Genomic DNA, 110,652 nt, shown 5'->3' with positions numbered 1-110,652 from the left:
CTGAGCAGCCGATTACCACCTTGCCGGGAACTGCCGCGCTGCTAGGGTCGGCGGCTCCAGGGAGGAAAAACAACCATGCTCAAGAAGACTTTGCTCGCTCTGTCCTTCGCAGGCCTTGCCTTTGCGGCCTTTGCCCAGCAGCCCGGCATCAAGCGCACCCCGCTCCAGAAGGTGGAATTTCCAGACGGCTACAACACCATCACCGCGATCGCGGAAGTCCCGGCGGGCGGCGCGGCCGGACGCCATACCCATCCGGGGATCGAGACCGGCTACGTGCTCGAAGGCGAGTTGACCCTCCTCATCGATGGTCAGCCGGACAAGACCCTGAAAGCCGGCGATTCCTACCAGATCCCGGCAGGCGTCGTGCACGACGCCAAGGCTCATGGCGATAAGTCCATGAAAGTGCTTGGAGTTTACGTCGTCGACAAGACCAAGCCGTTGGCCTCGCCGGCGCCCTGATGCGGCGAACCGACTGCTCCCGAGCGGGTTGGTTCGTGCTAGAGCAGGCGGCGAGCGGGACCCCGCCCGCCGCCCAAATTTTCATCCACGGGAACCGAAAGAGCCGATGCGCGGGACGCCCAAGACCATTTCGCTGCGGCGCCGCCTGATTTGCGACCTCATGCACGCCTCGATGGACGTGCCGTTCGTCTCGCTCTCCCGTTCGCTCAATGTCCGCCCCCTGCTGGAGGCCCGCGCGGGGGCGATGGCGCCCGCCGGCTGGGCCGCGATGTTCGTGAAAGCCTTTGCCCTGGTCGCCAGGAACGAGCCGGTCCTGCGCACCGTCTATGCCAAATGGCCCCGGCCGACGCTCTACGAGCTCCCTCATAGCGTTGCGTCGGTGGCGATCGCCCGGGCCGATGACGGCGAGGAATGCGTGATGCCGCAGCGGATCGCGGCTCCCGAGGCCATGACGCTGGCGGCGGTCGATGCCGAGATCCGGCGCGCCAAGACGGCCCCGGTCGACGATGTTCCGATGTTCCGCAAGATCATGCGCGCCACCCGCCTACCGCTGCCATTGCGGCGGCTGTGCTGGGCCGTGGGCCTCAATTTCGGCCGGCAGCGCGGCAACTGGTTCGGCAGCTTCGCCGTGAGCTCGGTGGCCGCCTATGGCGGCGGCGAGCTCCACCCGATCACGCCCGGCCCCTTCATCGTCAGCTATGGGGTGGTCGAGGGCGACCAGACCATCCATGTCGTGATCCGCTGGGACCACCGGGTGACCGACGCGGCCCCCGTCGCCCGGGTCCTGACCCGGCTGGAACAGGTCCTAAACACTGAAATCGCTGCCGAATTACGGACGGCCGGGCCAAAGCCGATCCGGGCGGTCGGGACATAGGTACGTCGTTCCGGGGCGGCTCGCAGAGCCGAACTCGGAACCTCGAGATTCCCAGGTGCGCAATTGCGCACCATAGTTCGCTCTACGAGCGCCCCGGAATGACGGGCTAAAGAATTGACAGCGAACCCCGAACTCCCCTAAAAGCCGCCTGCTCGCGGGCCGATTTCGGCCCGCGAAGCGTTTCGCGACCCGTGGTCGGCTCCCTCTAGCTTTGGGGATCGGACCTGTCGGTGCCGGGATCATCCCGTCACACAGGAGGGCGCGTTTCCTCAAACCATGCAACCGAAGAGGACGCGATGACTAAGCGCAGTGAGGCGAAGTACAAGATCGATCGCCGTATGGGCCAGAACATCTGGGGCCGCCCGAAGAGCCCCGTTAACCGCCGCGAATACGGCCCCGGCCAGCACGGCCAGCGCCGCAAGGGCAAGCTCTCGGACTTCGGCGTGCAGCTGCGCGCCAAGCAGAAGCTGAAGGGCTACTACGCCAACATCAGCGAGCGCCAGTTCCACGGCATCTATGTCGAGGCGAGCCGCCTCAAGGGTGACACCGGCGAGAACCTGATCGGCCTCCTCGAGCGTCGTCTCGACGCGGTCGTGTACCGCGCCAAGTTCGTCTCCACGATCTTCGCCGCCCGCCAGTTCATCAACCACGGCCACGTCAAGGTGAACGGCCGCAAGGTCAACATCTCGAGCTACCAGCTCAAGGTCGGCGACGTGATCGAGGTCAAGGAAGCCTCCAAGCAGCTCACCCACGTGCTCGAAGCCAGCCAGCTGCCCGAGCGCGAGGTCCCCGACTATCTCGAAGTCGACCACGGCAAGATGACCGCCAAGTATGTGCGCATCCCCGGCCTCTCCGACGTGCCGTTCCCGGTGCAGATGGAGCCGCATCTGGTCGTCGAATTCTATTCGCGCTAAGATCTGAATATCGAAAGGCCCCGGTTCGCCGGGGCCTTTTTGCTTAAGAGCCACACTTCAGTGGCCGTTATGCCTTCAGGAGGCGTCGCATGGTCTACACCCCTCCCCCGATCGATCCCAAGGCGCCGCCGGTGCGCATCAATCTGCTCTCGGATACGCAGACCAAGCCGACGGCTGCGATGCGCGAGGCGATGGCGCGGGCGGAGGTCGGTGACGAGCAGGTCGGCGACGATCCGACCGTGAATGCGCTGTGCGAGCGCGTTGCGGATCTGCTCGGCAAGGAAGCGGCGGTCTACATGCCCTCGGGCACAATGTGCAACGTCACCGCGACGCTGGTGCATTGCCGTCCCGGCGACGAGATTCTGGCGCATGAGACCGCGCACATCATCGCCCGCGAAGGCGGCGCGCATGCCGCGATCGGCGGTTTTCAAGTGACGCAGCTCAAGGGGCCCGACGGCCAGTTCACGCCGGAGACCTTTCGCAAGGCGCTGCATCCGCGCACACGCTACCAGCCGCCACAGACCGTCGTCAGCGTCGAGCAGACCGCCAATATCGGCGGCGGCACGATCTGGAAGAAGGCCGCGCTCGACGAGATCGTCGCGATCGCGAAACAGCACGGCCTCGTCACCCACATGGACGGCGCGCGCCTCCTCAACGCCACCGTCGCGAGCGGCATCTCCCCACGCGACATGACCGCGGGCTGGGATTCGGCCTGGATCGATTTCTCCAAGGGCCTCGGTGCGCCGATCGGCGGCGTGCTCGCAGGCACGCGCGCCTTCATCGACGCGGTCTGGCAGTGGAAGCAGCGCCTCGGCGGCTCGATGCGGCAGGCCGGCGTTTGCGCCGCCGCCTGCATCTACGCGCTCGACCATCACGTCGACCGCCTCGCCGACGACCACGCCAATGCGCGCGCGCTTGCCCGCGGTCTGTCGCAGATATCAGGCATCGAGGTGCAGGAGCCCGAGACCAATCTCGTGTTCTTCAGGCCGGACGGCGCCGGCGTTGCCGGCGACAAGATGGTCGCGGCGCTGCGCCAGCGCGGCGTCACGCTCGCGATGATGGACGGCCGCATCCGCGCCTGCACCCATCTCGACGTCAATGCGAGCCAGGTCGAGGAGACGATCGGGTATGTGCGCGAGATCGTGCGCGGTGCATGAGTCCCGTAGCCCGGATGGAGCGCAGCGAAATCCGGGGCAGTCTTTCTGTCGGCGCTAATCCCGGATTACGCTTCGCTCTATCCGGGGCTACAAGGCAGCACCCTCGCGCTCACCGCCCCATCGCCTGATAGATCAGCGTCTTCAGCGCCAGCTGAATCCGGCCGCGCTGCGACGGCGTCTGCACCATGAAGATCCCGAACAGATCGTCCTCGGGATCGATGAAGAAGAACGTGCCGCCGACGCCGTCCCAGCGATATTCGCCGAGCGGCCATGAGGTGCCTGATGGCACCGAAGTACGGACGGCGAAGCCGAGGCCGAAGCCGCTCGTCCCGCCCGGATAATAGTTCTGGTCGTGCCCGATCCTGGTCTCGGGCCCGATATGGTCCGACGCCATCAGCGCGATGGTCTCGGGCTTGAGATAGCGGCGGCCGTCATACGTGCCGCCGTTCAGCAGCATCTGCGCGAAACGGGCGTAGTCGCCGATCGTGCCGACCATGCCGCCGCCGCCCGACTCCCATTTCAGCGGCAGCCTGATGTCGCGCACCTGCGTCGTCGGATTGATGTTGCGATCCGCTGGCATCGGCTCGGCAATACGCGCGAACTTTTTGGGATCGGCGACGAAGAACGCGGTCTCGCTCATGCCGAGCGGATCGAGCAGCCGCTCCTTCTCGAACTGCAGCAGCGTCTTCCCCGAGACCACCTCGACGACGCGGCCGAGCACGTCGGTGGAATAGCCGTAATCCCACATCGTGCCGGGCTGCTCGACCAGCGGCAGCGTGGCGATCTTCGCGGCGAACTCGGCATTGCTGAGATTGCTGTTGAAGAGATTGGCCTCGGCATAGAGCTCGCGCACCATGCCACCCCCGACATAGCCGTAAGGCAGCCCGGAGGTGTGGCGCATCAAATCCTTGATCGTGACCGGACGATTCACCGGCTCCTGCACCAGCGAAACCTTGCCGTCCTCGGCCTTCGTCTCGACGCCGACCTTCATCGTGCCAAAGGCCGGAATGTACTTGGCGACGGGATCGTCGAGCGAGAGCTTGCCCTCCTCGACCAGCATCATCGCCATCACGGATGTGATCGGCTTCGACATCGAATAGAGGCGGAAGATCGTGTCCGCGCTCATCGACAGCTCGGTCGCAACGTCGCGGACGCCGAAATTCTCGTAATAGACCGGCTTGCCATGCTGCTGGAGCAGCAGGATCGCGCCTGGAAACGTGCCGGCGGCGATCTCGCTCCGGATGTAATCCGAGACCTTTGCCAAACGTTCGGGCGACAGATTGTGTGCGCCACGCCCCTCCGAGCCCGCCTGCGCACCGACTGCACCCGACAAAAGAACGAGCGCCGCAATCAGCGTGCGGCGCCCGAACCTGTCAATTCTCCATGGCTTCATAGACCAACTGCTTCAATGTCCGCTGCACGCGCTGGCGCTCGGTGGGGGTCTGTTCGAGCAGGACGAAGAACATGTCCTGCTTGGGGTCGATCACGAAATAGCAGCCGGAGGCGCCGTCCCACTTCAATTCCCCGAGATCGCCGGGCGGCGGCGGCTTTGCGTTGCCGGGATCGGTGCGGACCGCGAGCCCAAGGCCGAAGCCGAAACCATCGCCGGGGAAGTAGAAATAGTCGCGATCGACGCCTGATTTCGGCCCGATCTGGTCGGTCACCATCAGCTTGAACGTCTCGGGCTTGAGGATGGTCTTGCCGTCCAGACTGCCGCCGTTGAGCAGCATCCGCGCAAAGCGCTCATAATCGGCCATGGTCGTGACCATGCCGCCGCTGGCGAACAGGATCTTCTTGACGACGGTCGGATCGTTGATCCGGCCAACCCGGAAATCACTGTCGTTCGGCACCGGCTGCGCCAGTAGCTTCTGCTTGTCGGGGTCGGTGACGAAGAAGCCGGTATCGACCATGCCGAGCGGACCGAGCAGCGTTTCCTGCTCGATATCGAGCAGCGGCTTGCCTGCCGCGACTTCCATCACGCGCGCCAGAATGTCGGTGGAATGGCCGTATTGCCAGAGCGCGCCCGGCTGATTGTGCAGCGGCAGCTTGGCGATGCGCTCGGCGAACTCGGCGAGGTCGAAATCGCCGTCATAGATCTTGGCGTCGCGATAGGCCTTGCGGACCAGGCTGTCGCCATAGAAGCCGTAGGTGACGCCCGAAGTATGCGTCATCAGATCCTTCACCGTCATGGGGCGGTTCGGTGGCACCAGCTCGAGCGACTTGGTACCGTCGTCAGCCTTCTTCTCGACGCCGACCTTCACATTGGCGAAGGACGGGATGTACTTGGAGACGGGATCGTCAAGCTTGATCTTGCCGTCCTCGAGCATTTTCATCGCGACCACCGAAGTGATCGCCTTGCTCATCGAGAACAGGCGGAAGATCGTCTTGTCGGTGATCGGCGCTTTGCTGACCACATCCTTCACGCCGAAGGCTTCGTGATAGACCGGCTTGCCGTGCTGCTTGATCAGCACGGTTGCGCCGGCGATCTTGCCGGTCGCAACTTCGTTCTTGAAGAAGTCGCTGATCTTGCCGAGCTTCTCCTGGTTGAAGTGCGCGCCGGCCGGAATCTCGTAAGTGCCCTCGGCGCGCGCGAACGACGTCGCACTCAACGACACCAGCGCGCTGCAAACCAGCGCACGCAATCCAGATTTTGAAATCATATCCCCTCCCCGGAACATGGCCAGCCGGAGTGTACCGGCCGCGCCATCAGGCACAAGGGCTGGCGTAGCGCGCCAAAACGTCCGTATGGAGGGCGGCGCTCGCCTCCGAGAAACAGCAGAATATGACGCGGCCGACCAGCGGCGCGGCCGGCAGGGCGTCAATGGTCGTATGGACCGCGATCTTCGCGGCCCGGTCGGCCGGAAAGCGGTAAATACCAGTCGAAATCGCGGGGAATGCCACCGAGGTCAGCTCGTGCTTGCCGCACAGCTCCATCGAACGGCGATAGCAGGAGGCGAGCAAATCATCCTCGCCGATTGTGCCGCCATTCCAGACCGGCCCGACGGTGTGGATCACATGCGCGGCCTTGAGGCGGTAGCCCTTGGTGATCTTGGCATCGCCGGTCTTGCAGCCGTGGAGCATGCGGCATTCGGCGACGAGCTCGGGCCCGGCCGCCCGATGGATCGCACCATCGACGCCGCCCCCGCCAAGGAGCGACGAATTTGCGGCGTTGATGATGGCGTCAACGCCGAGTGTGGTGATGTCGGCAACGATGACCTCGAGCTCCGCGCCGCCAATCCGGCGCGTCAGCGCGGTCACGCCTCAGGCCGCGACAGCGACGCCCTTCTCGGTGAAGAGCTGCTGCAATTCGCCGGCCTGGAACATCTCGCGGACGATGTCGCAGCCGCCGATGAACTCGCCCTTCACATAGAGCTGCGGGATGGTCGGCCAGTTCGAATATTCCTTAATGCCGTTGCGCAGCTCGGCGGATTCGAGAACGTTGAGGCCCTTATAGCCGACGCCGATGTGGTCGAGGATCTGGACGACCTGGCCGGAGAAACCGCACTGCGGAAATTGCGGCGTGCCCTTCATGAACAGAACCACGTCGTTCGACTTCACTTCGTTGGCGATGAATTCCTCGATGCTCATATCCGTGTCCTTCTGGGGCGGAGCCCTCAACGATTCCCTCGGGCCGGCTCAGCCGATCTAACCCGATCCTTGCCTATATATGTAGCCCAAACCGTTGTGCATCCAAAGTAAAATGGCGGCGACGGCCGGCCGGGACCGCCCCGGGCCGATGGGCTGATGACACTAATATTAACGGCGGGGAGGACTTTTATCCCGTAACGGAGGCCCCATCTAGGACGAACCTCGGTTTTGGAACCGGGCAACGCCAACAACGTTCTCTTGTTCTGTCTGGAGAAAAACGTGACGAAAACAGCCTCCGCCACGGCCACCGCCCCGCTTTCGTCACTGTCCTCCGCCCCCGGCAACCTCGCCCAGCGGCTCCAGGACGCGTATCTTGCCGTCCGCAACGAGACTGAGCGCCGGGCTGCCCCGCTGTCGCCCGAGGACCAGCAGATCCAGTCCATGCCGGATGCGAGCCCGGCGAAATGGCACCGGGCTCATACCACCTGGTTCTGGGAGCAGTTTCTGCTCGGCGAGCACGCCGCCGGCTACCGGCCCTTCCACCCCGACTTCGCCTTCCTGTTCAATTCCTATTACGTCAGCGCCGGGCCGCGTCATGCCCGCAATCATCGCGGCGACATCACACGTCCCAGCGCGGACGAGGTCGGCGCCTATCGCCGCCATGTCGATGCGGCGGTCGTCAAATTCTTCCGCGAGGCCGCTGAGGACAAGCTTCGCTCCGTCGCGCCGCTGGTCGAGGTCGGGCTCAACCACGAGCAGCAGCATCAGGAATTGATGTTCACCGACATCCTGCATGCGTTTGCGCAGAACCCGGTCTATCCGGCCTACGATGCGGACTGGCGCTTCCCGTCCGCGACCGGCAGCAGCGAGGACTGGCTGACGCTGAACGAAGGCATCCACACCGTCGGCCACGTCGACGACAGTTTTCATTTCGACAACGAGAAGCCGGCGCATCGGGCCCTCGTCGGACCGGTCAGGATCGCCCGCAATCTCGTCACCAATGCCGAATGGCTCGCCTTCATGCGCGACGGCGGCTACGCGAAAGCAACGCTGTGGCTCATGGACGGCTTTGCCGCGGCCAGCAAGGAAGACTGGCAGGCGCCCGGCCATTGGCGCGAGGTCGATGGCGGATGGCAGGTGATGACGCTCGCTGGCCTCAAGCCGGTCGATCCGGACGCGCCGGTCTGCCACATCAGCTACTACGAAGCCGATGCCTTCGCGCGCTGGGCCGGCAAGCACGTGCCGACCGAGATGGAATGGGAAGTCGCGGCTCGCACGGGCCAGCTCAACGATGCCTTCGGCATCGTCTGGCAGTGGACGCGTTCTTCGTACTCGCCCTATCCCGGCTATCGCGCCGTCGAAGGCGCGCTTGGGGAATATAACGGCAAGTTCATGGTCAATCAGCTGGTGCTGCGCGGCTCCTCGCTTGCGACTCCCGAGGGCCACCGCCGTATCACCTATCGCAACTTCTTCTATCCGCACCACCGCTGGCAGTTCACGGGCCTGCGGCTCGCCCAGTACGACTAGTTCTTATCCGACGACAATGCGCGCCGGACAGCGCGTTCAGGAGAGTATCATGAATGTGCACGCCAGCGCTTTGGCTGAAGCCCATCTGCCCGACGAACAGACCACCGCTTTCGCTCGCGAGGCCATCGAGGACCTCTCGCAGCAGCCGAAAAAGCTGTCGCCGAAATATTTCTACGACGCGACCGGCTCGGAGCTGTTCGAGGCGATCACGAAGCTTCCGGAATATTACCCGACCCGCACCGAGCTATCGATCCTGAGGGAGCGCGGCAGCGAGATCGCAAAGATCATTCCGGAGCACGCGGCGCTGGTCGAGTTCGGCGCCGGCGCGACCACGAAGGTGCGCCTGCTGCTCAACCATTGCAAGTTCTCAGCCTATGTCCCCGTCGACATCTCCGGCGACTTCCTGACGGCGCAGGCCAACGGCTTGAAGCGGGATTTTCCGGCGCTCGGCATCTATCCCGTCGCGGCCGACTTCACCACGCCGTTCGAACTGCCCAAGGCTGTCGCGTCGATGCCCAAGGTCGGCTTCTTCCCGGGCTCGACCATCGGCAATTTCGAGCCGCAAGAGGCGCAGGCCTTCCTGAAGAGTGCCCGCCAGATCCTGGGCAAGGGTGCGCAGATGATCATCGGCGCCGATCTCGAGAAGGACGAGCGCGTGCTCTTCGATGCCTATAATGACGCCGCTGGTGTCACCGCGCGTTTCAACCTCAATGTGCTCGTGCGCATCAACCGCGAGCTCGGCGGCAATTTCGATCTCTCCGCCTTCACCCACCGCGCGATCTACAATCGCGAGCGGCACCGCATCGAGATGCACCTGATCAGCAAGAAGAGCCAGACCGTGCGCCTGCTCGGCACCAGCTTCTCCTTCCGCCCGGGCGAGAGCATCCACACCGAGAACAGTTATAAATACAGCATCGAGCGCTTCGCGGCGCTGGCGCACGGCGCCGGCTGGCGCGTGCGCGAGAGCTGGACCGATGCGGCCAAGATGTTCTCGGTGCACGCGCTCGAGGTCGCGGAGTAAACGCTTCGGCCGTCACTTGCGGCGCATCCTTCGAGACGCCCGCCTTCGGCGGGCTCCTCAGGATGAGGACGGAGTGCGGGGCAGCAGGTTCAACGGGTACCTATGCTGATTAGCCTCGTCCTGAGGAGACCACGCAGCGGTCGTCTCGAAGGACGAGGCGTGCACTCCGGCCGCCCGCGCTCTAACGCTCCTCAGCCTCCTCCGCCGTCGACCCCAGCGACACCGACTCCCAAACCGCGACCACGATCATGATCACGCTGGTCGCGACCGACAGCCAGAGCGGCGAGAGGTCGGCGGCGAACCACCATAGCGCCAGCAGCAGGATGATGCCGATGCCGTGCGAGAGCTGGAGGAAGCCGCGGATCGAGTGCTTGAACAGGATGGTGCCGATCAGGAACAGCAGGGGACCGCCGATCGTGCTCATGATGGTGCGCAGATCGGAATGGCCGGTCGGATGCTTCAGCACCAGCTCGTCCGAGACCGCGGTCAGGATGATGCCGGCGACGATCGGCATGTGCAGATAGGTATAGGCGAGCCGCGCCAGGCGGCCGGATTCGGCGGATTTCGAGATGCGCTCGGAGCCGGCTTCGGCGCCCTTGTGGAAATAGACCCACCACATCGCGATGCTGCCGACCAGCGCCGCAACGAAGGCCAGGATATTGTCCGCGGTCCACTCCAGCTCGGCAAAGGTCGCGCCGTTGACGACGATGGCTTCACCGAGCGCGATGATGATGAAGCCGGCGCAGCGTTCGGCCATGTGGCCGCCCTCGACGGCCCAGGCCTCGACCGACGAGAAGCCCAGCTTCGGCACCCAGAAGCGGACCGCCGGCGAGACGTACTCGATCGTGAGCGCCACGATCCAGAACCACAGCCGCTGCTCCCCATGCGCGAGGCCACCGAGGATCCAGAATACCGCGGAGCCGCAGAGCCAGACCAGGATCCGGATCGCATTGTGCCGCACCGCAGTGCGGTGGCGCGGGGTTGCGAACATCCAGAACGCGGTGCGTCCAACCTGCATGGTCGCGTAGGCGATCGCGAACCACAGGCCCCGCCCCTCGAAGGCGGTCGGGATCGTCGTCGACAGCACGAGCCCGCCAAGCATCATCAAAAAGAGCAGGATGCGGACCGGCGTCAGCTCGGGATTGAGCCAGTTGGTGACCCAGGCGGTGTAGACCCACACCCACCACACCGCGAGGAACAGCAGCGTGACCTCGACCGCGCCGAGCGGCGTGAAATGGTGCAGCAGCGTGTGCGACACCTGCGTGATCGCAAACACGAAGACGAGGTCGAAGAACAGCTCGGCATTGGTGACGCGGCTGTGCTGGTTCGGCACGATGACGCGAAACATCGCGCCGCGCGGATTGTCCGCAGCCATCGTCGTCCCCCGTCGCGCTGGTCAGATCAGGTGCTCGTCAATCAGGCCCAGTCGGGTCAAGTCCCCGGCACCCCGGTCTGCAGCGCCAGCGCATGCAGCACGCCGCCCATCTGGCCGCGCAGGGACTGATAGACGATCTGGTGCTGCTGGACGCGGGACTTGCCGCGGAAAGATTCCGAGATCACGGTCGCGGCGTAGTGGTCGCCATCGCCGGCGAGGTCTCGGATGGTCACCTCGGCATCGGGGATTGCTGCCTTGATCATCGCCTCGATATCGTGGGCGTCCATGGGCATTCGGGTCTAGCTCCTTAATCTCGGCTTGGATCAAGCCTCACCGTCGAATCGCTGCCGGGGTCCCCTCGCCGGCAGGGACAAACTTAGCGTGAACGGGCTTCTGCGTCACGCTTTCCGGCACTATATCCCTCATCCCATCAGGATAAAGGCACGACAAAGTGCCGCGCGCGGCAGATTGATCGAAAAGGCGTGAAATCATGAAGCTTCCAGGGCCCGACCACCCCATCACCATCACCCAAAACCCCCGGCGCGTCCGCGTCACGGCGGGCGACATCGTGATCGCCGAGACCAGCAGGGCGCTGACCCTGAAGGAGGCCAAATATCCGGCAGTGCAATATGTGCCGCGGGAGGACGCCAACATGGCGCTCCTGGAGCGCACTAACCGCGTCACGCACTGTCCCTACAAGGGCGATGCGAGCTATTACAGCGTCAAGGCCAACGGCGAGACGCTGGACAACGCGATCTGGACCTATGAGACGCCCTACCCCGCGATGACCGAGATTTCCGGCCATCTCGCCTTCTATCCGGACAAGGTGAAGATCGAGGAAGTGGGGTAAGCTCATAGGTGCTGTGACCCCGGGGACGACACGGATCGCCTCCCCGCGTCAACTCAAGGCACGCGATGCCGCGCAAGGCCGCAAGACTGATTGGGGTCTCGTTGCTGGGATTGGCCGGCGTCCTCGTTATCGTGGCCGCTGCCGGGCTGGGTGTTCGTGCCTATCGTCAGCATCTTGCTGCCGAAACTCTCGCGATCCGCTCGCCGAACGGCGTGCAGGAGGGTGCATACGTCGACATCGGCGGCATCAAGCAATGGATCCAGATCCGCGGCGAGGATCGGGACAACCCGGTTCTCCTGTTCGTCCACGGCGGGCCTGGAGGCTCCACCTTGCCGATCTCGTCGGGGTGGCGCCCCTGGGAAAAGCATTTCACCGTTGTCCAATGGGACCAGCGCGGCGCCGGCCGCACCTATGGCGCCGCTGGAGAAGATGCGCTTGCGCCAACCATGACGTTGGAGCGAATGACGCAGGACGGCATCGAGCTGGTCGAGTATCTGCGAAACCATCTACACAAGGACAAGATTGTCCTGGTCGGGCATTCCTGGGGCTCGTTCCTGGGCATTCACATCGTCAAGCAGCGCCCGGATCTGTTTTATGCCTATGTCGGCACGGGACAGGTGGTCGGCAGGGTGACATTCGAGAAGTCATTCGAACTTGCGATCACGCATCTGCAAGAGTTGGCGCAGTCCGCAAGCAACAGCGAGGCCCTGGCGGAGTTGGCGCCAATCGTTGCGCGACCTCAGATTACGCCACAGAACCGACTGGTTGCAGACAAATGGAGCAAGTCACTGGGGCTGCCCTCGATCGAGAGCTTCCAGTTGGCGGGCCCCGTCCCACCCACATTTATGCCGGATTTCTCGCTGCTCGACTGGTACAACTGGCGCAAAGGCATGACCTTCTCCGCAAAATATCTGCGCGGACGAGAAGGCCCCATGTTCAAGCGCGACGTCGCCGCACTGGGGCTCGCATTTCCGATCCCGGTGGTCTTCATTGAGGGCGATGCGGACTACAACACGCCGAGCGGGCCGGCCGAACAGCTCTTCAATCAGATCATCGCTCCGCATAAGGAATTCGTCCGGGTACGCGGCGGGGGTCATTTCATTCCATTCGATCGTCCCGACGAGTTCTTGGCGGAACTGGTCGCCTACGTCAGACCTCTCGTGCCAAATTGAACGGCCGGCCTGAGGGCCGGCACGTCCTGTCAGGTGTCGCGTCAGCCCGGCTACGCCCTGAAGATCGTGAGCCCGAGGATCAGCAGCACCAGGAAGATCACGACGAAGATATAGAACAGGAAGCGGGCGATATCGGCGGAGGCGGCCGAGATGCCGGTGAAGCCGAGCACGCCGGCTACGATCGAGACAAGTAAGAAGATCAGCGCCCATTTCAGGATCGTCATCGGCAGCTCCAACTCTGGTGCCGTTTGCTCGCGGCCCTCAACGCTTCCGGCAACCCTAACTTCGCTGTGCGGAACTGGTTCCTGACGGCTTGGCACTGCCGCGGCCCGGCACAAACGGCGCTTGCTGAATCGGGTTCCCGGCGGCACAGTCGTCGGGGGGTAGGAACGCAGGGCGGCCATGATCACGATGTCACATTCCGCGACGATCGGCGCAGAGGCGCATGCCGCGCCGAAGGCCAAGGTGCGCAACCTGTCGCTCGACCGCGCCCGCACCTTCCTGACGCTGGTGGTGCTGCTGCACCACGCCGTCATTCCCTACACCCATTTTGGTCACACCGATCCGGCGTCCTGGATCGGTTTCGACGTCGTCGTGCTCGCCACCGACAGCTTCTTCATGGCGATGTTCTTCTTCCTGTCCGGCCTGTTCACCTGGCCGGGCATTGCGCGCAAGGCGCCGTCGGTCTTCCTGCGCGACCGCCTGCTGCGGCTCGGGCTGCCGTTCGTGATCGCGGCTCTCACCGTCATCCCGCTCGCCTATTACGCGATCGCGCTGCGGCAGGATCCGGAGCTGAGCTTCGCTTCGTTCTGGTGGAAGACGGTCACGGTGGGTCCGTGGCCGAGCGGCCCGATCTGGTTCGTGTGGGTGCTGCTGGCGTTCGACCTGACCGCGAGCCTGCTCTACCGGGTCTCGGCGCATCTGGTCGATCCCGGCAACCGCGTCTCGCTGCGCGGATTTGAGCAGCCCGCCGTGTTCTGGCTGATGCTCGCCGCCGTGAGCGTCATCGTCTATCTGCCCGCGCTGGTCTATTTCGGTACCAACAAATGGTTCGAGTTCGGGCCGTTCTCGGTGCAGGCGAGCCGCATCCTGCTCTACTTCGCCTATTTCTTCATCGGCGCCAGCGTCGGCGCGGCGAATTTCGATCGCGGCATCCTGAGCGCCGAGGGGCAACTGCCGAAGAGCCGCTGGCTATGGGTGATCATTACGCTGATCCCCTACTGCCTGATGTGGTGCATGATCTACATCAAGCGGGAGATCCTCGGTAATCCCGGTCACCTGCCGCACTGGTACCATGTGTTCTACGGCACGTTCTTCGTATTGTTCTCGGCCTCGATCCTGCTCGCGATCCTCGCCTTCTTCCTGCATTCGAAGGCGCCGGGCCCGACCCTGCTCGACCGCATGCAGGCGGATGCCTACGGCATGTTCCTGGTGCACTACCCGATCGCGCTGTGGATCCAGTACGCGCTGTACGACTACGGGCTGCCCGCGATCGTCAAGGCCGCGATCGGCTTCGTGCTCACGGTGATCCTGAGCTGGGGCCTGACGGCGGGATTACGGAAGATTCCAGGCGCCTCGCACGTGTTGTGAGGCACGGCGTCTCCACTCGTCATTGCGAGCGCAGCGAAGCAATCCAGAGTCCTCCGCCGAGACAGTCTGGATTGCTTCGTCGCTTTGCTCCTCGCAATGACGGAGTGTGTGGCGGCCGCCTTACGCCGCCTTGCCGCCCATATACTCCGGCAGCCAGCGCTCGAATGACTTCCGCAGCGCCTCGATCGTAACCGGCGCCTCGCCCGCGATCGCGATGGCGTCGCCGCCGGTGGTGCCGATGCGTACGCAGGGCACCTCGCAGCCGCGCATCTTGGCAAGCACGCGGCCGGCTTCGGTTTCCGGCACGGTGACGAGATAGCGCGCCTGGTCCTCACCGAACCAATAGGCCTGCGAGACCAGCGAAGTCGGCGCCGCCAGCAGCTTTGCGCCGATGCCGCCCGCCATCGCCATCTCGGCGAGTGCGATCAGAAGACCGCCGTCGGAGAGGTCGTGCACCGCGGTCGCCGTGCCCGCATGGATCATGCCGCGCACGCAATCGCCATTGCGCTTCTCGGCGGCGAGATCGACCGGCGGCGGCGCGCCTTCCTCACGACCGCAGATGTCGCGCAGATAGACGGACTGGCCGAGCCAGCCGTGCGTTTCGCCGATCAAGAGGATCGCCTCGCCTTCGGCCTTGAATGCGAGCGAGGCCGACTTGGTGAAGTCGTCGAGCAGGCCGACGCCGCCGATCGACGGTGTCGGCAGGATGGCGCGGCCATTGGTCTCGTTGTAGAGCGAGACGTTGCCGGAGACGACCGGGAAGTCGAGCGTGCGGCAGGCTTCCGAGATGCCCTTCAGGCAGCCGACGAACTGGCCCATGATCTCGGGCCGCTCAGGATTGCCGAAGTTGAGGTTGTCAGTGATCGCGAGCGGCTTGCCGCCGACCGCGGTGATGTTGCGCCAGGCTTCCGCCACCGCCTGCTTGCCGCCCTCGAACGGGTCCGCCTCGCAATAGCGCGGCGTGACGTCGACGGTGAGCGCCAACCCTTTCGGCCCGTCCTGCACGCGCACCACGGCGGCATCGCCGCCCGGGCGCTGCATGGTGTTGCCGAGGATGACGTGGTCGTACTGCTCCCAGACCCAGCGCTTAGAGCACATATCCGGCGTGCCGATCAGCTTCTCCAGGGCAGCGCCGACGGCCATCGGCGCCGGCACGTCGCGCGCATGCACGATCGGCAGCGCGGCTGATGGGATGTGCGGGCGGTCATAGACCGGCGCCTCGTCGCCGAGCTCCTTGATCGGAAGGTCGGCCATGACGTCGCCGCCATGCTTGACGACGAAGCGCTTGCTCGGCGTCGTGTAGCCGACGATCGCAAAATCGAGCCCCCACTTCGTGAAGATCTCCTCGGCTTCCTTTTCCTTCTCGGGCTTGAGCACCATGAGCATGCGCTCCTGGCTCTCCGAGAGCATCATCTCGTAGGCGCTCATGCCGGTCTCGCGGGTCGGCACCGCGTCGAGATCGAGATCGACGCCGAGGTCGCCCTTGGCACCCATCTCGACCGCCGAGCAGGTCAGGCCGGCCGCACCCATGTCCTGGATCGCGATGACGCAGCCCTTCTCCATGATCTCGAGGCAGGCTTCGAGCAGCAGCTTCTCGGCGAAGGGATCGCCGACCTGCACGGTCGGGCGCTTCTCCTCGGACTTGTCGTCGAACTCGGCCGAGGCCATCGAGGCGCCGTGGATGCCGTCGCGCCCCGTTTTGGAGCCGAGATAGACGATCGGCATGTTCACGCCGGAGGCGGCCGCATAGAAGATCTTGTCGGCATCGGCGAGGCCCACCGCCATCGCGTTGACGAGGATGTTGCCGTCATAGCGGGTGTGGAAGCGCACCTGGCCGCCCACCGTCGGCACGCCGAAGGAATTGCCGTAGCCGCCGACACCGGCGACGACGCCGGAGACCAGATGGCGCGTCTTGGCATGCTCGGGCGCACCGAAGCTCAGCGCGTTGAGGCAGGCGATCGGGCGCGCGCCCATGGTGAAGACGTCGCGCAAAATGCCGCCGACGCCGGTGGTCGCGCCCTGATAGGGCTCGATGTAGCTCGGGTGGTTGTGGCTCTCCATCTTGAAGACCACGGCCTGGCCGTCACCGATGTCGATCACGCCGGCATTCTCGCCGGGGCCCTGGATCACCCAGGGCGCCTTGGTCGGCAGGCCGCGCAGATGGATGCGCGAGGATTTGTACGAGCAGTGCTCGTTCCACATCGCCGAGAAGATGCCGAGCTCGGTGAAGGTCGGCTCCCGCCCGATCAGCTTCAGGATGCGCTCATATTCGTCGGGCTTGAGCCCGTGGGCGGCAACCAGTTCAGGGGTGATCTTGGGTTCGTTCTTCATGGATTCGGGGCTTTCCGGCGGCGGTTTGGCCGTTCTTAGGAACATCGGATGGCTTCGAAAAGCCCTTTATGACGCATTTTCCCGCTGTCCCACGTTTTGCGGCCGGTGGCCTTGCGGGAACAGGAATTGCACTGCGGGATCGGATCGGATTTAAGGGCTAAAGACCCGTAATTGAAGGCCCATTTCCTTGCACGAATTGACCAAAACGGCCGCTTCCCCCCGCCCCGACCTGCATGTCGCCACGGAAGGGGAATTTGCGGGCTGGCAAACCTGGATCCGCGACAGCTTTGAGACCCATGTCGGCCCCTTCTGGCACCGCCTGGAGGCGGACGGCAGCGTCCGCTGCGCCTTCCGGGTCGAAAAGAAGCACCTGAACGGCTCCGGCAACGTCCATGGCGGCTGCTTCATGGCCTTCGCCGACTATTGCCTGTTCGCGATCGGCCGCCACGCCCTGAACGGCAAAGGCGTGACCGTCAATTTCGGCTGTGAATTCCTCGATGCGGGCCACGAGGGCGAGCTGATCGAGTGCACCGGCGAGGTCACCCGCGCCGGCAATTCGCTGATCTTCCTGCGCGGGCAGATGCGGAGCGGCGAGCGCCTCCTGTTCACCTTCTCCGGCACGATCAAGCGGGCGAAGTGGAAGTCGGCACCTCCGCCAAACGCATAGCTCACGCCTTCCCTTCCGGCGCCCCCTCGCCCAGACTTCGGCTCGCGCGGTCGCGCCGGGGAGCCAGAACAAGGTGCCGCAGAGCACATCGCCGACGGGGCGCGCAGCGGCCTCGGTATTGCCGTCCAAGCCCGCCGCCGGCGCGCGCAGCTGGCGCGACTACGCGCTGCTGCTCGCGCCGGCCTGCTGCTGGAGCTCGACCTATCCGCTGGCCAAGCTGGCGCTTCCCACCATCCCGCCCATCACCTTCATCTCGGCACGCTCGCTGATCGCGGCCGCGTTCCTGTTCGCGATCCTGTGGATGCGCGGCACCAGGATTCCCACCGACGCAAAAGCCTGGAAGCTGTTCGCGACCCAGCAGCTGATCAATTCGACCTTCCCGTTTCTGATCATCACCTGGGCGCAGCAATATGTGCCGGCCTCGAACACGGTGGTGCTGGCCTCGACCACGCCGATCTTCGCTTTCCTGATCACCTCGCTGATCACACGCCACGAGCCGGCGACGCTGCTCAAGCTCGCGGGCGCGATTTTGGGACTCGCCGGCACAATCGCCATCATTGGGCTCGACGCGCTCCGCGGCTTTGGAAGTGACATCATCGCCGAGATCGGGATCCTGCTCGCCACCATCTCCTTTGCCTGCGCCACGATCTTCGGCCTGCGGCTGTCCGAATACGACCCGATGGTGGTGGCCGCCGGCTCGCTCTTGTTCGGCGGTCTCGTGCTGTTGCCGCCCGCGGTGATCATCGATCAGCCCTGGACGCTGCATCCGACGCCGACCGCGATCGTGGCCACCATCGTCATGGGGCTCGTCTCCAGCGCGCTCGGATTGATGCTGTTCTACGTCTGCCTCGGCCGGCTCGGCACGCTGACGACAAACGCGCAAGGCTATTTGCGCATCCCGATCGGCGTCGGACTTTCCGTTCTGCTGCTCGGCGAGAGCGTGCCGTCGAACCTGGCGCTGGGGCTATTGCTGGTGATGGCCGGCGTCGCCGCGATGACGGTGCCGGCGGAGCGGCTGAAGGGGCGGTAGCGTAAAAGGCCGTGCCTGGCTTCACCCGCCTGCATGGCGCGGGCCGAGGCCGCGCCACTGTCCATGACATGGGCGCAGTCCCGGTCGCCGCCGGTTTCCTTCGGGTCAGATACGCCTATCAAGCAGCCATGTTCGGTTGCCGGAACGCCGCTTCCATCTCGCGGCGCACCCGCACGGCAAGACTGTCGGGATCGTACTCCACGTCCTCCCATTTCAGGCGCTGACCTTGCTCGATATCGGTCTTGAGCTTGACATGGTGGGCGAGGCCGAGCGGCAAGTAACCCTGCTTCAGCGAAGCGTCGGCAGGGGTCTGCTTGCCCCAGACGCAGAAGCCGCCCTCGCCATCGAGCATCTCGCCGGCCTTCAGCTTGCGCTTGGCGGTCGCGACGACGTCCGAATTGAATACGATCGGCGCACCCGTCGGCTCCTTGCGCAACGCCGCGGAGGCGACGGAGATTCCGAGCTCCAGCCCGATCATGTGAATCGGGCGGTACAGCGAGGCATATTTGCCGGTCTTGTCCGGCAGCATGCTGTATTCGCGGAAGCATTCCTCGGAATAGGCGCTGTCGGTCTCGAATACGACATAGGTCCCCATCACGAGGCTCTGCGGCACGTCGGAGCCGTCACGATAGACCGAGGACGTGACCTCGGTGACGCCCGACTTCTCCAGCATGCCGCCGTCGGCTTTCGGCTTGCAGATCTCGGCGTGCTCGAACCGTGTCGCCGGCGGGAACGACAGGCCCTCGCTCTGCGCATGCAGCCCGGTCGCATTACACACGGCCGTCATCTCGATGCCCGACTTGGTGCCGTCGACGAAGGAGTTGAACATCTTCGGGTTGATCGAGTTGCGATCCTTGATCTTCATGTATTTGTCGAGGATGTCCCAGACCGTATCCGGCGTCGACTGGTGATAGGTCGGGTGGTAGCGCGTGCCCTTGCCGGCCGCGACGACCTTGAAGCCGGCCGCGCGCGCCCAATCGACATGATCTGCGATTAGCGCCGGCTGATCGCCCCAGGCGAGTGAATAGACGACGCCGGCCCGCTTTGCCTTGCGCGCCAGAATGGGGCCCGCGACCGCGTCCGCCTCGACATTGACCATCACGATGTGCTTGCCGTTCTCGATCGCCTTCATCGCGAAGCGGATGCCGGCACCAGGATCGCCGGTCGCCTCGATGATCACCTCAATCGCCGGATGGGTGATCAGCGCGTCGGCGTTGTCGGTGACGACGGTGCCACCGTGCTTGAGCGCGTCGTCGATGGAGGTTGCCGCGTATTGCTCTTCCGGCCAGCAACCGAGCTTGAGCTGAGCGCGGGCGCGGGCAGTGTTCAAATCGGCGACACCGACGAGATGCATGCCGTCAGTCTGGCGCACCTGCGACAGGAACATCAGCCCGAATTTTCCGGCTCCGATCAGGCCAATGGTGACAGGCTTGCCGGCTGCCTTGCGTTCCAGCAGCATGCGATGGAGATTCATCTGGATTTCCTTGAAATGTTTCCTCGGGTGACGGCGTTGTTGCAGCCGTGACGTCCGGCCGCGCTCGCCTTGTACGGAAACGTTAGGCAGCGGCGAATCCGAGGGCAATTCAGATTATCTGCGGCGACGATGTAGGCACGCTAAACAATCGACGTGCCCTGCTGCGCGCTCCAGGCGTCGCGTTCCCCGCGCAGCCAGTCGAGGAAGGTCCGGGTCTTGCGGTGGCGCAGATGACCGTGCGGGCAGACGATCCACTGCGTGGTCAGCGCGACCTCCGGCGGATTCTTCACGGGGCAGACCAGCCGCCCGTCGCGTAATTCGCGCCAGGCCAGCAGCTCGCTTTCCAGCCCGATGCCGAGGCCGTCGACGGCGGCGTCGATCGCCATGTGGCTGCGGTCGAACAGCACGCGCTTCCAGCGTTCCGCAGGCTCGATGCCGGCCTCCGTGAACCAGCGGGGCCATTGCATCTGCGATTTCACCGAATGGATCAGCCGGTGCTCGAGCAGGTCCCGGGCTGCGAGGCTGCCCGCCGCGAAGAACGAGGGTGCGCACAACGGAAAGAAGCGCTCCTTGCCGAGGCTTTCGACGAACAGGCCGGGCCAGCCGCCTTCGCCGTGGCGGATCTCCAGGTCGACATTCTCCTTGCGAAAATCGGTCGGCTCGTTGGTGCCGTCGAGTCGCAATTCGATGTCCGGATTGGCGTCGACGAAGCTGGCAAGCCGCGGCAGCAGCCATTTACTCGATACACTCGGCGCTGCGCGCACCGTCAGCGTGGTGGCGGAGCGGATGCCACGGACATGCCGTGTCACGTCGGTGACGTGCTCGATCTCGCGGCTGATCATCTCGAAATAGCGCTCGCCGGCCTCGGTCAGCGTGATGTTGCGCCCGACGCGCGAAGTCAGCGCCGTGCCGAGATGCAGCTCCAGCGCCTGGATCTGCTGGCTGACGGCCGACGGCGTCACCCGCAATTCGTCCGCCGCACGGGAAATGCTGCCCGCGCGCGCCACCGCGTGGAAGACGATGATGGCGCGGAACGGTATCTGCATCAGAAAACCTTTTAGGCCAGCTAAAGTGACGGCGAATATAATTCAATTGTCGCCCATGGCCAGCGATCTAGGCTTGGCTCAAGGCAATCCGCGACAGACGGGTGCCATCGAGGAAACAGGACGGCGCCGAGCGCCGGCTCGCCCCGGGGGAAGGAACGCAAGACCAGCCCTTTCACCAGACAAGCGATTTTGACGACACCGGCGCAGCCAGGCCTGCGCGCGGCAACGAGCACGTGCGCCGGCAAAGGCGCCACACGAGACCATCAGGGAGGACCAACGATGTCGGGCAAGCGCCACAGGATCTCACGCCGCAACTTCATGGTGGCGGCTGCCGCCGTTCCACTGGTCGCCATTCGCACCAGGCCGGCGCAGGCCGCGGAGTTCGAATACAAGCTCGCCACCGGCCAGTCGCTGACACAGCCGATCAACACCCGCCTCGATCAGGCCGCAAAGCGGATCAGGGAGGCGAGTGGCGGCCGGCTGGAGATCAAATTCTTTCCGGCCTCGCAGCTCGGCTCGGACACCGACCTGTTGACCCAGATCCGCAGCGGCGGCGTCGATTTCCTCAACATCGCCGGCTCCGTGCTGTCGACGGTGGCGCCGATCGCCGGCATCGCCAATGTCGGCTTCGCATTCTCGGACTACGGTCAGGTCTGGAATGCGATGGACGGCGACCTCGGCAAGCTGATCGCAAGCCAGATCGAGAAAACCGGCGCGCTGGTGATGGCCAAGCCCGCCGACAACACGTTCCGGCAGATTTCCTCGTTCACCAAGCCGATCAAGACGCCGGCCGATCTCGCCGGCTACCGCATCCGCGTGCCGGTATCGCCGATCTTCACCTCGCTGTTCAAATCGCTGGGCGCCAACCCGACCTCGATCAACTTCAACGAATTGTACACGGCACTTCAAACCCATCTCGTGGACGGCCAGGAGAACGGCCTCGTTACCATCGAGGCCGGCAAGATCTACGAGGTGCAGAAATACATCTCCGAGACCAACCACATCTGGGATCCCTTCTTCATCCTCGGCAACCGCCGCTCGGTGAAGGCGCTGCCCGACGAGTTGCAGGGGATCGTCCGGCGTGAATTCGACCAGGCCGCGATGGAGCAGCGCGCCGACACCGCCAAGCTCAATATGACACTGAAGGACCAGCTGGTCGCCAAGGGCATCACCTTCGAGGCCTCCGACAAGGAGGCGTTCCGCAAGGGGCTGTCGACGGCCGGCTTCTACAAGGAATGGCGCGGCAAGTTCGGCGAGGACAATTGGAAGACGCTGGAGGCCGCGGCCGGAGCACTGGCATGAGCGCCGTGATCGACATGCAGGAAACGGCGAGGCTCGGTAAAGCACAGCCGTTGCCCGGACGCTGGCTGGAGCAGTCGCTGCGCTGGCTGGTGGAGGTTCCGGCCGCGATCGCCGTCGTCGCCGAGGTCATCATCCTGTTCGCCGGCATCGTCGCGCGCGGAGTCTTCCACCGGCCGATCATCTGGTCGGACGAGCTCGCCTCCATCCTGTTCCTGTGGCTGGCGATGCTGGGCAGCGCGATCGCGGTGCAGCGCTCGGCGCACATGCGCCTGACCTTCTTCACCTCGTACCTGTCGCCGCGCGCCGAGGCCTGGGCCTCGACGCTCGCGGCCGGCGGGGTAGCGCTGTTTCTCGCGATCATCCTGCATCCCGCGCTGGACTATGTGGAGGACCAGGCCTTCGTCGAGACGCCGGCGCTCGGCTGGTCAGGCATGGTCCGCGCTGCGGCCATCCCGGCCGGCTGCATCATCGCGCTCGCCAGCATCTGCCTCACCCTGGTCAAGCGGTCGGCGAAGGACCTGCTCGGCGTCGCCGTCCTGTTCGCGGCGATGGCCGGCGTGCTCTATCTCGCAGGTCCCTCGCTGAAGTCACTCGGCAACTGGAATTTGCTGATCTTCTTCGTCGGCCTGCTCGGATGCGCCGTGATGGCGGGCGTGCCGATCGCGTTTTCCTTCTGTCTTGCGACCGTCGCCTTCCTGCTGACCACGACACGGACGCCGCTCCTGGTCGTCGTCGGACGGATCGACGAGGGCATGAGCTCATTGATCCTGCTCGCGGTGCCGCTGTTCGTGCTGCTGGGACAGCTGGTCGAGCAGACCGGCATGGCGCGCGTCATGGTCGCGTTCCTCGCCTCCGTGCTCGGCCATGTCCGCGGCGGACTGTCCTACGTGATGCTCGGTGCCATGCTGCTGGTCTCGGGCATCTCCGGCTCCAAGACCGCCGACATGGCTGCGATCGCGCCGGTGCTGTTTCCCGAGATGCGCAAGCGAGGCATGAAGGATGGAGAGCTGGTCTCGCTGCTTGCGGCGTCGGGCGCGATGAGCGAGACCATTCCGCCGTCGATCGTGCTAATCGCGATCGCCTCCGTCACCGGCGTGTCGATCGCGGCGCTGTTCACCGCTGGCATCCTGCCGGGGATCGTGCTGGCGATCGTGCTCGGCTTCGTCGCGCGCTATCGGGCGGGCGCGGAGGAGAATGCAGCGATCAGGGTCGCGCGGGCACCCATGTCGGTCGTGGCAAAGACGTTGTGGGCCGCGCTCCCGGCCCTGGCCTTGCCGTTCCTGATCCGCAGCGCGGTGGTGGAGGGCTATGCGACCGCTACCGAAGTTTCGACCATCGGCATCGCCTATTGCCTCGTGCTCGGCCTGATCGTCTATCGCGGCAGCCTGACCTGGAAGAATGTGCTGCCGATGCTGGTGCAGACCGCCTCGCTGTCCGGCTCGATCCTGTTCATCGTGGGGGCTGCGAGCGCGATGGCCTGGGCGCTGGCGCAATCCGGCTTCTCGCATGATCTGGCCGCGCGCATGGCCGGCGTGCCCGGCGGCGCCTGGGGCTTCCTGCTGATCTCGGTGGTGGCCTTCATCGTGCTCGGCAGCGTGCTGGAGGGCATCCCGGCGATCGTGCTGTTCGGCCCGCTGCTGTTTCCGGTGGCTGCGCAGTTCGGCATCCACGAGGTGCATTATGCCATGGTGGTGATTTTGGCGATGGGCCTCGGCCTGTTCGCACCGCCATTCGGCCTTTGCTACTACGCCGCCTGCATCATCGGCAACGTTCCGCCTGACGCAGGCATGCGCAGGATCTGGATCTATCTCGCCTGGCTGTTCCTCGGCCTGCTGCTGATCACCTTCGTGCCCTGGATATCGCTGGTGTTTCTATGAGGCTCGCAAGTGAGGCCGTTCCGCGCGGCACCTTCCGTCAAGCCGAAATCTGCTTCTCTGCGATGTTCAGCCATTCGGCCTGCGCGTCGCGCAGATATTTTGGCGCGCGGCGCATCTGGATCAGGAGCTCGTTGAAGACGACGCGCGCCTCCTGGGTGCGGCCGACCATCTGCAGCAGCATGCCGTAGCGCACCCGCGCTTCGGCGCCGGGGAAATAGCCGGCGACGGCGTGATATTCCTCCAGCGCCTCGTCGAGCCGGCCGACCTCCGCAAGCGCGCGGGCATAGAGCAGATGCGCGTCGGCGGAGTCGAAATCAGGCCATTGCTTCTGCAGATCGTCCAGCGTCGCCAGCGCATCGGCCGGGCGCTTGGCTGAAAACTCGGCCTGCGCCTTGCCGAGCGCATAGGCGGGATCGTGGCCCATCGGCAGCGCCAGGATGTGATCGTAGTGCTGCTCGGCTTCACCATAGCGGCCGATCTTCACACATTCCTCGGCGAGCGCCGCACGGTTGGCGATGGTATCGGTGACGGCGAGCCGGTCAGAGAGCTCGCGATAACGCTTCTCCGGATCGAGCCGGTTGGCGACGCGCTGGCGCGCCTGCCGTGCGCCGGGGCTCGAAAACCATTCCGGGATGAGCTCGACCGCGATATAGGCGAGCGCGCCCATCATCGGCACCAGCAGGATGATGAAAGCCCAGGGCCGCAACCGCCCGGTACGCGAGGCGTGATAGATCAACGTGAGATCGAGCAGCAGAACGATCAAAGCGACGGGCATGTGACATCCACGAGCACAACGACAGCGCAGGCCTCCTGATATCGCAACCGCCGCGTTGAGACAACTTTGAGTTGCTGCCCTGTGCTGAAATCCGCGACACCCGATGCATGCGCCTTGATGGCGACGAGGACTCAGTCGTCCTGAACGCGATGGAGGTTCACGAGGGAATCGGCATCATGCGCGGCAAACTGCATCGAGCAGCAATCCGCTCGCCAATTGTCGAAACGCGTCCACGGCCTTGTTCAGCACGGTTCTCGGATCGTCGGCTGCGGCGACCCATAAAGCGGCACTGAGCGCGGCGCCGTTCAGCAATCGCCCCGCCGCTTCAACATCCACGGGCTTCACCACCTTCTCCTCGATCAGTGACCGGATCGTTCGCATGGTGATATCCAGACAGGCATTCTCGCCGGGCCACTTGGATGGATCGCCGAGTACGGCAGGCCCATCCAGAAGCATGATGCGCTGAATTTCAGGATCGAGCGCCATTTCGATATAGGCACTGCCCTCTGCGAGCAGGCCTTGCCACAAGGTGGGCGCTTGCTCGCGGATCGCCCGCAGCCGTTCCGCCATTTCGCCATCGATCTGCTCGACCACGGCCCAGAGCAGCCCCTTCTTGTCTTCGAAATTGTGATAGAGCGCGCCCCGCGTCAGCCCGACCGAGGCCGTCAGCTCATCCATCGACGCGTCTGCATAACCCTGCGTGGCGAACGCCCTGCGCGCGGCGCGGATGAGCTTGGCCCGATTTTCCGCCATGGCTGCGGCCCGCTTTCCCTCGACCATGCTCGCTCCGTTTTCCTATTGACATACGTCGCGTATGTGAGAAAGAAGCTCACATACGAAGCGTATATGAACGATGTCGCGGCCGGCACCGCAAGGCAATTCGGCCTCCTGCCCTCTATTCTTTCGAAAGGCTCAAAACATGCTCCAACGCGAGGCAATCTTCCCCGCCAACCGCCATGCGCTTTACCAAGCGCATCGGTATTCCCCAGCGATCCGCTCCGGCGACCTGCTCTTCGTTTCGGGGCAGGTCGGCAGTCGTGACGACGGCTCACCCGAGCCGGTGTTCGAGGACCAGATCCGGCGTGCCTTTGCCAATTTGCGCGCCGTGCTCGCAGCTGCAGGATGCACCCTGGACGATGTGGTGGATGTCACCACGTTTCACACCGACCCTGAAAAGCAGATCGAGACCGTGATGGCCGTCCGCAGCGCGGAAATCGGTGATGCCCCGTATCCGAACTGGACAGCTGTTGGCGTGAATTGGCTTGCCGGGTTCGACTTCGAGATCAAGGTCGTCGCCCGGATTCCTTCAGCCGCGTAAAGCCGTCTCCCGCCTATGCGGGAGCCGCCTACGGCTTGGCGTCATCAGCCAGCATCTTGCGATACTTCTCGACGTCGCGCGTCACGAGCTTTTGCAACACCTCGGGCGTCTGCTCATCGGGATCGGGCGCAACCGTCGACAGGTCCGCGAAACGCTTCTTCACCGCCTCGGTCTCGACGGCGGTGCGCGCGGCAGCATTCAGCTTGGCGATGATGGCCGGCGGCGTGCCCTTGGGCGCGAACAGGCCGTTCCAGCCCTGCGCCTCGAACTCGGGCAGGCCGGCTTCGGCCGACGTCGGCAGGTCCGGCACCAGCTTCTCGTTGATCGACTGCGAGACGGAAGCCGCGGCATCGCAGACGCCGTCGATCTGGCTGCCGACCGCATCGGTCAGCGCGGGCGCGGCGCCGCGATAGCCGACCAGTGTCGCGTCGATTCCCGCCGCGGTGACGAAGCTCTTGCAGATCAGGTAATTCGAGGAGCCGACGCCGGCATGGCCGAGATTGATCTTGCCCGGATTGGCCTTGGCGTAAGCGATGAACTCGTTCAAATTCTTCGCCGGAAAATCCTTGCGCAGCGCGATGATGCCAAACGTCTTCGCCACCATGGCGATCGGCACGAAGGAGTCGGGCGTGAACGGCAGTTTCGGATAGATCGTGTAGGTCGCGGCATTGGTGCCGGCATTGCCGATCGCGATGGTGTAGCCATCAGGCTCGGCGCGGGAGGCGCGAGCCAGCGCGGTCGAGCCGCCGGCGCCCGCAACGTTCTCGATCACGATGGTCTGGCCGAGCGCGATGCCCATCTGCTCGGCGACCGTGCGCGCGATCACGTCCGAGGTGTCGCCGGCCGCGAACGGCACGATCATGGTGATGGGACGCTTGGGGAAATCCTGCGCGAATGCGGCCGTTGCAAACGCAACGACGGCAATGGCGGCCGACAGCCGCTTCACCACGAACGAGATCACGCGGCCTTTTCCAGATGCGCGGTGAGGCCGGCGAACAGGCCGCGGCCGTCGGTGCAGCCCATGATGTCTTCGACGTGGTTTTCCGGATGCGGCATCATGCCGAGCACGTTGCCCCTGTCGTTGACGATCCCGGCGATCGACTGCGCGGCGCCGTTGATGTTGCTGATGTCGTCGATGCTGCCGTCAGCCGCGCAGTAGCGATAGAGCACCCGGCCCTCGCCTTCGAGCCGCCTGATGGTCTCTTCGTCCGCCGCGTAATTGCCCTCGCCATGGGCGACGGGCACACGGATCACCTGACCGGCATTGTAGCCGCGCGTGAACGGCGTGTCGGAGCGCTCGACGCGCAGATGCACGTCCTTGCAGATGAATTTCAGCCGCGCATTGCGCATCAGGATGCCCGGCAGCAGGCCGGACTCGCAGAGGATCTGGAAGCCGTTGCAGACGCCGAGCACGAGGCCGCCCTTGGCCGCATAGTCGCGCACCGCATCCATCACCGGCGAGCGCGCCGCGATCGCCCCGCAGCGAAGATAGTCGCCGTAGGAGAAGCCGCCCGGCACGACGACGAGGTCGGTGCCCGATGGCAGCGACGTCTCTGCGTGCCAGACCATCGCCGGCTCATGGCCCGAGATCAGCCTCAGCGCGCGCGCCATGTCGCGCTCGCGGTTGATTCCGGGAAAGACGAGGATGGCGGCTTTCATGTTCGGGTTCCGGCGGTGCTGGGAATCGGGCTGGCCGAAGGGCCAATTCGCGAAGAGACATAGCCATTTGACGGGGATTTTACCAGTGCTAGCCTTGCCGGGCGGCCTTGTACACAGGCCATAGCCACGGCACTTTGCCCGACGATCTTGCCCGGGATTGAAGCCATGAACGTCCCGTCGCGGCCCGCATCCCCCTCCGAGCCGGTGTCCACCGAAGGCGTCGTCGCTGCCGGCGCCTATGTCGACGGAAGGCGCGTTGCCAACATCGCCATCAGCGAAGCGTCGAGCTGGCGGGCCAAGCCCGGCCACGTGGTCTGGATCGGCCTGCATGAGCCCGACATGGCGCTGCTCGGCGCGGTACAGAAGCAGTTCGACCTGCACGAGCTCGCGATCGAGGACGCCAACCACGCCCATCAGCGGCCCAAGATCGAGCAATATGGCGAGGACCTGTTCATCGTGGCGCGCACCGCGCAACTGATCGAAGGCCGCATCGCCTTCGGCGAGACCCACATCTTCGTCGGCGACGGCTATCTGGTCTCGGTGCGCCACGGCGCCTCGACGTCCTACACGCCGGTGCGCGAACGCTGCGAGAGCTGCCCGCGGGCGCTCGCCCGCGGCGAGGACTACATCCTCTATGCCATTCTCGATTTCATCGTCGATAATTACTCGCCCGTGCTGGAGAGCATTCACGAAGAGGTCGAGGGCATCGAGGACGACGTGCTCGCCCACGCGATCACCAATGCGCAGATCGAGCGGCTCTACATGCTGCGCCGTGACCTGCTACGGCTCCGCAACGCGATCGGACCGCTGGTGGAGGTCTGCCGCCGGCTCGAGCACGACGAGCTGTCGATGGTGCGCGCGACGATGCAGCCCCTGTTCCGCGACGTTACCGACCACGTCAGGAACATCCAGGAGCGCATCGATTCCATGCGCGAGGTGCTGGCCTTCGCCTTCGAGGCGAGCCTCCTGGTCGGCCAGGCGCAGGAGACGGCGGTCTCGAAGAGGCTCGCCTCTTGGCTCGCGATCCTTGCCGTCCCGACCGCCGTCGCCGGCATCTATGGGATGAACTTCAAATACATCCCCGAGCTGCAGTGGGAATACAGCTACTTTGTCGTCATGGGGCTGATGGCGCTCGCCTGCGTCGGCCTGTACTGGCGCTTCCGCCGCGTCGGCTGGCTGTGAGGCGGGACCGCCTGGTCGACATCGCGACCAGGCTCCTCGGTAGACTTATACGATCTCGACCCGATAATTCTCGATCACGGTGTTCGCCAAGAGCTTGTCGGCGGCGTCCTTCAGCACCGCTTCCGCCTTGGCCTTGTCGGCGCCGGCGAGCTCGATGTCGAACACCTTGCCCTGGCGGACGCTGGCGACGCCATCGACGCCGAGCGACTTCAGCGCGCCTTCGATGGCCTTGCCTTGCGGGTCGAGGATGCCCGTCTTCAGGGTAACGGTAACACGTGCCTTCACGTCAAAATCCTCTTCAGCTCTTCACCAGCACGGGACCCGTGCCCTGCGGACGCTCGTTCTCCATGAGGATGCCGAGGCGCTTGGCGACTTCCGTGTAGGCCTCGAGCAGGCCACCGAGGTCGCGGCGGAAACGGTCCTTGTCGAGCTTCTCGTTCGACTTGATGTCCCACAGACGGCAGCTGTCCGGCGAGATCTCGTCGGCGACGATGATGCGCATCATCTCGTTCTCGAACAGCCGGCCGCACTCCATCTTGAAGTCGACGAGGCGGATGCCGATGCCGAGGAAGAGGCCGGTGAGGAAGTCGTTGACGCGAATGGCGAGCGCCATGATGTCGTCGATCTCCTGCGGCGTCGCCCAGCCGAACGCGGTGATGTGCTCTTCCGACACCATGGGGTCGTTGAGCTGGTCGTTCTTGTAATAGAACTCGATGATCGAGCGCGGCAGCTGCGTGCCCTCCTCGATGCCGAGGCGCTGCGACAGCGAGCCGGCGGCGACGTTCCGCACCACCACCTCCAGCGGCACGATCTCGACCTCGCGAATCAGCTGCTCGCGCATGTTGAGGCGGCGGATGAAATGGGTCGGCACCCCGATGTCGTTGAGGTGCTGAAACAGGTACTCCGAGATCCGGTTGTTGAGGACACCCTTGCCCTCGATCACCTGGTGCTTCTTGGCATTGAACGCGGTGGCGTCGTCCTTGAAGTGCTGGATCAGGGTGCCGGGCTCGGGACCTTCATAGAGTACCTTTGCCTTGCCTTCATAAATGCGACGCCGACGGCTCATGGGGATGTACCGTGTTTTGTTGAAATCCATGTATTTGGTGTGCTCCGGTTACCAGGTTACGACCCACAGCGGAGCTGCCGTGAACGGCCCGGAACCCATCTGAAACCCAAGGAAAACCTGAGGAAACAGAACGGGAACTAAGCCTTCAGGCAACCTATCCGATTGGCTGTCGCAGCACAATCGATCCGGCTTGTCCGAGGCTGACTTATACCGCCTTGCCTGCGGCTTAACGGCTCGTTGTTTTGCCGATTCCTGCCCTCTATCTAGGCATGCGCATGGGCCCCCGCAACGAGGCTGACCGGGCCCGGAAAGCTAAGGAATTGGAAGAGGCATGAGCGAAATCAACAAGCGCCAGGAAGGCTTTGAGAAGAAGTTCGCCCTCGACGAGGAGCAGAAATTCAAGGCGGAAGCCCGCCGCAACCGGCTGCTCGGGCTGTGGGCGGCCGAAAAGCTCGGAATCACCGGCGAGGCCGCCACCGCCTATGCCAAGGAGGTCGTCGCGGCCGATTTCGAGGAGGCCGGCGATGGCGACGTCCTGCGCAAGGTCATGGGCGATTTCGCCGCCAAGAACGTCGCCGTCACCGAGCAGGCGATTCGGACCAAGATGAGCGAGCTGCTCGCGGTCGCGGCCGCCGAGGTGAAAGCCGGGACATAGCTCCCGAAAGCATGATCCGGAAAAGTGCGTAGCGGTTTTCCCTCGCGACAAACGCGTTACGCGTTTGCGCGGAGATCATGCGCAAACCACAAGCTAAAGCGCGATGACGATTCATCCTGATCGCGTCGCGCTTGAGATCGACCAACGACGCGTGGCGAAGACAGCAGCTCTCTTCGCTACCTCGCCACGCGCTTGCTCGAAAACTCCCGCCGGATGATCTCCAGCAGACGCCGCGAGGCGGCACTGAGGAAACCGCCGCGCCTGACAACCGCGACGACGTCATGACTTGCGGTGAGATTGCCGACGCGAATCGTCGCGATCGCGCCCGAGCCCAATTCTTCCGCCGCGTTGCTCTGTGACAGCAACGCGATCCCGAACCCGGCTTCGACCAGGCGCTTCTGCGCGGTGAGGCTGTCGACAGCGGTCCATTCGATCTCGCCGAGCCCTGCGCTCTGGAACAGCGCAAAGACGTGCGAGGCCGTGATCTCACGGCGGCCCGGCACTTCCGGAAAGGCGATCCATTTCTCGTCGCCGAGATCGGCGAGCTTCGCCACCCGCTTGCCCGCCAGCGGATGATCCGGCGCGCACACCACCTGCAGCGGCTCGGCAAACAGCAACTCGCAATCAAGATCGGCCGAGCGGTCGCGGTCGTAGCGCAGGCCGATGGTCGCCTCCCCGCGCCGGATCAGATCAGAGACCTCGGCGCTGGTCGCCGTGCGCAGCGTCAGCGCCACATCCGGATGCCGGGCGACGAAGCGCTTGAGCACCCGGGAGAGCCTGCCGCCCGCGAGCGTACCGGTCACCGCCAGCGACACCGGCCCGGCACTGTCGCGCAGCAGCGCACGTACCGCGTTCTCGGCGTCCTGCGCCGCTGCCACCGCCCGTTCGGCATAGGGCACCATGACGCGACCGGCATCGCTGAGCCGCGTCTTGCCCGCGACCCGCTCGAACAGCGGCACGCCGAGCTCCTGCTCGAGAAGCGCGATACGCCGCGAGATCGCCGGCTGCGAGCGATGCAGCGCCTTTGCAGCGTTCGAGATGCCGCCGCGCCGGTGCACCACCAGGAACGTGTTCAGCGCGTCGCTGTCCATGCCGGACCTCATGCAAAAAGCTGATGATATCGAGAGGAATAACAAATTTGGCTGATGGACGAAACCGTCCTATCGCTGCTGTGCGACACGAGACCGACAGGAGCCCCCATGCGCACCCAGGCCGACAAGGCAGCACGATTTCGCGAATTGCATCAGCGCCCCGGCGCCTTCGTCATCCCGAACCCCTGGGATGCCGGCACCGCAAAACTGCTGGCGTCGATGGGGTTCGAGGCGCTGGCGACGACGAGCCTTGGCCTTGCCAATACCCTCGGCAGCACGACCGTCAGCCTCGACGCCATCCTTGAAAACTGCCGGATCATCGCCGAGGCGACCGATCTTCCCGTCAACGCCGACCTCGAAAACTGTGGCGCCGACGATCCGAAGACCGCGGCAAAGGCCATCACGCGCGCGGCGGAGGCCGGGTGCGTCGGCGGCTCGATCGAGGATTTTACCGGCGATCCGCGCAAGCCGATCTACGATTTCCACCTCGCGGTCGAACGCGTGCAGGCCGCCGTCGAGGCGGCGCGCGCGCTCCCCTTCCCATTCACGCTGACGGCCCGCGCCGAGAACCTGCTGAAGGGCAGCAGCGATCTCGACGACACGATCCGGCGGCTACAGGCCTTCGAGGCCGCCGGTGCCGACGTGCTGTATTCGCCGGGGGTCCACGACATCGAGACCATCCGCACCGTGGCCTCGTCGGTCAAAAAGCCCTTCAACCTGGTGATGGGCTTTGCCGATCCCACGCTGACCGTCGAGCAGATTGCCGCCGCCGGCGTCAAGCGCATCAGCGTGGGCGGCGCCATGGCCCGCGTTGCGCTGGCAGCGTTTCTCAATTGCGCCCACGAAATGAAGGATCGGGGCGCGTTTACCTATGTCCGCGAAATGGCCCCGATGAAGGAGGTGCGGGCTGCATTTGGCTGACCGCCCCCGGCCGGCGCGGAACAGCCGCGTCGCCTCGGTCCGGCGGGGAATGTGGATGGATGTGCCATGCTGGCGCCCCGGGGCCGGCTCGCGACTTGCAGTCGGCCCCCGGCAATGCCAAATGAGCGGCATGCCTCAGGATCAAATCTCGAACGTCTCGCCGAACGCTATGCCTCGCACGCCATGCGCGCCATCTGGAGCGGCGAAGGCAAGGTTCGCCTCGAACGCGACTATTGGATCGCCGTGCTGAAGGGTCAGCGCGATCTCGGCATCCCGGTGCCGGACGGCGTGATCGAAGCCTACGAGCGCGTCAAGGACCAGGTCGACCTCGCCTCCATCATGCGCCGCGAGCGCATCACCCGCCACGACGTCAAGGCGCGCATCGAGGAGTTCTGCGATCTCGCCGGTCACGAGCACCTGCACAAGGGCATGACCAGCCGCGACCTCACCGAGAACGTCGAGCAGCTCCAGGTCTATCGCGGGCTCCAGCTGATCGAGACCAAGAGCATCGCCGCCCTCATTCGCTTTGCGAGACACGCAAAGCAGTTGCGCGACATGCCGTTCACGGCACGCACGCACAACGTCGCCGCGCAGGTCACGACGCTCGGCAAGCGCATCGCGATGTTCGGCGAGGAGATGCTGCTGGCGCATCAGAGCCTGGTCAATGTGCTCAACACCTATCCCGCGCGTGGCCTGAAGGGCGCGGTGGGCACGCGGCTCGACCAGATCACTTTGTTCAACGGCGATGCCGGCAAGGCCCGCGCGCTCGAGCAGCAGATCCTCAAGCATCTCGGACTGCCCAAGAGCTTTGATGCCGTCGGCCAGGTCTATCCGCGCAGCCTCGACTTCCGGGCGGTCAGCGTGCTGGTCGATCTCGCCAGCGGTCCGGGCAGCTTCGCCAAGACGCTGCGCCTGATGGCCGGCCACGAGCTCGCCAGCGAAGGGTTTGCCAAGGGCCAGGTCGGCTCCTCCGCGATGCCGCACAAGATGAACAGCCGCTCCTGCGAGCGCATCAACGGCCTGCACGTGGTGCTGAAGGGCTATCTCGCGATGGCCGCAGGCCTTTCCGGCGACCAGTGGAACGAGGGCGACGTCTCCTGCTCCGTGGTCCGCCGCGTCATGCTGCCCGATGCATTCCTCGCGATGGACGGCCTGCTCGAGACCCTGCTCTCGGTGCTCGACCAGATGGAGATCTTCGACGCTGTCGTCGCGACCGAGCTCAACCGTTATCTGCCCTTCCTGCTGACCACCACGGTGATGATGGAAGCGGTGAAGAAGGGCGCGGGGCGCGAAGGCGCGCACGAAGCGATCAAGGAGCACGCGGTCGCGGCCATCCGCGACTTGCGCACCGGCAAGATCGTGCAGAACGACCTCTTGCAGCGTCTCGCTGCCGACCAACGTCTTGGCCTGAGCGAAGCCGAGCTGCAGCGCGTGCTCGATCACGGCCGTGCCAATTCCGGCGATGCCGGCGCGCAGGTCGATCACTTCGCCGAGCAGGTCGACGCACTGGCGAAGGCGAAGCCTGAAGCGGCGAGCTACGCGCCGGGCGCGATTTTGTAGGCGAATGGTGAGTAGCGAGTAGCGAATGGAGAAGAAGGTCCATTCGCTACTCGCGATTCGCTATTCGCCCTCTTTAAATCCGTATTCCGGCACGTTGCCGCTGGCGCCGTAATATTTGTACGGCAGGAATTTGCCTGACATCGTGATCTTGACGCGGTCGCCCTTGGGATTGGCGACGCGCTCCATGGCCATGTCGAAGTCGATCGCCGACATGATGCCGTCGCCGAATTCTTCCTCGATCAGCGCCTTCCAGGCCGGGCCGTTCACCATCACCATCTCGTAGAAGCGGTAGATCAAGGGATCGGTCGGCGGCATCGGCGTGCCGGTGCCGCGCATCGGCACCTCGTTGAGCATCGCAACTTCCGCCTTCGACAGTCCGAACAGCTCACCGGCATTCGCCGCCTGCGGCTTTGTCAGTTTCATCTGGCCGAGGATCGCGCCAACGATCAGAACTTCGGAGTAGCCGCCGATCTTCTCGCAGATGTGTTTCCAGCTCCAGCCCTTCTCGCGCTTGATGTCGAGCAGCTTTTCGGTGAGGTCTTCGCGTTTCATGTCAGGGTCCCCTGGCCAGGCACTGTGCCGCCTGCCGCCTTCGGAGGCACGAAACGTGCCAATAAATCAGGCTAGCGCCTCCCACCGGCGCCCTCGCCTCGCTTCGCCAAATCCTCCGTAAACCGCCCGATCGCCGCGAGCACCGGCCGCTGATCGCCGGCAAAGAACCAGTGATCGCTTCCCTCGAGCTCGACGAATTGCGCGCTCTTGATCCGGCTCGCGATATCGCGCCCGGCAGCGATCCGCACGGCCTTGTCGTCCCGCCGATGCAGCACCAATGTCGGCACGGCAATTTGCGCCAGAAGATGCCGCACATCGGCGTCGCGAAACGCATCCAGCACCGCCGAGATGCCGCCGGGGCTGGAGGCGCGCGCAGCAGCCCGACAATCGCCGCGGCGGCTTCATGCACTGATCGCGATCAGCGCAACAGCAGAAGGGCAGAGCGGCGACGCTCTGCCCTTGTCGTGTCGGGGAACACGGGCTTGCTCCGAGGCATCATACTGGCTGGCGCGGAGCGCGTGCGGATAGTCCTGTGACCAGCAGCCCTTGGCCAGCGCGCCGAACAGGATGAGGCCGGCCACGAGCCGCGGTTCATCGACCGCGAATTTGATGCAGGCCGGCCCGCATTCGGATGCGCCAAACAGCACCACGCGACGCGAGTCCGCCGCCCGCAGCACGGTGCCGATATCCTCCGCCGTGACGTCGATGCCGGGGGCCGATCCGACCCGGTCGGACAGTCCGATGCCGCGACGATCGAGAATGATGAGCCGCCCGAGCCTCATCAATGATGCCAGAAACGCCCGGCTCGCGGGATGCTCCCAGACGCGCTCCACATGCGACACGAAGCCGGGCATGACCAGGATATCGAGCGGACCGCTTCCGTAGGTCTGATACGCCAGATGCACGCCGGCGCCCTTGACATAGCGTGTCGTCGGAACGGCATGCGGCGCCGTAGCCGGGCTGAGAAGCGCCTCGGTCTCTGCTTCCGGTGCGACCCCGAGTTCGTCGTGCAGCCGCTGTATCAGCGCCGCATGATGCCGTTCCGCGGCGCTGCGGTCACCGGCCAGCAGCAGGCTGCGGATCAGATGCCGACCGTAGACTTCGCTGAGCGGATCAAGCTCGACCAGGCGTCCTGCAAACGCCGTCGCGGCAGAATGGTCGCCGCCGGCATTCTTGTCCTGCACCAGGCGCTCCAGCGCATGCACCAGCCGTCCTCGCAGCGCCTCCCGGCGATAGAAAGCCCAATCGTCGAATTCAGGCGAATCGTCCGGAGAGAAACCTGCGAGGAAATCGCCGCGATAAATCCGGCACGCCTCTTCGAAGTCACCGCGGTCGCAGGCGCTTTCGAACAATTGCGAATCCAGCTCGAGCTCGACGTCTGGGGACAAACGCACGCTGGTGCGGTCGGTCTCGAACACCGGTTGGCCAAGTGTGAGCTCGATGCGGTGAAGCAGGCGCCGCAATCGCGCAAGGCCTGTCTCACGGGGCGTCTCCGGCCACAGCAGCGTCGCCACGACGTCGCGCGCGACGGCGCCCTTGGCCTCGGCGAGAAAGACCAGCAGCGCAAGCCCCTTGCGCAAGGCGAGCTTGATCGGGCGACCATCGGCGTGAACCCCAGGGAACCCGAACGTCCCCAGCGAGAAGGCCGTCATTGGAAAACCTCTTTCCCCGGCCGGCGTCCCCGGGGGACGCGCAGGGGACGGTCCGGCGATAGCAGTCAGGACAGATCGAGCCTGACCGCCCGCGAGTGGTTCAGGCTCCTGCATGCGGCAGCGCTGCCATCGGCACAACAGGAAAAACCATGTTCGCACGCCTCGCAATCCTGCTCTACGCCATCGTGAGCTATGGAATATTCACGGTTTCATTTCTCTACGCCCCCGGTTTCGTCGGCAATTATGTCGTGCCCAAATCGATCGACGAGCCAATCGACGTCGGCAGCCCCATCCATCTGAGCGAAGCCATCGTCGTCAATCTGCTGCTGATGAGCCTGTTTGCGATCCAGCACAGCGTCATGGCGCGGCCGGCCTTCAAGCGATGGTTGGTCAAATTCCTTCCCGCGGCCTGCCAGCGCAGCACCTATGTGCTGCTCTCGAGCCTGATCCTGCTGCTGCTGTTCTGGCAGTGGCGCCCGATCCCGGCACCGGTCTGGCAGGCCAGCGGAGTTGCAGCCTGGCTGCTGACCGGCGTGCATTGGCTCGGCTGGCTGATCGTGTTCGCCTCGAGCTACATGATCGATCATTTCGATCTGTTCGGCCTGCGTCAGGCTTTCTCCGCACTAAAGGGCTCCGAGATATCGGGTCAAACCTTCAAGACGCCCCTGCTCTACAAGATCGTCCGGCATCCGCTGATGCTCGGCTTCCTGCTCGCGTTCTGGGCCACGCCCGCGATGACCGCAGGCCATCTGCTGTTCGCGATCGCCAACACCGTCTACATCCTGGTCGCACTGCAGTTCGAGGAGCGGGACCTGATCGCTGAGTTCCGAGAGACCTATCAGCAATATCGCCGGCGCGTTCCCATGCTGGTGCCGCGCCTGTTCGCGCGCCGCCGGACCGACGATCGCCAGTCATCCTGGCCTGTCGGAGCACCGCAATGAAAGCCGTTCTCTGCAGCTCCTTCACCGGCCCGCAGGATTTGCGCGTCGGTGAGATCGACGAGCCGAAGCCGGCCGGCGACGAGGTCCTGATCGACGTCCACGCCGCCTCCGTCAGCTTCATGGACCAGTTGATGGTCTCAGGCCTTTACCAGATGCGGCCACCAACGCCGTTCGTGCCGGGCACGGAGGCATCCGGTGTCGTCGTCGCAGTCGGCGCCAAGGTCACGACATTCGCACCGGGCGATCGCGTGGCGTGCAGTAGCTGGACCGGCGGCTACGCCGAACGGATGACAGCGAAGGAATCGAAGACGGTGCGCTTGCCCGATGGCGTCGCGTTCGAAACCGCGGCGACGGTGCTGCACAATTACGGCACGGCCTATTATGCGCTGGTCGAGCGCGCGCAGGCACGGCGCGGCGAAACCGTTTTCGTTACCGGCGCGGCCGGCGGGGTCGGACTTGCCGCCGTCGACCTCGCTCGCCATCTGGGGCTGCGCGTCATCGCCGGTGTCGGCTCCGATGACAAGGCGGCCCTGGTGCGGAGTTACGGTGCCGGCGATGTGATCAACTATCGCAGCGAGGATCTGCGCGACCGGCTCAAGTCGATCACATCAGGAGACGGCATTGATGTCGGCTTCGACAATGTCGGCGGTGCAATCTTCGAGCAGATGGCCCGCCTGATGAAATGGGGCGGCCGGCTGATGCCGATCGGCTTCACCGGCGGGGTGATACCACAGGTCCCGATGAACCTGCCGCTGCTGAAGAACTATTCCATCATCGGCGTTTTCGCCGGCGCCTGGGCCGAGAAATTCCCCCATGAGGCCGCGCGCGCGAACGACACGCTGATGCAATTGCTGGCCGACGGACAAATCCGCCCGCACATCGATCACGTCCTTCCTTTGGAGGAGGCCGGCAATGCCATGCGCGCCGTGGCCAACCGGACGGTTCAGGGAAGAATTGTGCTCAAGATCAGGTAGAATGCGCGGGGAACGGCAACAGAGGAGGGCAAGACGTGACCGAGATCATCATCGCCAAGCGCTTCTGCGGCCCCCCAAACTCCGGCAATGGCGGCTATGTCTGCGGCCGGCTCGCCCGGCACATTCCCGGCGGCGCCGAGGTGACGCTGCGCGCGCCGCCTCCCCTGGACACGCCGCTCGATGCGGTCGCCGCCGAGGATGGCGCTTGGGAGCTTCGCGATGGCGCCAAGGTCGTTGCAACCGGGCGCGCGGCGAGCGTCGAGCTCGCGCAGCTCGAGACGGCCAGCTTGCAGGAAGCACGCGCCGCCGAATTGCTGACGCTGTTCGAGCCGCACGAGCATCCGCTGCCGAACTGTTTCGTCTGCGGTCCCGCGCGAGCGCAGGGCGATGGCCTGCGCATCTTCACCGGACCGCTCAAGCGTCGTGCGCAGAACGCCGTTCTCGCCGCAACCTGGACGCCCGATCCGAACCTCGCCGCCGAGGGCGGCCTGGTCGCGCCGGAATTTGTCTGGTCGGCGCTCGATTGTCCCACCGGCTTTGCCAGCAATTGCAATCCGCAGAGCGGCAGCTACGACAAGACGCCGCTCCTGCTCGGACGGATGTCGGCGCGGATCGAGGCCCGCCCCGCGTCCCCGGCGCCCCCCTGCATCATCACCGCCTGGCCAACCGGCCGCGACGGCCGCAAGCGCACGGCGGAGGCCGCGCTCCATGATGAAGCCGGGACGCTGCTGGCCGTGGCGAAGACGACATGGATAGCGGTGGAGCGCGACGTGCTGCTCGGGCGCGGGTGACACAAACTCGATCTCGTAGGTGGGCAAAGGCGCGCGGCGTCGTGTCCACCATTCTGTCTCAGCTTGCAGATCGATGGTTGGCACGCTCCGCTTTGCCACCCTACAGGGCGGCCCTTCAGGGATTGACGTCTAGCATTTTGAGTTCAGCCTCGGCCGCCTGTGTTTCCACGAAGGTCGGCGGGCAGTCGGCAAGCGCGAGACCAAAAAGCCGCCGAGCCTCCTCCTTCGCGCCGCGTTGCAAATTCAGTTCGGCCCCGTAGAAATTCGCCTCGCACACCTGGCCCTTCTTCTTCCGCGGATCGGGATCGTCGGCTGCCCGCAGCAATTCGTCAGCCGTCATCCTCCCCAACAAGAACTTGATGACGGGCGCAGGCCATTTGGTCATGTCGAGCTTGGCAATCGCATCCGATAAGGTACTCGGCGTATTGCTGCGCCAGCCCGCGATCTCTCGCCACATCGCACTGTAGGAATCCTTGGGATCAAGCTCCTTCAACCGATCGAGATAAGTGATCGCTTGTGCGGGCGAGCCAGCCTGGAGATGTGCCATGACGCACGGGCGGTAGGAGGCGGCCACTTTCGGGTTGATCTTGATGGCACGGTCGCAAGCCACGGCGGCTTGCTGCGGATCGCCCATCGCAAGAAAGATTATGCCGCGACACATGAGGGCAAGTTCGTCCTTGGGTTCGAGCAAAGCCGCGCGGTCGCAATCGGCCATCGCCCGCGTGAAATCACGCTTGGCCCTGTATTCAGCCGCACGGTAGAGGAAGGCAGTCCGATAGGTCGGATCGATCTGTATCGCCTGCTCATAATCCGAAATTGCGCTATCGGTGTTGCCCTTCCTGCTCTGCGCTTCTCCGCGCGCCACATAAGCGGCTTTGTACGTCGGATTGAGCTGAACCGTCTGATTCGACGAGGCGGAGGCCAACTCGCCGCTGGGGTGAGTTTCTGTGCTGCGCGCCCGCTGGGACGGATCGGAATTGAACTCGATCGCCTTGGTATAGTCGGCAATCGCGCGATCGAGATCGCCTTTTTTTACGTACGTAACCCCGCGGCTGTAGTATGCGCGCTGATCCCTTGGTGCCAGCCGAATGATCTCGTCATAATCGGCAATAGCGCGGTCGAACTCGCCCAGATGAAAAAAGGATTCGGCGCGAAGATAATAGAAAGAGTCGTTCCTTGGCTTGTTCTGGATGGTTTGTTCGAGTTCGGCCAATGCCCGCTCTCTGTTCCCTCTCGCGAAGTAAACCCGGCTGCGGCACAGCTGGCCACCGCCGTCTTGCGGGCTGATCCCGACCACACGATCACAGTCAACCATGGCACGGTCCAAATCCCCATTGCGGAGGTGAGCAAGACCTCGCTCGACACGCCCTTGGATATTATCCGGATGGATCAGAAGGGCCTGATCGTAGTTGGCGATGGCGCGGATGGAGTCGCGTCTCTCTCCGTAGATTCGGGCGCGCCCTAGATATGCCTGGACATTTTTGGGATCGAACACGATCGCCTTGTCGTAATCCGACAGAGCAGCGTCGGGCTCCCGCTTTTGCAGATGCGCAGAAGCCCTCTCGAGTCGGGCGCTCAGATTGTCCGGGTAATGCTCGACGATCTGGTTGTAATCCGCGATCGCAAGGTCGATCTCACCCTTCTGGCGGTAGAACATGGCGCGGCGAAAGCGCGCCATGATCACACCTTGCTGCATGCCCGGCGCCGCCGCCTGAATCATGGCGGTGCAGCCGGCGATCCTGTCATCGATGCTGAAATTGCCGGCCGCGTTACACTTGGAAGCCGACGGCATTTCCGCGCGAGCGCCTGATGTTTCGGGCAAGGCCGTCAGCGCCAAAACACCGAAGCCTGCTGCCGCACGTATGAGTGCGCGGCCCACCATTCCAAACATGCAGTCCCCATTTCAATTCCCGGGATTTCATAGCAACCGATTGCGCCTCTGCACAGCCCTTGGTTGCGGCGCGAGGTGCAAACTCGGGCGAGGATGACAGTTTTCGTAGGGGCAAAGCGACTTGTCCGCCGTAGCTCGAAGAGCGGAGGCAGAAGCGTGCCCACCATCGCGTCCGGAGACAAAATGGTGGGCACGGCGCGATGCGCCTTTGCCCACCCTACGGGACCTGTGCGCGACGAGCCCTACGCGCCCTGCTCCACCATCCCCTGCAGCCGCACCAGCTCCGCCTCAAGATCGCGCTCCACATCCGCCGCGCGAATGTCGAGCACCCGATAGTCCCGCGCCTCCAGCCATGCCCGCCGCGACGCGCGGTCGGCGGCGATGGCCTCGCCCTCGCCCGGGTTCACCAGCTCGATCGCGATCCGGTGCGGGAAGGAAACGAAATCCGGGATGTGGCGGCCGACCGGGGTCTGGCGCTTGAACCCACCTGCGAAGCGGCGGTCGCGGGTCAGGGCCAGCCAGAGCAGGCGCTCGGCATCGGTGGGGTTGCGGCGGAGCAGGCGCGCGAGACCGCGCACGGTCGAGCCGCTGTCGGGCGCGCCACCCGCCTGCCCATGCTCGGCCAGGCGCGTCGCCTGCTCGCCGTCGAGCACGCCGCCCTTGGCCGGGCCCTTGCGTCCCTCGGCGATCGCCATGACGACCCCATGAAGGGTGTGCATGTCCTGCTTGGTCGGGTCCATCCGGGTGAAGATGTTGCGCAGGTTCACCAGCATGGTGTCGCGCTTCTCGGCCGGCCGCAGGAATTCGACCTTGTCGAGCTCGCGGACCAGGTTCTCGAAGAAGGCCTGGATCTGGTGCTGCGAGGCGCGCTCGGACCGCTCGGGCATGGCATGCGGCAGCGCGCCGGCTGTCGCCCGCTTGAACCATTCATAGCCGACCAGCAGCACGGCCTGGGCGAGGTTGAGCGAGGCGAAGCCCGGATTGACCGGGAAGGTGATGATGCGGTTGGAGAGCCCGACCTCCTCATTGGTCAGCCCCCAGCGCTCGCGGCCGAACAGGATGCCGCACCTGCCGCCGGTCGCGACGTGACCGGCGATTTCGCTCGCTGCGGCCTCCGGCCCGACCACGGGCTTGGCCTGATCGTGGGGGCGCGCGGTGGTGGCAAACAGGAGGTCGAGGTCGGCGACCGCCTGCTCCACCGTGTCGAACAATTCGACCTTTTCCAGAATGTGGTCGGCGCCGGCCGCCGCGCGCTGGGCGGCGATGTTGGGCCAGCCGTCCCTGGGGTTGACGATGCGCAGGGCGCCAAGCGCAAAATTGCCCATGGCGCGCGCACACATGCCGATGTTCTCGCCGAGCTGCGGCTCGACCAGGATGACGATGGGACCGTCGAGGGAGAGGCCCGCCTTGCTCTTGTCAGTCCCCGACATCTCGCTTCGCTTTCACACTGTCTCTCAAGGCCTTGGCTGGGCGCTCTCAGGATTAGATTCAAGGCCGGCCGCAGGGCCGGCCATGGCCGTCAGCCTGTCGTTTGCCTGTCCTGACAAAATTCTCAAGGGAAATAACGGGGTTAGAATCGACTTTTGAATCTCATCTGAAGGCTGAGGCCCGCCCCCGCGCCAGGGCCGCTCCCCGCCCCCCATCTGGGCAAGCTGGATGAGCTAAAATTCAGGCCGTCAGACGCGACATCCATGAAACGGTCTCCTCAAAGCTAGACGGCTCCCCGCGCCAGGGCCGCTCCCCGCCCCCCATCTGGGCAAGCTGGATGAGCTAAAAGTGCATAATCCCTTGGCTTTCGCCCGCCGCGGTCCGGTGCTAAGAGGCGGCGGATATTCACGTTGGCGCGCTTCTGGCGCCGTTCCCAAGAGGCTTCCCCGATCATGGCAAAAATCAAGGTATCCAATCCCGTCGTCGAACTCGATGGCGACGAGATGACCCGGATCATCTGGCAGTACATCAAGGACAAGCTGATCAACCCGTACCTTGACGTCGAGCTGCTTTATTACGACCTGGGCATGGAGTACCGCGACCACACCAACGATCAGGTCACCATCGACGCCGCCGAGGCGATCAAGAAGGTCGGCGTCGGCGTCAAGTGCGCCACCATCACCCCGGACGAGGCCCGGGTGAAGGAGTTCAACCTCAAGCAGATGTGGAAGTCGCCGAACGGCACCATCCGCAACATCCTCGGCGGCGTGATCTTCCGCGAGCCGATCATCTGCAAGAACGTGCCGCGCCTCGTTCCCGGCTGGACCAAGCCGATCATCATCGGCCGCCACGCCTATGGCGACCAGTACCGCGCCACCGACATCAAGTTCCCGGGCAAGGGCACCCTCTCGCTGAAGTTCGTCGGCGAGGACGGCACCGTGATCGAGAAGGAAGTGTTCAAGGCTCCGGGCGCCGGCGTCGCCATGGAGATGTACAATCTCGACGATTCCATCATCGACTTCGCCCGCGCCTCCTTCAACTACGGCCTGCTGCGCGGCTACCCGGTGTATCTGTCGACCAAGAACACGATCCTCAAGGTCTATGACGGCCGCTTCAAGGACATCTTCCAGGAGATCTTCGACAAGGAGTTCAAGAAGGAGTTCGACGCCAAGGGCCTGACCTACGAGCACCGCCTGATCGACGACATGGTGGCCTCGGCGCTGAAGTGGTCCGGCGGCTATGTCTGGGCCTGTAAGAACTACGACGGCGACGTGCAGTCCGACACGGTGGCGCAGGGCTACGGCTCGCTCGGCCTGATGACCTCGGTGCTGCTCACCCCCGACGGCAAGACCGTGGAAGCCGAAGCCGCCCACGGCACGGTGACCCGCCACTACCGCGAGCACCAGAAGGGCAAGGAGACCTCGACCAACTCGATCGCGTCGATCTTCGCCTGGACCCGTGGCCTGTCGCACCGCGCCAAGCTCGACAACAATGCCGAGCTCGCCAAGTTCGCCGCGACCCTCGAGAAGGTCTGCGTCGACACCGTCGAGGCCGGCTACATGACCAAGGACCTCGCGCTGCTGGTCGGCGCGACCAGCGCTGGCTCTCGACCACGGGCTTCCTCGACAAGGTCGCGGAAAACCTGACGAAGGCGCTGGCGGCCTAAGCTGCCATCCGCAATTTCGCCCGACTGGGTCAGACATCATCACGGGCCGCGCCAAAAGCGCGGCCCGTCTTTTTTAGAGACCTTTCGCGGAGATGCGACCATGTCGATCAAGTCTGTCGTCCCCTGCCTGCTACTGCTCACCGCCATGGCCGGGCCGGCTGTCGCGGCAGAGGCGCTCCCCGAAGCTATCGCCGTAGCAGGCGAGAGCGTCGTGCTCAGCGTCCACGCCGAGGGTGCGCAGGTCTATGAGTGCAAGGCGGCCGCCGACGGCAAGCTCGCCTGGGCCTTCCGCGAGCCGATCGCGACCCTGCTGTCCGAGGGCAAGACCATCGGCCGCCACTATGCCGGCCCGAGCTGGGAGCTCGCCGACGGCAGCGCGGTGGTCGGCAAGGCCGTCGGCAATTCGCCGGGCGCGACGCCTGCCGATATCCCCTGGCTGAAGTTGGAGGTCGCCTCCCGCCGCGGCAACGGCACCCTGACGCCCGTCACCACGGTCCAGCGCATCAACACCCATGGCGGCAAGCTCGAGGGTTCTTGCGACAAGGCCGGCGAGTTCAAGAGCGCGCCTTATTCGGCCGATTATATCTTTCTGAAGAAAGGCTGACCGCTCAGCGGTCGGTATCCTCGCGCTCCGCCTGCGCCAACTCTGCTGCGGCAAGATCGCCGGTCTCCTCCAGCCGCGCTTTCGCGGTCTCGTGGACATGGGCGGCGAGCGTCGGCATGCGCGCGATCAGGGCGTGAAAGTCCTGGGCATCGAGCAGCAGGAGCCGGGTCTTGCGCGTCGCCGTCACGGTGCCGCTGCGTTTTGTTTGGTGCAGCAGCGCGATCTCGCCGAAGAAGGTGCCGTCGCCGAGCCGCACCTGCTGGCTCGGCAGCGCGATCTCGACCTCGCCGGCGGTGATGAAATACATCGACGAGGCGGCATCGCCTCGCCGCACCAGCACCTCGCCCTGCTCGATGGTGCGCGCCCGCAACAGGCGCATGATGTCGGCGATCTCCGCGGCGGACAGATGCGAGAATAGCGGCACCCGCGCCAGCATGCCCCAGGTCACGACGAAGTCGCGCCGCCTCACCTCCTCCGCGAACGCCGAGGAGATGATCGCGACCGGCAGCGCGATCATGGCAAAGCCCGAGATGATCGCGAACACCGAGATGAATTTTCCGAGCGGCGTCACCGGCACGACGTCGCCATAGCCGACGGTGCCGAGCGTCACGATCGCCCACCACATCGCATCCGGAATGGTGCCGAGCTTGCCGGGCTGCACGTCGCGCTCGACGGCATAGAGCAGCGAGGCGAAGGTCAGCACCACGCCGAACAGGATGACGACGCAGCCGATCAGCGCGCGCCGCTCGGCATGCACGGCCGCCAGCAGCGAGCGCATCGCCGGCGAATAGCGGATCAGCTTGAAGAAGGGCAGCACGCCGAGCCCGGCCAGGGTCGCGTGCCGGCCGGTGGCGAGCACGACCGCTGCGGGGAGGAATGCCATGAGGTCGATGATTCCGAGCGCGGAGAAGGCATAAGAGAGCCGGTCGGACAGCGCCGAGCCGTTGCGCTGGGTGTGCCCCGCCACCGTCCACAGCCGCGCCAGATATTCGAGCGCGAACACGATGACGGCGAAGACGGCGATCGCGCCGAACAGCGTGTCGAACCGCGCGTCCAGCTCCGGCACCGAGGCGAGGACCATCGCGGCCACGTTCAGCACGATGACGGCGATGATGAGCCGGATGAAGCGCGATCCGACTGAATAGGCCAGCGGATCGTGCTCCAGCAATTCGTAGAGGCGATCCCTCAAATCGGGATCGGAAAGCCCACGTCCTCGCGGAACGAGGCGCATCGGCCTCTACGCGCTCGCCATCGCTTTTTCGATCGCCGCCAGCGCCTCGGTCGCTTGGCGCCGTCGGGGCCGGCCGGCCTGCGCCATGTCGGCCGGCCGCCGGCCTGCGCCATGTTCGGGCCGGCCGGCCGCCGCCCTTTGCCGCCGAGCGCTTCGGAGGCGACGCGGACGGAGATTCACGGCGTTGAAGCGCGCGATGAGGTCGGCAGTGACGCCGACCACGACGCCGGCCTTGCCGTCCTCGGTGACGCCGACGATGGCGACGACGCCCGAGCCGATCTGCTTCTTGCCGTCGTCGGCAAGACTCTTGAGATCCTTCATCTCGATGCCTTCGACCGCGCGTGCCATCAGCTTGACGCCGCCGGCCTCGCGCACGCTGGAAGCTGCGCCATCGCCGCTCGACGCGCCGCCGCCCATCGCGAGCTTCTTGCGGGCGTCGGAGAGCTCGCGCTCGAGCTTCTTGCGCTCCTCCATCAGCGCGGCGATGCGCGCCGGCACGTCATCGAGCGACGTGCGCAGCTCGTTCGCCGCAGTCTTGGCCAGCGCCATGGTGTCGTTGGCGTGCTTGCGCGCATAATTGCCGGTCAGCGCTTCGATGCGGCGCACGCCGGAGGCGACCGCGCTCTCGCTGGTCAGCGTGATCAGGCCGATGTCGCCGGTGCGCTTGACATGCGTGCCGCCGCAGAGCTCGACCGACCAGCCGAGCGCATTGGCGCCGCGCTCGCGCGCGGTCCTGCCCATCGAGACGACGCGGACCTCGTCGCCATATTTCTCGCCGAACAGCGCACGCGCGCCAGCCTCGCGGGCCTCGTCCACGCCCATGACGCGGGTGGTGACCTCGTCGTTCTCCAGCACCACGTCGTTGGCGATGTCCTCGACGCGGGCAAGCTCCTCCGCCGTGATCGGCTTCGGATGCACGAAGTCGAAGCGCAGCCGGTCTGGCGCGACCATCGAGCCGCGCTGGGCGATGTGATCGCCGAGCACCTGGCGGAGCGCCTCATGGATGAGATGCGTCGCCGAGTGATGCGCGCGGATCGAGGAGCGCCTGCCGTGATCGACCTCGAGCTGCAGCGCGGTACCGACCTTCACTTCGCCGCTCTCGACGGTGCCGACATGCACGAAGAAGTCGCCGAGCTTCTTTTGCGTGTCGGTGACGCGGAATTTGAGGCCGCCCTCGCCAGTCAAGACGCCGGTGTCGCCAACCTGGCCGCCGGACTCCGCATAGAACGGCGTCTGGTTCAGCACGATCGAACCCGTCTCGCCGGCCTTGAGGCTGGCAACCTCCGCGCCGTCCTTCACCAGTGCGGACACCACGCCTTCAGCGCTTTCTGTCTCATAGCCCAAAAATTCCGTCGCACCGAGCTTCTCGCGCAGCGGGAACCAGATCGCCTCGGAGGCCGCTTCGCCAGAGCCCTTCCAGGACTCGCGCGCCTTGGCCTTCTGTCGCTCCATCGCGTCGGTGAACGCAGCTTGGTCGACGCCGATGCCGCGCGACTTCAGCGCATCCTGCGTCAGGTCCAGCGGGAAGCCGTAGGTGTCGTACAGCGTGAAGGCGACGTCGCCGTCGAACATGTCGCCCTTTTTCAGGGACGCACTCTTCTCATCAAGGATGGCCAAGCCGCGTGAAAGAGTCTTGCGGAAGCGGGTCTCTTCGAGACGCAGCGTTTCCTCGATCAGATTCTCTGCGCGCATCAGGTCGGGATAGGCCTGGCCCATCTCGCGGACCAGCGCCCAGACCAGGCGATGCATCAGCGGCTCCTTGGCGCCGAGCAGCTGCGCGTGGCGCATCGCGCGGCGCATGATCCGGCGCAGCACATAGCCGCGGCCCTCGTTCGAGGGCAGCACGCCGTCCGCGACCAGGAACGCCGAGGACCGCAAATGGTCGGCGATGACGCGGAACGAGGCGACGGTCTGCTCGTTCGGCCCGGTGCCGAGCGCCGACGATGTCGCGTCGATCAGATGACGGAACAGATCGGTCTCGAACACGCTGTCGACGCCCTGCATGATGCAGGCCATGCGCTCGAGGCCCATGCCGGTGTCGATCGAGGGACGCGGCAGGTCCACGCGCTCCTCCTTCGTCACCTGCTCGTATTGCATGAACACGAGATTCCAGAATTCGAGGAAGCGGTCGCCGTCCTCCTCAGGAGAACCGGGAGGGCCACCCCAGATGTGATCGCCGCGATCGATAAAAATCTCCGAGCACGGCCCGCACGGGCCGGTGTCGCCCATTGCCCAGAAATTGTCGGAAGTCGGGATGCGGATGATGCGGTCGTCGGAGAAGCCGGCGATCTTCTTCCAGAGCCCGTGCGCCTCGTCGTCGGTGTGGTAGACGGTGACGAGCAGCTTGTCCTTCTTCAGCCCGAAGTCCTTCGTGATGAGCTTCCAGGCAAGCTCGATCGCGCGCTCCTTGAAATAGTCGCCGAACGAGAAGTTGCCGAGCATCTCGAAGAAGGTGAGATGGCGCGCGGTGTAGCCGACATTGTCGAGGTCGTTGTGCTTGCCGCCGGCGCGCACGCATTTCTGCGACGTGGTGGCGCGCTGGTAGGGCCGCTTCTCCACCCCGGTGAAGACGTTCTTGAACTGCACCATGCCGGCATTGGTGAACATCAACGTCGGATCGTTGCGCGGCACCAATGGCGAGGACGACACGATCTCGTGGCCGTTCTCGGCAAAGAAGTTCAGAAAGGTCGACCTGATCTCGTTGACGCCGCTCATGTTCATCCAATCGGGTGTGCTTGGACCCGCTGATTTGCCATCCAAACCTGTCGATTTGGGCTGTTATCTGTGGGCCAAAGCGCTTTTAGACAAGGCAAGCTTCGCTGTCCAGAAACTGTGCAGAGAGATCAGTGGGTTGCCGCAGGCGCTCAATCCCGTTGAAAGCCGCAAGGCCTGCGTTGACAGGCTTGGCCGGCCTGTGGTCTGTACCCATCTATATCGTACGGCCACGTCGGGAGAGACCGGCTTCATTGCCGGCGCCGAAGGAGCAACCGCCCCGGAAACTCTCAGGCAAAAGGACCGCGTGGCTTTGACGACATCTGGAAAGAGGCGCTGGCGGGCGTAAGGCCCGGATAGCGTCCGCCGACGGGATAATACTCTCAGGCACAGCGACAGATGGGGCTTCGACTGGTTTGTCTCGGGGAATCGTCCCCGGGGAACCGCCGAGGACCCCTGTGATGGTTGCGCCAGACGACAAGAACTCCCTGAAACGTACCCCCCTTTACGACCTTCACGTGTCGCTCGGCGGCAAGATGGTGCCGTTCGCGGGCTATGACATGCCCGTGCAGTACCCCGCTGGCGTGCTGAAGGAGCACCTCCAGACCCGCACCCAGGCCGGCCTGTTCGACGTCTCCCATATGGGCCAGATCGCACTCCGGCCGAAATCCGGCAAGGTCGAGGACGCCGCCCGCGCGCTGGAACGGCTGGTGCCGCAGGATATCGTGGCGATTGCGCCGGAGCGGCAGCGCTACGCCCAGTTCACCAATGAAGACGGCGGGATTCTCGACGATCTGATGGTTGCCAATTTCGGCGACCAGCTGTTCCTGGTCGTCAATGCCGCCTGCAAGGACGCTGACGAGGCGCATCTGCGCGCGCATCTCTCGGACGACTGCATCATCGATTCGCTTGAAGACCGCGCGCTGATCGCGCTGCAGGGCCCGAAGGCGGAGTCAGCACTGGCGAAATTATGTGCAGAGGCGCCCGCCATGAAGTTCATGGATGCCGGCCCGCACAAGGTTGCCGGGCTCGACTGCTTCGTCTCGCGTTCCGGCTACACCGGCGAGGACGGTTTTGAGATTTCAGTCCCCGCGGCCGACGCTGAACGTCTCGCCAAAACACTCCTGGAAAACCCGGACGTAATGCCGATCGGCTTGGGAGCCCGCGACAGCCTGCGGCTCGAAGCCGGGCTCTGCCTCTACGGCCACGACATCGACACCGCGACGACGCCGGTCGAAGCTGCGCTGGAATGGTCGGTGCAGAAGAGCCGCCGCAGCGGCGGCGCACGCGCCGGCAGCTTTCCTGGCGCCGAAAAAATCCTAGCGCATTTCGACAACGGCGCATCCCGCCGCCGCGTCGGCCTGCTCGCCCTCGGCCGCGCGCCGGTGCGCGAGGGCGCGTTGCTGTTTGCGGACGAAGCGGGCGGCGAGCCCATTGGAAAGGTCACCTCGGGCGGCTTCGGCCCGAGCCTGAATGCGCCGGTGGCGATGGGCTATGTGCCCGCGGCCCTGAGCGCGCTCGACACAAAAATCTTCGCCGAGGTGCGCGGGCAACGTTTGCCGCTCACCGTCGCCGCCATGCCCTTCGTGAAAAACACCTACAAACGCTGAGGACAAGACAATGACCACGACGCTGTACACTTCCGACCACGAATGGCTCGCCATCGACGGCGATGTCGCCACCGTCGGCATCACCGATTATGCGCAGCAGCAGCTCGGCGACGTCGTGTTCGTCGAATTGCCCAAGGTCGGCCGCGCGTTGAAGAAGGCCGAAGCCGCCGCCGTCGTGGAATCCGTGAAAGCCGCCTCCGACGTCTATGCACCTGTTACGGGCGAAGTGCTCGAGACCAACGATGCCCTCGCCGCCGAGCCGTCGCTGGTGAACTCGGACGCGCAAGGCAAGGCGTGGTTCTTCAAGATCAAGATTGCCGACAAAAGCGAGCTCGGCGGCCTCATGGATGAAGCCGCCTACAAGGCACATACGGCGTGAAGATCATGAGCCGAGCCGCCGCCCCACACTCACTGTCATGCCCCGCGAAGGCGGGGCATCCAGTAAACGCAGCCGGTTCGGCTAGACCCGAGAGGCCGCGGCGTACTGGATCGCCCGCCTTCGCGGGCGATGACAGCAACTCCTAGCGAGGACCCATGATGACCGCGCACCGCAAATCCAACGGCGACACCGCCACCTTCGTTCGCCGCCACATCGGCCCCTCCGCACGCGACGTCACCGCCATGCTCGAAGCCGTCAGCGCCAAAAGCATCGATGCGCTGATGGGGGAGACGCTGCCGGCCTCGATCCGGCAGGCCGCCCCGCTCGATCTCGGCAAGCCGCTCAGCGAGACCGAGGCGATCGCGCACATGACCGAGCTTGGCCGGCAGAACCAGGTCTTCACCTCGCTGATCGGCCAAGGCTATTCCGGCACGATCCTGCCCGCGGTGATCCAGCGCAACATCCTGGAGAATCCGGCCTGGTACACGGCCTACACGCCCTACCAGCCCGAGATCAGCCAGGGCCGGCTGGAGGCGCTGCTCAACTTCCAGACCATGATCTGCGACCTCACCGGGCTCGACGTCGCCAATGCCTCGCTGCTGGATGAGGCGACCGCTGCGGCCGAAGCGATGGCGCTCGCCGAGCGGCACTCGCAGGTCAAGGCCAAGGCCTTCTTCGTCGACAAGGACGTACATCCGCAGACGCTGGCTGTGATGCGCACCCGCGCCGAGCCGCTCGGCTGGAATCTGGTCGTCGGCGATCCCCTCACCGACCTCGACAAGGCGGACGTGCTCGGCGCGCTGCTGCAATATCCGGGCTCCTCCGGCGCGGTGCGTGACCTCAGGCCCGCGATCGCGGCGCTGAAGGCCAAGGGCGCGCTCGCGATCGTTGCCGCTGATCTCCTCGCACTCACCCTGCTCGCGTCGCCCGGTGAGTTAGGCGCCGACATCGCAATCGGCTCGGCGCAGCGTTTTGGTGTGCCGATGGGCTATGGCGGACCGCACGCGGCCTATATGGCGGTGCGCGATGCGCTGAAGCGCTCGCTGCCCGGCCGTATCGTCGGCCTGTCGGTGGATTCGCGCGGGGCTCCCGCCTATCGCCTCGCGCTGCAGACCCGCGAGCAGCACATTCGCCGCGAGAAGGCGACCTCCAACATCTGCACCGCGCAGGTGCTGCTCGCCGTGATCGCCTCGATGTATGCGGTCTATCACGGCCCCGATGGCCTTTCGCAGATCGCGCGAAACGTGCATCGCCGCTCCGCCGTGCTCGCGGCGGGCCTGTGCAAGCTCGGCTTTGCGCTGCAATCAGAAAGCTTCTTCGACACGCTCAGCGTCGATGCCGGCGCCAAGCGCGCCGAGATCATCGCGCGCGCAGCGGCCGAGAAGATCAATCTCGGCGTCAGCGAGACCAATTTGCGCATCGCGCTCGACGAGACGACGACGCCGGCGACCGTGGAAGCCGTGTGGCGCGCCTTCGGCGGCCAGCTCTCCTACGCCGAGATCGACGCGACCACGCGCGAGGCGCTGCCGGAGGCGCTGAAGCGCACGACCGACTTCCTCACCCATCCCGTCTTCCACGCGCATCGCTCGGAGACCGAGATGCTGCGCTACATGCGCAAGCTCAGCGACCGCGACCTCGCGCTCGACCGCGCCATGATCCCGCTGGGCTCCTGCACCATGAAGCTGAACGCGACCACCGAAATGATGCCGCTGACCTGGCCGGAGTTCGGCTCGCTGCACCCGTTCGTGCCGCGCGAGCAGGCGGCCGGCTATCATGCGCTGTTCGCCCGGCTGGAGAAGTGGCTGTGCGACATCACCGGCTATGACGCGATCTCGCTCCAGCCCAATTCCGGTGCGCAGGGCGAATATGCCGGCCTGCTTGCGATCCGCGGCTATCACGCCGCACGCGGTGAGAGCCACCGCAAGATCTGCCTGATCCCCTCCTCCGCCCACGGCACCAACCCGGCATCGGCCGCGATGGTCGGCATGGACGTGGTGGTGGTCGCCTGCGAGAAGAACGGCGACGTCGACGTCAATGATCTCCGCGCCAAGGCGGAAAAGCATTCGAACGACCTCGCCGCTGTCATGATCACCTATCCGTCGACCCACGGCGTGTTCGAGGAGCACATCCGCGAGATCTGCGACATCGTGCACGGCCATGGCGGCCAGGTGTATCTGGACGGCGCCAACCTCAACGCGCAGGTCGGCCTTAGCAGGCCCGGCGATTACGGCGCCGACGTCAGCCATCTCAATCTGCACAAGACCTTCTGCATCCCGCATGGCGGCGGCGGCCCCGGCATGGGCCCGATCGGCGTGAAGGCGCATCTGGCGCCATTCCTCCCCGGCCATCCGGCGACGCAGGCGGATGCCCCGGTCGGCCCGGTCTCGGCCGCGCCGTTCGGCTCGGCCTCGATCCTGACCATCTCCTACATCTACATCCTGATGATGGGCGGCGACGGCCTGAAGCGCGCCACCGAGATCGCGATCCTCAATGCCAACTACATCGCAGCGCGCCTCGATCCGCACTTCCCGGTGCTCTACAAGAACGCGAGGGGCCGCGTCGCGCATGAGTGCATCGTCGATCCCCGTCCGCTGAAGACGACGAGCGGCGTCACCGTCGACGACATCGCAAAACGCCTGATCGACTACGGCTTCCACGCCCCGACCATGAGCTTCCCGGTGCCGGGCACGCTGATGATCGAGCCGACCGAATCGGAATCGAAGGCGGAGCTCGATCGCTTCTGCGACGCCATGATCGCGATCCGGAAAGAAATCGCCGAGGTCGAGGCCGGCCGCTTCAAGATCGAAGCATCGCCGCTGCGCCACGCCCCGCACACCGTGCACAACATCGCGGACGACGACTGGAAGCGCGCCTACACCCGCGCTGAGGGCTGCTTCCCCGACGGCGTCTCGCGTACTGACAAATACTGGTGCCCGGTCGGTCGCGTCGACAACGTCTATGGCGATCGCAACCTGGTGTGCTCGTGCCCGCCGGTGAGCGATTACGCGGAAGCCGCGGAGTAAGATGCAACGGAGGTTTCGTAGGGTGGGCAAAGCGCAAGCGTGCCCACCACCTTTCGGCACGTTGGAATATGGTGGGCACGGCGCTACGCGCCTTTGCCCACCCTACGGGTCCGATTTAGGGGACAACCAGTTTCGTAGGGTGGGCAAAGCGGAGCGTGCCCACCACCTTTGCATGCGGTGAAAGATGGTGGGCAACGGCGCTTACGTGCCTTTGCCCACCCTACGGCTGCGAAAGCACCTCGAGGGCACAACCAGCGACCGGCTTTCGCGATCCCATCGCAGAGCCGTTCGTTGGTGAGGTGCGTGCCACCCCACTGTCACGCCCAAAACGAAACGGGCACTGAAGACGTCGGCAACTCAACGTCCTCAGCGCCCGCTCCTCGCGAAAACTCTTCGCGTTAAGGCTTACTCCTCCGCCGGCTCCTCGCCGTCGGCGTCGCTCTCGGGCGTGCCGGCCAAAATCTGCTCGGAGATCAGGCCGGAGTTCTGGCGGATCGAGGTCTCGATCTTGGCGGTGATGTCGGGGTTGCCCTTCAAAAACGCCTTGGCGTTCTCGCGGCCCTGGCCGAGACGCTGGCTGTCATAGGAGAACCAGGCGCCCGACTTCTCGACGATGCCGGCCTTGACGCCGAGGTCGAGGATCTCGCCCATCTTGGAGACGCCCTCGCCGTACATGATGTCGAACTCGACCTGCTTGAAGGGCGGCGCCAGCTTGTTCTTCACCACCTTCACGCGCGTGGTGTTGCCGACCACTTCGTCGCGCTCCTTGATCGCGCCGATGCGACGGATGTCGAGACGGACGGAGGCATAGAACTTCAGCGCGTTACCGCCGGTCGTGGTTTCCGGCGAGCCGTACATCACACCGATCTTCATGCGGATCTGGTTGATGAAGATCACCATGGTGTTGGACTTGTTGATGGAGGCCGTCAGCTTGCGCAGCGCCTGGCTCATCAGACGTGCCTGCAGGCCCGGCAGCGCATCGCCCATCTCGCCTTCGAGCTCGGCCTTCGGCACCAGCGCCGCAACCGAATCGACCACCAGCACGTCCACCGCGCCCGAACGCACCAGCGTGTCGCAAATTTCCAGCGCCTGCTCGCCGGTGTCGGGCTGCGAGATCAGGAGCTCGTCGATGTTGACGCCCAGCTTGCGGGCATAGACCGGGTCGAGCGCGTGCTCGGCGTCGATGAAGGCGCAGATGCCGCCCTTCTTCTGTGCTTCCGCCACCGTGTGCAGCGCCAGCGTGGTCTTGCCCGAGGATTCCGGCCCGTAGATCTCGACGATGCGCCCCTTCGGCAGACCGCCGATGCCGAGCGCGATATCGAGCCCGAGCGAGCCGGAAGACACCGCCTCGATGTCCATGGAGCGGTCGCTCTTGCCGAGCTTCATCACCGATCCCTTGCCGAACTGGCGCTCGATCTGGGAGAGCGCGGCAGCCAGGGCTTTACTCTTGTCCATGGAAGATCCTTCGACGATACGCAGGGCAGTGGCGGACATTGGGTCGTGCTCCTTATGGCGAGGATTCGCGTGTGGGACAAACGATTGGGCGGCGGGTCGTCGATAAAAGTAATGTACCCTATCTGTTCTATGTTCGCAATATGTTCTTTTGCGAATTCGGGTGCTGTCCGTATTTGACCCCCGGTGTCCCAGTTTGTTCTAGCGAGTGTCCTAAGTTCAATTTTGAACCAATGCGGCCGGTGGTCGTTGAGGCCGCATCACCGGCTTCGGCTCTGCCCGTAGGCGTCGGTGGCTGAGAGACCGAGAGCGCTCCCGCCTGCTACCAGGGAGCGCCGCTATGCCGGACTATTCCCACCGAATCGCCGTTCAGACCGCTCTAATCGCCGCAGAAATCGAGCGAACCCAGCAGATTTGCAGACGCTCGATGGAACTGCTCCGGCTTCCGCTTCCGAGCACATTCCTTGGAAACAGACTCAATCCGCCGCCAGAAGAAGAGAATGAGGAGTAAGACCGCCTGAGTTGGAGACCTCTTTCAGTCCTCATCCAAATTGCGACGGGAACGTTCAGCGGTAGCCTTGTCGGCTTGGCGCGGGTGTCCCGTTAGATGACACAAAACCTTGGCATAGGTTGTGCAGACTAACCGTCACCGGGGAATTGCTCATTCCCACCCGGGGCTGGAAAGCCGCCGCCCGCGCTCGATTTAAGCGGGCGGCGTTTTTGCTTCGCCCGTGAAAACTTCCACTGTCCTAATTCGATTTGCCGGGTGTCCTGATAGGAGCGCACCGCAGATCGCGGCCTTTCGAGCCTCCTGAAGTTGAATTTTGAGGTGCCCTGCTCCTCTGGCTAAAGCGCCGGCCATCAAGCGGTGGGAGCTTGTATTTAAATGCTACAAATGGTAACGCTTACATGTGTAGCGCTACGAGACGTAGATAATCTCAGGAGGAGACATGAAGTCGATGATCAAGATCGCGCTCGCGCTGGCCGTGTTCGCCGGCTCGGCGACGGCTTACGCCCACGCATCGTGCGGTCCGATGTCGTCGGGCGCTCCGAAGGTCGGCATGAAAATCACGAAGCGGTGGCAGCTGCACGACGGTTGCCACAGCCGCTACGCGCAGATGCTGGGCAAGCCCTGCCACTAAAGCGCGATGAGATTTGGATGAATCGTCATCGCGCTTCAGGTTGTTGTTCACGCGTGATCTTTCCGGAAAAGTGCGAAGCGGTTTTCCGGCTCAAGGACGGCGAGAGGCCGCCTCAGCCGGCGGCCTCTTTGATTTTTCCCGGTCCGCCGCATCTGGTGCAGGGACGAAACTCGACCTTCTCACCAAGGTGCATCGGCTTCATGCCGCTTTCCCGGCCCGTCCCGTCGCATTCGGGGCAGTTGTGCTCGACATCCTTCTCGCTCATGTGCGCCTCTCGCTAAAGCATGATCCGGAAAAGTGCGTAGCGGATTTCCGAAAAGATCATGCGCAAACAACAAGCCAAAGCGCGATGATGACTCATCCTGATCTCATCGCGCTTTAGGGCATTCGAGCGGATCTCATCGCGAGGTTAGCCCGGCTCGCAACCCTTCTTTGGGCCTGACGGAAGATTCAATCTTGCCGTGCCCCCTCTTCCATTGAAGCTGATGCGCAGCAAAGACGCAGCCGCCGGCCGCCGTCATAAATCCGCAATCCTGCGGCACCGAACCTTTGCGCGGTTACCGGCTTTGTCGGGACGGGGCCGCTCTAACGGGGAAGCTCTGTCATGGCGGAAGACACGCACCACGATGCGGCGAGGCGCAATCATTTCCTCGAGGCGGCGCTCGAGGAGATGGCGAAGTTCGAGCGCAAGGAAAACGAGTTCCGCAAGAAGGACCGCGAGGAGCGCGCCGCCGAGCTGCGCCTGCCCGTGGGCGAGATCAAGGTCCATTAGGCCGCGCTCGGACCTGTTTGGACAGGCCCTGTTTGGCAACCGGCTTCGGAGCTGACCGGCCCTCCCGGCGCGGCTGATCGCGCGCGTATGCCCGCCGGGGGACCGCTTCGCATGCGGCGGCGAAACTGCACTAAAGGTATCTAAACACCTATCTTAAGTCATTGATTGCGCAGCGAAATTGCCCAGCGCCCTACTGTGCATGGGGTTGTTTTCAGCTTTTGAAAGCCGCCATCGTGCCGGGCCCGATGCCTCGGACCCGCTTTCCGCGCGCCTGACGCCGCCCTACAGCAGCATCAATAGCGCGATGCCGATCACCAGCACCACGAAGCCAGCCGCCGTCGCGGCGGCAAATGACCGCTCTACGTTATCCATGATGCCACCCCGTTCTCGGCGCGCCACGTTTCCCCCATGGCATCGTCGAAGCAGTGAATCTCGCCCGCGGGTGTGGCTCCAGTTGTGCGATCGGATGGCCAAATTGGGACCTGTGCGGGGCCAGTCTGCGGCCTCGTGCCGCGCAAGCTTTCGCTGCCTCCGTCAGGCGCCTGTAAGCCGACTCCCCTAGTTTCATTTCGCCCGGTGGACCAACACCGGGCCTCCATACCCAGTCGATGACCCCGCTCGGCCCCGAGCGGGGTTTTCTGTTTGCGGGGGCAACACCGGAGCGACCACGATCTGCCGACGTGTCAGGCTGCCGTAAGCTGAGGCCGCTAGGGTCATCGGGCTATGGTGTTGCAGCCCAGCACCTCAGCCTCCAATAACCTCTCACCCGCTTGGCTCTCCCCAAGCGGGTTTTTTCATGCCTGCCCGCCGGTTCGCGGGGCGGTCTCCTCCCGCGTCAGCCTTAGCGAGAAGGCGCGGATCGCGGGCGCGGCCACGAGCACGATCGGCAGCATCGCGGCCCATGCGACCAGCCACGACAGCGTCCAGTGCCGCAGGAAGAGCATTGCGCTTGTCGCCGGAAAGCTGGCGATCCCCGCCGCGATCAGCGAGGTCAGGCCGGACTGGATGACACCGAAGACGAAATGACTGTAGCGGCGGGGAATGCCGAGCATGAGTGCCTATGTCCTTGCTTGCTGCTGCCGTCATGAGGCGAAGCAAGGCACGTGCCGTGAGTCGCATAATAGATGCGCGCTACCGCGCGCTGGCGTCGATCAGTGTCGCGCGCGGAACTCTGTTCATGGTCGGAGAACCACGGAGTACCGGCGCTCGTGCAGGGTATCTTTCGGAATTCGATTTCGCTTGTTGCGGAGCGCGCGCGTTCTCGGGATAGCCGTGAACCCTCCGGGGCTTATCGTCAGATTTCGCTTGTCGCGGGAATATTAAGACGCCCAACATGTTTGGCATCTGATGAAGGTGAATCGTGGGAGGTGGCCATGAATCACAGGGGCGTCGAGTTCACCGTCGCCAAGACGGCAATCCCCGGGGTCTGGCAGTGGCAGTTCCGGATCGGCGAGCAGGTCAAGACCGGCAAGACCGAGACCAAGATCGATCTGCTGGCGATCCGGCGGGTGCAGCTGCGCATTGATCGGGAGCTGAAGGCGATCGGGCGCAAGACCGCTTGAGCAGGCAAGGCGGCGCGAGTCGTTCGCCCCACAGCATGCCATGCGGGGCCTATTCCGTAGCCGCCCGGAATTGATCTTGGGATGGTTTGGGACTGCACTGCGCGCCCATGGCCTTGGGGGCGGGGCCGTCACGCGTGATCGGTGCCAGCCAATGCCGCTTTACTTCTTTCGAATCCGGAACGGCCGTTATTCCGGCTGTGCGGACCAAGCGACGGAATTTGCCGATCGCGATTCGGCCTGGAGGGAGATGACCAGCGTCTGCGCCGATATGGCGGCCGGCATCGCCCGCAAGCTGCAGCAAGACTCCGAATGGCACATGGAGCTGCTCGACGAGGCCAAGGAGCCGGTGTTCCGGATCCGCATCGTCGCAGAAACCCTCGAATAGGGCCCGCTCCTAATCCGCGCTGGGCAGCCGCCGCATGGTGAATTCGATGTCGCCGCCGGGCAGCTCGCGCCAGGTCTCGACGGCGCTCATATAGCCGGCCTTGGGGTAGCGGGCGAAGAAGGCCTCCGCCCGCGCCCGTGCCGCCGGGCGCGGCAGGGTGAAGGTCTCGCGCAGATAGCCGTCGCCGGTGGTCGCGCCCGGCCTGCCACCGGTCTTGCGACGGCGCGCCATCCGCTCGGCGAGATCCCGCGGCCGGTCGGCCATGTCGGCCCTCCTCTACGCAATACTGACCGGCTCAATGTAGGAAGCGGGCCGCCTGAAGAGGAGTCCTGTTCCGGAGGCGTCATTGCGGCCTCCGACGGGGGCGATCAGTTGGCAGCGGTGCCGGTTTTGCTCTTCTTCGGCGCGCTGGTTGCGGCCGAGGCCTTCGGCGCCGCCGGCTGCTTCGGGGGATCGGAGCGCATGCCGCCCCAGGGATCACTGGACGACTTGGCGTCCGGAATCTTCTTCAGCGTTTCCTTGTAGGCCTTTTCACGCTCGGCATCCGCGGCCTTCTCCTCGGGGGTCTTGCCCGGGCCTTCCTGCAGCAGGTTGAGATTGGGCATTTGCGCGTAGGCCGGTCCCGCCACCACGGCCAGCAGCACCGCCGCCATACGGAAAAGCTTCATCACTCACTCCTCGATCATTCAATCAGGGGCGGATCAACCGCGCCTCGTCATCCCTGTCAACAGCCCGCTCGCGGCCGAATGGCGCGCTAGAGCCGGTCCGACCGGCAAGATTTCGGCGCGTTCAGCCAATCGTCCCAGATCGGGCCGCATCTGGTGCAGCCGTCCAGCACGAGGCCAAGCGCTATCAACGAAAACACGAGGACACACCGACGCAACATCGTCCACCCGCTCCCAAGCGAGCTATCATATCGGGCGAAGTCGGGCATTTTCAAGCCGACGGGCCAGCGCTGGACCGGGTGACTTTGCCGCGCCGATCCGCGCAGAATGGCCGAAACATCCGGCAACAATGGAGGACACGACAGCAATGCAAACGCAGCCAGAAGCCGGGTTCGGCATCGCTGATGCGAGACGCATCCTCGGCGAGGTCTTTGCGCCCTGGGTCCAGGATCTCAACCTCGCCGTCGAGCGCATCGAGCACATCCAGCCGGCGGACGCGCCGGACTGGCAGCCCGGCGCGCTGCTGCGCATGCCGTTCTCGGAGCGGCTGTGCCGCAACGGCGGCGTGGTCTGCGGCCAGGCGCTGATGGCGCTCGCCGACACCGCGATGGTGATCGCGAACCTCGCCGCCAATCGCGGCTACCGTCCGATGACGACGGTCGACCAGACCACGCATTTCATGCGCGCGGTCTCCTCCTCGGACGTGCTCGCAGACGCGCGCGTGGTGCGTCTCGGGCGCACCATGAGCTTTGGTCGCGTCACGCTGCTCTCGGCCGCCGACAACAAGCAGGTCGCGATGGTTTCGAGCGCCTTCGCGATGCTGCCGGGCTGAGCATCCGCCGAAAAAGAAGAGAGCCGCGAGAGCGCAAAAGCGCGCCGCGGCTCTCCATCACGTTCGCGTCCGCCGAAGCGCGATTGCATCCGCGCTACGGTCGGCACACTTCAAGAACTACTTGCCGAGGATCTCGTCGGCCGCGGTGACGACGCTGACGGTCGGATTCTTTCCGCAATAGGCACCGAACTTCTTGGCGTTCTCGATGAACACTTCGGTGTCGATGATCGCGTTGTCCTCGTCGCCCTTGTACCAGCCGTCCATCCAGGTCAGCACGACAGCGATGTTGTCCTCGCCGCTCTCGAGGAATTGCTTACAGGTCATGGTCGAGAGGTCCCACTTGACGGCGTGGGCGGGCATCGATGACAGCGAGAATGCTGCGGCGAACAAGATCGAAAGCGTGGTCTTCATCGGAATCTCCATCGGCGCGTAACGCCATAAAGGAAAGGCTTGTGAGGAAAGTCGGCGGAGTGAGTCACCGCTCCAACGTCGTAAACGAAGTCTGAAGCGCTGTGCAAGTAGCGCCAGTATTGAGTTTAGATCAACGCAATTTCTATGCACTATTTCACAATCGTCGTTATGGATTAATGCCGATGATCGAGAAACGTGCAGCGCAGCGTCACCGTGTTTTCAAGGGTGGGACGATCACCTTTGAAAACAGCGGTGTAGCGTGCACCGTGCGAAACATGTCCGAAGGCGGCGCGGCGATCGACCTCGATTCACCCGTCACACTGCCGCAATCATTCACGCTCTCGATCGCGCGCGACAATTTCGTGCGGAATTGCCGCCCCGTATGGCGCAGCGAGCGGCGCGTCGGCCTCGCTTTCGTACAATAATTCGCGCGATGTGAACGAGCGTTCGCATCGCATCCACATCGCGATTAAGAGGGCGTGATACGACGACGGCGTCGCCAGCGCAGAGCTGCGATCACAAGCGCGATGATCGCGAGAGCGATCGTCGTCGATGCCGCAACAAATCGTCCGCCCGGACGATCGATCGTGCGCGACCATAACGATGGCGCCTCGCCGGGCCGCGCCAGGCGAAACGCAACGACGCTGTCGCCGATCGAGGTGCCCGCTTCGGAATGGCCGCCGGCGCCGATCGCGACATATTGCTCGCCCTTCCAGAGATAGGTCATGGGATTGGCGACGCCGGGCACCCGCAGCCGGCCCTGCCAGAGCTCCCTGCCGCTGCGCGCATCGAAGGCACGCAGATAAGCATCCATCGCGCCGGTGAAGACGACACCGCCGGCGGTGACCGCGGGCCCGTTGAGGAGCGGCGCGCCCCAAGGCAGCGGCACGCCCAATGGCGCAAGATCCTCGGTGGTACCGACCGTCGAGCGCCAGAGGATTTTTCCGCCCATCAGATCGACCGCGACCATCTCGCCCCATGGCGGCTTGTTGCAGAGCATGCCGAGCGCGACGTCACCATCGCACGTGACATCGCGAATGGCGCACCGCGCTGCTGGCCGAAATCATGTCCGGGCGGCGGATTGAATCCGGCCGCCTCAGCGCGCGGGATCAGCTTGATGAGATGCACGGCGCGGCTGGTGTTGACATAGAGGATCTGACCAGCCGGATCGAACGCCGCGCTGCCCCAGTTCACACCGCCGCCGGTGAATGGAAATTCCAGCGTACCCTGCACCGAAGGCGGCGTGAACAGTCCCTCGTTGCGCGCCTCTGCGAACTGCCGTTCGCAAGACGAGCGGCCCAGCCCGGGCAAGAGCGAGAGCGCATCATCGGTCGAGATCGTTTGCGACGTCAGCGGCGGAACATGCGTTGGGAACGGCTGCGTCGGCGACAATGCTTCGCCTTCGGCGCCGCCCTGCGGCACGGCGCGCTCCTCGACCGGCCAGACTGGCTTGCCGGTGTCGCGGTCGAGCACGAACACAAAGCCCTGCTTGGTCGGCTGGATCACGACGTCGCGCTGGCCCTCGCCGGTGTCGAGGCGCGCGAGCGTCGGCTGCGCCGCCAGATCGTAGTCCCAGACGTCGTGATGCACGGTCTGGAATGCCCATACGAGCTCGCCGGTCTCGATGCGCAGCGCAACCACCGAATTGGCGTGCTCGTTGTTGCCCGGCCGCTTGCCGCCCCAGAAGTCCGGCGACGGCGATGTCGTCGGCAGGAAAACCAGCCCGCGGGTTTCGTCGACCGACATCGGCGCCCAGACATTGGCATGGCCGGCTTCGATGCCGGCGCGCTGGAGCGGCTCGAAGGTCCAGCGCGCCTCGCCGCTCCGCGCATCGAACGCGCGCACCCTGCCGCTCGGCGCATCGATGCGGCTGTTGTCGGCGATCGCGGAGCCGACCACGACGACACCGCGGCCGACTGCCGGTGGCGAGGTGATCTGGAATTCGCCCGGCCAATCCAGCCGCATGCCGATATCGAGCTTGATCTCACCGCCCTTGCCAAAACCGGCGCAGGGAATGCCAGTCTTCGCATCGAGCGCGATCAGGCGGATATCGTTGGTGCCCATGAAGATACGCGATCGGCAGGCGGCATCCGGCGGCGCCTGATCGTCGATCCACCAGGTGACACCGCGGCAGACATAGCGATTGGCAGGACGCTGATTGGTCGCGATCTTCGGATCATAGCGCCATTTCTGCGCGCCCGTGCCGGGATCGAGTGCGATCACCTCGTTGAACGGCGTGCAGAAAATCAGGCTGCCCTCGACGAACAGCGGCGTCGCCTCGAATTTGGTTCGTCGCATCACCTCGGGCGCGCGCGCGGCGAGATCGCCGGTGTGATATTCGAAGGCGCGGATGAGCTGGCCGACATTGTCGGGCGTGATCTGTCGTAGCGGCGCGAAGCGCGAGCCACCGGCATCGCTGCCCCAGCTCTCCCAGGCCCCGCACGGCGGCGCGGCAAACAAGAGCGCAATGAGCGCGACGACGATATGCAGGCGGGTGCGCAAACGCATCGCCCGCCACGCTTTATTTCGGCTTCTTGGTGGGCTCGGTGGGGCGAGCCCCGCCCCACGGGTCATACTTTTCCTTGGGCTCCGGAATGCGCTCGAGCGCGGCCTTGTAGGCCTTCTCGTCGACCTTGGGCTTGTTGTCCGCTTTCTGGCCGCCTTCATTGGGCTGACCTCTGCCGCGCCCCTGCGCCTCGGCCGAGACAGCCGTCAGTGCCAGCACGGCGGCCGCAATGACCAAAATCCTCATTGGAGCAATCCCCCACCTCTGGGGGTACAAACTAGCCTGCAATCCCGTAATAGCCAATGCCGCGACATCGCGGCCTTCAGCAAATCTTGATCGACCGGGACTTCGCCGGATCGCATTCGTGCCTATCTCTTGGCCCGCGGGGGACCTCCAGGGATGTTGCGGATCATTGCTCATGCGGCGCTGCTCGCCGGCGCGCTCGCGCTCGGTGCCTGCGGCTTTGCCGACAGCCGGGCGCCCGTGCCCGAGTTCATGCGCATGAAGGAAGCCGAGGTGCCGCCGCCCGAGGCGCCCCCTGACGTCAAGCGCGTGGTGCGCGAGCAGATCGACGTGGTCTTCCTCAACACCTCCTATCCGCGCGAGGTGCATGTGGCCCCACCCCATCATCAGGTGCGAGGACCCGGCTGGACCGCCTGCGTCCGCGCACAGCTCACCTCGGCGACCGGCACGGCGCTCGGCATGCAGACCTACATTGTGACGATATCAAGTGGAAAGGTGGTCGATCGCCGGCGTGCCGAAACCGACGACACCTGCGGAACGGAAACCTACGAGCCCATCTAGGACCGACACGCATAGCGCAGTTCCGGGAAAAACCTGTAAATGGGCCGGAACGATCCCCGCCTCCCCTTCTTGTTACCGCCGAGGGCAGTATCGAGGAGGACGTGATGAGGACGTTTACGATTGCACTGCTGGCTGGCGTCGGAGCCCTGGCAGCGGCGAGCGGCGCAAAGGCCGCTGACATCTATACGACCAGCGAATACACCAACCCGGATCTGATCCAGGAAGTGCGGCTCGTCTGCGACGATGCCGGCAATTGCTATCGCACCCGTGGCGGCGCGCGCGTGATCGTGCGCGACTCCTACGCCCGGATGCCGCGTGAGCGCTATTATGAGCGCCGCGCCTATCGCGACTGGGATGACGGTCCGCGTGGCGGCGTCGGCATTCACACGCCGGGCGTCAGCGTGGGCGTCGGTGTCGGCGACCGCTGGTAATCGATGAAGCGATGAAGGGCGGGACCGGGCGAGACAGCTCGCCCGGTCCCGTCGATGTCAGGTCTCGAGCGGATCGGTCGGCGCGGCGACGCGCGCCGATGACGGAAGGTTCGCGATGAAGCGCGCGAGCATCATGCCAGCGCACATCGCAGCGACGAAGACGAAGGCCGACCGCGAACCGAATCCGAGCGCGGTGAGCGCCGGACCGGGACAGAAGCCTGCCAATCCCCAGCCGATGCCGAAGATCGCGGGACCAACAACAATCCTGGGGTCGATGTCCTTTCGCGTCGGAACGTAGAAGCGCTCGGCGAAGAACGGACGCGGAAGCTTCAGGACATGGCTGAAGCCGATGAAGGTCACTGCGACCGCACCGGCCATCACGAAGGCGAGGCTGGCGTCCCAAGTGCCCGCAGGGATGCCGCCGACGTCCAGGAAGTTCAGCACCTTCGCCGGGTTGGACATGCCGGAGATGATGAGGCCGAGGCCGAAGATCAGGCCGATCGCGAATTGAACGAGGATTGTCATCGTCGTCAGCTCCAGTGACGGATCACAAAGACGGTGGCGATGCCCGTCGCCATGAAGGTGATGGTCGCAACCAGCGAGCGCACCGACAGTCGCGACAGGCCGCAGACGCCATGGCCGGACGTGCAGCCGCTGCCCCACACCGAGCCGAAGCCCACGAGCAATCCGGCGATGACCAGCACCGGCGTTGTCGCGGCGATCGTTTGCGCCGGCAGGCGTCCGGTCACAAGCAGAACCAGCAGTGGCGCGGCGACGAGGCCTACGACGAAGGCGAGCCGGCCGGCGAGCTCGCGGTCCTCGTAAGGCGGAAATAGCCGCGCCGCGATGCCGCTGACCCCGGCGATCCGTCCCGTCGCCCACATCAGGAGCACGGCAGACAGACCGATCAACGCGCCGCCAACGAGCGAAGCAACCGGCGTGAAAGATGTCGCGATCATGATGATCCTCCGGAGCGAGAGCAATCGTTCATCCACCGATACGGCCGGCGATCGTCCGCCCGGATGCTGAACGGGGTGTTAATATTACCACTCGAATTGAAGCGGCGTCCCAACGGTATTTTCCAATCTTTGCGCTAAGCATGACCTCCTGAACGGGGAACGACGGGACGTGGTCGATATCGCGCACCAGGCTGCGATCAATCCGGCATCGGCAAGGCATGCCGCGGCCATGGGCGCGCGCGTCCCGCTCACTGCGATCGACCCCGGCCAATGGCGTGCGCTGGCGCAGCGCGCGGTCGAGCCGAACGGATATTATCTGCCCGCCTGGGAGCTCGCTGTCAGCGCAAGTGCGCGCGGCCGCACGGATGCCTCCGCGCTTGCCGCATATGATGGATCCTCAGTGCGGCTGACCGGGCTGATGCCGGTGATCTCGCTCTGGCGCGCCCTGAAGATCCCCCTGCCCGCGCTGGTGAGCGCGCATCCCTACGGCACGCTGTGCAGCCCGCTGATCGACCGCGACGCTCCGGTCGAGGCGGCCGCGCGCTTGTTGCAGCAGGCACGCGAGGCCGGCGCGCATGCGCTCGTGCTGAACGACGTCGCCCTCGACGGCGCGGCGATGAATTCACTCCAGCAAGTTCTCAACCGCGACGGCCTGAAGCCGCGCGTGCTCGGTTCCTACATCCGCGCCAGCCTCGACGCGACGCAGGATGGCGAGACGCTGCTGCGCGAGGCGCTCGGCACCAAAAAGCTCAAGGAGCTGCGCCGCCAGCGACATCGTCTCGAAGAGCATGGGCCCGTCGCATTCGAAGTCGCGCGCAATCCTGACGAGATCAGGCTCGCGCTCGAAACATTCTTGCAGCTTGAAGCCAGCGGCTGGAAAGGCAAGCGCGGCACTGCGCTAATCCAGGATGCGGGTGACGCAACCTTCATCCGCCGCGCCGTGCCGGCTCTGGCAGAAACCGCACAGTGCGAGATCGTCAGCTTGCGCGCCGGCACGACGCCGGTCGCCGCCGGCATCGTGCTACGTCACCGGGACCGCGCCTTCTTCTTCAAGCTCGGCATCGACGAGCGTTTTGCAAAATATTCGCCGGGCGTGCAGCTCACGCTCGACCTCACCCGCCATCTCTGCGCCGATCCGGCCATTGCGAGCGCGGATTCCACCGCGAGTGCCGACCATCCCATGATCAATCCGATCTGGCGCGGACGCTTCGCGATCGGCGACGTGCTGATCCCGCTGCGGCGGAACGATCCGGTTGTGGCGCTCATTCACGGAGCGCTCGCAGCGCACGGCGCCGCCTACGCGGCGGCGCGCCGGGCAGTTCACCTGCTCCGCAAATAGGCCAGTTACTCCGCCGCCTGCGCGTTGATCTCCTCCAACACCTGGCGGATGGCACGGGCGAGCAGGTTCGGATCCTGCGCGCCGGAGACGGCATATTTCTGCGCGAAGACGTAGGTCGGCACGCCGGAGATGCCCTTTTCGGCGGCCTCCTGCGCGTCGGCAGAAACGCGCGCAACGTCCTCGTCGGTGGCGAGGCGCTTGCGCACGTCGTCGGCGTCAAGGCCGATATCGGCGGCCGCCTGCACCAGCACGTTGACGTCGGTGAGATCGCCGCCGTCGCGGAAGTACAGCTCCATCAGGCGCTGCTTCATCTCGGGCGCCTTGCCGATCGCCTCGGCCCAGAGGATCAGGCGATGGCAATCGGTCGTGTTGGGCTGCCGCGCCACCAGCTCTGGCTTGTAGACGAGGCCCTCTTCGCTGGCAGCCGCGACGACGCGCCCGGCAATGCCCTTGTACGCTTCGACCGAGCCGAACTTCTGGGTGAGATAGGCCTCGCGGCTGATGCCCTCGCGCGGCACCCAGGGATTGAGGAAGAAGGGACGGAAATTGAGCTTGACGGGAACGTCGGGCACGAGCGCCAGCGCGCTCTCGATCCTGTGCTTGCCGATATAGCACCACGGGCACACCACGTCGGAGACGACGTCGATCTGGAGCGGTTTGAGCGTGCTCATGTCAGGCGCCTCCTTCGGGCGGTGCGAGTTCGCCCCAAGATAAGCCGAACACGCCCTGAGGCAAGGGCGCCGGATATAGCACTAGGACATGGCTGCGGCCATCTGCTTGAGCCGCTCGGCCGTGCGTTCATCCGCCGGGAAGAACGTCTCCAGCGCCAGCTCGGACAGGGTGATGTCCACGGGAGTGCCGAACACCATGGTGGTGGAGAAGAAACTTAGTATCTCTCCATCATGGCGCAGCTTGAAGGGGATCGCGACGGCGTCGCTGGACAACGGCGCCGAGCGCGCTGGAATGGGATAGCTCTTGAGGTCGTGATAGAGCTTGATCAGCTCGGGATCGGCGCTGGCCTCGCATTGACGGTGCAGCCGCTCGAGCAGATGCGCGCACCATTCCGCGAGATTGACGGTGCGCGGCGCCAGCCCCTCCGGGTGAAAGGCGAGCCGGAGCACGTTGAAGGGCTGGCCGAGCAGCCGCTCCGGGATGCCCTCGAGCAGCGGCGCGACCATGCGATTGGCGGAGACCAGGTTCCAGTGCCGATCATAGGCCAGCGCCGGATTGGGCTCATGCGCCTTGAGGACGAGGTCGATCGCCTGGCGGGCTGATTTCAAGGCGGGATCCTCCAGCGGGCGCTGCGGGAACGCGGGCGCGAAACCGGCCGCGACCAGCAGCACGTTGCGCTCGCGCAAGGGCACATCGAGACGCTCCGCGAGCCTGAGCACCATGTCGCGCGAGGGTGCGGCTCGTCCGGTCTCGACGAAGCTCAAATGCCGCGCCGAGATTTCGGCCTCGCCCGCCAGATCGAGCTGGCTCATCCGGCGGCGCTGCCGCCATTCGCGCAAATGATCGCCGATATGGACCGGCTGGCTGCGTTCGGCCTGTGCCGTGGATGCGTGTGCGTTCATGGTCGAAAACCTAGCATGCGGATTTCAGCCCTTCCATTACCCGCGAGGTAATCGAATTGGGGCGCGGGCGCGCGCATCTTGGGTCGCAACAGGAGATGACCATGATCGCGCTGCTGCTCTACCGAACCGTCGTGGACCACCTTCTTCCATGGGCGATCGCGCTCGCCACCCGCATGCTGGCGCGCAGCCTCAACATGCCGGAGCCGCTGGTGCATTCGACCGGCGACTATGTCGTCGCCCAGGTTGTCGCCTTCGAGCACGGCGTCGGCAGGAGCCTCTGCCCGTACCGCATCGCCCGCTTGCTTCGCGCCTGGTGGCGCGGACTGCGCTGAATTCCACCCCGAGCCCAACCAGCCAAGGAGACCTACGATGATCGACGCATCCACCTTCCTGCGCCGCGCCCTGCTCGCCGATGCCATCTTCAGCGGCATCGCCGCCCTCGGCTTCACCTTCGGCGCAGGCGCGTTTGCTTCGCTGTTCAACCTGCCCGAAGCGCTGCTGCGCGAGACCGGCCTGTTCCTGATCGCCTACACCGCTCTGGTCGGCTGGCTCGCCTCGCGCGCCTGCCTTGCAAAGCCGCTCGTGCTGCTGGTCGTGATCGGCAACGCAGCCTGGACGATCGCCAGCATCGCGCTGCTGCTTTCGGGCGCGGTGTCGCCGAACCTTGCCGGCGAGCTCATGATCGTGGCGCAGGCGGTCGCAACCGGCGTGTTCGCCGAGCTGCAATATGTGGGATTGCGGAAGAGCGGGAGTGTTGTGGCGGCGTAAGGCCACATCCGCGGCTGTCGGCGCCCGGCCTTGTGCGCAACTGTGCACTGGACCGGGGCGACCCAGTATTCCAGAGACGCCGCGGATACGGAGAAGCTGCGGCGTACTGGATGCCGCGCTTTCGCGGGGCATGACACCTCGGTTAAAGGCTATGCCCCCGCGCGGGCCTTGACGAACGCGTGACCGTTCAGCTTCTTCTTTTTGGCGCCCTTGACGCGCGCCTTCTTGGCCTTGGCTTCCGTGCGCGCCTTCACCTTGGCGCGTTCGACCCGCGCCTCGGCACGCAGCTTCTTGCGCTTGTTCTCGCAGGAGGCGCATTTGCAGCCGATCGGCTTCAGATACGCCTTGAAATAGTCGGTACCGTAATCGTAGTTGATCTCGTCGCCGGGCTCGATGTTCTTGATGGCGCGGATGAACACCTTGCGCTCGCGCGGGCGGACATCCGACTCCGCGTTGGGCCGGCAGGAATGGTTGATGTAGCGTGCGAGATTCTTGCGCACTGAGCCGTCGATGGTCCAGCGGCCGTTGAGCTCGAACAGATATTTGTTCTCGATCTCGTCATGCGCGGGAATGCGCGAGTCCAGGATCGGCCCGAAATAGCGGATAATCCGGGTGCCCTTCTTGATCGGCATGGTGGCGAAGAGGCCAAGGCCGGTCTTGGAACGGCCGACGCGATAAGCTTTGCTGGAAGCGATGGCTGGCATGATCGAATGAGTGACGCGAACGAGATGCGGCAAGCGCGGGCGGAAGCCGCCCTTCTAGAACGATTCCGCGCCGCTGTCAGGTCTATCGCGCCGTTGTTTGAACCTTGCCCACAATGAAGACGTCTGATGGAAAGGTTCCCGCGACTTGAAGGTGTCATCATGAACCGTATGACCCGCACCGGCTTGGCCGTCCTGATCAGCTGCATCGGCCTCAATAGCGCAGTCGCCCAATCCATGGGCAGCTCCTACACGTCGACAGCGCCAAAGGACTGCCGTCAGGTCGGCAAACCCAGCGAGCTCGACGGCAGCACGACGCGAGTCTGCCCGGGCAAGGGCGGCCTGATCGTGCTGATCGACGAGGACGATCTGCGCGAGATCGTCTCGGTCGGCCGCAGCCGCAAGGTCGCTGCAGAGGAACCGGCGGCACAGACCTGGTTCGCCTCGTTCAATTCATCCGAGACCACCGTCGAATGGCGGACTGCGGGCGCAAAGCCGTTTGCGATCATCCAGCGCTGGCACATCGCCGACAACAACGATCCCGACAAGAAGGGACGGCCGAACACCAAAGCCCTGCTGGTCGTGACGCGGCTGCCGCCGGGCCCGGTCTGCCATGTCGCCTATGTCGATGCAGTCGCCAACCCCGACGCCAACAAGCTTGCGCGCAAGGCCGCCGACGATTTCGCCCGCAGCTTCACTTGCGGCAAGGACGAGGTGAAGATCATCGGCAATCGCGGCCGCGCTGTCGAGCTCGCAACGATGCGCTAGGCACTACCCCCTGGCCTTGGCGCGGCGATAGCGCGCCAGCAGACGCTCGCCCTTTGCCGCCATGCGCCGTGCCGCCGCAACCGTCCTCGGGACGGGCTCGCCCCAGGCATGCGCCGAGAGCGCGTGACGGGTCGGCTTCCCGTTTTCATCGACGAGAGGCGGCAGCTTCGCGCGGCCGTAGAAGCGAACTGCCCAGCTGCCCTTGCGCCGCATCTCCTGCGGCGTCATCTCGGACTCCTTCTTGGTGACGCCGGGCCGCAAGTGAGCGCCCTGCTTGCGCGCAAAAGCTTTGCGGCCGGCTGCGGTCAGGCCGCCGCGCGGATCCTTTCCCCGCGCCGGTGACTTGCGCTTGCGCGAGGACTTTGCCGTCTTCTTCGCGGTGCGCTTGCGGCTCTTCTTCGTTGATCTTTTCTTCGCTGACGTCTTTGCCTTCGAGGATTTGGAAGTCTTCTTCGCTGCCATGCGCATGTTGTCCACGAGGTTGGGATAGCGGCGGCCGGCGCGGCGGGCGCGCGTCTTCGCCGCCGATTTCTGCGCGGGCGTGAGGTGCTTGGATGCCTTGCCCGCGCGCTTGCGCGGATTGGGGCGTTTCCAGGGAGCGCGCGGTGATCTTGCCATGCGGCGTCAACGCCTGACCACGGCAAGGGTTGCCTCGGCCGTCGATCAGGGCCCTGGCAGCTTGCCCGTGATGGGCGCGGTCAGCATTGCCTCGAGCAGCCGTTCGGCCGTCGTGCCCTCGGGCAGACGCTCCAGAATGTCCTCGAGGCGCCCGTCGAGCAGCAGCATGGTGAAGCCGTGCACCATCGACCAGGCGCGCGCGATCGCCGCGCCCTGGTTCAACGTCAGCGCATCGCCGCTGATCTGCTCCTGGCGCATCGCGCCGATGGCATTGGCAAGTCCGGCAAACGAAGCCTCAGCCGCCTCTTGCAACGACGGTCTGGAATAATCGAGCCGCTCGGTCCGGAACATGATGCCGTACATGCCGGGATGCGCCTGCGCATAGGCGACATAGGCCTTCGGACGCGCCAGCGCGCGCTCGAGCGGCGTGGCGGCGGCCTCGCAGGACGAGGCCATCGCCGCCGTTGAACTGGCGGAAGCCGACGGCCGCGAGCTCGCTGACGAGACCGGTGAGATCGCCGAATGACTGCGTCGCGCGGACATGCGAGACGCCGGCCTCGCGCGCACCGCCCGCCACGTCAGCCGCCCAGCCAGTCGCGCTCCCAGCAACCCCGTTCGGCCGGCCTGGCAGCGCCTCGCGCAGGCGCTGGACTGAGTAGGCCCACCGCCCGCAACGTCAGGCCGCCAAGCCCGTCGCGCTCCAGCACCCGTTCGGCGGCCTGGAGCAGCGCCTCGCGCAGGGCGCCGTGATGATAGGGCGTATCGGTCTTCGCACTCGCTGGGCGGCGCGCCGGGCGCGACGCCGCGGTCGACGTTGTTCGTCCGGGGGCACGTGGGTGACGCGCTGTTTCGCCCTTGGTGTCGCTCTTGGCCATTTGCAAGCTATATGACGCAATATTTACAGTGTAAAGATTTCACTTGACGGAAGCCGCGATCGGCCCTATCGAATCTTGACGATGTAAAGATATGGAGGGCAACGCCGTGCAGCAGGACGCTATCGCCGAGCGCCGCCATAACCTCGGCCCGATTCCATTCGAGGCCGACGCGCCCTTCCTCAAGATCGTCGGCGAATTGCCGCGCGAGCTGAACGGCACGCTCTATCGCAACGGGCCCAATCCGCAGTTCGATTCCCCCGGTGCGCACTGGTTCGTCGGCGACGGCATGCTGCATGCCTTTCATCTGGAGAACGGCCGCGCCAGCTATCGCAACCGCTGGGTCCGCACGCCGAAATGGCTCGCCGAGCATGATGCCGGCCGTGCGCTGTTCGGCGGCTTCGGCCGCAAGCTGCCGGATGCCCCGGCAAACCTCACTGACGGCGGCGTCGCCAACACCAACATCATCTTCCATGCCGGCAAGCTGCTTGCGCTGGAAGAAGCGCATCTGCCGACCGAGATCGAGCCGGGCACGCTCGCGACACGCGGCTATCACAACTACCAGGGCCGCGTCGCCGGCAGTTTCACCGCGCATCCGAAGGTCGATCCCGTCACAGGCGAGCTCGTGTTCTTCGGCTACAACGCCGCGGGGCCGCTGACGCCTGCCCTCTCCTACGGATCGATCGATCCCTCCGGCAAGGCAACGCGCTTTGAACGTTTCGAGGCGCCCTATGCCAGCATGGTGCACGACTTCATCGTCACCGCGAACCATGTGTTGTTTCCGATCCTGCCCATCACCGGCAGCATGGAGCGCGCGATGAGCGGACGGCCGCCTTATGCCTGGGAGCCGGACAAGGGCGCCTATGTCGGCGTGATGAAGCGCAGCGGCACGGCGAAGGACATCGTCTGGTTCCGGGCTGAAGCCTGCTACGTCTTCCACGTCATGAACGCGTGGGAGGAGGAGAACCGCATCATCGCCGACGTCATGCAGTTCGAGGAAGCGCCGCTGTTTCCGCATCCCGACGGACGGCCGACCGATCCGGAGAAATCGCGCGCCCGACACTGCCGCTGGACGTTCGATCTCTCAGGGAATACCGACCGCTTCCAGCAGACATATCTGGACGATCTCACCGGCGAATTCCCGCGCATCGACGATCGCCGCGCCGGGTTGAAGAGCCGTCACGGCTGGTACGCCTGCGCCAATCCAAAACTGCCGATGTTCGGCGCGCTCTCGGGCATCGTCCATGTTGACGGCAACGGCCGGCGGCTCGGCCATTATCTGCTGCCCACCGGCGATACCATCTCCGAGCCGGTGTTCGTCGAACGCTCGCAAGATGCGCCCGAGGGCGACGGCTGGCTGCTCGCCGTGGTCTGGCGCGCGCGGGAGAACCGCAGCGACCTCGCGGTGTTCAACGCCTCCGATATCGAGGTCGGGCCCGTCGCACTGGTGCAGCTCGGCCACCGCGTGCCCGATGGCTTTCACGGCAACTGGGTGGGAGCGGCGTAGCGCCCGGTCATTCCGGGCGCGACGAAGTTGCGAACCAGGAAACGACGGAAAGAGGAGTTTCCCATGCACATTTCCTCGGTCACCGCGGGCTGCCTTGCCGTCCTCGCCCTGACCGGCGCCGTGCTCGCGCTCCAGATGATCCGGCTGCGGCGACGGGACCATGCCATTTTCAACGGAGGCATCCTGCTGGCCGTCGGCCTCCTGGTTGCCTCCGCGCTGCCGGTCCTGTCGCGCCTGCCCTGGGCGGAATTGGCCGACGAGGCGTCCGACCAAGCCGTTGCAGCACTTCACTTTCTGGAAGTCACCTACACGATTTTGACACTGTAAAGATTTTGCTTGACCCAACGTCGCGCCTGGACTACTGATCTTTACATCGTAAAGATCGACCTGACCGAGGCGGCCCATGGCGATTTTCTTGATCCTCGCGCCCTACGGCGCCTTCACCTTCCTTATGCTGGTGACGTCGGCCGCGGTCAGCGTGTTCGCGGCATCCGCGATCTGCCTCGCCACCGTTGCGATCGACGTGGCGCGCGGCCGCTCGGTGAAGATCCTGGCCACGGGCTCGGCGATCATGTTCGCCGCGATCGGCCTCCATCTCACGCTGCTCGACCCCGCGCTTGGGACGCTCGGCGTGAAGCTGTCGGTCGATATCGGCATCTTCGTCATCTCGCTCGGCTCGATGCTGGTCCGCCATCCTTTCACGCTGCAATATGCGCTTGAATCGGTCCCGGCCGAGACCGCGGCGATGCCCGGCTTCCGCTATGCCAATTACATCATCACCGGCGCCTGGACCGTGGCCGCGCTGCTCATGGCAGGCGCCAATCTCGTGTTGCTCTACGTCCCCGGCCTGCCGCTCTGGTCGAGCCTTGCGGTGGCCTTCGCCGCCCGCAACAGCGCGATCTACTTCACAAAGTGGTATCCTGAGTATCGCCAGATCAAGTACGGTACGCCGTCCGGCGCACTGCCCGCCCCTCGCTGAACAGGACCGACGATGAAGGACGTATTCGCCCGCCTCGCCTCCGACTTCCTCTCCGCGATCATCTTCCTGGTCATCTATCTCGTCACCGACAACGTCATCCTGGCGACGTCGGTGGCGATTGCCGGCGCGGTCGCGCAGGTGATCTACGCCCGGATCAAGGGGCAGCAGTTGAACTTCATGACTTATGCGAGCGTCGCGCTCGTTGTCGTGCTGGGAGCCGTCACGCTTTTGACCAACGATCCCCGCTTCATGCTGGCAAAGCCCTCGATCGCGCATTTCGCGATCGGTGCCATCATGCTCAAGCGCGGCTGGATGCTGCGCTACATGCCGCCGATCGTCACCGAGACCGTCCCGGAATATGTGACGGCCGCAGGCTATGCGTGGGCGGCGCTGATGTTCGCGATCGGCGCCGGCATGATCTTCGTGGCTTCGACCGGCGATCTGAAGCTGTGGGCGTTCTACATCACAGTGGTCGCGGGCGGCGCCAAGATCCTGGCCTTTGCCGTGCAATATGTGGTTCTCAGGCTCATCGTCACCAGCCGCCGCCGCGCGGCTGCCCGCGCCTAAATGCCTCCAATGCTGGGTTAGGCAGGCCCCGCGAGTTGCGCTATACGCTCGACCCAGGACTGGCCGCGGATTGTCGTGGCCCGCCGGGATTTGTTCGGGAGACGGGAATGGCCGTAGACGGCAACTGGAATCTGACGATGACGACGCCGATGGGCGAGCGGCAGGCGACACTGACCCTGCTGAGCTCCGGCGGCACGCTGACGGGCACGCAGGGCGCCGATGGTAATTCCGCCGAGATCTTCGACGGCACCATCAGCGGCGACGCCATCAACTGGAAGGTCTCGATCACCAATCCGATGCCGTTGACCCTCGAGTTCATCGGAAAGGTCTCCGGCGACAGCATGAGCGGCGAAATGGGCATCGGCCCGATGGGCAGCTTCCCGTTCACGGGCGCGCGGGCGTAAAGACCGCGCTGCATCATGCGTGCGCTCCGTCTCATCGCGGCAACGATCCTGTGCGTCGCGACACTGGCGGCGCGCGCGGATGACACCGAACCGGCGTGGCGTGCAAGCGCGCTCGCCATGGTGCCGGCGGGCTACGTCGCAGGCCTCGCCTACCGCACCGAAGGCTCGACCGGCTATCTCGCGGTCTATCCGGCGCCATCAAACGATCCGAAGACGCCGGCAAGCGTGTTCGCCGCGCGCCAAGTCCTCGTCGTCACGCTGACGGCGGACGCGACGCGCGCGATCTCGGCCGCGTTGAAGCCGCGCACCGAGCCGGCGCCCGACAACGACGACGCCGACTTCGCAAAACTGCACGCCGATCTCGCCGCAAAACGCGCCAGCCTGCCCGAAGGCACCGAGCCGTGCGATCTCGGCGCCTGGTCCATCGACAAGGACCCGAGCGGCCTCAACGTGCGGGCTGAACCTTCAGTGAAAGCACGCGTGCTCGGCACGCTGCCGCCGCCCTACCGGCTCAAGCTCGGCGGCGCCGAGAACACGCCCGACGGCGGCTGGCTCACCGAATTCCGCATCGTCGGCTTCAGGGACGGCTGGTTCCTGATCGAAGGCGCGAGGGCCCCGGGCAAGGACTACGAGGACGAGAAGCGATATCCGCGCAGCGCGCCAAAACCCTATGCGGGCCGCGGCTGGGTCGCGTCGAACAAGGTCGGCGCGAATTACGCCAATGGCGCCACGCGCATGGGCGGACTTTTCCAGGCGCCCTTCGTCGATGCCAAATGGATGCCAGCTCAGCACGAGCTTGGCGGCCCGATTGACGGCGACGGCGGACCGAAGCGGCTCATGGCGTGCAGCGGCGTCTGGGGCCTCGTCGAGAGCTACGACGGCGTCCGAGGCTGGTGGCGCGCGCTGTGCTCCAACCAGGTCACGAATTGTAGTTAGAGGCTTCGCCGATAATACATCTCGTCATACGCGGGCATGACCTGCGTATCCATCGAAGAACGATGGATGGCCGGGTCAAGCCCGGCCATGACAGGTCAGCCCAAATTCAATTCCTTGAAGAAGTCGTTCCCCTTGTCATCGATGATGATGAACGCCGGGAAGTCGACGACTTCGATGCGCCAGATGGCTTCCATGCCGAGCTCGGGATATTCGAGCACCTCGACCTTCTTGATGCAGTGCTCGGCAAGGTTCGCCGCGGCACCGCCGATCGAGCCGAGATAGAAGCCACCATACTTCTTGCAGGCCTCGCGCACCGCCGGCGCGCGGTTGCCCTTGGCCACCATCACCATCGAGCCGCCCGCGGCCTGGAACTGGTCGACGAAGGAATCCATGCGGCCCGCAGTGGTCGGACCGAACGCGCCTGAGGCATAGCCCTCGGGCGTCTTGGCGGGGCCGGCGTAATAGACCGGATGGTTCTTGAAATAGTCAGGCAGCGGCTCGCCCTTCTCCAGCCGCTCGCGCAGCTTGGCATGGGCGCTATCGCGCGCGACGATCATGGTGCCGGTCATCGATACGCGGGTCTTGATCGGGTACTTCGAGAACGTCGCCAGGATGTCCTTCATCGGCTGGTCGAGTCGATCTTGACGACCTCGCCGCCGAGCGACTGCTCGACCTGCGGCAGATACTGCGCCGGATTGTGCTCGAGCTCCTCGAGATAGATGCCGTCCTTGGTGATCTTGCCCAGCACCTGGCGGTCGGCGGAGCAGGACACGCCAAGCCCGATCGGCAGCGAAGCGCCATGACGTGGCATGCGGATCACGCGCACGTCGTGGCAGAAATATTTTCCGCCGAACTGCGCGCCCACACCCAGGCTTTGCGTCATCTTGTGGATTTCCTTCTCCATCTCGACGTCGCGGAAGGCGTTGCCGTCAGGCGAACCGTGGGTTGGCAGCGCATCAAGATAGCGGGCGGAAGCGAGCTTCACCGTCTTCATGCAGAGCTCGGCAGAGGTGCCGCCGATGACGATGGCGAGGTGATAAGGCGGGCACGCGGCGGTGCCGAGCGTCAGGATCTTTTCCTTCAGGAACGCGAGCAGCCGGTCCTTGGTCAGCACCGAGGGCGTCGCCTGGAACAGGAAGCTCTTGTTGGCGGAGCCGCCGCCCTTGGCCATGAACATGAACTTGTAGGCGTCGTCACCCTCGGCGTAGATCTCGCACTGCGCCGGCATGTTGTTGGCGGTGTTCTTCTCCTCGTACATCGAGAGCGGAGCCACCTGCGAGTAGCGCAGATTGCGGCGCAAGTAAGCATCGCGCGCGCCTTCCGACAGCGCGGCCTCGTCGTCGCCGTCGGTGATGACGTTGCAGCCCTTCTTGCCCATGATGATCGCGGTGCCGGTGTCCTGGCACATCGGCAGCACGCCGCCGGCCGCGATGTTGGCGTTCTTCAAAAAGTCCAGCGCGACGAACTTGTCGTTCGGGCTCGCCTCGCCGTCTTCGAGGATCGCGCGAAGCTGCTTCAGATGGCCGGGGCGCAGATAGTGATTGATGTCGCCAAAAGCCGCCTCCGACAGCGCCCGCAGCGCTTCGCGCGACACCACCAGCATGTCCTTGCCCAGAACCTTCTCGACCCTGACACCCTCGGACGAAATCTTCTTGTAGGGCGTCTCGTCCTTGCCCAGGGGAAACAGCGGGGTATGCTTGTAGGGCGGAACGGGCTTTGACGGGTCGGGGAAGGCGGTGGGAGCGTTCATGGGGCAAATCTCGGGGTTTTGGAGCCCTGGCGGGCCCTAGCATAGAAGCGTTCTAAGCTTTTTTGACGCAAAGGGAAGGCGTTCCGGCGCGGCCGGGGCATCCGGATTCGGCAGCCTGACGGCCCTCTTTCTGCGATGTCAGCGGAGCCGCATGGCCATCATGATGCTCGGAAGACCTGGGTGCACCCCTTGCGCTCCGGGCGCGACAAAGGTTGAATGCGCGCCCTCAGGGGCTTTTCATCATGATTTTCAAACTGAACCTCCGCGGCGCGATTCTTGTCGCCGCCGCCGTCACCGGCCTTGTGACCCTCACCTCGCCCGCGCGCGCCGACCGCTGCGATGACAGTGCCAAGGAGCTGGCGAACCAGATCGATCGTCTCAAGGTGAATTTCCGCGCCGGCAACATCGTGTACCTGGCGCATCCCTCGGCCAAGGAGCTGTCGGTGGGTTGCCGCGGCGACAAATATTCGATCGAGCTCTATGCCAAGGGCGACCGCAAGCCAACGCCGGAGTTCTTCGCGCTGGTGGGGTCGATGGCGGCGATCGTCTTCACCGTGACCAAGGACGACACCACCACGGGCGCGACACGCTGCCTGAAGCGGATGGGTCTCTTGCGCGGTGACAAGATCACGATGCGTTACCGGCGGCTCAACATGGACTGCACCCGCACCAAGACGGATGCCTCCATCGCGATCACGCGCGGCAAGGACGAGTAGGCAAGCCTCGCTCTCTCCGCACGCTCCGTCATTGCGAGCGCAGCAAAGCAATCCAGAATCCCTCCGCGGAGGCAGACCGGATTGCTTCGCTGCGCTCGCAATGACGAGGAGAGGTTCGTACGCTTCCTTGCACAGCGCGATGAGGCGCGAAAAGGCGCATTCCACCGCACCATTCCTCGCATTTTAACAATTGCCTTGACGGAAGTTTCGCTCCTGCTGGGGCAGGGTCAATTGTTTCCATGTGTGAGGATTTGTGGATGAGCGTTTCTACCGTTGCTCCGCCGCCGATCGCGATCGTGGTGCCGAGCTACGACACGACCAAGCAGCAGGACGATCAGACCAAGACCAAGGACAACGACCCGACCTACAAGCCGCAGCCGCCCGCGCCGTTGCCGCCGGGCCAGGGCACGCGGATCGATCAGCTCGCCTGATCGGTCCTTTCCAAGTTGAAACGCCCGATCCGGTCGATCGGGCTTTTCGCGCGTCCGCGCCGCATCTTTGCCGGATAGCCGAATCAAAATCGTGCGCGGTTGACCCCGCGCCCAGCGCAGCGGAACACGATACTCTTCATCCCGGTGGCCCGCTGTTGTTCGCGTCCGCCGTGACCTCCATTGGCCACCGGCCCGGCTGTTCCTCGCCACGTCCGCCCTCCTCGCCGCCAGCACCCGGCCGGTCTCGTTCAGCATCCGCAAAGGCGGCGCTGAACCGAGCGGGCACCTGCCCAGTCACATCAAGTGTGATCCGGCTCATCAAGATTCCGCATCCGGCGTGCTCATCTGCGAGACCGACGAGCCCGTCCGGGCGCCCATGGGACGAGCCAATGGAACTGCAAGCCAATGGAACTGAATGACAAGCTGCTCTCGCTGGTGACGGATATCTACGATGCCTCGCTCGACGATTCCCGATGGACGACCACGCTTGGCAGCATCGTCGATCTGGCGGGCGGTCAGAGCGGCGGCCTGGTCCGGATCGGGGCCGGCGGCGAGGCCGTGATTTCGCACGCCGTCGGTGTCGAGCCGGCCTATATTCAGTCCTACATCGAAACCTATGAGCCATTCGATCCATCGCGCGGCGTGCTCCACGCGCCGGTCGGCCAGATCCAGACGATCCGGGACTGGATCGACGTCGACGAATTCCGGACGACCACGTTCTACAACGAATGGACCCGGCCGCAGGGTCTCGAGGACGCCGCCAATATCCTGCTCGACAAGTCTCCCGATGGAATATCCCGCCTCTCGATCATGAAGGCCGGAGGTCCTGTCGATCGCAGGATGTACCAGGTGATCTCTTACCTCACGCCGCACATGCAGCGCGCGATGCTGGTCCGGCAGAAGCTCCAGCAGCAGAACGAACTGGGGACGGCATCGGCCCGGACGCTCGACGCCCTGCGAACCGCCGTCCTGTTGCTCGATGCCAACGGCCATATCACCCATTCCAATGAAAGCGCGCGGGAGCTTCTCGATGGCGCCGACGTGCTTCGCTCTGTTCACGGCCGGCTCGTGACCTCAGACCTGAATGCCGATCGTGCGCTGCGCCAGGCGCTGGCGGGGACCGCTGTCGGCGACCGCGCGATGACGAGCGCGAGCATCTCGCTGCATCTGGCGGCCCGCGACGGCTCGCATTATGTCGGACATCTCCTGCCACTCACCGCCGGGCGCCGGCAGATGTTCGGGGCCAGCTTTGAGGCCTGTGCCGTCCTGTTCGTCAGCAAGGCAGCGATCGATACGATCGTCGCGCCCGACCTCATCCGCAAGCTGTTCAAGCTGACGCCGACCGAGCTGCGCGTCTTCCTCGCCATCGTCGAAATCGGCGGGGTTCCTGACGTAGCCAGAAGCATGGGCATCGCCGAAACGACGATCAAGACCCATCTCACCCGGATCTTCATCAAGACCGGAACCAAACGGCAGGCGGATCTGGTTCGGCTCATCGCGGCCTTTACACCGCCCATCAAGATCTGAAGCCGGCCCATCGCGCCGGCCGCATGTTCGCCGGAAAAAATCTCTATACAACAGTCCGAGATGGAGCCGGATCGAGCATGATCGCCCGACTGCTGTTGCAGAACATGATCTTCACCGTCGCGATGGGCGCATTGCTGTTCGCTTGCGCCGGGACCTTGCACTGGCCTTCGGCCTGGGTGTTCCTCCTCACCTCTGCCTTGCTCGGCCCGCTCTGTGGCTGGTGGCTCTACCGGCTCGACCCGGCGCTGCTCGCCGAGCGTCTGCGTCCGGTCATCCAGCGGGAACAGCCGGCTGCTGACAAGGCGTTCATCACAGTGTTCATCGTTGCGATGCTGGCCTGGCTGGTCGCGATGGGCCTCGACCGGCGGCTGCTTGCATCCGACGTACCGCTCGCCCTGCAGATCCTCGGCTTCGTGTTGTTCGTGCTCTGCATGCTGTTCACGATGTGGGTGTTCCGCGAGAACTCGTTCGCGGCGCCCGTGGTGAAGCTGCAAGCCGAGCGCGCACAGCGGGTGATCTCGACGGGTCCCTACGCCCATGTGCGCCATCCCATGTACAGCGGCATGGTCCTGTTCTTCGCGGGCCTTCCACTGCTGCTTGGCTCGTGGTGGGGACTTGCGATGGCCCCGCTCTTCCTCGCGCTGTTTGCGGTCCGCATCGGAATCGAGGAGCGCACGCTGCGCGAGGGCCTGCCAGGCTATGCCGACTATACAGCACGGGTGCGCTACCGTTTGCTGCCGGGCGTGTGGTGAGCGCGCATTGCGCCGCTGCGCTCTGCACGGAAAAACGCTGCCCTCCTTCGATCGACTGACGTCGCCGGATGCGAGCCTCGCTAGAGGAAACGCGCACCCACACAACGAAAGACGCGACAATGTTCTGCGAGCCGCCCTGTCCCGACGAGCACGACCTTGCGCCCGATGAGTCAAGCGAGCGGGCTGGTCACGATCGCTCACAATTTGCCGGAAGCCATCAGGTTTTCGGGCGCTTGATCGCGCCCGAAACGGCCGGTCCGGAACGGGGGCTGCCGCCAGCTTCCGTCCGGACCGGCTAATTGTCGAGCTCGCGATAGCGGCGGAAGATGCCCTGCTCGTTGAAGGAAATGCGGCGCTCGCATGCGAGATAGGCTTTGATGTTCGGCCGCGCGGCGATCCGGTCGTGCAGGCCGACGAGACCCGGAATATCCGTCTCGAACGCCTTCATGCGCTTCGGAAACGCGTAGCGCAGCCCGGCGACGATCTGGAACAGCGAGAGATCGACGTAAGTCAGCCGACGACCCGTCACGTAGGCGCCACCATTGCCGGCGAGCAGTTGCTCGAAATAGCCGAGATATTTCGGGACGCGCTCGTCCCAAAAGTCGGCGGTGCGCTTCTTCGCGGCCGGCCGCGCGTCCTCGTAATAGAGCGAAGGTCCGAGCGGATGATGGGTGTCATGGATCTCGACCACGAGATCGGTGATGGTGAGCTGAAGCTGGTGCACCCAGAGCTGGCCTGCTTCCGTCTTCGGCGCGAGGCCGTGGCGGCTGCCGAGATAGAGCAGGATGTTCGCGGTCTGGCCGATGACGAGCTTGCCGGCTTTGAGGAACGGCGGCGCAAAGGGCGGCGTGCCGGCATCCGCGTCCATCATCTTCATCATCGCACTGGTGCCGCGCGGTCCCCGCGCGACGTCGACGTAAGCTGCCCCCGCCTCCTCCAGCGCCAGCCGCACATATTCGCCGCGGCCCTGGATCTCGGGCCAATAGTAGAGCTCGTATTTCATGGGAGGGGTCCGTGAGCGTGAATGCTGCGGAACCAATGTAGCATGTGGCTCGGGGTTCCGTCAGGGCGAGACGGAACAGCCGCGCCACAAGCACACTGTCATTGCGAGCCAACGGGTCCGCGCGAAGCGCGGCCGGATGACAGGCTCCGCGAAGCAGTCCAGAATCTTTCCACAGAGGCAGTCTGGACTGCTTCGTCGCGGAGTCTGTCATCCGGCCCGCCGAAGGCGGGACGGCTCCTCGCAATAACGGGAGTCTCAATTCGCCGCGAAGCAATACAGCAGCCCGTCGCCGCCGGTGCTCTTCAGATCGGCCTGCGAGCAGCCGCCGTCGGGACCACGCGAGGGGTGAGAGCTGTTCCAGGACTTTGACGGCTCGTCATCGCGCAGACCCTTGCGATCCGCGTGACCGACGACGGCCGCGCCCTGCGTGCTCGACGTCCAGTTCTTGCAGGTCTTGTCGTCGCCGGCCGAAAACGCCGTGCCGTCGGGTTGCGTTCCCGTGAGGATGTCGTGCCGGTTCGGCGTATCGCCGGCGCCGTTGTTGACCTCGCCCTTCTCGCTGAGTGCCGTCTGCTTGGTGAGATTGTTGGCCGGACCATGCAGGTCGGCAACGTCCTTGGCGATGACCGAGCCCTTGGCATTCTGCCACGGTCCCTTGCCGATGCGATCGCGGGCGTTGACGGCCGGCTTGCCGTCGGCGGCCTGCGTCGAGAGATAGGCGCGCCAGGTCTTGGCACCGGCGCCGGCCGCCTGAGCGAGCCTCGCGCACTGCGCATCGGCTCCTTCCAGGCCGCCAAGATCGGCGCCCTTGCCCGGGCCGCTGGAGGTCACGAAGAACGTCATGTCAGCTGACTGCGCGTGCACGGATGGCGCCGCAAGCAAGGCCAGCGTGAGCGCGAGCCCTGAAATCGTCACGGATCTCTCGATACGGATCATCTTGTCCTCCCAGGAGTGTTTTTGGTTCGCCGCCTGACTCCAACCCGAGCCGCACCCGCTTATTCCGATGCCGCGCTGCGGGACGCCCAAAAGAAAAAGGCGCCGTGCCGAAGCACGACGCCCTGATTTCTCATCTCGTCCGCGATCAGTTGGTCTGCTGGATCGCCGACAATTCCCAGCCGCCGCCCGGACGACGGGCGAAGGTCCAGATTTCGGTCGCCTCGCCCGGCTGCTCGCTGCCGGCGACGATCGCGCCGGTGTTGCGGTCCAGCGTCTTGTCGGTGAGCGCGAAGCGCAGCGCCACGGTGGCGTACTCGGTCTCGCCTTCGCGCCAGGCTTCCGCGAGGTCGCCCTGGAGCAGCTTCACGTTGGTGACCTTGTTCACGGCGTTCCGCGCACGGTTCTGGGCAAGGTCCTGCTCGAAATAGGAGACCATTTCCGGCGTCGCGAGCGTGTGCAGCTTGGCCACGTCCTCGTTCGACCAGGCGGTCTGGATATCGCCGAGCAGGCGCTCGAACGCCTCATAGTCGTCGGGCTTGATCTCGAGCGGCGCATTGTTGTTGGCGCCGAAGCCGAAGCCGCCGAGACCACCGCCAAGTCCGCCACCGAGGCCGCTGCGATAGTTCGTCTGCGGTCCGGGACCTGCGCCTGCGTCAGCATTGGCATAGGCCGCCTGCGGACTGTGGCGGCGCTGCCACCACGACATCGCCAGCCGCACCACGAACACCACGAGCACGATCTGGATGATCAGGCCGAGGATCGAGGACAGGCCGCCGAGGCCGCCGAACAGGCCGCCGCCGAACAGCATGCCGAGCAGGCCTGCGCCCAGCCGCCGCCGACGCGCGCATCGGCAGACGAGATGGCGAGCGCGGTCGGCAGCGCAAGCGCCAGCACGACAGCGATCGTCTTGAAAAGACTGCGGGAGCGTTGCGAGAAATTCATGTGCGTTTCCCAAATCCCCGGCATGGGGACGTGCCCCTAAGATGGGCAGACTTCCCGAAAAGTGAAGACGGTTTCGGAACCCGCAGCTGCGGCCCTCAGTCGCGGGGATGTGGCAAAAGCCCATATTTGGCGGGGGTTTGCCGGGGTGGCGCGGGGGAACCGTGGTCGCGGGTTACCACTGGCTTAACGAGGTGAATTCCGCTTTTGCACGTGAGTGCGGACGAGCTCTCTCCTCCGTCATTGCGAGGAGCCCTTGCGACGAAGCAATCCAGAATCTTTCCGCGGAGACAGTCTGGATTGCTTCGTCGCTTCGCTCCTCGCATTGACGGAGAGCGTGGAGAGCGCGCGCCCTCACCCCTGCTTCGTCATCGTCTCCTTCACCGCCGCCACGAGCTGGCTGAGGGTGAACGGCTTTGGCAGGAAGTCGAACTGCTGGCCCTCGGGCAGGCTCTTCTCGAACGCGTCCTCGGCGTAGCCGGAGACGAAGATGAACTTGATGTCGGGATTCTTCTCGCGCATTGCCTTGAGCAGCGTCGGGCCGTCCATCTCTGGCATCACGACGTCGGAGACGACGAGATCGATCGCACCGCTCTGCTCGTCCAGCACCTCCATGGCTTCGACGCCGTTCTCGGCCTCGACCACGGTGTAGCCGCGCGAGCGCAGGCCGCGGGCGTTGAGCGCGCGCAGGCCCTCTTCGTCCTCGACGAGAAGGATGGTGCCCTGCCCGGTGAGATCGGTACGGGGCTTCGCCTCCGCGGCCGCGGGCGCGGCCTCCTTCGCGGCGCCATTGGTGGCGCTGACGGCCGTGGCCGGCGGCTGCTCCACCTGCACCTCCGCCTCGGGATGATGGCGCGGCAGGAAGATGTGGAACGAGGTACCCTGCCCCGGCTCCGAGTCCACGTAAATGAAGCCGCCGGTCTGCTTGACGATGCCGTAGACGGTGGAGAGACCGAGGCCGGTGCCTTTGCCCACCTCTTTCGTCGAGAAGAACGGCTCGAAGATCTTGTCGCGGATGTCGGCGGGAATGCCGGTGCCGGTGTCGGCGACCTCGATCCGCACATAGTCCGCGGCCGGCATGCCCTTGTAGGCGAGCTTGGCTGCTTCCTCGGCGGTAACGTTGGCGGTGCGGATGATCAGCTTGCCGCCGTCGGGCATGGCGTCGCGGGCGTTGACCGCGAGGTTGACGATGACCTGCTCGAACTGGGAGACGTCGACCTTGACCGGCCAGAGATCGCGGCCGTGGATGGTCTCGTGCTTGACCTTTTCGCCGATCAGCCGGCGCAGCAGCATGGCAAGGTCGGACAGCGCGTCGCCGAGATCGAGCACCTGCGGCCGGAGCGTCTGCCGCCGCGAGAACGCCAGCAGCTGCCGCACCAATGTGGCGGCGCGCGTCGCGTTCTGCTTGATCTGCATGATGTCCTGGAACGACGGATCGGTCGGCTTGTGCGCGTTCAGCAGGAAGTCGTTCGCCATCATGATGGCGGAGAGCACGTTGTTGAAGTCGTGCGCGATGCCGCCGGCGAGCTGGCCGACCGTCTCCATCTTCTGCGACTGGTTGATCTGGTTTTCCAGCGCACGCCGCTCGGTGGTCTCGAGCATGTGCACGATGGCCGCTTCCGCCTCGTTCTCGGCGGCGTCCACTGGCGTGACGAAGAATTGGCCCCAGCGCTCCTTGGTGCCTTCCAGCGCCACCTCAACCGGCGCGACGTCGGCCTGGCCGTCGGCGGCCTGGTTGATGGCCGCGATCAGGAGCTGGCGGTCGCGCGAATTGACCGCGCGGAAGATCGACTTGGCGGCGCTGTCGAGGCCGAGCTGCCTGGCCGAGCTGTCGTAGCGCGCGTCGCCCGCACGACATTTCCGGCGCGATCGACGGTGGCGATCGCCATCGGCGTGTGGTCGAAGAAGCGCATGAAGCGCACTTCGGCGGCCCGATCGGGATCGCTGCGCTCGTCGCGGGCGCGGCTGATGACGAGCGTGCGCGACGGCCCCGGCCCACCGTCGGCGCCGAAGGCGAGCTTGTGATAGAGCCGCACCGGCATGGTCTTGCCGGTACGCATGCGCAGATCGATGTCGAAGACCTCGGTCTTCACCTCGCCCGGAACCGCCACGATCGCGGTGAGCAGCGAGGCGCCGTCGCCGGAGACGATGTCGGTGAGCTTCAACCCGCCGGAACCGATCTCGGCGAGGTCGTAGTCGAGCCAGTTCGCCAGCGTCGCGTTGACATAGGCAAGCTCGCCGGCCGGATTGACCGAGAAGAAGCCGCAAGGCGCGTGATCGAGATATTCGATCGCGTGCTGGAGCTCCTGGAACACGTCCTCCTGGCGCTCGCGGTCGCGGGTGATGTCGGCGATCGACCACACCGCGTATTTCGCCTCGCGCTTGCCGCTGCCGAGCGGACGTACCCGCATCCGCAGCCAGCGGCCCTGGCTGCCCTCGTGGCCGGAGATGCGCACCTCTTCCTGCTGCCGCTTGCCCTCGCGGGCAGCCTTCAGCAGGCGGAATACGGCCTCGGAAACGTCAGGGTTGCCGATGAAGACGCGCTCGACGGGCCGCACGTCCTGCGGACCGGCAGCGCCCGTCAATGTCAGATAGGCCGCGTTGGAATAGACCACATGGCCGCGCGGATCGGTCACGGCGAGGCCGTCGAAGGCATGATCGGAGATGCGGGCGATGATGGGATCGTCGAGATTTCGGTCGGCGAAGCGGATGATGCCGGCGGCGAAGGCGAACAGGTTGAACAGGCCGACCATCGCCAGCACGGCGAGGATGCCGAGGATGTAAGGCTGCGCCTGCGCGCGCCCGAGCGTCATCAGCCCGATGGCGACCGCAACGAGACCGGCGGCCACCAGCAGCACCAGCGCAATGCTGCCCGAGCGCGGCGACGGCTCGTGCGCCGCAACGGGCTCGCGTGTGAGGTCGTGGTCGGTCTCAGCAGTCATCTCAAGCTGGCGCAGCCTGTTGGCAGAGAATCAACGCGCCGCCGCGCGCACGGGGCCTTCCCTGCCTCAATCGGACCCGGAGGCGCAAGGGCAGCAGGGGCGAAAGGTACGCTGATTCCCAGATTACGGCCATTTCCGGTACTTTTCGGGTGTTTTATCCCCGCCCGGCGCCAAATCCGCGCTTCAGCCGCATGACGTAGCCGATGACTTCGGCCACCGCATGGTAGTGCTCGGTCGGGATTTCCTGGTCGATATCGACGGTGGCGTAGAGCGCGCGGGCCAGCGGCACGTTCTCGACGATCGGGATGTCGTGCTCGCGCGCGATCTCCCGGATCTTGAAGGCGAGGTTGTCGACGCCCTTGGCGACGCAGATCGGCGCCGACATGCCGCGCTCGTAGGACAGCGCCACCGAATAGTGGGTCGGGTTGGTGATGATCACGGAGGCCTTGGGAACCGCGGCCATCATGCGCTTCTTGGAACGCTGCTGGCGCAATTGCCTGAGCTTGCCCTTGATGTGCGGGTCGCCTTCGGACTGCTTGAACTCTTCCTTGATCTCCTGGAGCGACATCTTCTGCCGCTGGAACCAGCTGCGATACTGGAAGAAATAGTCGCCGATCGCGATGATCGCGAGCGCCGCGACCACCGCCCCGAGCAGATGGATGGTCATGCTGGTGGTAGCGCCCAGCATGGCGGCCGGATCGAGCTTGACCATCGCCTCCATGCGATGCCGCTCCGGCCATAGGACTATGGTCATAACCGCGCCGAGCACGACGAGCTTGCCGAGCCCCTTGAGGAAGTTCGCCGCCGCCTGCTTGCCGAAGATGCGCTTGAAGCCCTCGGCGGGCGAGAGCTTGCTGAATTTTGGCTTGAGGGATTCGGCCGACCACACCAGGCGGTGCTGGAGCATGTTGCCGGCAATCGCCGCCAGCACCAGCATCAAGAGCGGCACGCCGACCGCGGCGAGCACGGCGAACTCGATCTGCTGCATCAGCGCGAGCAGGTTCCTGCCGTCGGTCCTGATCATCCAGGAATTGGCGAGCAGGTTGCGCATCGGCGTCACCAGCCCGCTGCCGACCGATCCCGAAAAGGTCGAGACCACGAGCGTGCCGCCCGCGATCATGAACCAGGTGTTGATCTCCTGGCTTTTCGCAACGTCGCCGCGTTCGAGCGCTTCGTCGAGGCGCTTTTGTGTCGGGTCTTCTGTTTGACTTTCGGGATCGTTGTCTTCCGCCATCGATCACCTATTTGAGCGGCATCATCTGGTGCATGACACCGATGAAGTAATCCAGATACGTGCCCATCATCGCGGTGAGCACCACGGCGAGCACCAGGAAGCCCGCGAAGATCGACAGCGGCACGCCGACGAAGTAGACCTGCATCTGCGGCATCAGCCGCGCCAGCACACCGAGCCCGATATTGAAGACGAGGCCGAACACCAGGAACGGCCCGGAGAGCTGCAGGCCCAGGCGGAACGCGGCGGCGAAGGCGCGCGTCGCCAGCGAAGCGACATCGCCGCTCGACACGGTCTCACCAGGCGAGAAAATTGAGTAGCTGTCGTTCAGCGCCGCGATCACGAGGTGATGGCTGTCGGTGGCGAACAGCAGCGTGACGCCGAGCATGGTCAGGAAGTTGCCGACCAGCACGCCCTGCTGGCCCTGTGTCGGATCGACCGAGGTGACGAAGCCGAGCCCCATCTGCTGCGCGATCACGGAGCCGGCGACTTGCAGGGCCGACAGCGTCACGCGCGCAGTCGCGCCCAGCACGATACCGATCACGATCTCATGCAGCATCAGCACCAGAAGCGGCGCCAGCGATCCCATGTCGACATGATAGGCATTGCGGTGCAACGGCAGGATGATCAGCGTGAGCAGCAGCGCGATCGACAGTTTTATGCGCGTCGGGATGTTGGTCTCGCCGAGGCCTGGCAGCAGCATCACCATCGCGCCGACCCGGGCGAAGGCGAGCATGAAGGACGCGGCGAGCGCCGGCAGCAGCGAGACGTCGATGCGCATGACGGGCGCATTGTGCCTCAGCCGCCGATGATTCGCGACGAGATCCGCAGCATGTGCGCGTGGAGCGAGTCGGCCATGAATGGAAGCGCTAATAGCATCGTGGCAAAGATGGCGAGGATCTTCGGCACGTAGATCAGCGTCTGCTCCTGGATCTGCGTCAGCGCCTGGAACAGCGACACGATGACGCCGACCACGAGGCCGACCACCATCAGGGGCGACGACACGATCACGATGGTCCAGATCGCATCACGGGCGACGTCGAGGGTTTCGGGTCCGGTCATTTTGAATTCTCGCTTCCAGTAGTTTCCGTCATTCCGGGGCTCGCGAACCGAGACCCCGGAATCTCGAGATTCCGGGCTCGGTGCTTCGCACCGCCCCGGAATGACGTGCCCAAAAATCAGATCGGCATCTTCAGGATGTCTTCATACGCGGCGATCACGCGGTCGCGGACCGACACGAGTGTGGACACCGCAACGTCGGTGTCGGCGACCGCCGTCACCACGTCCATCACGTTGGCCTTGCCGGCGGCCATCGCCACCGTCTGCGCGTCGGACTTGCGGCCGGATTCCATGACGCTGCCGACGGCGTCTTTCAGCAGCGAGGCAAAGGACTGCCCGCTCGCTTCGCTGCCCTTGCCGGCGCCGCTGTTCTCCAGCACGCGGGCGAGGTTGGCGTAGGCATTGGCGGCGATTGTCGGTGATGCCATGGCTCAAATGTCCTGTTCAGCTCTTGAGGATGTCGAGCGTGCGCTGGATCATCCGGCGCGTCGCACTGATGATGTTGAGGTTGGCCTCGTAGGACCGCTGCGCATCGCGCATGTCGGTCATCTCGACCACCGAATTCACGTTGGGATATTTAACGTTGCCGGTGGCATCCGCCGCCGGATTGTTCGGCTCGTATTTGACGCGGAAGTTGGACTGGTCGGGCTTGATCTTGCCGAGGGTGACGACCTGGGCGTCGAGCGTGCGATCGAGCGCTGAGGAGAAGGTCGGCACTTTGCGCCGGTAGGGATCGCCACCTGATGTCTGCGAGGTCGAGTCGGCGTTCGCGATGTTTTCCGAGATCACCCGCATGCGCCCGGCTTGCGCGCGCAGGCCGGAGGTCGCGATCGCCATCGAGCGGGCAAAGTCGCTGCTGTCATTCGCCATGACCTACCCCTGCCCTAACCCTTGCCGATCGCGGTCTTGAGCAGATGCAGGCTCTTCGAATAGAGCGAGGTCGCCGCTGCGTAATCCATCTGGTTGCTGGCGGCCTTCATCATCTCCTCTTCGAGATTGACGGCATTGCCCGCGGGGCGGGTCTCGAAGCCCGCATTCTTGTTCTGGTCGAAGCTGGAGGCCGCGCCTGACGGCGTCATGTGCGAGGCGCTGGTCACGGTCATCGCCAGCGGGCCCATCGAGCCGGTCACCGCGGCTGATTTGTCGAGCTTCGGCTCGACCAGGTCGCGCGGCCGGAATTTGGGGGTGTCGGAGTTGGAGACGTTCTCGGACAGGACGCGCTGGCGCTCCTGATGCCACTGCATCTTGGTGCGAAGCGCCGACAGCACCGGGAGGTCGTTGATGGACATCGTTGCGGCTCCTTCCGCCGTCGGACCCGTGTCCGAAGCTAGGCAGAATTTGCCGCGTGTATGGTTAACAGGTGGTTAAGGATGCCGGGAACGCATGATGCTCGCTTGTCCCTTGCCGGGACACGAATTCGCTGCCCCGTGATTCTACGTTCCCAAAAGTGGTATTAACCCAACCGCTTGGCCGGGCGTGCACAGGCCAAGAAGTCGTTTTGGATCGGGCGATTCATAGGTTAATAAGAGTTGGGGACGGCAAAACTTGCCGTGGGACGTTAAGAGATCGCAGTTTGGGGCATCGTACGCCGGTGGTTGGCGCATCTGACCATGGGCGCAAGAGAAGCGCCATTTGTCGGGGACATGTATGCAAGGCAGCCCTATCACCTTCATCCTCGCGTTCATCGTCGTTCTGGCGTTGATCGGCGTCGCTGCATGGCTGGTGCGCCGATTCGCCGGTAACCGGCTCGGCGCCAACACCCAGCGCGGCAGGATGCCCCGGCTCGCCGTGATCGATGCTGCCGCGGTCGACGGCCGGCGTCGCCTGGTGCTGGTCCGGCGCGACAATGTCGAGCACCTCCTGATGATCGGCGGCCCGACCGATATCGTCGTCGAGCCCAATATCGTTCGCGCCGCCCCGGGCCGCGACCAGCTTCCGCAGCGTTCCAACGGCGCCGAACCGCCACGCCTCGCCCCGATGCCGGATGCCGGCGGCTGGGCGACTTTCCACATTTACGTCGGTTGCCAGGACGTTCGCACCGCCTTGACGGAAAGCGCGATCCAGCTGATCGCGTTCTCACGGTGCTGTCGATCGCGCCGTCGATCCTGATCATGATGACGTCGTTCACGCGCATCGTGGTGGTGCTGTCGCTGCTGCGCACCGCGATGGGCACAGCGACCGCGCCGCCGAACTCGGTGATCATTGCGCTGGCGATGTTCCTCACCTTCTTCGTGATGGGACCGGTGCTGCAAAAGTCCTACGACGAGGGCATCCGCCCGCTCGTCGCCAACCAGGTCAGCGTCGAGGACGCGCTCCAGCGCGCCTCCGTGCCCTTGCGCGGCTTCATGCAGAAGAACGTGCGCGAGAAGGACCTCAAGCTGTTCCTGGATCTCTCCGGCGAACCGCCGCCCGCCACCCCCGACGAGCTCGCATTGCGCATCCTCGTCCCCGCCTTCATGATCTCCGAGCTGAAACGCGCCTTCGAGATCGGCTTCCTGCTGTTCCTCCCGTTCCTGATCATCGACCTCGTCGTCGCCTCGGTCCTGATGTCGATGGGCATGATGATGCTGCCGCCGGCGACGATCTCGCTGCCGTTCAAGCTCATCTTCTTCGTGCTGGTCGACGGCTGGTCGCTGGTGGCGGGGAGCCTGGTGCAGAGTTACGGGGGGTAGCGGCCGCGATCTCCGCTGTCATGCCCCGCCTAGTGCGCAAGTGCGCACAAGGCGAGCGATGACACCGAGAATGTGGCGCACAGCGAGACGACGTTTACAGTTCGCCCCTACCCCTTCACGTCATACTGCTTGCTGAGGTGATCGCCGATCTGCACCAGCATGGCGACACTTTCCGGGAAGCCTGGCTTGTCCCTCGTCGCCTGATCGGCGTCGGCGCGGAACTCCCAGCTGTCGCCGTCGCGGACGATGGAGATGGCGAGGTCGTCCGGGCCATCGGCATGGGCCTTCAGTTCGGCCCGTGCCATCGCGATGAGTTCGGCTTCGGTCTTGGCAGGCTTGCTCATTTCAACGCTCTCCCGGCATGAAGGGGTACAGGTTGCCGCCTTGCGCGGCACCTGTCGAGAGGCCGAGAGGTAGCAGGGTTCCTAAAGCATGATCCGGAGAAGTGCGAAGCGGTTTTCCGAGAAGATCATGCTCAAACAACAAGAAGCCAAAGCGCGATGACGATTTATCTCAATCTCATCGCGCTTTAGCGCGTCATCTTGATCTGCCGCACGACCGGGATCGTGGGCAGCGAGCCGGTGTGGTCGGTCTCGTCATGGGCCTGCGGCGCGGCCGGCGCGCGGGCGGTGGCGTCGGGGAAGCGCTGCTTCATCTCGCGCAGGAAGCCGTCGAGCGTGTCGACGCTGGCAGCGAGCTTCGCGATCTCGGCGAATTCGGCGCTGGAGGCCGCGGCCGGCTTGCTGGCAATGTCAAAGGCGACGCGGTCGGCGCTCTCGCTCATCAGCGGCGCGTATTTCTCGCGGAAGCGCGACAGGCCGATCGAATCGTCGGCGAGCGCATAGCCGACGGCGGCGCGGATGATGTCGCTCTTCTCCACCGCATTGAGCGGCTTGAAGTCGCGGAAGCGGTCGCCGTAATAGAGCTCGATCTGCTCGGCGGACTCGCGCCAGCGCCGCGCCGCCCAGAAGATGTCAGACCGCAGCCGCAGCACCTCGCGCCCGCTGACGTTGGAGACGATGTCGAGCGCGAGATCGTGGCGGCCGACGTCGCTCTGCGCCCGCGCTTCCAGGAGCAGGCGCTGCTGCCTGAGCTCGCCGGAGAGATCGCTGATGCGGCTCGCGCGCAGCGCCGTGATCGCCATGTCGGGCTTGCGGTTGGCGAGATAGATCATGGAGAGGCGCGCGGCGACCTGCGCGCGCGCGGCGCCCTCGAGGCGGTGGTCGACCTGGTATTGCAGCAGCTCGGCAGCCTGGTCGAGCAGGTCGATCGAGGCGAGACGATCGGCGAGCCGGCGGATCAGCTCGTCGCCGCGGCGGCCGATCGGCGTCAGCTCGCGGAACTCGTAGAACATCCCGAGCGCCTCGACCGGCGGCAGCTCGTCGCCCTTCAGTCCCAGGAATATCTGCGTGAACAGGTCGGAGGCGAGGTCCTGCGCCTGCCGCGAGGCTTCCGCGTTCGGCTGGAGCCTCGTTGCGGTGCGCGCCGCGGCGAGCGCGTCCCGATAACGCCCGTTCTCGGCATACATCTTCGACAGCATCTGGAGCGTCTTGACCTCGATCGAGTCGCCGCGCCAGGTCATCGACAGCGTCTCGAGATCGCGCAGCGCGTCTTCCTTGCTGATCTCGTCGCGCTTCTGGCGCAGCGCCACTTCCAGCTGCTTGGCCTCGGCCGCCGCCTGACGGTCGTTGGAGGCAACTGCAAATTTGTAGTCGTCGAGCGCGTCCTTGTCGTGGCCGAGCGCCTCGGCGAGCCGGCCGCGCAGCACGGAAAAGCCGGGCGCCGCCTCGGGCGGCACACCGACCACCTCGATCTCGCCGCGGCGCTTGGAGGCGCCGGCATAGTCCTTCACCTCGAGCGCGGCGCGCATCGCGTCCATCGTCACGATGCGCTGGATGTCCAATGGCAGCGAGGCGATGGCGAATTCGACGTTCTTGAATTTCTCGCGGGCGTCCGCCCATTTGCCCTGACGCGCATAGGCCAGCGCTTTCCAGAGCTGGGAATCGTGGCTGTTCCCGATAGCGGGATTGGCAAGGTCCTTCAGGCCCTGCGCCGGCCGGCCGATCAGGATGCTCGCGATCGCATGCATGATCAGCGCGCTGCTCTCCTCCTTGTTGAGGGGATCGCTCAGCATCACGTCGGTCACGGACTTGGCTTCGTGGTACATGGCGCGCGACATGTAGAACTGCGCGAGGTCGAGCCGCGGCAGCGAACGCTGCCCCGGCTCGACCGCCGAGATCGCCGTCACCAGATCGCTCTGGCGCGTCCAGAAATTCTCCGACTGGCCCTTGCGCCAGCCCTCGGGGCTGAAGATCGGGCGCACCGCGGTCGGCGCGCGCTCGGACGAGATGTCGACCGGCGACAGCGTCAATCCGCCCTTCTTGCCGAGGATGACCTTGTCGGACCCGACCTCGACGCCGACCTCGTCGGAGTTCGGCCGGATCGCGATGCCGTGCGCGGATTCCAGCAGCGACAGATCGACGAGATCCTGCCGTTTGATGAAGCCGCGCACCGGCCGCTGCGCGGTGACGACATAGAGCGTGTCGCCAGCGTCGGGATCGGTCAGCTTATGCAACAGGCCCGGATTGGCGAACGGGATCGCGAGATTGGCGAGCGCGGGATCGGTGATGTTGCGCGACATCATCAGCGGCAGCGGCGTCGCCTGGATCTTGTCGGCGAGCGTGAGCAGCCAGTTGGTCTCCTTGCCGACCTCCTCGCTGGTCAGCGAATAGACCAGCGGCCGGGTGAGACGGATGCGGACCGCCTGCCCCTTGTCGAGCGGCACGCGGCCGACCTCGCCGATCATCGCGCCGCCCTTGGTGCGGATCGCCTCGACATCGATCGGCTTCGGCGTGTCGAACACCACCCAGACCGTGTCGCCGCGGCGGAACGCCGCCGCAGCCGTTGCGACCTGAATCGGGAACGTCACGCGCAGACCGTCGCTGTCGCGGCGCGCATCGACGCTGGCAATCGCGGGCTGCGGCGCGGCCGGCGCCTCGGCTTTGACAGGCTCCGGAGCAGCTTCCTTGACGATCTCCTTGACGATTTCCTTGGGCGCCTCGGCGACTGCAGGCGCCATTGGCTTGACCGGAGCGACCGGTACGGCGGCTTCCGCCACGGGAGCAACAGGCTTCGGAGTTTCCTTCTGCAAGTCCTTGGGCGCTTCCGCAGCGTGCGCGGCTTCAGCCGCGGGAGCCGGCGCCGGCTTCGGCGCTTCGACGGGCGGCATCGCGGCGGGCGCTTCCGGCTTCACCTCGGGCTTCACTTCGATCTTGGCTTCGCGCGCGATCGTCTCGGACGTCGGCGGCGCGATTTCGCGATGGGCCTCCTTCGGCTTCTCGGCCACAGGCTTTTCCGGCGCAGGCGCAGGTCCATGGCCTTGGGCCGCGGGCTTCGCCTGCGCGATCACGGACTCGGCCGTCGCCGCGGTCTTGCCCTTCTCCGGCTGGAATGAGATGTCGACGACATAATTTTTGTCGTCGCGGAAGGAGTGCACGTCGGAATCGCCGATCAGCGCGATCTCGACATTGGTCTGGTCGATGTCGGCCTTCTGCTTGATCGAAGCGACGTTCGGCGGCGCCGCGACAACGGCATCCGCCAGATCGAAATTCAGGTTGGCATTGAAGGCGAGCGTGAGCTTCTGCTCGTTGAGTACGGAGGAGACACCGACGCCGTCGGGCATCTCGAACACGAAGCGGACGAAGGTCGGCTGGATCGAAGCGCGCACGCGGATCTGCGGACGCTTCTTGCTCTCGGCCGCGGCTCGCTGCGCACGCAGTGCGCGCTCGGCTACACGCGCGCGCTCGGCGAGCTCCTTGACCACGTCCATCGGCAGGCTCGGCGGCGGTCCCTTCCAGCCTTCCGGCAGAAGGTCGATGAAGGTGCGTTCGCCGGCATTCATGGTGTTGACGGTGACGCGCCGGGCCAGCGACATGCGGATGGCGCCGCCATCAGGATCGCGCCGGGCGGAATTGACGTAATCAGGCGCGCCTTCCGGAACGCGGTCGACGGGAACGTCGACCGGCCGGTCGAACCGGACGATGAGGATGGAGCCCGCGGTCGTCACCTCGGAGGGAACGTCCTCGCCGAGCTTGATCACGAGACGGGCAAAGCCGCCGCCGGCCGAGAAGGTCGCCTCGCCGCGGATCGGATCGGCGGCCCGGGCCATGCCGCCGAAGCCGACCATCAGGCAGACTGCCAGCACCGGCGCCTTGCTGACATGACGCGACAGCCCCCGCGCCAAAGCGCGGGCTCGCGACAACAATCCAGCCTCTCGCGCCATTGGCGGCATGTCTTCCGATTTCGACGATCCACGCCGGCGCTAAGGCCGGCCCCTGCCTTCGAATGTAGGTTTTGCCAATTAAGGACTTCTTAAGTATGAGCCTTCAATTCGGCTTTTGGGTCGGCTTGCCGTCGATCTTGGGCAGGTCACCGGCCGAAGCGGAGAGATCGCCGCCGCCATTGGCTCTTCGGGCCATCTCGACCGTCAGCCGCTCGGCGGCTTCCGGCGACATCAATCCGAGGATGTCCGACATCTTGCGCGGCGCAATGGCCGAGGCGATCTCGATCAATACGCCCATCTCCAGCCGGTCGAACACCCGCGCCGCGTCCTTGGGCTTCATGCCCTCATACATGGTCACGAGGCCCTTCATGCGCTGGGCTTCGGCGGCCTTCTGCTCGGCCTGCGTCGCGGAGATGCGGGTCTCCACCGCCTTCATCTCCTCGACCTTGTTCTCGATGCGCTTCTCGGCCGACTTGAGCAGGTTCTCGCGGATGTCGATCTCGCGCTGGCGGGCCTCGATCTCCTGGCGGCGCGCCTGCAAGCGCTCGAGGATCGCGCGCTCGGAGGCAGAGACCTGCGGCTGGGCTTCCTCCACCTTGACCACGGTGCCTTCGGGCTTGGTCTCGGGCGCAGCGGGCTTCGGCGCCTCCTTCGGCGCGCCATGGGTCGATCCCGTGATGTCGGGGTCCTCGCGGCCGGTCGGAAAGTTCAGATTCTCCTGCGCCCAGGATTTCTTGGCCGGGTTCGGCTGATAATCGAACACATAGCCGCCATTGATCACGAGACCCGCGACCTTCAGCGTGGCGAGACCTGCGACGGCGACCAGGACGACCGGAATGACGCGGATGTTACGAAAGGACTTCATACCCTGACTTCATGCGGCAAGGCCGTTGGATCGGCGGCGCTCGGAGAAGGCTTCGGCCGCCGCCGCCACGGCCTTCGCCGAGGCGGGCTTGGCTGCGGGCGCTGCGGCCGTTTCCGGACTGGTGACGGGGCGCGCGGCGATCGCGATCTTGGACAGGCGCCGCACCACGTTATCGGCCTCGCCGAGCTGCTTGTAGAGCTGGTCGGACATCTGCGTCGCCGCCGCGAGCTGGCTGCCGAGGTTCTCGTTGACGTCGCGCACTGCGAGCTTCAGCCCGCCGATCGCGCGCTCGGCGATCTCGGTCGCGGTGATCAACTCGGCGATGACGGCCTTCAGCGAATGCTCGTCGGCCTTCAGCCGCGTCAAGCGCTTGTTGAGCAGGATGCAGTAGCCGATCGTGAGCATCAGCAGGATAGCCACCAGCGTCTCGATCGCCATTCCCAGGGAGTGGTTCATGGGGCCTCCATCATCTTGTTCTGCTCGTCCACCTTCTCGAACATCGCAAGTGTCGTACTTGGCTTGCGCAAGGGTTTCGTCACGCGGATCGCGACGCGATCCCCGACCCGGCCCATCCGTCCCTCGGTCAGGGTGACGTCGCCGCAACGCACGGTGACGTTGGCATCGGCGCGCATGTCGAGCGGCAGGGTGTCGCCGACCTTGAGCCGCATCAGCTGCTTGAGCGGAATGTCGGCCTCGTAGAGCACGGCATCGACGGCGATCTCGGCCTGGACGATCTCGGTGGCGAAATGGCCCTCCCAGATCGGGTCACGGCCGAACTTTTCGCCCATGAACATCTGAAGCAGGACGCCCCGGATGGGTTCGATGGTGGCGTAAGGCAGCAGCAGCTCGATATTGCCGCCGCGGTCTTCCATGTCGATGCGCAGGCGCACCAGGATCGCAGCATTGGCGGGACGGCTGATCGCGGCGAAGCGCGGATTTGTCTCGAGCCGGTCGATGGTGAAGGTCACCGGCGAGAGCGGCCGGAACGCCTGCTCGGCGTCGGCCAGCACCACCTCGACCAGCCGCTTGACCAGCTCGGTCTCGATCGTGGTGTAGGGCCGGCCCTCGATGCGGAGCTGGCTGGTGCCGCGGCGGCCGCCCAGCAGCACGTCGATCATCGAGTAGATCAGGTTGGAATCGACCGTCGCCATCCCGAAATTTTCCCACTCCTCGGCCTTGAACACCGAGAGCACGGCGGGCAGCGGGATCGAGTTCATGTAGTCGCCGAAGCGCACCGACGTGATGCGGTCGAGCGAGACTTCGACGTTGTCGGAGGTGAAATTGCGCAAGGACGTCGTCAACAGCCGCACCAGGCGGTCGAAGACGATTTCGAGCATCGGCAGACGCTCGTAGGAGACCATCGCCGAATCAATGATCGCGCGGATGCCGCTGTGGTCGTCGAGCGTGACGTCGCCGACGGTGAAGCCGAGGAGATTGTCGATCTCCTCCTGCGACAGCACCCGCTCGCCGGAATTCTTGCCGGTGCCGAGATCGCGGCTGCCGTCCTCGACCATGGCCGCCCATTGCAGGGCCATGGTCTCCGATAGTTCGTTTTCGGCAGCGGCCTTCGCGGCCTCTGCGGGATCCTCGGAATCGAGCGACGCCTCCCATTGGGCGGCAATCGCATCCTGGTCCATCTGCTCGTTGCCGGCCATGGTGCTAGCCCATTACCCTCACTGGACCACGACTTCCTTGAACAGCACCGCGCTGACCTGGATCGGCGCGACCGCCGCGTTGACGCGCTTGGTCAGCTCTTCCTTGAGACGGAAGATGCCGGCGGAGCCGTTGAGGTCGGAGGGGCGCAGTTCGCGCACATAGGTCTGGAAGATGTCGGTGACGCGCGGCATCGTCGGCTTGATCGCCTCGATCTGCTTCTCCTCCTTCAGCTCCAGCACGATCTTAAGCCGCAGATATTGCACGCGCTCGCCCGGCGCGCCGGCGAGGTTGACCATCATGTCGGGCACGTCGACGAAGGCCGGCGGCTTAGGCGGCGGCGCCGCCTCGGCATGATGCTCGTCCTCGCCATGGCGGAAGAAGAAGAACCAGGTCGCAGCCCCGCCACCGAGGACGGCGAGCAGGCCGACGGCCATGATGATGAGCTTCAGCTTGTTCTTCGGCGGAGCGGCTTCTGCGCCCTCAGTGGCTGCGCCGCCTTCCGCTTCATTCTCTGCCATGGGTCGCCCGGCTCATCTCTCAAAGGAATCGAAAGAGCGAAGCCTCCTGGCAGACAGTGACCGCGACATGGTCGTTAAGAGCGAGCTGACCATTCTGATGATCACGCACAAGTTCCCCTGGCGGCCGAACCCGCTCGCCACCCACAGGCCTTTGCGCAACTGGCCGATCTGCGGCATGCCGTGCACGGTCTGGCCGGTGGCGCCGCCGAACATGTCGGTGATCTCGACATCGCCGAGAGCCGGGAAGATGGTGCGGATTCGCCGCTTGACGCCGCCTGCAAAGCGCTGCGGCCGTGCGGCCCAGGTGGTCTCCGGGCTCTCCCACATCAGCCGGTCGCCGTCGACGATGCGGAAATGGTCGACGCCGTCGGTATCCATCACCGATCCCTTGAACGCGACGATCTCGTGCACGCGCTCGCCGAGCGGCGCAGTGATGCCGGCATAGCGCCAGACCGGCAGCAGCGTCTCCGACAGCCGCCGCAAGGGCGCGCCGAGATGGATGTTGCCGGCGAGCACGATGTGGGTCGCGCGCAGCCGCGCCGAGGGCGTGACGATGCGCTTGCGGATGCCGGAATGATCGATGCTGACCACCGGCGTGTCCTCGAAGATGCGGGCCCCTGCCCGCCGCGCCAGTGCCGCAAGGCCGTGCACATATTTGCGTCCGTCGACCTGGAACGCCCTGGGATAGTACACGCCGTGGAAGTAACGATCGGTCTTGAGCGCCTCGCGGACACGATCGACCTGCCAGCCCTCGACCTCGGTGTCGAAATCCTCGTTCAGCATCTGCAACCGGCTGATCAGCCGGTCGCCGGCATCGACATTGGAGACCTCCAGCACGCCTTCGCTGAGGCCGATGCTCGGCATGTTCTCCTTGCTGGCATTGGCGCGGACGAACTCGGCGCCCTCCTTCGACAGCGTCCACAATTCGCTGGCGTCCTCGAAACCGATCCGCTCGATCAGGTCGGTGAGCGGCAGGGCAAAGCCCGGCATCACGGTGCCGAGCTGGTTGCCGGAGGCGTTCCAGCCGATATGGCGGCCCTCGAGCACCGCGACGCTGGCCCCGAGCCGGGCGCCTCCAGCGCGATCGAGAGGCCGGCCAGCCCGGCCCCGATCACGCAGATGTCGGCGTCGAGATCGAACGACAGCCGCACGCGGTCGCGAAAGCCGGCTTCCTGCTGGGACACGCTTGTGAAAGTCTCGCTCATGCAGTTTTCTTAGAGCATGATCCGGAAAAGTGTGCAGCGCTTTTCAGAAAAGATCATGCGCAAAACAACAACTTAAATCGCGATGACGATTTGTTCTAAGCCTCGTCGCGCATTAAAGACCGATCGGGCGCCTGTCACCTTGTCCTCAACGGGCGCCTGTAGATTATTCTGGACGTGGAACGATTCGAGAATGCCATGCGCCGTTTGATGCTGCTGCGTCACGCCAAGACCGAGACTGACGCGCCGAGCGGCCGTGACCAGGACCGCCGGCTCGACGACCGCGGCCACAAGGACGCCGCCCAGATGGGCGACTGGATCGCCGCGCATCCGCCCGTTCCCGAGATCGTGCTGGTGTCGCACGCCGTCCGTGCCAGGCAGACCTGGGACATCGCCTGGGAGGCGATGAAGGACCGCGTTGCGGCGCCTGAGGTCGAGGTCCTTCCGGAACTCTACGGAGCCGATCCCGCGCAGATCCTGGAATCCATTCGCACTGCAACCGCCCCCGCCGACCCCAGGCGTTTGCTGCTGATCGGACACAATCCCGGCATGCATGAGGTCGCCCTGATGCTGATGGGCGGCGGTGATCCCGCCGGCGCCAAGGCGCTCGCCGACAATCTGCCCACCGCGGGACTTGCGATCTTCGACTTTGACGTGAAGGATTGGAGCGACGTGGCCTACCGCCGCGGCAAACTGGTGCTGTTCGTCAGCCCCAAGCTGCTTCGATCGGGCTAGAGACGCGCGGGCGCCGTCTCGACCGGTCGATCCAGCCTGGTTCCTAGGGAGGCGCAGATGTTCAAGTCCATCCTCGTGCCCATCGACCTCGCCGACACCGATCTCGCCAAGCCGGCGATCGCGACCGCGACAACGTTGTCGCAGAACTGGAGCGGATCGGTCCGGCTGCTCAACGTGCTGCCGATGACGCCGGTGATGCTCGCCGAATACGTCCCGGCCGATTTCGACGAACAGCAGCGCCAAACCTCGGAAGAGGCGCTCGCCATCGTCGCGCGCGAGTCCGGCATCGAGCCGGGACGCATTTCCAGCGTGGTGCGCCAGGGCGGCATCTATCACGAGATCCTGGAGGAAGCCGCGCACATGAAGGCCGACCTGATCGTGATGACCTCGCATCGCCCGGCAATGCGCACTTATTTCCTCGGCTCCAATGCCGGGCACGTCGTGCGCTACGCCAAGTGCTCGGTGCTGGTGGTCAGGCACTGAACGCGGAGCAATGCCGTGAAGAACTGGTGGCACAAGTGGAGCTATGAAATCCCGCTCGCGATCGGCGATGCGTTGTGGGAGATCCTGGTCGTGCAATTCGCGGCACTGCTGGACCGGCTGACCTGGCGAAAGGTGGCGGCCCTCGCCCCGGTGGCCGTCCTGCTGCTGGCCTATTACCACAGCGTGCCGCTGCCTCCCGCGCTGATGCTGATCGGCGACCTCGTCGCCTATATCGACATCTTCTCGGTGGTGCTGATGCTCAGCATCCTGAGCCGAGCCGCGACGATCGCGTTTCTCGTGAAGCGGGCCGCTATACGCGCCGCGGCACTGCTTGCGCGCCTTCGCACCGGCATGCGGCGGATCGACCCCAGGCAGCGGCGCGGAGCGGGTTCGGCGCCGAGGCCTCGCCGCAAGCCCAACCAGTCCGAAGATGATCGAGCTTTCGGCGGGATGTGGGGTCAGGCTGCGATGGCCTGAGCCCCGAAGTTTTCTAGACGGCGCGCTTACAGATAGCGCCTCAGCTCGGCCTTGACCTGCCCGTACACCGCGTCCTCGATCTGGCTGCGGTTGATCCCGATGTCGCGCAGGGCGCGGTCGTCGAGCTCGTTCAATGTCTTGACGGCGGAGCGGCGCTCCAGGCGGTCGAACAGCGCATAGGCGGCGTTGGCAAGCGTTGCAAAAAATCCGCTCGACGAGGATGGGCGTAAGCTCCGCCCGGCAGTTTGCGAGATCGTGGTCATGTTTCTTCTCCGGCGTATCATTCCGCGCGGCGAAGCAGGTGCCGTTGGCGCAGACGCGGTCAGCGCCTGCACCTCATTTGCCGTCGGATTGCTCTCGCTCTCCTCGGCTCAATCGCGGAACTTGATGGAACTTAAATGCTCCAGTACACTTCTCGGAGCAAGTAAAACATTGCTCTCGGTGCAATAATGTCCAAGTTCGAGTACGTGAAGCTTGCCGATGCCATTGCGGCCGATATCACTAACGGCACGTTAAGGCCCGGCGACCGGCTGCCGCCGCAGCGCAATTTTGCCTATGACCGTGGCATCGCGGTCTCGACCGCGAGCCGGGTTTATACGGAATTGCTCCGCCGCGGCCTCGTCGTCGGCGAGGTCGGCCGCGGCACCTTCATCTCTGGCGACGTCAGGCGCGAGGTCGAGACCATCAGCGAGCCGCGCGATGCGCGGATCGACTTCGAGGTCAATTATCCGCTATTGCCGCAGCAATGGGCGATGATCGCCAAGAGCCTTGCGGGGCTGGAGCGCGTCGATGCGCTCGAATCCGCGCTGCGCGTCTCCACCAGCACCGGCACCAAGAGCGCGCGCAACGCGGCCGCCGCCTATCTCGCGCGCAAGGATTTTGCGCCGCAGGCCGAGCAGATCGTGTTCACCGCCAACGGCAAGCAATCGCTCGCGGCAGCGCTCGCCGCGCTCGTGCCCACCGGCGGCCGCTGCGGCGTCGAGGCGCTGACGTATCCTTACGTCAAGAGCATCGCCGCGCGGCTCGGCATCACGCTGGTGCCGATTCCAATGGACGAATTCGGCGCGCGGCCCGATGCGATCCAGAAGGCCCATCGCGAGGCGCATCTGTCGGCGCTGTATCTCCAGCCCATCATCCAGAACCCGCTCGGCGTCACCATGAACGCGACGCGGCGCGCCGATATCATGCGCGTCGCCGAGAAGCTCGATCTCACCATCATCGAGGACACCGTCTACGGCTTCCTCGCCGACGACACGCCGCTGGCTGCGCTCGGACCGGACCGCTGCATCGTCATCGACAGCCTGTCCAAGAAGGTCGCGCCGGGCCTTGCCCTCGGCATCCTGGTCGCGCCGCCGCACTTGCGCGAGAGCGTGATGAGCGCGGTGCGCACCGGCGGCTGGACCGCCTCCGGCCATGCGCTGGCGGCCGGGCAGCGGCTGATGGCCGACGGCACGGTCGCCGAGCTGACGCGGCTGAAGCGCATCGACGCCACGCGCCGCCAACAGACCGCGGCAAGGCTGCTCGCGGGCTATCAGCACGCCGCCGATCCGCGCTCCTATCATCTCTGGCTGACGCTGCCGCCGCACTGGCGCTCGCAGACTTTCGTGGCCGCCGCAGCCCGTCGCGGCATCGCGCTGACGCCGTCCTCCACCTTCGCGATCGCGCATGGCCATGCGCCGAATGCGGTGCGCCTCGCGCTCGCCCCACCCAGCTTCGAGCAGCTCGATTCGGGCCTGCGCACGATCGTGTCGCTGCTCGGCACCAAGGAAGAAGATTTCGACTCGACGGAGTAACGACCCGTCTAGGGCAACAAGGCCTTCGGCACGGAATCGAAGCCGTAGCTTTGCGGCTGGTTGCGCCGCACGAAGCCGCCGACCTGCCAGGCGAACAGCGCGGCAAAGCCGAGGATGAACAGCACGCCCGCGAACTCGCCGATCATCAGCGCGCGGATCAGGAGCCCCGCCATCGCAACCGTCAGCAGCGCCAGGAACGCCAGCACCGCGGCATAGGTCTTAGCGCCGAGGCCCGCGGTGAGCGCCGCGCGACCGCCCGCCTTCGCCATCCGCGCATGCAATTCGAGGATGAAGTCGCGAAACCCGTTGTCCTGCGGCGCCATCAGCGCGGCGGTCTGCCAGCTCGTCGAGAGGATTGCGATGCGGCCGCCGCCGCTGTGGCTGACATCGGCGCGGAAGCGGTGCTGCTGCATCGAGACCGGGCGGAACGACAGCCTGACAGCACTGATCTCGTCATAGCGCCACAGGCCCGAGCGGCCGGCGATGTGCCAGGACAGCCCCTCCTGCGTCAGCTCGAAGCGATGCGCCGAGCCGATCAGCGATGCCTTGTAGGCGTAGCTCGTGGCCGCCTCGGCTCCGGAAACCTGCATCTCGAAATCAATCCCGTCCGCGATATGCTTGCGCGACCGCCCTCGCCCATCCTACAAGCGAGCCATGGCTGAGACGACCTTTTTTCCGCGTCGCCTGATTCTCGGCGCCGCTGTGATCTCCGGCGTGCTGCTCGCGCTCGCCGTGCACATGCTGGGCGCGCGCTATGGGCTCGACCTCGGCGGCCTCTGGCGTTCCGATACCCACGAATTCATGCCTGCGGGCGCGGCGATCGCCTGGTGGCTGATCGCAACCGTCGGCTTCTCCGGCGGCTATTTCACGGCGAGCCTGATGCAGAGCGCCGTCGACGGCCAGATCCCGCAGCGGATGCGGCAGTTCCTGATCGCGGTCGGCGTGCTCCTGCTCGCGGGCGCGGGCCAGGCCGCCTCGGCGCCGAGCCCGATCCCAACCGTATCGGTCGTACTCGCCGGGCTCGCCGCCCTGTGCCTCGGCGCCGTGATGGCGTTCTGCGGCGCGCATTTCGCCCTGCACCGCGGCTGACCGTTCAGGCGGTCGCCCGCAAACGCGGACGCTCCAGCATCAACGCCACGTCCGAGGCAGGCCGCGGCTTGCTGAACAGATAACCCTGCGCCTGGGTGCAGCCCTCGCGCCGCAGGAGCTCGAGCTGCGCATCGTTCTCGACGCCTTCCGCGGTGGTGACGATGCCGAGGCTGCGGCCAAGGCTCGTCACGGCGCGGATGATCGCCATGGAATCCTCGCGCGTTGCGAGCTCCGACACGAACGAGCGGTCGATCTTGATCTTGTCGAACGGGAAGCTGCGCAGATAGCTCAGCGATGAATAGCCGGTGCCGAAATCGTCGAGCGAGATTCGCACGCCCATGGCGCGCAGCTCGTGCAGCGTGGTCAGCGTCGCCTCGCTGTTCTGGAGCAGCACGGATTCGGTGATCTCGAGCTCGAGACGGCGTGCGCTCAGTCCCGAGGCGGCCAGCGCCGCGGTCACCGACGCGATCAGGTTCGGGCTCTTGAACTGCACCGGCGACAGGTTGACGGCGACGTCGATATCGTCAGGCCAGGTCGCCGCATCGGCGCAGGCGCCGCGCAGCACGAACTCGCCGAGCTGGATGATGAGACCGGTCTCCTCGGCCAGCGGAATGAAGTTGACGGGCGAGATCAGTCCGCGCTGCGGATGGTTCCAGCGCAGCAGCGCCTCGAAGGCGACGACGCGATCGCTGGCGACGTCGCGGATCGGTTGGTAGTGCACCTCGAATTCATCGCGTTGCAGCGCCGCGCGCAGATCCATTTCCAACAGCCGCCGCGCCTGCGCGCGCGCGTCCATGCCGGTCTCGAAGAAGCGATAGGTGCCGCGGCCGTCGGCCTTGGCGCGGTACAGCGCGAGATCAGCGTTCTTCAAGAGCTCGTCCGGATTGTTGCCGTCCTGCGGCGACAGCGAGATGCCGATCGAGACGCCGATCACGATCTGATGGTCGTCGATCTCGTAGGGCGCCGAGATCACCTCGACGAGACGGCCGGCGAGCGATCTGGCCGCGGCTTCCTCGGAGCGTCCGATCTGGACCACGGCGAACTCGTCGCCACCGAGCCGCGCCACGGTGTCGTTCTCGCCGACGGTGGCCTTCAGCCTGCGGCCGACCTCCTTCAGCAGCGCATCGCCGATCGGATGGCCGAGCGAGTCGTTGATGTCCTTGAAATGATCGAGATCGAGACAGAGCACCGCGAGCTGGTCGCCCGACATGGTGCGCCGCAGTCCCTGCTCGAGCTGCTCGTGGAACAGCACGCGGTTGGGCAAACTGGTCAGCGCGTCATGGCGCGCCATGTGCGAGATCTTGGCCTGCGCCTCCAGCCATTCGGTGATGTCCTCGAAGGTCGCGACCCAGCCGCCGCCCTGCATCGGCTGGTTGACGACGCGGATGGAGCGGCCGAGCCGGTTGACGACCTGGCTGGTCGTGCGGCCCTCGCGCGCATCGGCGACGAGACGCGCGAAGAACTCGCCCGAATCGCCCTGCCACTGGCCTTTCGCCTGCTCCTCCCGCAGCACGTCGACGAGCAGGCGCCCGGCGAGCGGAATGCCGGTGCGGCCGAGCATCGCGGCGTAGCGTTCGTTGAAGAGCTGGATCGTGCCGTCCGCATCGAACATGCACAGGCCCTGCGACATGTTCTCGAGCGCAGTATCCAGCACGACCTGCTGGCGTCCGAGCTCGCCCTTGGCACGACGGTCGAGCACGGCGGCCGCGAGCGCGATCGCGATGATGGCAGCCGCCGCGCTGGCGGTCAGGATCGACAGCGACGCCGGCGGGATCGAAAGGCCGCTGACCACGAGCGTAGGATCGGGCGTCAGCTCCAGCGCGCCCATGGCGGTGAAATGATGCGAGACGATGGCGACCGTCAGCAGGACCGTCGCGCCGAGGGCACCGGACACGCCGTCGCGCCGTCCCGCGACAAACAGAGCGAGCGAGCCGAAGAGGATGCCGAGCAGGATCGAGACGGTCACGGTACCGGTCGCCCAGCCGACATGAGCCGGAATCTCGAACGCCATCATGCCGGTGTAATGCATGGCGGCCACGCCGCCGCCGACAACGGCGCCACCGAGTGCAACCAGGAGCCCGCGCGTCGTCGACACCGAGATGCTGAGACCGATGAAGGTGACTGCGATCGCAAAGATCAGCGACAGCACCGTCACGGGGATGTTGTAAGCGCCGCCGGCGCCCGGCCCGTACGCCTGCATCGCGATGAAATGGGTCGCCCAGATGCCGCAGCCGGCAACGGCAGCATCGAGCGCAATCCACGCCACGCGAGCGCTCCCACGGGCCGCGCGGGCCCGGTGAAACAGGCTGATCGCTGCAGCGCTCGCGAGCAGACACACCGCGCCGCCAAGCGCAACAAGTCGCCAATCATGCTCGTCGGTGAGACAGTAGAGGACCTGATACATTGCCGATTCCTGTTCCACCCGACATCTGAACCGGCAGAGATGGATAGCAGGTAACCGGCTATTCAGCGGTTCGGAAAATGGTGAACAGACAATGTGTGCGGTCGCTCACATTGTCGGCCCCTGCGCCCTTGCGCCGAGGCCGATCACGGCCGCAGCAAGCAGCAGGACAGCGGCAGAAATGATCAGCGACAGGTGCAGCCCCGTCATGAACGTTGCTTCCGAGACCACCAGCGAGCCGAACAGCGCGACGCCGAGCACGCTGCCGGTCTGCCGCGTCGCGTTCAGGACTCCCGCTGCGATGCCGGAACGCGCTTTCTCGACGCTGCCCAGCAAGGTCGAGGTCAGCGGCGGCACCAGCAGGCCGAGCCCGCCGCTGATCGCAATCATCTGCGCAAAGATCGCGAAGTAGCTTGTCCCGGCTTCGATCCAGACCAGACCGAGGCAGCCGAGCGCCGAGACGCAGGCGCCGACGACGATGGTGGGACATGGGCCGATCCGTTCGGCAAGGCGCGGCGCCAGCAGGTTGACCGGCAGCACCGCCCCCATCATCGGCACGAAGGCCAGACCCGTCCACCACGCCGACAGCCCGTTGATCCGCTGGAAGTACAGGCTGAGCACGAAGATCAGGCCATAGATCGCGACATTGACGAGCAGGCCGACGATCGTGGTCAGGGTAAACAAGCGGTGACCGAACAGCGACAGCGGCAGCATCGGCTGCGCCGCGCGGCTCTCGCGCCAGATGAAGAGCGCAGCGAGAACGGCAGCTCCGACGAAGGCCGCGATCACCGCCGGATGGTCCCAGCCGAGCGCGCCGCCTTCGATGATGGCGCCGGCAAGCGCCCCGAGCGCACCGATCGCGGCAAGCTGGCCGGGCAGATCGATCTCACGCGAGGTCGCTCGCGTGGTCTCGGCCGCATAGCGCCAGCTCAGCCAGAGGCCGCCGAGCCCGATCGGCAGGTTGACCAGGAAGATCCCGACCAGCGTGATCAGCGCGCCGCCGACGAACGGGCCGGCGGTGAGTGCGAGACTCGCTCCGGCCGCCCAGACGGCGACGGCGCGGCCGCGCGCACGATCGTCCGTGTAGGCATGGTTGAGCAGCGCGAGAGAGTTCGGCACCAGGATCGCCGCCGCCAGTCCCTGGATCAGCCGTGCGGCGATCAGGACGATGGCGTTGGGCGACAGCGCACAGGCAAGCGAGGCCGCGGTGAAGATCGCGAACCCCGCCATGAAGATGCGCTTGGCGCCGATGCGGTCGCCGAGCGCGCCGGCCGTCAAAATGAAGGCGGCGAACGCAATGGTGTAGGCGCTGACCACCCATTGCAGCTCGGCGACGCCGCCGCCGAGCGTCTTGCCCATCGCATCCAGCGCGGTGTTGACGATGGTGACGTCGAGTTGCACCACGCCATAGCCGAGGCTCATCGCCGCCAGCGTGAGCGAGGTCGCAAGAGGCGAGCGGGCTCGCGGCGCGCCGGCTCCGTCGTCGAAGGTTTGATATTTGATGGTGTTAGCTCGCATGCTGCACCTCGATTGCAGCCCCATGCGAAACATACGCTTTCACCGCGCCAACATGATTCGATTATGATCGAAACATCATCGCGCGAGGAATCGTATCCTTCAGCAACAACAACGAAACCTCGCGTCCTGCTCGCCATGCAAGTCGCATACGCGCGGAAGCATGGGAACAGGGCGAGATTGTTTCTGTTGCCCCCTTCATGTTCCCCTCTCGGCAGTGATCTCATGGCAAGAGTTGGCAACACCTCGATTCCGTCTTGGACAAGATCGGAGTTCGGCAAGCCCGCAACCATCATTGTGGTCGGCTGCCTGATCGGCGTCCTGTTCGCCGGCAGCACCATCGCAACGCCGCTCTACGTCATCTACAAGCAGCAGTTCGGCTTCTCCCAGATCACCTTGACGCTGATCTATGCCGTCTACGTCGTCGGCAACCTAACCGCATTGCTGGTGTTCGGCCGGATGTCGGACGAGGTCGGGCGGCGGCGCACGGCGATCATTGCCATCGGCATCGCCATCACGGGCGCGCTGGTCTTCCTGTTCGCACACGGGGTCGCTTCGCTTTACGTGGCCCGGGTGCTGAGCGGCCTCGCCATCGGGATCGGCGCCGGAACCGGCACGGCGTGGCTTGCCGAGCTGATCGCCGAGCAGGACCGCTCCCGCGCCACCGTGATCGCGACGATCGCGAATTTCACTGGGCTCGGCCTCGGTGCGTTGATCGCCGGCCTGCTTGCCGAATATGTCGCGCTTCCGCTGCGAACGCCGTTCATTGCCTACCTCGCGGTGCTGGTC

General features: G+C 65.0%; 107 protein-coding genes, 10 pseudogenes and 1 riboswitch (2 of these 118 only partly in view). Of the genes and pseudogenes, 57 read left to right on the top strand and 60 right to left on the bottom strand.

The window, feature by feature from the left end; all coding sequences use genetic code 11:
• The 5 genes from FOM02_RS08675 to FOM02_RS08655 form a co-directional block, all read left to right on the top strand.
• Positions 1–4, top strand: partial view of an HpcH/HpaI aldolase family protein gene (locus tag FOM02_RS08675; RefSeq protein ID WP_092213505.1) — the 3' end only. It extends 770 nt beyond the left edge of the window; 4 of the gene's 774 nt are visible here — the last part of the coding sequence; the start codon falls outside the window, past its left edge; it ends in the stop codon at positions 2–4.
• Between the two features lie 71 nt (positions 5–75).
• Positions 76–459 (top strand): cupin domain-containing protein, encoded by a 384-nt coding sequence (locus FOM02_RS08670; protein ID WP_027560226.1) that lies wholly within the window; start codon positions 76–78, stop codon positions 457–459.
• A 106-nt stretch (positions 460–565) separates the two neighbouring features.
• The gene (locus tag FOM02_RS08665; protein ID WP_265441637.1) at positions 566–1,333 is read left to right on the top strand and encodes an acyltransferase; all 768 of its coding nucleotides are present in this window, start codon (positions 566–568) and stop codon (positions 1,331–1,333) included.
• A 296-nt stretch (positions 1,334–1,629) separates the two neighbouring features.
• Positions 1,630–2,247 carry a 30S ribosomal protein S4 gene (gene rpsD, locus FOM02_RS08660; RefSeq protein WP_027560228.1) on the top strand — a complete coding sequence of 206 codons (618 nt, stop codon included), beginning with the start codon at positions 1,630–1,632 and terminating at the stop codon, positions 2,245–2,247.
• A gap of 89 nt (positions 2,248–2,336) precedes the next feature.
• On the top strand, positions 2,337–3,404 hold the full coding sequence (locus tag FOM02_RS08655) for a threonine aldolase family protein (RefSeq protein WP_265441636.1): 1,068 nt from the start codon (positions 2,337–2,339) through the stop codon (positions 3,402–3,404).
• Between the two features lie 109 nt (positions 3,405–3,513).
• On the opposite strand, the gene FOM02_RS08650 is transcribed toward FOM02_RS08655, so the two are convergent.
• The 4 genes from FOM02_RS08650 to grxD are packed head-to-tail and all read right to left on the bottom strand — an operon-like array spanning position 3,514 to position 6,992.
• Complete coding sequence (locus FOM02_RS08650; protein WP_265441635.1) at positions 3,514–4,797, bottom strand: serine hydrolase domain-containing protein; 1,284 nt, start codon at positions 4,795–4,797, stop codon at positions 3,514–3,516.
• Positions 4,778–6,064, bottom strand: coding sequence for a serine hydrolase domain-containing protein (locus tag FOM02_RS08645; protein ID WP_265441634.1), 1,287 nt, complete (start codon positions 6,062–6,064; stop codon positions 4,778–4,780). The genes FOM02_RS08650 and FOM02_RS08645 overlap by 20 nt, the downstream gene beginning before the upstream one ends.
• Before the next feature lie 46 nt (positions 6,065–6,110).
• A complete protein-coding gene (locus FOM02_RS08640; protein WP_265441633.1) occupies positions 6,111–6,662 on the bottom strand; it encodes an O-acetyl-ADP-ribose deacetylase in 552 nt (183 codons plus the stop codon).
• Positions 6,663–6,665: 3 nt separating this feature from the next.
• Entirely contained in the window at positions 6,666–6,992 is a 327-nt protein-coding gene (gene grxD / locus FOM02_RS08635) for a Grx4 family monothiol glutaredoxin (protein ID WP_027560233.1), read from the bottom strand.
• 228 nt (positions 6,993–7,220) lie between these two features.
• Between grxD and egtB the strand changes: the two genes are divergently transcribed.
• Positions 7,221–8,519, top strand: coding sequence for an ergothioneine biosynthesis protein EgtB (egtB, locus tag FOM02_RS08630; RefSeq protein ID WP_265441632.1), 1,299 nt, complete (start codon positions 7,221–7,223; stop codon positions 8,517–8,519).
• Between the two features lie 49 nt (positions 8,520–8,568).
• Positions 8,569–9,540: an L-histidine N(alpha)-methyltransferase gene (egtD, locus tag FOM02_RS08625; protein ID WP_027560235.1), complete on the top strand. Its 972-nt coding sequence runs from the start codon at positions 8,569–8,571 to the stop codon at positions 9,538–9,540.
• Between the two features lie 181 nt (positions 9,541–9,721).
• On the opposite strand, the gene FOM02_RS08620 is transcribed toward egtD, so the two are convergent.
• Positions 9,722–10,915, bottom strand: a complete 1,194-nt coding sequence (locus FOM02_RS08620; protein ID WP_265441631.1) for a low temperature requirement protein A — start codon at positions 10,913–10,915, stop codon at positions 9,722–9,724.
• A 56-nt stretch (positions 10,916–10,971) separates the two neighbouring features.
• Complete coding sequence (locus tag FOM02_RS08615; RefSeq protein ID WP_011088461.1) at positions 10,972–11,208, bottom strand: BolA family protein; 237 nt, start codon at positions 11,206–11,208, stop codon at positions 10,972–10,974.
• Between the two features lie 197 nt (positions 11,209–11,405).
• On the opposite strand from FOM02_RS08615, the gene FOM02_RS08610 reads away from it, so the two are divergent.
• Both FOM02_RS08610 and FOM02_RS08605 read left to right on the top strand, forming a co-directional pair.
• Positions 11,406–11,765: a DUF427 domain-containing protein gene (locus FOM02_RS08610; protein WP_027560237.1), complete on the top strand. Its 360-nt coding sequence runs from the start codon at positions 11,406–11,408 to the stop codon at positions 11,763–11,765.
• Between the two features lie 65 nt (positions 11,766–11,830).
• Entirely contained in the window at positions 11,831–12,937 is a 1,107-nt protein-coding gene (locus FOM02_RS08605; protein ID WP_265441629.1) for an alpha/beta fold hydrolase, read from the top strand.
• Between the two features lie 50 nt (positions 12,938–12,987).
• Here the strand turns inward: FOM02_RS08605 and FOM02_RS08600 are convergent, their stop codons facing one another.
• Positions 12,988–13,161, bottom strand: coding sequence for a DUF1328 domain-containing protein (locus FOM02_RS08600; RefSeq protein WP_027560239.1), 174 nt, complete (start codon positions 13,159–13,161; stop codon positions 12,988–12,990).
• A 178-nt stretch (positions 13,162–13,339) separates the two neighbouring features.
• On the opposite strand from FOM02_RS08600, the gene FOM02_RS08595 reads away from it, so the two are divergent.
• Positions 13,340–14,527: an acyltransferase family protein gene (locus FOM02_RS08595; RefSeq protein ID WP_027560240.1), complete on the top strand. Its 1,188-nt coding sequence runs from the start codon at positions 13,340–13,342 to the stop codon at positions 14,525–14,527.
• 120 nt (positions 14,528–14,647) lie between these two features.
• Here FOM02_RS08595 and purL read toward each other — a convergent pair whose 3' ends face one another.
• Positions 14,648–16,858 carry a phosphoribosylformylglycinamidine synthase subunit PurL gene (purL, locus tag FOM02_RS08590; RefSeq protein ID WP_265441628.1) on the bottom strand — a complete coding sequence of 737 codons (2,211 nt, stop codon included), beginning with the start codon at positions 16,856–16,858 and terminating at the stop codon, positions 14,648–14,650.
• Positions 16,859–17,045: 187 nt separating this feature from the next.
• Here purL and FOM02_RS08585 point away from each other — a divergent pair, with 187 nt between their 5' ends.
• Together FOM02_RS08585 and FOM02_RS08580 are read left to right on the top strand one after the other, a co-directional pair.
• Complete coding sequence (locus tag FOM02_RS08585; protein WP_167380658.1) at positions 17,046–17,525, top strand: PaaI family thioesterase; 480 nt, start codon at positions 17,046–17,048, stop codon at positions 17,523–17,525.
• A gap of 73 nt (positions 17,526–17,598) precedes the next feature.
• Positions 17,599–18,555, top strand: coding sequence for a DMT family transporter (locus FOM02_RS08580; RefSeq protein ID WP_265441627.1), 957 nt, complete (start codon positions 17,599–17,601; stop codon positions 18,553–18,555).
• Between the two features lie 118 nt (positions 18,556–18,673).
• On the opposite strand, the gene FOM02_RS08575 is transcribed toward FOM02_RS08580, so the two are convergent.
• Both FOM02_RS08575 and FOM02_RS08570 read right to left on the bottom strand, forming a co-directional pair.
• Positions 18,674–20,029, bottom strand: coding sequence for an NAD(P)H-dependent oxidoreductase (locus tag FOM02_RS08575; protein ID WP_265441626.1), 1,356 nt, complete (start codon positions 20,027–20,029; stop codon positions 18,674–18,676).
• Between the two features lie 140 nt (positions 20,030–20,169).
• Complete coding sequence (locus tag FOM02_RS08570; protein WP_027560245.1) at positions 20,170–21,075, bottom strand: LysR substrate-binding domain-containing protein; 906 nt, start codon at positions 21,073–21,075, stop codon at positions 20,170–20,172.
• A gap of 279 nt (positions 21,076–21,354) precedes the next feature.
• On the opposite strand from FOM02_RS08570, the gene FOM02_RS08565 reads away from it, so the two are divergent.
• The gene (locus FOM02_RS08565; RefSeq protein ID WP_027560246.1) at positions 21,355–22,377 is read left to right on the top strand and encodes a TRAP transporter substrate-binding protein; all 1,023 of its coding nucleotides are present in this window, start codon (positions 21,355–21,357) and stop codon (positions 22,375–22,377) included.
• Positions 22,378–22,391: 14 nt separating this feature from the next.
• On the top strand, positions 22,392–24,254 hold the full coding sequence (locus FOM02_RS08560) for a TRAP transporter large permease subunit (RefSeq protein ID WP_265442170.1): 1,863 nt from the start codon (positions 22,392–22,394) through the stop codon (positions 24,252–24,254).
• 37 nt (positions 24,255–24,291) lie between these two features.
• On the opposite strand, the gene FOM02_RS08555 is transcribed toward FOM02_RS08560, so the two are convergent.
• Positions 24,292–25,029, bottom strand: a complete 738-nt coding sequence (locus FOM02_RS08555) for a tetratricopeptide repeat protein (RefSeq protein WP_265441625.1) — start codon at positions 25,027–25,029, stop codon at positions 24,292–24,294.
• 174 nt (positions 25,030–25,203) lie between these two features.
• Entirely contained in the window at positions 25,204–25,809 is a 606-nt protein-coding gene (locus tag FOM02_RS08550) for a TetR/AcrR family transcriptional regulator (RefSeq protein WP_027560249.1), read from the bottom strand.
• Positions 25,810–25,948: 139 nt separating this feature from the next.
• Here FOM02_RS08550 and FOM02_RS08545 point away from each other — a divergent pair, with 139 nt between their 5' ends.
• On the top strand, positions 25,949–26,347 hold the full coding sequence (locus tag FOM02_RS08545) for a RidA family protein (protein WP_265441624.1): 399 nt from the start codon (positions 25,949–25,951) through the stop codon (positions 26,345–26,347).
• A 28-nt stretch (positions 26,348–26,375) separates the two neighbouring features.
• Here the strand turns inward: FOM02_RS08545 and FOM02_RS08540 are convergent, their stop codons facing one another.
• Together FOM02_RS08540 and purQ are read right to left on the bottom strand one after the other, a co-directional pair.
• Complete coding sequence (locus tag FOM02_RS08540; RefSeq protein WP_265441623.1) at positions 26,376–27,308, bottom strand: tripartite tricarboxylate transporter substrate-binding protein; 933 nt, start codon at positions 27,306–27,308, stop codon at positions 26,376–26,378.
• Positions 27,305–28,006 carry a phosphoribosylformylglycinamidine synthase subunit PurQ gene (gene purQ / locus FOM02_RS08535; RefSeq protein ID WP_027560252.1) on the bottom strand — a complete coding sequence of 234 codons (702 nt, stop codon included), beginning with the start codon at positions 28,004–28,006 and terminating at the stop codon, positions 27,305–27,307. The genes FOM02_RS08540 and purQ overlap by 4 nt, the downstream gene beginning before the upstream one ends.
• Before the next feature lie 165 nt (positions 28,007–28,171).
• On the opposite strand from purQ, the gene FOM02_RS08530 reads away from it, so the two are divergent.
• On the top strand, positions 28,172–29,188 hold the full coding sequence (locus tag FOM02_RS08530) for a magnesium and cobalt transport protein CorA (RefSeq protein WP_265441622.1): 1,017 nt from the start codon (positions 28,172–28,174) through the stop codon (positions 29,186–29,188).
• 45 nt (positions 29,189–29,233) lie between these two features.
• On the opposite strand, the gene purS is transcribed toward FOM02_RS08530, so the two are convergent.
• Both purS and purC read right to left on the bottom strand, forming a co-directional pair.
• Positions 29,234–29,473, bottom strand: coding sequence for a phosphoribosylformylglycinamidine synthase subunit PurS (gene purS, locus FOM02_RS08525; protein WP_027560254.1), 240 nt, complete (start codon positions 29,471–29,473; stop codon positions 29,234–29,236).
• A gap of 13 nt (positions 29,474–29,486) precedes the next feature.
• On the bottom strand, positions 29,487–30,254 hold the full coding sequence (purC, locus tag FOM02_RS08520) for a phosphoribosylaminoimidazolesuccinocarboxamide synthase (protein WP_172782948.1): 768 nt from the start codon (positions 30,252–30,254) through the stop codon (positions 29,487–29,489).
• A gap of 331 nt (positions 30,255–30,585) precedes the next feature.
• Here purC and FOM02_RS08515 point away from each other — a divergent pair, with 331 nt between their 5' ends.
• Positions 30,586–30,909 (top strand): DUF1476 domain-containing protein, encoded by a 324-nt coding sequence (locus FOM02_RS08515; RefSeq protein ID WP_027560255.1) that lies wholly within the window; start codon positions 30,586–30,588, stop codon positions 30,907–30,909.
• 176 nt (positions 30,910–31,085) lie between these two features.
• On the opposite strand, the gene FOM02_RS08510 is transcribed toward FOM02_RS08515, so the two are convergent.
• Complete coding sequence (locus FOM02_RS08510) at positions 31,086–32,000, bottom strand: LysR family transcriptional regulator (RefSeq protein ID WP_092213475.1); 915 nt, start codon at positions 31,998–32,000, stop codon at positions 31,086–31,088.
• A gap of 108 nt (positions 32,001–32,108) precedes the next feature.
• Between FOM02_RS08510 and FOM02_RS08505 the strand changes: the two genes are divergently transcribed.
• Positions 32,109–32,921 (top strand): isocitrate lyase/PEP mutase family protein, encoded by an 813-nt coding sequence (locus tag FOM02_RS08505; protein ID WP_265441621.1) that lies wholly within the window; start codon positions 32,109–32,111, stop codon positions 32,919–32,921.
• Between the two features lie 114 nt (positions 32,922–33,035).
• Positions 33,036–34,481 carry an adenylosuccinate lyase gene (gene purB / locus FOM02_RS08500; protein WP_265441620.1) on the top strand — a complete coding sequence of 482 codons (1,446 nt, stop codon included), beginning with the start codon at positions 33,036–33,038 and terminating at the stop codon, positions 34,479–34,481.
• 60 nt (positions 34,482–34,541) lie between these two features.
• Here purB and cynS read toward each other — a convergent pair whose 3' ends face one another.
• Both cynS and FOM02_RS08490 read right to left on the bottom strand, forming a co-directional pair.
• Positions 34,542–35,033, bottom strand: a complete 492-nt coding sequence (gene cynS, locus FOM02_RS08495) for a cyanase (protein ID WP_051377715.1) — start codon at positions 35,031–35,033, stop codon at positions 34,542–34,544.
• 71 nt (positions 35,034–35,104) lie between these two features.
• Positions 35,105–36,685 (bottom strand): annotated as a pseudogene (locus tag FOM02_RS08490) (BTAD domain-containing putative transcriptional regulator).
• A 149-nt stretch (positions 36,686–36,834) separates the two neighbouring features.
• Here FOM02_RS08490 and mddA point away from each other — a divergent pair.
• From mddA to FOM02_RS08475, 3 genes are read left to right on the top strand one after another with little or no spacing between them, the layout of a single operon-like run.
• Positions 36,835–37,626, top strand: a complete 792-nt coding sequence (mddA, locus tag FOM02_RS08485) for a methanethiol S-methyltransferase (protein WP_265441619.1) — start codon at positions 36,835–36,837, stop codon at positions 37,624–37,626.
• Entirely contained in the window at positions 37,623–38,600 is a 978-nt protein-coding gene (locus FOM02_RS08480) for an NADPH:quinone oxidoreductase family protein (RefSeq protein ID WP_265441618.1), read from the top strand. Before mddA ends, FOM02_RS08480 begins: the two co-directional genes overlap by 4 nt.
• A gap of 35 nt (positions 38,601–38,635) precedes the next feature.
• A complete protein-coding gene (locus FOM02_RS08475; protein ID WP_265441617.1) occupies positions 38,636–39,391 on the top strand; it encodes a hypothetical protein in 756 nt (251 codons plus the stop codon).
• A 115-nt stretch (positions 39,392–39,506) separates the two neighbouring features.
• On the opposite strand, the gene FOM02_RS08470 is transcribed toward FOM02_RS08475, so the two are convergent.
• The gene (locus tag FOM02_RS08470) at positions 39,507–41,282 is read right to left on the bottom strand and encodes a tetratricopeptide repeat protein (RefSeq protein WP_265441616.1); all 1,776 of its coding nucleotides are present in this window, start codon (positions 41,280–41,282) and stop codon (positions 39,507–39,509) included.
• A gap of 242 nt (positions 41,283–41,524) precedes the next feature.
• A complete protein-coding gene (locus FOM02_RS08465; protein ID WP_265441615.1) occupies positions 41,525–42,712 on the bottom strand; it encodes a TrmJ/YjtD family RNA methyltransferase in 1,188 nt (395 codons plus the stop codon).
• A gap of 450 nt (positions 42,713–43,162) precedes the next feature.
• On the opposite strand from FOM02_RS08465, the pseudogene FOM02_RS08460 reads away from it, so the two are divergent.
• Both FOM02_RS08460 and FOM02_RS08455 read left to right on the top strand, forming a co-directional pair.
• Positions 43,163–44,376: pseudogene (locus FOM02_RS08460) on the top strand (NADP-dependent isocitrate dehydrogenase).
• Positions 44,377–44,476: 100 nt separating this feature from the next.
• Complete coding sequence (locus FOM02_RS08455) at positions 44,477–44,980, top strand: DUF3455 domain-containing protein (RefSeq protein WP_265441614.1); 504 nt, start codon at positions 44,477–44,479, stop codon at positions 44,978–44,980.
• 4 nt (positions 44,981–44,984) lie between these two features.
• On the opposite strand, the gene FOM02_RS08450 is transcribed toward FOM02_RS08455, so the two are convergent.
• Together FOM02_RS08450 and alaS are read right to left on the bottom strand one after the other, a co-directional pair.
• Positions 44,985–46,211: a cyclic nucleotide-gated ion channel gene (locus tag FOM02_RS08450; protein WP_265441613.1), complete on the bottom strand. Its 1,227-nt coding sequence runs from the start codon at positions 46,209–46,211 to the stop codon at positions 44,985–44,987.
• Between the two features lie 6 nt (positions 46,212–46,217).
• Positions 46,218–48,926 carry an alanine--tRNA ligase gene (gene alaS, locus FOM02_RS08445; protein WP_265441612.1) on the bottom strand — a complete coding sequence of 903 codons (2,709 nt, stop codon included), beginning with the start codon at positions 48,924–48,926 and terminating at the stop codon, positions 46,218–46,220.
• A 223-nt stretch (positions 48,927–49,149) separates the two neighbouring features.
• A riboswitch (glycine riboswitch) is annotated at positions 49,150–49,238 on the top strand.
• A gap of 146 nt (positions 49,239–49,384) precedes the next feature.
• Between alaS and gcvT the strand changes: the two genes are divergently transcribed.
• The 3 genes from gcvT to gcvP all read left to right on the top strand — a co-directional run bounded on the left by gcvT (position 49,385) and on the right by gcvP (position 53,935).
• Complete coding sequence (gene gcvT, locus FOM02_RS08440; RefSeq protein WP_265441610.1) at positions 49,385–50,533, top strand: glycine cleavage system aminomethyltransferase GcvT; 1,149 nt, start codon at positions 49,385–49,387, stop codon at positions 50,531–50,533.
• Between the two features lie 10 nt (positions 50,534–50,543).
• Positions 50,544–50,912, top strand: a complete 369-nt coding sequence (gene gcvH, locus FOM02_RS08435; protein WP_265441609.1) for a glycine cleavage system protein GcvH — start codon at positions 50,544–50,546, stop codon at positions 50,910–50,912.
• 158 nt (positions 50,913–51,070) lie between these two features.
• Positions 51,071–53,935 carry an aminomethyl-transferring glycine dehydrogenase gene (gcvP, locus tag FOM02_RS08430; protein ID WP_265442169.1) on the top strand — a complete coding sequence of 955 codons (2,865 nt, stop codon included), beginning with the start codon at positions 51,071–51,073 and terminating at the stop codon, positions 53,933–53,935.
• A 405-nt stretch (positions 53,936–54,340) separates the two neighbouring features.
• Here gcvP and recA read toward each other — a convergent pair whose 3' ends face one another.
• Positions 54,341–55,429, bottom strand: a complete 1,089-nt coding sequence (gene recA, locus FOM02_RS08425; protein ID WP_027560271.1) for a recombinase RecA — start codon at positions 55,427–55,429, stop codon at positions 54,341–54,343.
• Positions 55,430–56,337: 908 nt separating this feature from the next.
• Here recA and FOM02_RS08420 point away from each other — a divergent pair.
• Positions 56,338–56,529 carry a hypothetical protein gene (locus FOM02_RS08420; protein WP_265441608.1) on the top strand — a complete coding sequence of 64 codons (192 nt, stop codon included), beginning with the start codon at positions 56,338–56,340 and terminating at the stop codon, positions 56,527–56,529.
• Between the two features lie 112 nt (positions 56,530–56,641).
• On the opposite strand, the gene FOM02_RS08415 is transcribed toward FOM02_RS08420, so the two are convergent.
• The gene (locus tag FOM02_RS08415) at positions 56,642–56,794 is read right to left on the bottom strand and encodes a hypothetical protein (protein WP_156950840.1); all 153 of its coding nucleotides are present in this window, start codon (positions 56,792–56,794) and stop codon (positions 56,642–56,644) included.
• 339 nt (positions 56,795–57,133) lie between these two features.
• Between FOM02_RS08415 and FOM02_RS08410 the strand changes: the two genes are divergently transcribed.
• On the top strand, positions 57,134–57,301 hold the full coding sequence (locus FOM02_RS08410; protein ID WP_035729454.1) for a hypothetical protein: 168 nt from the start codon (positions 57,134–57,136) through the stop codon (positions 57,299–57,301).
• A 794-nt stretch (positions 57,302–58,095) separates the two neighbouring features.
• Here FOM02_RS08410 and FOM02_RS08405 read toward each other — a convergent pair.
• Positions 58,096–58,353 (bottom strand): DUF2798 domain-containing protein, encoded by a 258-nt coding sequence (locus tag FOM02_RS08405; RefSeq protein WP_027560273.1) that lies wholly within the window; start codon positions 58,351–58,353, stop codon positions 58,096–58,098.
• Between the two features lie 321 nt (positions 58,354–58,674).
• On the opposite strand from FOM02_RS08405, the gene FOM02_RS08400 reads away from it, so the two are divergent.
• Both FOM02_RS08400 and FOM02_RS08395 read left to right on the top strand, forming a co-directional pair.
• Positions 58,675–58,863 carry a hypothetical protein gene (locus FOM02_RS08400; protein WP_027560274.1) on the top strand — a complete coding sequence of 63 codons (189 nt, stop codon included), beginning with the start codon at positions 58,675–58,677 and terminating at the stop codon, positions 58,861–58,863.
• 151 nt (positions 58,864–59,014) lie between these two features.
• Positions 59,015–59,248, top strand: coding sequence for a DUF6894 family protein (locus FOM02_RS08395; RefSeq protein ID WP_027560275.1), 234 nt, complete (start codon positions 59,015–59,017; stop codon positions 59,246–59,248).
• A 9-nt stretch (positions 59,249–59,257) separates the two neighbouring features.
• Here FOM02_RS08395 and FOM02_RS08390 read toward each other — a convergent pair whose 3' ends face one another.
• Entirely contained in the window at positions 59,258–59,512 is a 255-nt protein-coding gene (locus FOM02_RS08390; protein ID WP_027560276.1) for a hypothetical protein, read from the bottom strand.
• A gap of 104 nt (positions 59,513–59,616) precedes the next feature.
• Complete coding sequence (locus tag FOM02_RS08385; RefSeq protein ID WP_027560277.1) at positions 59,617–59,916, bottom strand: hypothetical protein; 300 nt, start codon at positions 59,914–59,916, stop codon at positions 59,617–59,619.
• A 364-nt stretch (positions 59,917–60,280) separates the two neighbouring features.
• Between FOM02_RS08385 and FOM02_RS08380 the strand changes: the two genes are divergently transcribed.
• Positions 60,281–60,745 carry a PaaI family thioesterase gene (locus FOM02_RS08380; protein ID WP_027560279.1) on the top strand — a complete coding sequence of 155 codons (465 nt, stop codon included), beginning with the start codon at positions 60,281–60,283 and terminating at the stop codon, positions 60,743–60,745.
• A gap of 117 nt (positions 60,746–60,862) precedes the next feature.
• Here the strand turns inward: FOM02_RS08380 and FOM02_RS08375 are convergent, their stop codons facing one another.
• On the bottom strand, positions 60,863–61,156 hold the full coding sequence (locus FOM02_RS08375) for an HdeA family protein (RefSeq protein WP_167380655.1): 294 nt from the start codon (positions 61,154–61,156) through the stop codon (positions 60,863–60,865).
• Positions 61,157–61,338: 182 nt separating this feature from the next.
• Between FOM02_RS08375 and FOM02_RS08370 the strand changes: the two genes are divergently transcribed.
• The gene (locus FOM02_RS08370; RefSeq protein ID WP_027560281.1) at positions 61,339–61,581 is read left to right on the top strand and encodes a PilZ domain-containing protein; all 243 of its coding nucleotides are present in this window, start codon (positions 61,339–61,341) and stop codon (positions 61,579–61,581) included.
• 44 nt (positions 61,582–61,625) lie between these two features.
• Here the strand turns inward: FOM02_RS08370 and FOM02_RS08365 are convergent.
• Both FOM02_RS08365 and FOM02_RS08360 read right to left on the bottom strand, forming a co-directional pair.
• Positions 61,626–63,664, bottom strand: a pseudogene (locus FOM02_RS08365) (pyrroloquinoline quinone-dependent dehydrogenase).
• A gap of 13 nt (positions 63,665–63,677) precedes the next feature.
• Entirely contained in the window at positions 63,678–63,908 is a 231-nt protein-coding gene (locus tag FOM02_RS08360) for a hypothetical protein (RefSeq protein ID WP_027560283.1), read from the bottom strand.
• Positions 63,909–64,061: 153 nt separating this feature from the next.
• Between FOM02_RS08360 and FOM02_RS08355 the strand changes: the two genes are divergently transcribed.
• Complete coding sequence (locus FOM02_RS08355; RefSeq protein WP_027560284.1) at positions 64,062–64,466, top strand: hypothetical protein; 405 nt, start codon at positions 64,062–64,064, stop codon at positions 64,464–64,466.
• Between the two features lie 104 nt (positions 64,467–64,570).
• Complete coding sequence (locus tag FOM02_RS08350) at positions 64,571–64,897, top strand: hypothetical protein (protein WP_027560285.1); 327 nt, start codon at positions 64,571–64,573, stop codon at positions 64,895–64,897.
• Between the two features lie 57 nt (positions 64,898–64,954).
• Here FOM02_RS08350 and FOM02_RS08345 read toward each other — a convergent pair whose 3' ends face one another.
• Both FOM02_RS08345 and FOM02_RS08340 read right to left on the bottom strand, forming a co-directional pair.
• Positions 64,955–65,422: a YeeE/YedE family protein gene (locus FOM02_RS08345; protein WP_027560286.1), complete on the bottom strand. Its 468-nt coding sequence runs from the start codon at positions 65,420–65,422 to the stop codon at positions 64,955–64,957.
• Positions 65,423–65,427: 5 nt separating this feature from the next.
• The gene (locus FOM02_RS08340; RefSeq protein WP_027560287.1) at positions 65,428–65,856 is read right to left on the bottom strand and encodes a YeeE/YedE family protein; all 429 of its coding nucleotides are present in this window, start codon (positions 65,854–65,856) and stop codon (positions 65,428–65,430) included.
• 169 nt (positions 65,857–66,025) lie between these two features.
• Here FOM02_RS08340 and FOM02_RS08335 point away from each other — a divergent pair, with 169 nt between their 5' ends.
• A complete protein-coding gene (locus FOM02_RS08335) occupies positions 66,026–67,195 on the top strand; it encodes a GNAT family N-acetyltransferase (protein ID WP_027560288.1) in 1,170 nt (389 codons plus the stop codon).
• A 5-nt stretch (positions 67,196–67,200) separates the two neighbouring features.
• On the opposite strand, the gene FOM02_RS08330 is transcribed toward FOM02_RS08335, so the two are convergent.
• Both FOM02_RS08330 and FOM02_RS08325 read right to left on the bottom strand, forming a co-directional pair.
• Positions 67,201–67,866, bottom strand: coding sequence for a DsbA family oxidoreductase (locus FOM02_RS08330; RefSeq protein WP_027560289.1), 666 nt, complete (start codon positions 67,864–67,866; stop codon positions 67,201–67,203).
• 81 nt (positions 67,867–67,947) lie between these two features.
• Complete coding sequence (locus FOM02_RS08325; RefSeq protein WP_027560290.1) at positions 67,948–68,769, bottom strand: helix-turn-helix domain-containing protein; 822 nt, start codon at positions 68,767–68,769, stop codon at positions 67,948–67,950.
• Between the two features lie 101 nt (positions 68,770–68,870).
• Between FOM02_RS08325 and FOM02_RS08320 the strand changes: the two genes are divergently transcribed.
• Entirely contained in the window at positions 68,871–69,101 is a 231-nt protein-coding gene (locus FOM02_RS08320) for a hypothetical protein (protein WP_028146219.1), read from the top strand.
• A gap of 37 nt (positions 69,102–69,138) precedes the next feature.
• Positions 69,139–69,537, top strand: a complete 399-nt coding sequence (locus FOM02_RS08315; protein ID WP_027560292.1) for a hypothetical protein — start codon at positions 69,139–69,141, stop codon at positions 69,535–69,537.
• Positions 69,538–69,686: 149 nt separating this feature from the next.
• On the opposite strand, the gene FOM02_RS08310 is transcribed toward FOM02_RS08315, so the two are convergent.
• Complete coding sequence (locus FOM02_RS08310) at positions 69,687–70,241, bottom strand: SET domain-containing protein (RefSeq protein WP_027560293.1); 555 nt, start codon at positions 70,239–70,241, stop codon at positions 69,687–69,689.
• 159 nt (positions 70,242–70,400) lie between these two features.
• Here FOM02_RS08310 and FOM02_RS08305 point away from each other — a divergent pair, with 159 nt between their 5' ends.
• Positions 70,401–71,006: a hypothetical protein gene (locus FOM02_RS08305; RefSeq protein ID WP_027560294.1), complete on the top strand. Its 606-nt coding sequence runs from the start codon at positions 70,401–70,403 to the stop codon at positions 71,004–71,006.
• Positions 71,007–71,009: 3 nt separating this feature from the next.
• Here FOM02_RS08305 and FOM02_RS08300 read toward each other — a convergent pair whose 3' ends face one another.
• Complete coding sequence (locus FOM02_RS08300; RefSeq protein ID WP_265441607.1) at positions 71,010–71,624, bottom strand: DUF6321 domain-containing protein; 615 nt, start codon at positions 71,622–71,624, stop codon at positions 71,010–71,012.
• 45 nt (positions 71,625–71,669) lie between these two features.
• A pseudogene (locus tag FOM02_RS08295) lies at positions 71,670–72,499 on the bottom strand (TetR-like C-terminal domain-containing protein).
• A 106-nt stretch (positions 72,500–72,605) separates the two neighbouring features.
• On the opposite strand from FOM02_RS08295, the gene FOM02_RS08290 reads away from it, so the two are divergent.
• The 6 genes from FOM02_RS08290 (at position 72,606) to FOM02_RS08265 (ending at position 76,889) form a co-directional block, all read left to right on the top strand.
• The gene (locus tag FOM02_RS08290; RefSeq protein ID WP_027560297.1) at positions 72,606–74,003 is read left to right on the top strand and encodes a carotenoid oxygenase family protein; all 1,398 of its coding nucleotides are present in this window, start codon (positions 72,606–72,608) and stop codon (positions 74,001–74,003) included.
• A 63-nt stretch (positions 74,004–74,066) separates the two neighbouring features.
• Positions 74,067–74,330, top strand: coding sequence for a hypothetical protein (locus FOM02_RS08285; protein WP_027560298.1), 264 nt, complete (start codon positions 74,067–74,069; stop codon positions 74,328–74,330).
• Between the two features lie 76 nt (positions 74,331–74,406).
• Positions 74,407–74,982 (top strand): hypothetical protein, encoded by a 576-nt coding sequence (locus FOM02_RS08280; protein ID WP_265441606.1) that lies wholly within the window; start codon positions 74,407–74,409, stop codon positions 74,980–74,982.
• Positions 74,983–74,994: 12 nt separating this feature from the next.
• Positions 74,995–75,549, top strand: a complete 555-nt coding sequence (locus FOM02_RS08275) for an inner membrane-spanning protein YciB (protein WP_027560300.1) — start codon at positions 74,995–74,997, stop codon at positions 75,547–75,549.
• A gap of 107 nt (positions 75,550–75,656) precedes the next feature.
• Entirely contained in the window at positions 75,657–75,953 is a 297-nt protein-coding gene (locus tag FOM02_RS08270; protein ID WP_092213418.1) for a hypothetical protein, read from the top strand.
• Between the two features lie 15 nt (positions 75,954–75,968).
• Entirely contained in the window at positions 75,969–76,889 is a 921-nt protein-coding gene (locus tag FOM02_RS08265) for an SH3 domain-containing protein (protein ID WP_265441605.1), read from the top strand.
• A 95-nt stretch (positions 76,890–76,984) separates the two neighbouring features.
• On the opposite strand, the pseudogene FOM02_RS08260 reads toward FOM02_RS08265, so the two are convergent.
• Positions 76,985–78,639, bottom strand: a pseudogene (locus FOM02_RS08260) (fumarate hydratase).
• Positions 78,640–78,881: 242 nt separating this feature from the next.
• Between FOM02_RS08260 and FOM02_RS08255 the strand changes: the two are divergent.
• The 4 genes from FOM02_RS08255 (at position 78,882) to FOM02_RS08240 (ending at position 82,065) form a co-directional block, all read left to right on the top strand.
• Positions 78,882–79,355, top strand: a complete 474-nt coding sequence (locus FOM02_RS08255) for a hypothetical protein (RefSeq protein ID WP_027560304.1) — start codon at positions 78,882–78,884, stop codon at positions 79,353–79,355.
• Positions 79,356–79,612: 257 nt separating this feature from the next.
• Positions 79,613–79,786 (top strand): hypothetical protein, encoded by a 174-nt coding sequence (locus tag FOM02_RS08250; RefSeq protein WP_265441604.1) that lies wholly within the window; start codon positions 79,613–79,615, stop codon positions 79,784–79,786.
• 405 nt (positions 79,787–80,191) lie between these two features.
• Positions 80,192–81,313, top strand: a complete 1,122-nt coding sequence (locus FOM02_RS08245; protein WP_265441603.1) for a helix-turn-helix transcriptional regulator — start codon at positions 80,192–80,194, stop codon at positions 81,311–81,313.
• Between the two features lie 77 nt (positions 81,314–81,390).
• A complete protein-coding gene (locus FOM02_RS08240) occupies positions 81,391–82,065 on the top strand; it encodes a methyltransferase family protein (protein WP_265441602.1) in 675 nt (224 codons plus the stop codon).
• 295 nt (positions 82,066–82,360) lie between these two features.
• On the opposite strand, the gene FOM02_RS08235 is transcribed toward FOM02_RS08240, so the two are convergent.
• From FOM02_RS08235 to flgB, 10 genes and pseudogenes are all read right to left on the bottom strand, one after another.
• The gene (locus FOM02_RS08235) at positions 82,361–83,068 is read right to left on the bottom strand and encodes a glutathione S-transferase (protein WP_027560307.1); all 708 of its coding nucleotides are present in this window, start codon (positions 83,066–83,068) and stop codon (positions 82,361–82,363) included.
• A gap of 255 nt (positions 83,069–83,323) precedes the next feature.
• Positions 83,324–84,004: a lectin gene (locus tag FOM02_RS08230; RefSeq protein ID WP_027560308.1), complete on the bottom strand. Its 681-nt coding sequence runs from the start codon at positions 84,002–84,004 to the stop codon at positions 83,324–83,326.
• A gap of 145 nt (positions 84,005–84,149) precedes the next feature.
• Positions 84,150–84,970 (bottom strand): annotated as a pseudogene (locus tag FOM02_RS08225) (Tim44 domain-containing protein).
• 327 nt (positions 84,971–85,297) lie between these two features.
• Positions 85,298–87,885, bottom strand: a pseudogene (gene cckA, locus FOM02_RS08220) (cell cycle histidine kinase CckA).
• A gap of 154 nt (positions 87,886–88,039) precedes the next feature.
• Positions 88,040–89,119, bottom strand: coding sequence for a flagellar biosynthesis protein FlhB (gene flhB, locus FOM02_RS08215; protein WP_027560311.1), 1,080 nt, complete (start codon positions 89,117–89,119; stop codon positions 88,040–88,042).
• Between the two features lie 7 nt (positions 89,120–89,126).
• Positions 89,127–89,897, bottom strand: coding sequence for a flagellar biosynthetic protein FliR (gene fliR / locus FOM02_RS08210; protein ID WP_027560312.1), 771 nt, complete (start codon positions 89,895–89,897; stop codon positions 89,127–89,129).
• 17 nt (positions 89,898–89,914) lie between these two features.
• Positions 89,915–90,178: a flagellar biosynthesis protein FliQ gene (gene fliQ / locus FOM02_RS08205; protein WP_011088555.1), complete on the bottom strand. Its 264-nt coding sequence runs from the start codon at positions 90,176–90,178 to the stop codon at positions 89,915–89,917.
• Positions 90,179–90,294: 116 nt separating this feature from the next.
• The gene (fliE, locus tag FOM02_RS08200) at positions 90,295–90,603 is read right to left on the bottom strand and encodes a flagellar hook-basal body complex protein FliE (RefSeq protein ID WP_027560313.1); all 309 of its coding nucleotides are present in this window, start codon (positions 90,601–90,603) and stop codon (positions 90,295–90,297) included.
• 16 nt (positions 90,604–90,619) lie between these two features.
• Positions 90,620–91,045: a flagellar basal body rod protein FlgC gene (flgC, locus tag FOM02_RS08195; RefSeq protein WP_027560314.1), complete on the bottom strand. Its 426-nt coding sequence runs from the start codon at positions 91,043–91,045 to the stop codon at positions 90,620–90,622.
• A gap of 14 nt (positions 91,046–91,059) precedes the next feature.
• Positions 91,060–91,464, bottom strand: coding sequence for a flagellar basal body rod protein FlgB (gene flgB / locus FOM02_RS08190; protein ID WP_027560315.1), 405 nt, complete (start codon positions 91,462–91,464; stop codon positions 91,060–91,062).
• Positions 91,465–91,822: 358 nt separating this feature from the next.
• Here flgB and FOM02_RS08185 point away from each other — a divergent pair.
• Both FOM02_RS08185 and fliP read left to right on the top strand, forming a co-directional pair.
• A pseudogene (locus FOM02_RS08185) lies at positions 91,823–92,176 on the top strand (flagellar biosynthetic protein FliO); the annotation flags it as partial.
• A gap of 42 nt (positions 92,177–92,218) precedes the next feature.
• Positions 92,219–92,847, top strand: a pseudogene (gene fliP / locus FOM02_RS08180) (flagellar type III secretion system pore protein FliP); the annotation flags it as partial.
• A gap of 107 nt (positions 92,848–92,954) precedes the next feature.
• Here fliP and FOM02_RS08175 read toward each other — a convergent pair.
• The 7 genes and pseudogenes from FOM02_RS08175 to FOM02_RS08145 all read right to left on the bottom strand — a co-directional run.
• Entirely contained in the window at positions 92,955–93,191 is a 237-nt protein-coding gene (locus tag FOM02_RS08175; protein WP_027560318.1) for a hypothetical protein, read from the bottom strand.
• Between the two features lie 185 nt (positions 93,192–93,376).
• The gene (locus tag FOM02_RS08170; protein ID WP_416207763.1) at positions 93,377–97,138 is read right to left on the bottom strand and encodes a tetratricopeptide repeat protein; all 3,762 of its coding nucleotides are present in this window, start codon (positions 97,136–97,138) and stop codon (positions 93,377–93,379) included.
• A 94-nt stretch (positions 97,139–97,232) separates the two neighbouring features.
• On the bottom strand, positions 97,233–97,994 hold the full coding sequence (locus FOM02_RS08165) for a MotE family protein (RefSeq protein ID WP_027560320.1): 762 nt from the start codon (positions 97,992–97,994) through the stop codon (positions 97,233–97,235).
• 9 nt (positions 97,995–98,003) lie between these two features.
• On the bottom strand, positions 98,004–98,450 hold the full coding sequence (locus tag FOM02_RS08160) for a DUF6468 domain-containing protein (RefSeq protein ID WP_027560321.1): 447 nt from the start codon (positions 98,448–98,450) through the stop codon (positions 98,004–98,006).
• Positions 98,447–99,649, bottom strand: a complete 1,203-nt coding sequence (gene fliM, locus FOM02_RS08155) for a flagellar motor switch protein FliM (protein ID WP_027560322.1) — start codon at positions 99,647–99,649, stop codon at positions 98,447–98,449. Before fliM ends, FOM02_RS08160 begins: the two co-directional genes overlap by 4 nt.
• Positions 99,650–99,667: 18 nt before the next feature.
• On the bottom strand, positions 99,668–100,168 hold the full coding sequence (fliL, locus tag FOM02_RS08150) for a flagellar basal body-associated protein FliL (RefSeq protein ID WP_027560323.1): 501 nt from the start codon (positions 100,166–100,168) through the stop codon (positions 99,668–99,670).
• Between the two features lie 114 nt (positions 100,169–100,282).
• Positions 100,283–101,373, bottom strand: a pseudogene (locus FOM02_RS08145) (NAD(P)/FAD-dependent oxidoreductase); the annotation flags it as partial.
• Between the two features lie 195 nt (positions 101,374–101,568).
• Between FOM02_RS08145 and FOM02_RS08140 the strand changes: the two are divergent.
• Genes FOM02_RS08140 through FOM02_RS08130 form a run of 3 tightly spaced genes read left to right on the top strand, consistent with a single transcriptional unit; the run spans position 101,569 to position 103,065 of the window.
• Positions 101,569–102,105: a SixA phosphatase family protein gene (locus tag FOM02_RS08140; RefSeq protein WP_027560352.1), complete on the top strand. Its 537-nt coding sequence runs from the start codon at positions 101,569–101,571 to the stop codon at positions 102,103–102,105.
• Positions 102,106–102,162: 57 nt separating this feature from the next.
• Positions 102,163–102,588 carry a universal stress protein gene (locus FOM02_RS08135; protein ID WP_027560353.1) on the top strand — a complete coding sequence of 142 codons (426 nt, stop codon included), beginning with the start codon at positions 102,163–102,165 and terminating at the stop codon, positions 102,586–102,588.
• A 15-nt stretch (positions 102,589–102,603) separates the two neighbouring features.
• Positions 102,604–103,065 (top strand): hypothetical protein, encoded by a 462-nt coding sequence (locus FOM02_RS08130; protein WP_265441601.1) that lies wholly within the window; start codon positions 102,604–102,606, stop codon positions 103,063–103,065.
• Positions 103,066–103,091: 26 nt separating this feature from the next.
• Here the strand turns inward: FOM02_RS08130 and FOM02_RS08125 are convergent, their stop codons facing one another.
• Positions 103,092–103,328 (bottom strand): DUF1127 domain-containing protein, encoded by a 237-nt coding sequence (locus tag FOM02_RS08125; protein ID WP_092213362.1) that lies wholly within the window; start codon positions 103,326–103,328, stop codon positions 103,092–103,094.
• Between the two features lie 186 nt (positions 103,329–103,514).
• On the opposite strand from FOM02_RS08125, the gene FOM02_RS08120 reads away from it, so the two are divergent.
• On the top strand, positions 103,515–104,858 hold the full coding sequence (locus FOM02_RS08120) for a PLP-dependent aminotransferase family protein (RefSeq protein WP_027560356.1): 1,344 nt from the start codon (positions 103,515–103,517) through the stop codon (positions 104,856–104,858).
• Positions 104,859–104,866: 8 nt separating this feature from the next.
• Here the strand turns inward: FOM02_RS08120 and FOM02_RS08115 are convergent, their stop codons facing one another.
• Positions 104,867–105,448: a hypothetical protein gene (locus tag FOM02_RS08115; RefSeq protein WP_265441600.1), complete on the bottom strand. Its 582-nt coding sequence runs from the start codon at positions 105,446–105,448 to the stop codon at positions 104,867–104,869.
• Positions 105,449–105,512: 64 nt separating this feature from the next.
• On the opposite strand from FOM02_RS08115, the gene FOM02_RS08110 reads away from it, so the two are divergent.
• Positions 105,513–105,947: a hypothetical protein gene (locus FOM02_RS08110; protein ID WP_265441599.1), complete on the top strand. Its 435-nt coding sequence runs from the start codon at positions 105,513–105,515 to the stop codon at positions 105,945–105,947.
• Positions 105,948–105,951: 4 nt separating this feature from the next.
• Here FOM02_RS08110 and FOM02_RS08105 read toward each other — a convergent pair whose 3' ends face one another.
• Both FOM02_RS08105 and FOM02_RS08100 read right to left on the bottom strand, forming a co-directional pair.
• Positions 105,952–108,351 (bottom strand): EAL domain-containing protein, encoded by a 2,400-nt coding sequence (locus FOM02_RS08105; protein WP_265441598.1) that lies wholly within the window; start codon positions 108,349–108,351, stop codon positions 105,952–105,954.
• A gap of 105 nt (positions 108,352–108,456) precedes the next feature.
• Positions 108,457–109,866: an MFS transporter gene (locus tag FOM02_RS08100; protein ID WP_265441596.1), complete on the bottom strand. Its 1,410-nt coding sequence runs from the start codon at positions 109,864–109,866 to the stop codon at positions 108,457–108,459.
• A 222-nt stretch (positions 109,867–110,088) separates the two neighbouring features.
• On the opposite strand from FOM02_RS08100, the gene FOM02_RS08095 reads away from it, so the two are divergent.
• On the top strand, positions 110,089–110,652 hold the 5' end (the start) of the coding sequence (locus FOM02_RS08095) for an MFS transporter (RefSeq protein ID WP_265441595.1). It continues 678 nt past the right edge of the window; the window shows 564 of its 1,242 coding nt (coding positions 1–564); it begins with the start codon at positions 110,089–110,091; its stop codon lies off the right edge, out of view.

Origin of the sequence: Bradyrhizobium sp. SEMIA, from assembly GCF_014844175.1 — a bacterium.
Classification (GTDB): Bacteria; Pseudomonadota; Alphaproteobacteria; order Rhizobiales; family Xanthobacteraceae; genus Bradyrhizobium; species Bradyrhizobium arachidis.
This window is presented reverse-complemented; position numbering and strand designations above follow the sequence as displayed.

Excerpts from the sequence above, each read along its gene's own strand:
- FOM02_RS08670 (WP_027560226.1), top strand. The coding sequence starts at position 76 with ATGCTCAAGAAGACTTTGCTCGCTCTGTCCTTCGCAGGCCTTGCCTTT.
- FOM02_RS08665 (WP_265441637.1), top strand. The coding sequence starts at position 566 with ATGCGCGGGACGCCCAAGACCATTTCGCTGCGGCGCCGCCTGATTTGC.
- rpsD (WP_027560228.1), top strand. The coding sequence starts at position 1,630 with ATGACTAAGCGCAGTGAGGCGAAGTACAAGATCGATCGCCGTATGGGC.
- FOM02_RS08655 (WP_265441636.1), top strand. The coding sequence starts at position 2,337 with ATGGTCTACACCCCTCCCCCGATCGATCCCAAGGCGCCGCCGGTGCGC.
- FOM02_RS08650 (WP_265441635.1), bottom strand. The coding sequence starts at position 4,797 with ATGAAGCCATGGAGAATTGACAGGTTCGGGCGCCGCACGCTGATTGCG.
- FOM02_RS08645 (WP_265441634.1), bottom strand. The coding sequence starts at position 6,064 with ATGATTTCAAAATCTGGATTGCGTGCGCTGGTTTGCAGCGCGCTGGTG.
- grxD (WP_027560233.1), bottom strand. The coding sequence starts at position 6,992 with ATGAGCATCGAGGAATTCATCGCCAACGAAGTGAAGTCGAACGACGTG.
- egtD (WP_027560235.1), top strand. The coding sequence starts at position 8,569 with ATGAATGTGCACGCCAGCGCTTTGGCTGAAGCCCATCTGCCCGACGAA.
- FOM02_RS08620 (WP_265441631.1), bottom strand. The coding sequence starts at position 10,915 with ATGGCTGCGGACAATCCGCGCGGCGCGATGTTTCGCGTCATCGTGCCG.
- FOM02_RS08615 (WP_011088461.1), bottom strand. The coding sequence starts at position 11,208 with ATGCCCATGGACGCCCACGATATCGAGGCGATGATCAAGGCAGCAATC.
- FOM02_RS08610 (WP_027560237.1), top strand. The coding sequence starts at position 11,406 with ATGAAGCTTCCAGGGCCCGACCACCCCATCACCATCACCCAAAACCCC.
- FOM02_RS08605 (WP_265441629.1), top strand. The coding sequence starts at position 11,831 with ATGCCGCGCAAGGCCGCAAGACTGATTGGGGTCTCGTTGCTGGGATTG.
- FOM02_RS08600 (WP_027560239.1), bottom strand. The coding sequence starts at position 13,161 with ATGACGATCCTGAAATGGGCGCTGATCTTCTTACTTGTCTCGATCGTA.
- FOM02_RS08595 (WP_027560240.1), top strand. The coding sequence starts at position 13,340 with ATGATCACGATGTCACATTCCGCGACGATCGGCGCAGAGGCGCATGCC.
- purL (WP_265441628.1), bottom strand. The coding sequence starts at position 16,858 with ATGAAGAACGAACCCAAGATCACCCCTGAACTGGTTGCCGCCCACGGG.
- FOM02_RS08575 (WP_265441626.1), bottom strand. The coding sequence starts at position 20,029 with ATGAATCTCCATCGCATGCTGCTGGAACGCAAGGCAGCCGGCAAGCCT.
- FOM02_RS08570 (WP_027560245.1), bottom strand. The coding sequence starts at position 21,075 with ATGCAGATACCGTTCCGCGCCATCATCGTCTTCCACGCGGTGGCGCGC.
- FOM02_RS08565 (WP_027560246.1), top strand. The coding sequence starts at position 21,355 with ATGTCGGGCAAGCGCCACAGGATCTCACGCCGCAACTTCATGGTGGCG.
- FOM02_RS08560 (WP_265442170.1), top strand. The coding sequence starts at position 22,392 with ATGCAGGAAACGGCGAGGCTCGGTAAAGCACAGCCGTTGCCCGGACGC.
- FOM02_RS08555 (WP_265441625.1), bottom strand. The coding sequence starts at position 25,029 with ATGCCCGTCGCTTTGATCGTTCTGCTGCTCGATCTCACGTTGATCTAT.
- FOM02_RS08550 (WP_027560249.1), bottom strand. The coding sequence starts at position 25,809 with ATGGTCGAGGGAAAGCGGGCCGCAGCCATGGCGGAAAATCGGGCCAAG.
- FOM02_RS08545 (WP_265441624.1), top strand. The coding sequence starts at position 25,949 with ATGCTCCAACGCGAGGCAATCTTCCCCGCCAACCGCCATGCGCTTTAC.
- purQ (WP_027560252.1), bottom strand. The coding sequence starts at position 28,006 with ATGAAAGCCGCCATCCTCGTCTTTCCCGGAATCAACCGCGAGCGCGAC.
- FOM02_RS08530 (WP_265441622.1), top strand. The coding sequence starts at position 28,172 with ATGAACGTCCCGTCGCGGCCCGCATCCCCCTCCGAGCCGGTGTCCACC.
- purC (WP_172782948.1), bottom strand. The coding sequence starts at position 30,254 with ATGAGCCGTCGGCGTCGCATTTATGAAGGCAAGGCAAAGGTACTCTAT.
- FOM02_RS08515 (WP_027560255.1), top strand. The coding sequence starts at position 30,586 with ATGAGCGAAATCAACAAGCGCCAGGAAGGCTTTGAGAAGAAGTTCGCC.
- FOM02_RS08510 (WP_092213475.1), bottom strand. The coding sequence starts at position 32,000 with ATGGACAGCGACGCGCTGAACACGTTCCTGGTGGTGCACCGGCGCGGC.
- FOM02_RS08505 (WP_265441621.1), top strand. The coding sequence starts at position 32,109 with ATGCGCACCCAGGCCGACAAGGCAGCACGATTTCGCGAATTGCATCAG.
- purB (WP_265441620.1), top strand. The coding sequence starts at position 33,036 with ATGCCAAATGAGCGGCATGCCTCAGGATCAAATCTCGAACGTCTCGCC.
- cynS (WP_051377715.1), bottom strand. The coding sequence starts at position 35,033 with ATGAAACGCGAAGACCTCACCGAAAAGCTGCTCGACATCAAGCGCGAG.
- mddA (WP_265441619.1), top strand. The coding sequence starts at position 36,835 with ATGTTCGCACGCCTCGCAATCCTGCTCTACGCCATCGTGAGCTATGGA.
- FOM02_RS08480 (WP_265441618.1), top strand. The coding sequence starts at position 37,623 with ATGAAAGCCGTTCTCTGCAGCTCCTTCACCGGCCCGCAGGATTTGCGC.
- FOM02_RS08470 (WP_265441616.1), bottom strand. The coding sequence starts at position 41,282 with ATGTTTGGAATGGTGGGCCGCGCACTCATACGTGCGGCAGCAGGCTTC.
- FOM02_RS08465 (WP_265441615.1), bottom strand. The coding sequence starts at position 42,712 with ATGTCGGGGACTGACAAGAGCAAGGCGGGCCTCTCCCTCGACGGTCCC.
- FOM02_RS08455 (WP_265441614.1), top strand. The coding sequence starts at position 44,477 with ATGTCGATCAAGTCTGTCGTCCCCTGCCTGCTACTGCTCACCGCCATG.
- FOM02_RS08450 (WP_265441613.1), bottom strand. The coding sequence starts at position 46,211 with ATGCGCCTCGTTCCGCGAGGACGTGGGCTTTCCGATCCCGATTTGAGG.
- alaS (WP_265441612.1), bottom strand. The coding sequence starts at position 48,926 with ATGAGCGGCGTCAACGAGATCAGGTCGACCTTTCTGAACTTCTTTGCC.
- gcvT (WP_265441610.1), top strand. The coding sequence starts at position 49,385 with ATGGTTGCGCCAGACGACAAGAACTCCCTGAAACGTACCCCCCTTTAC.
- gcvH (WP_265441609.1), top strand. The coding sequence starts at position 50,544 with ATGACCACGACGCTGTACACTTCCGACCACGAATGGCTCGCCATCGAC.
- gcvP (WP_265442169.1), top strand. The coding sequence starts at position 51,071 with ATGACCGCGCACCGCAAATCCAACGGCGACACCGCCACCTTCGTTCGC.
- recA (WP_027560271.1), bottom strand. The coding sequence starts at position 55,429 with ATGTCCGCCACTGCCCTGCGTATCGTCGAAGGATCTTCCATGGACAAG.
- FOM02_RS08420 (WP_265441608.1), top strand. The coding sequence starts at position 56,338 with ATGAAGTCGATGATCAAGATCGCGCTCGCGCTGGCCGTGTTCGCCGGC.
- FOM02_RS08415 (WP_156950840.1), bottom strand. The coding sequence starts at position 56,794 with ATGAGCGAGAAGGATGTCGAGCACAACTGCCCCGAATGCGACGGGACG.
- FOM02_RS08410 (WP_035729454.1), top strand. The coding sequence starts at position 57,134 with ATGGCGGAAGACACGCACCACGATGCGGCGAGGCGCAATCATTTCCTC.
- FOM02_RS08405 (WP_027560273.1), bottom strand. The coding sequence starts at position 58,353 with ATGCTCGGCATTCCCCGCCGCTACAGTCATTTCGTCTTCGGTGTCATC.
- FOM02_RS08400 (WP_027560274.1), top strand. The coding sequence starts at position 58,675 with ATGAATCACAGGGGCGTCGAGTTCACCGTCGCCAAGACGGCAATCCCC.
- FOM02_RS08395 (WP_027560275.1), top strand. The coding sequence starts at position 59,015 with ATGCCGCTTTACTTCTTTCGAATCCGGAACGGCCGTTATTCCGGCTGT.
- FOM02_RS08390 (WP_027560276.1), bottom strand. The coding sequence starts at position 59,512 with ATGGCCGACCGGCCGCGGGATCTCGCCGAGCGGATGGCGCGCCGTCGC.
- FOM02_RS08385 (WP_027560277.1), bottom strand. The coding sequence starts at position 59,916 with ATGAAGCTTTTCCGTATGGCGGCGGTGCTGCTGGCCGTGGTGGCGGGA.
- FOM02_RS08380 (WP_027560279.1), top strand. The coding sequence starts at position 60,281 with ATGCAAACGCAGCCAGAAGCCGGGTTCGGCATCGCTGATGCGAGACGC.
- FOM02_RS08375 (WP_167380655.1), bottom strand. The coding sequence starts at position 61,156 with ATGAAGACCACGCTTTCGATCTTGTTCGCCGCAGCATTCTCGCTGTCA.
- FOM02_RS08370 (WP_027560281.1), top strand. The coding sequence starts at position 61,339 with ATGATCGAGAAACGTGCAGCGCAGCGTCACCGTGTTTTCAAGGGTGGG.
- FOM02_RS08360 (WP_027560283.1), bottom strand. The coding sequence starts at position 63,908 with ATGAGGATTTTGGTCATTGCGGCCGCCGTGCTGGCACTGACGGCTGTC.
- FOM02_RS08355 (WP_027560284.1), top strand. The coding sequence starts at position 64,062 with ATGTTGCGGATCATTGCTCATGCGGCGCTGCTCGCCGGCGCGCTCGCG.
- FOM02_RS08350 (WP_027560285.1), top strand. The coding sequence starts at position 64,571 with ATGAGGACGTTTACGATTGCACTGCTGGCTGGCGTCGGAGCCCTGGCA.
- FOM02_RS08345 (WP_027560286.1), bottom strand. The coding sequence starts at position 65,422 with ATGACAATCCTCGTTCAATTCGCGATCGGCCTGATCTTCGGCCTCGGC.
- FOM02_RS08340 (WP_027560287.1), bottom strand. The coding sequence starts at position 65,856 with ATGATCGCGACATCTTTCACGCCGGTTGCTTCGCTCGTTGGCGGCGCG.
- FOM02_RS08330 (WP_027560289.1), bottom strand. The coding sequence starts at position 67,866 with ATGAGCACGCTCAAACCGCTCCAGATCGACGTCGTCTCCGACGTGGTG.
- FOM02_RS08325 (WP_027560290.1), bottom strand. The coding sequence starts at position 68,769 with ATGAACGCACACGCATCCACGGCACAGGCCGAACGCAGCCAGCCGGTC.
- FOM02_RS08320 (WP_028146219.1), top strand. The coding sequence starts at position 68,871 with ATGATCGCGCTGCTGCTCTACCGAACCGTCGTGGACCACCTTCTTCCA.
- FOM02_RS08315 (WP_027560292.1), top strand. The coding sequence starts at position 69,139 with ATGATCGACGCATCCACCTTCCTGCGCCGCGCCCTGCTCGCCGATGCC.
- FOM02_RS08310 (WP_027560293.1), bottom strand. The coding sequence starts at position 70,241 with ATGCCAGCCATCGCTTCCAGCAAAGCTTATCGCGTCGGCCGTTCCAAG.
- FOM02_RS08305 (WP_027560294.1), top strand. The coding sequence starts at position 70,401 with ATGAACCGTATGACCCGCACCGGCTTGGCCGTCCTGATCAGCTGCATC.
- FOM02_RS08300 (WP_265441607.1), bottom strand. The coding sequence starts at position 71,624 with ATGGCAAGATCACCGCGCGCTCCCTGGAAACGCCCCAATCCGCGCAAG.
- FOM02_RS08285 (WP_027560298.1), top strand. The coding sequence starts at position 74,067 with ATGCACATTTCCTCGGTCACCGCGGGCTGCCTTGCCGTCCTCGCCCTG.
- FOM02_RS08280 (WP_265441606.1), top strand. The coding sequence starts at position 74,407 with ATGGCGATTTTCTTGATCCTCGCGCCCTACGGCGCCTTCACCTTCCTT.
- FOM02_RS08275 (WP_027560300.1), top strand. The coding sequence starts at position 74,995 with ATGAAGGACGTATTCGCCCGCCTCGCCTCCGACTTCCTCTCCGCGATC.
- FOM02_RS08270 (WP_092213418.1), top strand. The coding sequence starts at position 75,657 with ATGGCCGTAGACGGCAACTGGAATCTGACGATGACGACGCCGATGGGC.
- FOM02_RS08265 (WP_265441605.1), top strand. The coding sequence starts at position 75,969 with ATGCGTGCGCTCCGTCTCATCGCGGCAACGATCCTGTGCGTCGCGACA.
- FOM02_RS08255 (WP_027560304.1), top strand. The coding sequence starts at position 78,882 with ATGATTTTCAAACTGAACCTCCGCGGCGCGATTCTTGTCGCCGCCGCC.
- FOM02_RS08250 (WP_265441604.1), top strand. The coding sequence starts at position 79,613 with ATGAGCGTTTCTACCGTTGCTCCGCCGCCGATCGCGATCGTGGTGCCG.
- FOM02_RS08245 (WP_265441603.1), top strand. The coding sequence starts at position 80,192 with ATGGAACTGAATGACAAGCTGCTCTCGCTGGTGACGGATATCTACGAT.
- FOM02_RS08240 (WP_265441602.1), top strand. The coding sequence starts at position 81,391 with ATGATCGCCCGACTGCTGTTGCAGAACATGATCTTCACCGTCGCGATG.
- FOM02_RS08235 (WP_027560307.1), bottom strand. The coding sequence starts at position 83,068 with ATGAAATACGAGCTCTACTATTGGCCCGAGATCCAGGGCCGCGGCGAA.
- FOM02_RS08230 (WP_027560308.1), bottom strand. The coding sequence starts at position 84,004 with ATGATCCGTATCGAGAGATCCGTGACGATTTCAGGGCTCGCGCTCACG.
- flhB (WP_027560311.1), bottom strand. The coding sequence starts at position 89,119 with ATGGCGGAAGACAACGATCCCGAAAGTCAAACAGAAGACCCGACACAA.
- fliR (WP_027560312.1), bottom strand. The coding sequence starts at position 89,897 with ATGCGCATCGACGTCTCGCTGCTGCCGGCGCTCGCCGCGTCCTTCATG.
- fliQ (WP_011088555.1), bottom strand. The coding sequence starts at position 90,178 with ATGACCGGACCCGAAACCCTCGACGTCGCCCGTGATGCGATCTGGACC.
- fliE (WP_027560313.1), bottom strand. The coding sequence starts at position 90,603 with ATGGCATCACCGACAATCGCCGCCAATGCCTACGCCAACCTCGCCCGC.
- flgC (WP_027560314.1), bottom strand. The coding sequence starts at position 91,045 with ATGGCGAATGACAGCAGCGACTTTGCCCGCTCGATGGCGATCGCGACC.
- flgB (WP_027560315.1), bottom strand. The coding sequence starts at position 91,464 with ATGTCCATCAACGACCTCCCGGTGCTGTCGGCGCTTCGCACCAAGATG.
- FOM02_RS08175 (WP_027560318.1), bottom strand. The coding sequence starts at position 93,191 with ATGAGCAAGCCTGCCAAGACCGAAGCCGAACTCATCGCGATGGCACGG.
- FOM02_RS08170 (WP_416207763.1), bottom strand. The coding sequence starts at position 97,138 with ATGCCGCCAATGGCGCGAGAGGCTGGATTGTTGTCGCGAGCCCGCGCT.
- FOM02_RS08165 (WP_027560320.1), bottom strand. The coding sequence starts at position 97,994 with ATGAAGTCCTTTCGTAACATCCGCGTCATTCCGGTCGTCCTGGTCGCC.
- FOM02_RS08160 (WP_027560321.1), bottom strand. The coding sequence starts at position 98,450 with ATGAACCACTCCCTGGGAATGGCGATCGAGACGCTGGTGGCTATCCTG.
- fliM (WP_027560322.1), bottom strand. The coding sequence starts at position 99,649 with ATGGCCGGCAACGAGCAGATGGACCAGGATGCGATTGCCGCCCAATGG.
- fliL (WP_027560323.1), bottom strand. The coding sequence starts at position 100,168 with ATGGCAGAGAATGAAGCGGAAGGCGGCGCAGCCACTGAGGGCGCAGAA.
- FOM02_RS08140 (WP_027560352.1), top strand. The coding sequence starts at position 101,569 with ATGCGCCGTTTGATGCTGCTGCGTCACGCCAAGACCGAGACTGACGCG.
- FOM02_RS08135 (WP_027560353.1), top strand. The coding sequence starts at position 102,163 with ATGTTCAAGTCCATCCTCGTGCCCATCGACCTCGCCGACACCGATCTC.
- FOM02_RS08125 (WP_092213362.1), bottom strand. The coding sequence starts at position 103,328 with ATGACCACGATCTCGCAAACTGCCGGGCGGAGCTTACGCCCATCCTCG.
- FOM02_RS08120 (WP_027560356.1), top strand. The coding sequence starts at position 103,515 with ATGTCCAAGTTCGAGTACGTGAAGCTTGCCGATGCCATTGCGGCCGAT.
- FOM02_RS08115 (WP_265441600.1), bottom strand. The coding sequence starts at position 105,448 with ATGCAGGTTTCCGGAGCCGAGGCGGCCACGAGCTACGCCTACAAGGCA.
- FOM02_RS08110 (WP_265441599.1), top strand. The coding sequence starts at position 105,513 with ATGGCTGAGACGACCTTTTTTCCGCGTCGCCTGATTCTCGGCGCCGCT.
- FOM02_RS08105 (WP_265441598.1), bottom strand. The coding sequence starts at position 108,351 with ATGTATCAGGTCCTCTACTGTCTCACCGACGAGCATGATTGGCGACTT.
- FOM02_RS08100 (WP_265441596.1), bottom strand. The coding sequence starts at position 109,866 with ATGCGAGCTAACACCATCAAATATCAAACCTTCGACGACGGAGCCGGC.